Annotated in this window: 104 protein-coding genes, 9 tRNA genes, 1 rRNA gene and 2 pseudogenes (1 of these 116 running past the window's edge); 77 read left to right on the forward strand and 39 right to left on the reverse strand. The window is 37.7% G+C overall.

Annotated features, from left to right (window positions below; all coding sequences use genetic code 11):
* From dnaA to recO, 26 genes are all read left to right on the forward strand, one after another.
* Window positions 1-1359 (forward strand): chromosomal replication initiator protein DnaA, encoded by a 1359-nt coding sequence (gene dnaA / locus lgb_RS00005; protein ID WP_019292464.1) that lies wholly within the window; start codon window positions 1-3, stop codon window positions 1357-1359.
* 163 nt (window positions 1360-1522) lie between these two features.
* On the forward strand, window positions 1523-2665 hold the full coding sequence (gene dnaN / locus lgb_RS00010) for a DNA polymerase III subunit beta (RefSeq protein WP_019293615.1): 1143 nt from the start codon (window positions 1523-1525) through the stop codon (window positions 2663-2665).
* 43 nt (window positions 2666-2708) lie between these two features.
* A complete protein-coding gene (rexB, locus tag lgb_RS00015) occupies window positions 2709-6032 on the forward strand; it encodes an ATP-dependent nuclease subunit B (RefSeq protein ID WP_019293614.1) in 3324 nt (1107 codons plus the stop codon).
* Window positions 6025-9588, forward strand: a complete 3564-nt coding sequence (gene addA, locus lgb_RS00020; protein WP_019293613.1) for a helicase-exonuclease AddAB subunit AddA — start codon at window positions 6025-6027, stop codon at window positions 9586-9588. Before rexB ends, addA begins: the two co-directional genes overlap by 8 nt.
* A 1-nt stretch (window position 9589) precedes the next feature.
* Complete coding sequence (locus tag lgb_RS00025; protein WP_019292460.1) at window positions 9590-9793, forward strand: DUF951 domain-containing protein; 204 nt, start codon at window positions 9590-9592, stop codon at window positions 9791-9793.
* A gap of 115 nt (window positions 9794-9908) precedes the next feature.
* The gene (gene ychF, locus lgb_RS00030) at window positions 9909-11024 is read left to right on the forward strand and encodes a redox-regulated ATPase YchF (protein WP_019293612.1); all 1116 of its coding nucleotides are present in this window, start codon (window positions 9909-9911) and stop codon (window positions 11022-11024) included.
* Between the two features lie 109 nt (window positions 11025-11133).
* Window positions 11134-11706, forward strand: coding sequence for an aminoacyl-tRNA hydrolase (gene pth / locus lgb_RS00035; RefSeq protein ID WP_019293611.1), 573 nt, complete (start codon window positions 11134-11136; stop codon window positions 11704-11706).
* Complete coding sequence (gene mfd, locus lgb_RS00040; RefSeq protein ID WP_064305271.1) at window positions 11703-15188, forward strand: transcription-repair coupling factor; 3486 nt, start codon at window positions 11703-11705, stop codon at window positions 15186-15188. The genes pth and mfd overlap by 4 nt, the downstream gene beginning before the upstream one ends.
* Window positions 15189-15307: 119 nt before the next feature.
* Window positions 15308-15580, forward strand: coding sequence for an RNA-binding S4 domain-containing protein (locus tag lgb_RS00045; protein WP_017370095.1), 273 nt, complete (start codon window positions 15308-15310; stop codon window positions 15578-15580).
* A gap of 27 nt (window positions 15581-15607) precedes the next feature.
* The gene (locus lgb_RS00050) at window positions 15608-15979 is read left to right on the forward strand and encodes a septum formation initiator family protein (protein WP_019292436.1); all 372 of its coding nucleotides are present in this window, start codon (window positions 15608-15610) and stop codon (window positions 15977-15979) included.
* Entirely contained in the window at window positions 15976-16257 is a 282-nt protein-coding gene (locus lgb_RS00055) for a S1 RNA-binding domain-containing protein (protein WP_019292435.1), read from the forward strand. The genes lgb_RS00050 and lgb_RS00055 overlap by 4 nt, the downstream gene beginning before the upstream one ends.
* Window positions 16254-17690, forward strand: coding sequence for a 4-hydroxyphenylacetate 3-hydroxylase N-terminal domain-containing protein (locus lgb_RS00060; protein WP_019292434.1), 1437 nt, complete (start codon window positions 16254-16256; stop codon window positions 17688-17690). The genes lgb_RS00055 and lgb_RS00060 overlap by 4 nt, the downstream gene beginning before the upstream one ends.
* Complete coding sequence (locus lgb_RS00065) at window positions 17671-18972, forward strand: class A beta-lactamase-related serine hydrolase (protein WP_249663224.1); 1302 nt, start codon at window positions 17671-17673, stop codon at window positions 18970-18972. Before lgb_RS00060 ends, lgb_RS00065 begins: the two co-directional genes overlap by 20 nt.
* Window positions 18969-20222: a tRNA lysidine(34) synthetase TilS gene (tilS, locus tag lgb_RS00070; protein ID WP_019293607.1), complete on the forward strand. Its 1254-nt coding sequence runs from the start codon at window positions 18969-18971 to the stop codon at window positions 20220-20222. The genes lgb_RS00065 and tilS overlap by 4 nt, the downstream gene beginning before the upstream one ends.
* The gene (gene hpt / locus lgb_RS00075) at window positions 20215-20754 is read left to right on the forward strand and encodes a hypoxanthine phosphoribosyltransferase (RefSeq protein WP_003133579.1); all 540 of its coding nucleotides are present in this window, start codon (window positions 20215-20217) and stop codon (window positions 20752-20754) included. The genes tilS and hpt overlap by 8 nt, the downstream gene beginning before the upstream one ends.
* Before the next feature lie 112 nt (window positions 20755-20866).
* Window positions 20867-22912 (forward strand): ATP-dependent zinc metalloprotease FtsH, encoded by a 2046-nt coding sequence (gene ftsH, locus lgb_RS00080; protein ID WP_003133580.1) that lies wholly within the window; start codon window positions 20867-20869, stop codon window positions 22910-22912.
* A gap of 225 nt (window positions 22913-23137) precedes the next feature.
* A tRNA-Glu gene (locus tag lgb_RS00085) sits at window positions 23138-23209 on the forward strand.
* Between the two features lie 5 nt (window positions 23210-23214).
* Window positions 23215-23304, forward strand: a tRNA-Ser gene (locus lgb_RS00090).
* Between the two features lie 9 nt (window positions 23305-23313).
* Window positions 23314-23387 (forward strand) — tRNA-Met (locus tag lgb_RS00095).
* 22 nt (window positions 23388-23409) lie between these two features.
* Window positions 23410-23482, forward strand: a tRNA-Phe gene (locus tag lgb_RS00100).
* 3 nt (window positions 23483-23485) lie between these two features.
* Window positions 23486-23556, forward strand: a tRNA-Gly gene (locus lgb_RS00105).
* Window positions 23557-23595: 39 nt separating this feature from the next.
* Window positions 23596-23669 (forward strand) — tRNA-Ile (locus lgb_RS00110).
* A 2-nt stretch (window positions 23670-23671) separates the two neighbouring features.
* Window positions 23672-23787, forward strand: a 5S ribosomal RNA gene (gene rrf, locus lgb_RS00115).
* Between the two features lie 2 nt (window positions 23788-23789).
* Window positions 23790-23863, forward strand: a tRNA-Asn gene (locus lgb_RS00120).
* A 551-nt stretch (window positions 23864-24414) separates the two neighbouring features.
* Window positions 24415-24487 (forward strand) — tRNA-Lys (locus lgb_RS00125).
* Window positions 24488-24673: 186 nt separating this feature from the next.
* Window positions 24674-25432, forward strand: a complete 759-nt coding sequence (recO, locus tag lgb_RS00130; RefSeq protein WP_019292795.1) for a DNA repair protein RecO — start codon at window positions 24674-24676, stop codon at window positions 25430-25432.
* Window positions 25433-25466: 34 nt separating this feature from the next.
* Here the strand turns inward: recO and lpdA are convergent, their stop codons facing one another.
* The 8 genes from lpdA to trpS all read right to left on the reverse strand — a co-directional run bounded on the left by lpdA (window position 25467) and on the right by trpS (window position 34299).
* Window positions 25467-26888 carry a dihydrolipoyl dehydrogenase gene (gene lpdA / locus lgb_RS00135; protein ID WP_019292153.1) on the reverse strand — a complete coding sequence of 474 codons (1422 nt, stop codon included), beginning with the start codon at window positions 26886-26888 and terminating at the stop codon, window positions 25467-25469.
* A gap of 23 nt (window positions 26889-26911) precedes the next feature.
* Complete coding sequence (locus lgb_RS00140) at window positions 26912-28498, reverse strand: 2-oxo acid dehydrogenase subunit E2 (protein WP_019293668.1); 1587 nt, start codon at window positions 28496-28498, stop codon at window positions 26912-26914.
* Window positions 28491-29471: an alpha-ketoacid dehydrogenase subunit beta gene (locus lgb_RS00145; RefSeq protein ID WP_003133589.1), complete on the reverse strand. Its 981-nt coding sequence runs from the start codon at window positions 29469-29471 to the stop codon at window positions 28491-28493. The genes lgb_RS00140 and lgb_RS00145 overlap by 8 nt, the downstream gene beginning before the upstream one ends.
* Before the next feature lie 2 nt (window positions 29472-29473).
* Window positions 29474-30598: a thiamine pyrophosphate-dependent dehydrogenase E1 component subunit alpha gene (locus tag lgb_RS00150; RefSeq protein ID WP_003133590.1), complete on the reverse strand. Its 1125-nt coding sequence runs from the start codon at window positions 30596-30598 to the stop codon at window positions 29474-29476.
* 31 nt (window positions 30599-30629) lie between these two features.
* Window positions 30630-31625 (reverse strand): lipoate--protein ligase, encoded by a 996-nt coding sequence (locus tag lgb_RS00155; RefSeq protein WP_019293669.1) that lies wholly within the window; start codon window positions 31623-31625, stop codon window positions 30630-30632.
* Window positions 31626-31829: 204 nt separating this feature from the next.
* Entirely contained in the window at window positions 31830-32600 is a 771-nt protein-coding gene (locus lgb_RS00160; RefSeq protein ID WP_019293670.1) for a glycerophosphodiester phosphodiesterase, read from the reverse strand.
* 11 nt (window positions 32601-32611) lie between these two features.
* Window positions 32612-33250, reverse strand: a complete 639-nt coding sequence (locus lgb_RS00165) for an HD domain-containing protein (RefSeq protein ID WP_064305273.1) — start codon at window positions 33248-33250, stop codon at window positions 32612-32614.
* Between the two features lie 17 nt (window positions 33251-33267).
* On the reverse strand, window positions 33268-34299 hold the full coding sequence (gene trpS / locus lgb_RS00170; protein WP_019293342.1) for a tryptophan--tRNA ligase: 1032 nt from the start codon (window positions 34297-34299) through the stop codon (window positions 33268-33270).
* Window positions 34300-34717: 418 nt separating this feature from the next.
* Between trpS and lgb_RS00175 the strand changes: the two genes are divergently transcribed.
* Together lgb_RS00175 and mgtA are read left to right on the forward strand one after the other, a co-directional pair.
* Window positions 34718-35158, forward strand: coding sequence for an OsmC family protein (locus lgb_RS00175; protein WP_019293343.1), 441 nt, complete (start codon window positions 34718-34720; stop codon window positions 35156-35158).
* Between the two features lie 355 nt (window positions 35159-35513).
* Entirely contained in the window at window positions 35514-38111 is a 2598-nt protein-coding gene (gene mgtA, locus lgb_RS00180) for a magnesium-translocating P-type ATPase (protein WP_019293344.1), read from the forward strand.
* A gap of 35 nt (window positions 38112-38146) precedes the next feature.
* On the opposite strand, the gene plsX is transcribed toward mgtA, so the two are convergent.
* The 3 genes from plsX to lgb_RS00195 form a co-directional block, all read right to left on the reverse strand.
* On the reverse strand, window positions 38147-39139 hold the full coding sequence (gene plsX, locus lgb_RS00185) for a phosphate acyltransferase PlsX (RefSeq protein WP_019292103.1): 993 nt from the start codon (window positions 39137-39139) through the stop codon (window positions 38147-38149).
* 114 nt (window positions 39140-39253) lie between these two features.
* Window positions 39254-40063 carry a Cof-type HAD-IIB family hydrolase gene (locus lgb_RS00190; protein ID WP_019292104.1) on the reverse strand — a complete coding sequence of 270 codons (810 nt, stop codon included), beginning with the start codon at window positions 40061-40063 and terminating at the stop codon, window positions 39254-39256.
* 75 nt (window positions 40064-40138) lie between these two features.
* On the reverse strand, window positions 40139-41767 hold the full coding sequence (locus lgb_RS00195; RefSeq protein WP_014024105.1) for an ATP-binding cassette domain-containing protein: 1629 nt from the start codon (window positions 41765-41767) through the stop codon (window positions 40139-40141).
* A 282-nt stretch (window positions 41768-42049) separates the two neighbouring features.
* Between lgb_RS00195 and lgb_RS00200 the strand changes: the two genes are divergently transcribed.
* Window positions 42050-42535: a YkgJ family cysteine cluster protein gene (locus tag lgb_RS00200; RefSeq protein ID WP_019293221.1), complete on the forward strand. Its 486-nt coding sequence runs from the start codon at window positions 42050-42052 to the stop codon at window positions 42533-42535.
* A gap of 18 nt (window positions 42536-42553) precedes the next feature.
* Here the strand turns inward: lgb_RS00200 and lgb_RS00205 are convergent, their stop codons facing one another.
* From lgb_RS00205 to lgb_RS00220, 4 genes are all read right to left on the reverse strand, one after another.
* Window positions 42554-43291: a MerR family transcriptional regulator gene (locus tag lgb_RS00205; RefSeq protein WP_019293222.1), complete on the reverse strand. Its 738-nt coding sequence runs from the start codon at window positions 43289-43291 to the stop codon at window positions 42554-42556.
* 100 nt (window positions 43292-43391) lie between these two features.
* Window positions 43392-46088: a YhgE/Pip domain-containing protein gene (locus tag lgb_RS00210; protein ID WP_019293223.1), complete on the reverse strand. Its 2697-nt coding sequence runs from the start codon at window positions 46086-46088 to the stop codon at window positions 43392-43394.
* A gap of 46 nt (window positions 46089-46134) precedes the next feature.
* Window positions 46135-46665, reverse strand: coding sequence for a TetR/AcrR family transcriptional regulator (locus tag lgb_RS00215; protein WP_003133604.1), 531 nt, complete (start codon window positions 46663-46665; stop codon window positions 46135-46137).
* 227 nt (window positions 46666-46892) lie between these two features.
* Window positions 46893-47786, reverse strand: a complete 894-nt coding sequence (locus lgb_RS00220) for a choloylglycine hydrolase family protein (RefSeq protein ID WP_019291936.1) — start codon at window positions 47784-47786, stop codon at window positions 46893-46895.
* A gap of 235 nt (window positions 47787-48021) precedes the next feature.
* Here lgb_RS00220 and lgb_RS00225 point away from each other — a divergent pair, with 235 nt between their 5' ends.
* A complete protein-coding gene (locus tag lgb_RS00225; protein ID WP_019293224.1) occupies window positions 48022-49242 on the forward strand; it encodes an MFS transporter in 1221 nt (406 codons plus the stop codon).
* Window positions 49243-49519: 277 nt separating this feature from the next.
* On the opposite strand, the gene lgb_RS00230 is transcribed toward lgb_RS00225, so the two are convergent.
* The 8 genes from lgb_RS00230 to lgb_RS00265 all read right to left on the reverse strand — a co-directional run bounded on the left by lgb_RS00230 (window position 49520) and on the right by lgb_RS00265 (window position 55190).
* Window positions 49520-50782: a tyrosine-type recombinase/integrase gene (locus lgb_RS00230; protein WP_019293225.1), complete on the reverse strand. Its 1263-nt coding sequence runs from the start codon at window positions 50780-50782 to the stop codon at window positions 49520-49522.
* 87 nt (window positions 50783-50869) lie between these two features.
* On the reverse strand, window positions 50870-51130 hold the full coding sequence (locus lgb_RS00235) for a MerR family transcriptional regulator (protein WP_019293226.1): 261 nt from the start codon (window positions 51128-51130) through the stop codon (window positions 50870-50872).
* A 1-nt stretch (window position 51131) separates the two neighbouring features.
* Window positions 51132-51737 (reverse strand): replication protein, encoded by a 606-nt coding sequence (locus lgb_RS00240; RefSeq protein ID WP_019293227.1) that lies wholly within the window; start codon window positions 51735-51737, stop codon window positions 51132-51134.
* Window positions 51738-51859: 122 nt separating this feature from the next.
* Window positions 51860-52189 (reverse strand): hypothetical protein, encoded by a 330-nt coding sequence (locus lgb_RS00245; RefSeq protein ID WP_131005659.1) that lies wholly within the window; start codon window positions 52187-52189, stop codon window positions 51860-51862.
* Between the two features lie 248 nt (window positions 52190-52437).
* Window positions 52438-53517 carry a cell division protein FtsK gene (locus lgb_RS00250; RefSeq protein ID WP_019293229.1) on the reverse strand — a complete coding sequence of 360 codons (1080 nt, stop codon included), beginning with the start codon at window positions 53515-53517 and terminating at the stop codon, window positions 52438-52440.
* A gap of 1 nt (window position 53518) precedes the next feature.
* Window positions 53519-53836 (reverse strand): hypothetical protein, encoded by a 318-nt coding sequence (locus tag lgb_RS00255; RefSeq protein WP_019293230.1) that lies wholly within the window; start codon window positions 53834-53836, stop codon window positions 53519-53521.
* A gap of 211 nt (window positions 53837-54047) precedes the next feature.
* The gene (locus tag lgb_RS00260) at window positions 54048-54830 is read right to left on the reverse strand and encodes a hypothetical protein (RefSeq protein WP_019293231.1); all 783 of its coding nucleotides are present in this window, start codon (window positions 54828-54830) and stop codon (window positions 54048-54050) included.
* Window positions 54831-54836: 6 nt separating this feature from the next.
* Entirely contained in the window at window positions 54837-55190 is a 354-nt protein-coding gene (locus lgb_RS00265; RefSeq protein ID WP_064305274.1) for a hypothetical protein, read from the reverse strand.
* Between the two features lie 134 nt (window positions 55191-55324).
* On the opposite strand from lgb_RS00265, the pseudogene lgb_RS00270 reads away from it, so the two are divergent.
* The 3 genes and pseudogenes from lgb_RS00270 to lgb_RS00280 all read left to right on the forward strand — a co-directional run.
* Window positions 55325-55921 (forward strand): annotated as a pseudogene (locus tag lgb_RS00270) (DinB/UmuC family translesion DNA polymerase); the annotation flags it as partial.
* Window positions 55918-56097, forward strand: a complete 180-nt coding sequence (locus lgb_RS00275; RefSeq protein WP_019293847.1) for a hypothetical protein — start codon at window positions 55918-55920, stop codon at window positions 56095-56097. The pseudogene lgb_RS00270 and the gene lgb_RS00275, both read left to right, overlap by 4 nt.
* A gap of 142 nt (window positions 56098-56239) precedes the next feature.
* Window positions 56240-57472 (forward strand): AbiH family protein, encoded by a 1233-nt coding sequence (locus tag lgb_RS00280; protein WP_019293848.1) that lies wholly within the window; start codon window positions 56240-56242, stop codon window positions 57470-57472.
* A 196-nt stretch (window positions 57473-57668) separates the two neighbouring features.
* On the opposite strand, the gene lgb_RS00285 is transcribed toward lgb_RS00280, so the two are convergent.
* Window positions 57669-58256, reverse strand: coding sequence for a hypothetical protein (locus tag lgb_RS00285; protein WP_019293849.1), 588 nt, complete (start codon window positions 58254-58256; stop codon window positions 57669-57671).
* A gap of 269 nt (window positions 58257-58525) precedes the next feature.
* On the opposite strand from lgb_RS00285, the pseudogene lgb_RS00290 reads away from it, so the two are divergent.
* The 4 genes and pseudogenes from lgb_RS00290 to lgb_RS00305 all read left to right on the forward strand — a co-directional run bounded on the left by lgb_RS00290 (window position 58526) and on the right by lgb_RS00305 (window position 62401).
* Window positions 58526-59085, forward strand: a pseudogene (locus tag lgb_RS00290) (recombinase family protein).
* A gap of 376 nt (window positions 59086-59461) precedes the next feature.
* Window positions 59462-59755, forward strand: a complete 294-nt coding sequence (locus tag lgb_RS00295) for a hypothetical protein (protein ID WP_019293851.1) — start codon at window positions 59462-59464, stop codon at window positions 59753-59755.
* Window positions 59756-60117: 362 nt separating this feature from the next.
* A complete protein-coding gene (locus lgb_RS00300) occupies window positions 60118-61038 on the forward strand; it encodes an EcsC family protein (protein WP_019293852.1) in 921 nt (306 codons plus the stop codon).
* A gap of 208 nt (window positions 61039-61246) precedes the next feature.
* Window positions 61247-62401 carry a hypothetical protein gene (locus lgb_RS00305; protein ID WP_019293853.1) on the forward strand — a complete coding sequence of 385 codons (1155 nt, stop codon included), beginning with the start codon at window positions 61247-61249 and terminating at the stop codon, window positions 62399-62401.
* An 18-nt stretch (window positions 62402-62419) separates the two neighbouring features.
* Here lgb_RS00305 and lgb_RS00310 read toward each other — a convergent pair whose 3' ends face one another.
* The 3 genes from lgb_RS00310 to rpmF form a co-directional block, all read right to left on the reverse strand.
* Window positions 62420-63661: a DNA cytosine methyltransferase gene (locus tag lgb_RS00310; protein WP_019293854.1), complete on the reverse strand. Its 1242-nt coding sequence runs from the start codon at window positions 63659-63661 to the stop codon at window positions 62420-62422.
* A 984-nt stretch (window positions 63662-64645) separates the two neighbouring features.
* Window positions 64646-64795, reverse strand: a complete 150-nt coding sequence (rpmG, locus tag lgb_RS00315) for a 50S ribosomal protein L33 (protein ID WP_003135293.1) — start codon at window positions 64793-64795, stop codon at window positions 64646-64648.
* 30 nt (window positions 64796-64825) lie between these two features.
* Complete coding sequence (gene rpmF, locus lgb_RS00320) at window positions 64826-64999, reverse strand: 50S ribosomal protein L32 (RefSeq protein WP_003135292.1); 174 nt, start codon at window positions 64997-64999, stop codon at window positions 64826-64828.
* Window positions 65000-65373: 374 nt separating this feature from the next.
* Here rpmF and lgb_RS00325 point away from each other — a divergent pair, with 374 nt between their 5' ends.
* Window positions 65374-67167, forward strand: a complete 1794-nt coding sequence (locus lgb_RS00325) for a heavy metal translocating P-type ATPase (RefSeq protein ID WP_019293240.1) — start codon at window positions 65374-65376, stop codon at window positions 67165-67167.
* Between the two features lie 10 nt (window positions 67168-67177).
* On the opposite strand, the gene lgb_RS00330 is transcribed toward lgb_RS00325, so the two are convergent.
* Entirely contained in the window at window positions 67178-68446 is a 1269-nt protein-coding gene (locus lgb_RS00330) for a replication-associated recombination protein A (protein ID WP_249663225.1), read from the reverse strand.
* Window positions 68447-68468: 22 nt separating this feature from the next.
* Window positions 68469-68942 (reverse strand): GNAT family N-acetyltransferase, encoded by a 474-nt coding sequence (locus tag lgb_RS00335; protein WP_019293239.1) that lies wholly within the window; start codon window positions 68940-68942, stop codon window positions 68469-68471.
* A 136-nt stretch (window positions 68943-69078) separates the two neighbouring features.
* Between lgb_RS00335 and lgb_RS00340 the strand changes: the two genes are divergently transcribed.
* The 11 genes from lgb_RS00340 (at window position 69079) to ptsP (ending at window position 81456) form a co-directional block, all read left to right on the forward strand.
* A complete protein-coding gene (locus lgb_RS00340) occupies window positions 69079-69543 on the forward strand; it encodes a DUF3013 family protein (RefSeq protein ID WP_017368678.1) in 465 nt (154 codons plus the stop codon).
* A gap of 24 nt (window positions 69544-69567) precedes the next feature.
* Complete coding sequence (gene prmA, locus lgb_RS00345) at window positions 69568-70521, forward strand: 50S ribosomal protein L11 methyltransferase (protein ID WP_019293238.1); 954 nt, start codon at window positions 69568-69570, stop codon at window positions 70519-70521.
* A gap of 2 nt (window positions 70522-70523) precedes the next feature.
* The gene (locus lgb_RS00350; RefSeq protein ID WP_019293237.1) at window positions 70524-71279 is read left to right on the forward strand and encodes a 16S rRNA (uracil(1498)-N(3))-methyltransferase; all 756 of its coding nucleotides are present in this window, start codon (window positions 70524-70526) and stop codon (window positions 71277-71279) included.
* 124 nt (window positions 71280-71403) lie between these two features.
* Complete coding sequence (locus lgb_RS00355; RefSeq protein ID WP_003133614.1) at window positions 71404-73629, forward strand: RelA/SpoT family protein; 2226 nt, start codon at window positions 71404-71406, stop codon at window positions 73627-73629.
* A gap of 54 nt (window positions 73630-73683) precedes the next feature.
* Complete coding sequence (dtd, locus tag lgb_RS00360; protein WP_019293827.1) at window positions 73684-74133, forward strand: D-aminoacyl-tRNA deacylase; 450 nt, start codon at window positions 73684-73686, stop codon at window positions 74131-74133.
* A 17-nt stretch (window positions 74134-74150) separates the two neighbouring features.
* On the forward strand, window positions 74151-74762 hold the full coding sequence (locus lgb_RS00365) for an HAD family hydrolase (RefSeq protein WP_019293826.1): 612 nt from the start codon (window positions 74151-74153) through the stop codon (window positions 74760-74762).
* A 122-nt stretch (window positions 74763-74884) separates the two neighbouring features.
* Window positions 74885-75505, forward strand: a complete 621-nt coding sequence (locus lgb_RS00370; RefSeq protein ID WP_019291927.1) for a lysophospholipid acyltransferase family protein — start codon at window positions 74885-74887, stop codon at window positions 75503-75505.
* 99 nt (window positions 75506-75604) lie between these two features.
* Entirely contained in the window at window positions 75605-78178 is a 2574-nt protein-coding gene (secA, locus tag lgb_RS00375; RefSeq protein ID WP_019293825.1) for a preprotein translocase subunit SecA, read from the forward strand.
* Between the two features lie 99 nt (window positions 78179-78277).
* On the forward strand, window positions 78278-79306 hold the full coding sequence (locus lgb_RS00380) for a 3-deoxy-7-phosphoheptulonate synthase (RefSeq protein WP_019293824.1): 1029 nt from the start codon (window positions 78278-78280) through the stop codon (window positions 79304-79306).
* A 156-nt stretch (window positions 79307-79462) separates the two neighbouring features.
* Complete coding sequence (locus lgb_RS00385; RefSeq protein WP_003133620.1) at window positions 79463-79729, forward strand: phosphocarrier protein HPr; 267 nt, start codon at window positions 79463-79465, stop codon at window positions 79727-79729.
* Window positions 79729-81456 carry a phosphoenolpyruvate--protein phosphotransferase gene (ptsP, locus tag lgb_RS00390; RefSeq protein ID WP_003133622.1) on the forward strand — a complete coding sequence of 576 codons (1728 nt, stop codon included), beginning with the start codon at window positions 79729-79731 and terminating at the stop codon, window positions 81454-81456. Before lgb_RS00385 ends, ptsP begins: the two co-directional genes overlap by 1 nt.
* Before the next feature lie 121 nt (window positions 81457-81577).
* Here the strand turns inward: ptsP and lgb_RS00395 are convergent, their stop codons facing one another.
* The 3 genes from lgb_RS00395 to lgb_RS00405 form a co-directional block, all read right to left on the reverse strand.
* Window positions 81578-81877: a YbaB/EbfC family nucleoid-associated protein gene (locus tag lgb_RS00395; protein WP_019291923.1), complete on the reverse strand. Its 300-nt coding sequence runs from the start codon at window positions 81875-81877 to the stop codon at window positions 81578-81580.
* Between the two features lie 152 nt (window positions 81878-82029).
* Window positions 82030-82115 (reverse strand) — tRNA-Leu (locus tag lgb_RS00400).
* An 83-nt stretch (window positions 82116-82198) separates the two neighbouring features.
* Window positions 82199-83134, reverse strand: a complete 936-nt coding sequence (locus lgb_RS00405; protein WP_249663226.1) for an alpha/beta hydrolase — start codon at window positions 83132-83134, stop codon at window positions 82199-82201.
* Between the two features lie 369 nt (window positions 83135-83503).
* Between lgb_RS00405 and rnpA the strand changes: the two genes are divergently transcribed.
* The 13 genes from rnpA (at window position 83504) to gatB (ending at window position 94192) form a co-directional block, all read left to right on the forward strand.
* The gene (rnpA, locus tag lgb_RS00410) at window positions 83504-83872 is read left to right on the forward strand and encodes a ribonuclease P protein component (RefSeq protein ID WP_019291921.1); all 369 of its coding nucleotides are present in this window, start codon (window positions 83504-83506) and stop codon (window positions 83870-83872) included.
* The gene (locus tag lgb_RS00415; protein ID WP_003133626.1) at window positions 83869-84684 is read left to right on the forward strand and encodes a YidC/Oxa1 family membrane protein insertase; all 816 of its coding nucleotides are present in this window, start codon (window positions 83869-83871) and stop codon (window positions 84682-84684) included. The genes rnpA and lgb_RS00415 overlap by 4 nt, the downstream gene beginning before the upstream one ends.
* A 24-nt stretch (window positions 84685-84708) precedes the next feature.
* On the forward strand, window positions 84709-85620 hold the full coding sequence (jag, locus tag lgb_RS00420) for an RNA-binding cell elongation regulator Jag/EloR (protein ID WP_019293820.1): 912 nt from the start codon (window positions 84709-84711) through the stop codon (window positions 85618-85620).
* A gap of 120 nt (window positions 85621-85740) precedes the next feature.
* A complete protein-coding gene (gene rpmH / locus lgb_RS00425) occupies window positions 85741-85875 on the forward strand; it encodes a 50S ribosomal protein L34 (RefSeq protein WP_003135255.1) in 135 nt (44 codons plus the stop codon).
* Between the two features lie 149 nt (window positions 85876-86024).
* Window positions 86025-86936: an aldo/keto reductase gene (locus lgb_RS00430; RefSeq protein WP_019291919.1), complete on the forward strand. Its 912-nt coding sequence runs from the start codon at window positions 86025-86027 to the stop codon at window positions 86934-86936.
* Between the two features lie 189 nt (window positions 86937-87125).
* Window positions 87126-87392, forward strand: a complete 267-nt coding sequence (locus lgb_RS00435; RefSeq protein WP_003133629.1) for an IreB family regulatory phosphoprotein — start codon at window positions 87126-87128, stop codon at window positions 87390-87392.
* On the forward strand, window positions 87392-87820 hold the full coding sequence (gene ruvX / locus lgb_RS00440) for a Holliday junction resolvase RuvX (RefSeq protein ID WP_003133630.1): 429 nt from the start codon (window positions 87392-87394) through the stop codon (window positions 87818-87820). Before lgb_RS00435 ends, ruvX begins: the two co-directional genes overlap by 1 nt.
* Before the next feature lie 14 nt (window positions 87821-87834).
* Window positions 87835-88158 carry a DUF1292 domain-containing protein gene (locus lgb_RS00445; protein ID WP_003133632.1) on the forward strand — a complete coding sequence of 108 codons (324 nt, stop codon included), beginning with the start codon at window positions 87835-87837 and terminating at the stop codon, window positions 88156-88158.
* 140 nt (window positions 88159-88298) lie between these two features.
* Window positions 88299-89906 (forward strand): hypothetical protein, encoded by a 1608-nt coding sequence (locus lgb_RS00450; protein WP_019293819.1) that lies wholly within the window; start codon window positions 88299-88301, stop codon window positions 89904-89906.
* A 136-nt stretch (window positions 89907-90042) separates the two neighbouring features.
* On the forward strand, window positions 90043-90834 hold the full coding sequence (codY, locus tag lgb_RS00455) for a GTP-sensing pleiotropic transcriptional regulator CodY (protein WP_003133634.1): 792 nt from the start codon (window positions 90043-90045) through the stop codon (window positions 90832-90834).
* A gap of 145 nt (window positions 90835-90979) precedes the next feature.
* Window positions 90980-91285, forward strand: a complete 306-nt coding sequence (gene gatC / locus lgb_RS00460) for an Asp-tRNA(Asn)/Glu-tRNA(Gln) amidotransferase subunit GatC (RefSeq protein ID WP_017368695.1) — start codon at window positions 90980-90982, stop codon at window positions 91283-91285.
* Entirely contained in the window at window positions 91285-92757 is a 1473-nt protein-coding gene (gene gatA, locus lgb_RS00465) for an Asp-tRNA(Asn)/Glu-tRNA(Gln) amidotransferase subunit GatA (protein WP_019291916.1), read from the forward strand. Before gatC ends, gatA begins: the two co-directional genes overlap by 1 nt.
* 1 nt (window position 92758) lies before the next feature.
* Window positions 92759-94192 carry an Asp-tRNA(Asn)/Glu-tRNA(Gln) amidotransferase subunit GatB gene (gene gatB, locus lgb_RS00470; protein ID WP_019293044.1) on the forward strand — a complete coding sequence of 478 codons (1434 nt, stop codon included), beginning with the start codon at window positions 92759-92761 and terminating at the stop codon, window positions 94190-94192.
* 13 nt (window positions 94193-94205) lie between these two features.
* Here gatB and lgb_RS00475 read toward each other — a convergent pair whose 3' ends face one another.
* On the reverse strand, window positions 94206-95561 hold the full coding sequence (locus lgb_RS00475) for an MATE family efflux transporter (protein WP_019293043.1): 1356 nt from the start codon (window positions 95559-95561) through the stop codon (window positions 94206-94208).
* Window positions 95562-95687: 126 nt separating this feature from the next.
* Entirely contained in the window at window positions 95688-95885 is a 198-nt protein-coding gene (locus tag lgb_RS00480) for a cold-shock protein (RefSeq protein ID WP_003133641.1), read from the reverse strand.
* Between the two features lie 111 nt (window positions 95886-95996).
* Here lgb_RS00480 and lgb_RS00485 point away from each other — a divergent pair, with 111 nt between their 5' ends.
* The 15 genes from lgb_RS00485 to lgb_RS00555 all read left to right on the forward strand — a co-directional run bounded on the left by lgb_RS00485 (window position 95997) and on the right by lgb_RS00555 (window position 110568).
* The gene (locus lgb_RS00485; protein ID WP_019291913.1) at window positions 95997-96515 is read left to right on the forward strand and encodes a 5-formyltetrahydrofolate cyclo-ligase; all 519 of its coding nucleotides are present in this window, start codon (window positions 95997-95999) and stop codon (window positions 96513-96515) included.
* The gene (locus tag lgb_RS00490) at window positions 96505-97197 is read left to right on the forward strand and encodes a rhomboid family intramembrane serine protease (RefSeq protein WP_014024129.1); all 693 of its coding nucleotides are present in this window, start codon (window positions 96505-96507) and stop codon (window positions 97195-97197) included. The genes lgb_RS00485 and lgb_RS00490 overlap by 11 nt, the downstream gene beginning before the upstream one ends.
* A gap of 31 nt (window positions 97198-97228) precedes the next feature.
* Window positions 97229-97681: a dUTP diphosphatase gene (locus lgb_RS00495; RefSeq protein ID WP_019291912.1), complete on the forward strand. Its 453-nt coding sequence runs from the start codon at window positions 97229-97231 to the stop codon at window positions 97679-97681.
* An 89-nt stretch (window positions 97682-97770) separates the two neighbouring features.
* Complete coding sequence (locus lgb_RS00500) at window positions 97771-99132, forward strand: bifunctional metallophosphatase/5'-nucleotidase (RefSeq protein ID WP_019293042.1); 1362 nt, start codon at window positions 97771-97773, stop codon at window positions 99130-99132.
* Window positions 99116-99718 carry a YutD family protein gene (locus lgb_RS00505; RefSeq protein WP_019293041.1) on the forward strand — a complete coding sequence of 201 codons (603 nt, stop codon included), beginning with the start codon at window positions 99116-99118 and terminating at the stop codon, window positions 99716-99718. Before lgb_RS00500 ends, lgb_RS00505 begins: the two co-directional genes overlap by 17 nt.
* A gap of 96 nt (window positions 99719-99814) precedes the next feature.
* A complete protein-coding gene (gene rlmN / locus lgb_RS00510) occupies window positions 99815-100885 on the forward strand; it encodes a dual-specificity RNA methyltransferase RlmN (RefSeq protein WP_019293040.1) in 1071 nt (356 codons plus the stop codon).
* Window positions 100886-101094: 209 nt separating this feature from the next.
* Window positions 101095-102324, forward strand: coding sequence for an arginine deiminase (gene arcA, locus lgb_RS00515; RefSeq protein WP_003133654.1), 1230 nt, complete (start codon window positions 101095-101097; stop codon window positions 102322-102324).
* A gap of 126 nt (window positions 102325-102450) precedes the next feature.
* Window positions 102451-103494, forward strand: a complete 1044-nt coding sequence (gene argF, locus lgb_RS00520) for an ornithine carbamoyltransferase (protein ID WP_003133656.1) — start codon at window positions 102451-102453, stop codon at window positions 103492-103494.
* 196 nt (window positions 103495-103690) lie between these two features.
* A complete protein-coding gene (locus lgb_RS00525; RefSeq protein ID WP_019293039.1) occupies window positions 103691-105154 on the forward strand; it encodes a basic amino acid/polyamine antiporter in 1464 nt (487 codons plus the stop codon).
* 97 nt (window positions 105155-105251) lie between these two features.
* On the forward strand, window positions 105252-106202 hold the full coding sequence (arcC, locus tag lgb_RS00530; RefSeq protein WP_019292689.1) for a carbamate kinase: 951 nt from the start codon (window positions 105252-105254) through the stop codon (window positions 106200-106202).
* A gap of 51 nt (window positions 106203-106253) precedes the next feature.
* Entirely contained in the window at window positions 106254-106745 is a 492-nt protein-coding gene (locus lgb_RS00535) for a prolyl-tRNA synthetase associated domain-containing protein (protein WP_019292688.1), read from the forward strand.
* A 10-nt stretch (window positions 106746-106755) separates the two neighbouring features.
* Entirely contained in the window at window positions 106756-107886 is a 1131-nt protein-coding gene (locus lgb_RS00540; protein WP_019293037.1) for an aminotransferase, read from the forward strand.
* A 77-nt stretch (window positions 107887-107963) separates the two neighbouring features.
* The gene (locus lgb_RS00545; protein WP_019293036.1) at window positions 107964-108575 is read left to right on the forward strand and encodes a nitroreductase family protein; all 612 of its coding nucleotides are present in this window, start codon (window positions 107964-107966) and stop codon (window positions 108573-108575) included.
* A 106-nt stretch (window positions 108576-108681) separates the two neighbouring features.
* Entirely contained in the window at window positions 108682-109662 is a 981-nt protein-coding gene (locus tag lgb_RS00550) for a polyprenyl synthetase family protein (RefSeq protein ID WP_019293035.1), read from the forward strand.
* Between the two features lie 3 nt (window positions 109663-109665).
* On the forward strand, window positions 109666-110568 hold the full coding sequence (locus tag lgb_RS00555) for a prenyltransferase (RefSeq protein ID WP_242810700.1): 903 nt from the start codon (window positions 109666-109668) through the stop codon (window positions 110566-110568).
* A 36-nt stretch (window positions 110569-110604) separates the two neighbouring features.
* On the opposite strand, the gene lgb_RS00560 is transcribed toward lgb_RS00555, so the two are convergent.
* The 5 genes from lgb_RS00560 to lgb_RS00580 all read right to left on the reverse strand — a co-directional run.
* A complete protein-coding gene (locus lgb_RS00560) occupies window positions 110605-110775 on the reverse strand; it encodes a hypothetical protein (protein ID WP_019293033.1) in 171 nt (56 codons plus the stop codon).
* Window positions 110762-112867, reverse strand: a complete 2106-nt coding sequence (gene feoB, locus lgb_RS00565; protein ID WP_019293032.1) for a ferrous iron transport protein B — start codon at window positions 112865-112867, stop codon at window positions 110762-110764. The genes lgb_RS00560 and feoB overlap by 14 nt, the downstream gene beginning before the upstream one ends.
* 12 nt (window positions 112868-112879) lie before the next feature.
* Complete coding sequence (locus lgb_RS00570; protein WP_019292682.1) at window positions 112880-113341, reverse strand: ferrous iron transport protein A; 462 nt, start codon at window positions 113339-113341, stop codon at window positions 112880-112882.
* 172 nt (window positions 113342-113513) lie between these two features.
* Complete coding sequence (locus lgb_RS00575; RefSeq protein WP_019292681.1) at window positions 113514-115184, reverse strand: DAK2 domain-containing protein; 1671 nt, start codon at window positions 115182-115184, stop codon at window positions 113514-113516.
* Window positions 115184-115343, reverse strand: the final stretch of a protein-coding gene (locus lgb_RS00580) for an Asp23/Gls24 family envelope stress response protein (RefSeq protein ID WP_026063759.1). 203 nt of this gene lie beyond the right edge of the window; only the last 160 of its 363 coding nucleotides appear in the window; its start codon lies beyond the right edge, outside the window — the gene reads right to left on this strand; the stop codon is at window positions 115184-115186. Before lgb_RS00580 ends, lgb_RS00575 begins: the two co-directional genes overlap by 1 nt.

Below are 115343 nucleotides of genomic sequence, written 5' to 3' on the forward strand. Positions count from 1 at the left end.
ATGGCTCTCCAAAAAGAAAAAAAAGAATTTTGGACGAGAGTAAAAGAATTAGCGAAAAAAAATATCAAGCCGCAGTCTTATGATTTCTTCATTGAGCCTGCCCAACTGTTAGAAATTGAAAATGATGTAGCAACCATTATCGTGGGTGCGAAGTTTCATAAAGATTTTTGGCGGAGTCAGGAAGGACTAATCAGTACAGCTGGGTTTGAAATTTTTGATCGACCAATTCGTTTCAATTTACTTTCAGAAGAAGAAGTTTCAGAAAAAATTGAACAAGAAACCAATGAACAAGATGGATTTGATGAAGCACCTGCTCTAGCAACTCCGGACTTCACGCGCTTAAATCCAAAGTACATTTTTGATAACTACATCCAAGGTGAAGGTAATAAATGGGCAAAAGCTGCTGCTTTTGCTGTTGCCGATAAACCAGGGGATGTTTATAATCCTCTCTTCATTTATGGAGGTTCTGGACTTGGCAAGACACATTTGATGCATGCGATTGGCAACGAAATCTTGAAAGATAATCCGCATTCTAAGGTTAAATATGTATCTGCAGAAACTTTTGTCAATGACTATGTCAATGCAACACGTAAAGGACAGATGGCAAAATTTGAAGAAACATATCGAAACTTAGATATACTTCTTCTTGATGACGTCCAGTTCTTTAGTGATAAAGAAGGTACCCAAAACGAGTTTTTCAATACTTTTAATACTCTTCATGATCGTGGTGCTCAAATCGTTCTCACTTCGGACCGTATACCACAAGAACTCAATAAACTTGAGGAGCGTTTAGTGACTCGTTTTTCATGGGGATTAACGACAGACATCACAGCACCTGACTATGAAACACGTATGGCCATTCTCCAGACAAAGTCTGAGAGCAGTAATTTAGAATTCCCTCAAGAAACTCTTAGTTATATCGCTGGCCAAATTGACTCAAATGTCCGTGAACTTGAAGGTGCACTTAATCGTGTAGAGTTTGTTGCGAAAACAAACAACCAAACGGTAGTCAATATTGATACCGCCAGTGAAGCTCTGCGTTCTCTTAAAAGTAATACGCAGCAACCTTTGTCAAATTTGACAGTCAAAAAAATACAAGATGAGGTTGCAAAATACTATCATGTGTCAACAGCTGATCTTATTGGGCCTAAACGACCAAAAGAAATTGCATTTCCAAGACAAATTGCAATGTATTTGATTCGTGAATTGTTGGCACTCAGTCTTCCAGCTATTGGCAATGAGTTTGGTGGACGCGATCATACTACTGTCATGTATGCGCACAAGCAAATAACAGAAAAAATGAAAAATGACATCGATGTTCAAAAAGACATTGACGCCATCAAGCGACTGTTTCAATAAAAAGTGACCTGTGGAAAACTTCAAAAGATTTCCTTGAGTTATCCTCTACTTATACACAGTGGAAAACTTAGAAAAGTTCATGTTTTCGCGCTTATCCCCATACTCACAAGACCTACTACTATTACTAATATATTTATATAAATAAATAAAGAAAAGGACTATCATGATAAAATTTTCAATTAACAAAGTAGCTTTTCAAAATGCACTAAAAATTACTAAACAAGCGATTGGTTCAAAAGTTACTATTCCTGCTTTAACTAAATTAAAAATTACAGTCAGTGCAGAAGGAATTACACTAACAGGATCCAATGGTCAAATTTCGATTGAGAACTTTTTACCTGCCAGTGATAAAGATGCTGGAATGAATATCTCTGGTACTGGTAGTATCTTATTGGAAGCTTCATTCTTTGAAAGTGTAGTTAGTCAAATGCCAGAACTTACTTTAGAATTTGAAGAATTAGAACAAAAACAAGTACTACTCACTTCTGGAAAGTCAGAAATTACTTTAAAAGGACAGGATGCCGAAATTTATCCACGTATTCAAGAAATTTCACAAGAAAATCCTCTTAAAATTAATGTTGGTTTTTTGAAAGAAATTTTTACAGAAACAGTATTTGCTGTAAGTACGCAAGAAAGTCGTCCTATTTTTACTGGGGTACATTTGGTCTTATCAGATAAGAAAAATCTCAAAGCTGTTGCGACTGACTCACATCGTATGAGCCAACGCTTGCTTGCTCTTGAGAATGACGGTTCTGATTTTGATGTCGTTCTTCCTAGTAAGTCTATCCAAAGTTTCAAAAATGTATTTACTAATGATGAGGAAGATTTGGATATTTCCTTGGCGAATAATCAAATTCTCTTCCGTAATGAGCGTATCAGTTACTACAGTCGTCTAATTGAAGGTACTTACCCTGATACGAATCGTTTAATACCTAATGAAGCTGATTATAGCTTAAATCTCGTCTTTGATGTGGCTGCTTTACGTCGTACAATGGAACGTGCACGTCTCTTATCAAATGCAACAGCAAATGGTACCGTTAAACTTACTGTTTCAGGAGATTCAGTAATTACAACAGCCAATTCACCTGAAGTTGGTAGTGTTCATGAAGAGTTGACAGCAATTGAAAAAACTGGTGAGGATATTGCAATCAGCTTTAACCCACAATATCTGATTGATGCGCTTCGTGTTATAAAAGAACCGGAAGTTCGTATTCGTTTCATTTCAAACGTTCGTCCTTTTACACTTCTTCCTAAAAATGATACAGACAGTTTCGTACAGCTTATTACACCTGTCAGAACAAACTAAAAAATGTTAGAATAGACTTAACGAAAGTGAGGTCTATTTTTTTATGGAAATCATTTATACTGAAATTACACAAGATCTAACTCAATTTCTTTTGGAGCGTGCTCAACAGGCATTGAAAGAAGAGAAAAAAGTTTATTATATTGTTCCATCTTCAATGTCTTTTGAAAAAGAAAAGGAAATTTTAGAGCGTATTTCATCAGGTGCAGATACAGCCGTTTTTGACCTCTTGGTTACACGTTTTAAGCAACTTCCTTATTATTTTGATCGTAAAGAAAAAAATACAGATGAAAAAGTCGAACTCAGTCAGTCTGGATTGAGTATGCTTTTTCGTAAAGTTTTGAAGTCTTTTTCTAAAGAAGAATTGCCACTCTATTATAGTTTGCAAAGTTCACCAGCTTTCCTTGAAATGTTGGTGAATTTGCGTGCAGAATTAGTTACTGCAAATTTAACCTGTGAAGACTTACCCGAAAGTCCCAAAAATATGGAGTTATCAGCAATTTTAGCACGTTTCGAAGATGAATTAAATCTCTCTTATGCTAATTTTTCAGAGTTTCAACATTTTATACAAAGTATAAATGAGGGCAAATTTAATCAGGTGTTACATAATGCGGTAATCATTGTTGATGGCTATACGAGGTTTACTGCTGAAGAGGAAAGTTTTATTTCTGCCCTTCATTCCGCAGGTTCAGAAATCATCATTGGGACCTATGCTCGTTCATCAGACTATAAGTTGACAGATTTTTCTTTGTCGGTTTACACGAATGCTCTAGAGATGATTCAACGTTTTCGCAATAAGTTTTCTGCTCAAATCTCTTCTGTTTCGAATACAAAACCAGATAAAGTATATGATAAGTTGACACGTTTGATTGAACTGGAAACTAATTTTATTCAAGAAAGAGAAAATATTGAGCTAGAGTCTAAAGATAAAGAACATTTTGAAATCTGGGAAGCAGAAAACCAGATGGCAGAAATCGAAGCCGTTGCTAAAGAAATTCGTCAAAAGATAGCTCAAGGCGCTTTATTTAAAGACTTTACGGTATTGGTTGGTAATGTGGAAGCTTACGCAATACCAGTTCAAGAAATCTTTGATTTGTATGAGATTCCTTTTTTCTATGCTCAGGAAGAAGCAATGAGTCAGCATCCCTTGATTATTTTCTTAGAAAGTCTTTATGCAATAAAAAAGAACAATTATCGTACTAATGATGTGGTCAATCTCCTTAAAAGCAAAGTTTACAGTGGTGTAAACTTTAGCCAAGATGCCTTAGATTACTTTGAATACTATGTGAACAAGTATAAAATTCGAGGCAGAAAGAAATTTGCCACTGCTTTTGAAGAAAGTGAATTTTTAGAATTAGAGAAGGTTGAAACTCTAAGAGAAGAGATGCTTGGTGAATCCTCAGCTCTTCAAAAGTTTTTGAAAGGTAGTTCAGAAAAAACGGGAGCCAAGTGGCTTGAACAATTTCAACATTTTATCCAAAATGGCAATGTTCTTGAGAATATGAATCTGCTTTATAATCAAGCTGAAGTTGAAGAAAATCATGTCTTGGCAGATAAATATGAACAGGTTTGGAAATTACTTCTTTCTAATTTGAAGGAATTTCAGGCCGTTTTTGCTGAGCAAAAGATGAAAGTGCTCGAATTTCTTGAGTTAATCTTAGCTGGATTGAAAGGTGCGAAATATCGCCAAATTCCTGCAAATGTTGATGTTGTCAATGTAAAAGACTATGAACTGGTGGAAGCAAGAACCAATAAGTATATCTATGCTATTGGTCTGACAATGGCTAACTTTCCCAAAATCAAGAAAAATTCTAGCTTACTTTCGGATGAAGAACGTGCGATTATTAATCAAAATGTATCTCATGATGATTTTCGTTTTATTGAGCAATTAAATGTGACAAACTCTAGTAAGAATACCTTTACAAGTGTCTCTTTGGTCAATTCAGCAACAGAAAAGCTCGTACTTTCGACACCTCAAATTTATGCGAATGCGCAAGATGATAGCTCGGCATTATTGCAGTTATTTATTGAACATACAAAAGCAGGAGAAAGTATTAAACGTGAAGTCTCTTCAGTTAATCTTCTGGAAACTGTAACGCATATAGGGAATACACGTTCTCTCATTACAAATATTGGGAAAATTGAACATCTACTTGCTCAAGAGGAAATCGATGGGGTAGAGGATAAACGTAGTTTTTGGTCCAGTTTATTCCGTATTCTTCTTAAAGAAAATCCGGATTTTCAACGTTTGATTTATAATCTTGATCAAGATATAGCCCCTGTATCCTTGGATCCTGAGACTGTAAAAGAAATTTACAAGGATAAAATCCATGCTTCTGTGAGTAGTTTTGAACGTTTTTATAATTGCGAGTACCAGTACTTTTTAGAACAGACCTTAGGATTAGAAAGTTTTGAAAATATAGATTTGAATTCAAAAGTCGTTGGTAATTTCTTTCATGAAGTTTTTGAAAAGCTCCTAGATAATCCTAACTTGACCAGCGAAAATTTCGATGATCACTTGGAAAGTGTTTTACGTGATGTTGACACTTCCTATGCCCGCTATTTCACCCAAGATGCAACAGCACAATTTACATGGACAAATCTTGGAGAAATCGTCAAGCAAACTGCAGTTGTTTTGAAAAAAGGCTTGGAAAATGCTCAGATGAAGACTTTAGCAACCGAGAGTGCTTTTGGTTTACCACAAAGTGAATTGGGTAATTTTTCTATAGACAATATTAATTTACGTGGAAGGATTGATAGAATTGATCAATTTTTTGATGATAGTATTGGTGCTATTGATTATAAATCTAGTCAGCATAAATTTGATCTTGCGTCAGCTTATGATGGAACAAGTTTACAGTTTCTTACTTATTTAGATGTCCTCAAGCAAATGAATGCTGATCAAAAGCTTTGGGGCGCTCTTTACCTGCAGTTAAAAAACGAAAGCATCAACCTTTCTGATGTAGATTATTTAGGAGAAATAGCTGCCTTATTAGCTAAAAAAATGCGCTATGAAGGTCTTATTCTGGAAGAGTATAAGGATAAAGTAAATCAGGAAATTGACGTTGTTAACATTAATCGAAATAATGTCTATAGTCAAGAGGAGTTTGAAGGCCTTATCAAGCTCAACGAAAGTCATTATGCTCGTGCGGGAGAACGACTGCGTGAGGGAGAGATAGCGATTAACCCAGTCATGACTAAAGAAGGTATCGATAAATCTGGTAATGTACACGGATGTCGCTATTGTCCTTTAAAATCAATCTGTCGCTTTGAAGCAAGCAGGCATATGAATGATTATGCCCGTGAAGTCGGTCAAAAAAGTCGCAAAGAGATTCTTGAAGAGTTGAAAGGAGGTCCAGTAAATGACTGAAGTAAAATTGACACCCGAACAGGAAGAAGCAATACATAGCCAAGGACATAATATACTCGTTTCAGCAAGTGCTGGATCAGGAAAGACTTTTGTCATGGCGAACCGAATTGTTGAAAAAATAAAAAATGGCATTGATATTGAGAGCTTGTTTATTTCAACCTTTACTAAAAAAGCGGCAGCAGAATTACGTATGCGTTTAGAAAAAGATCTAAAGAAAGCAAGTTATAAATCTCAAGATAGTATTGAAAAACAAAGGATTAAACTGGCATTACAAAAACTGCCTCATGCAGACATTGGTACAATGGATAGCTTTACACAGAAATTGTTACGAGAAAATTTTAATCGTGTAGATATTGATCCAAACTTTAGAATTCTAGCAGATCAGACAGAGAGTGATCTCTTGAAGCAAGAAGTCTTTGATGATCTGGTCGAGCAATATCTTTCAGAACAATCAGAAATCAAAGAGATAGCAAAAATAGATAAAAAGACCTTTGAAAAGCTGGTAAAAAATTTTTCAAGAGATCGGAATATTAAAGGCTTCCAGAGCGTGGTTTACACGGTTTACAACTTTGCTTCAGCAACAGAAAGTCCTGAAAATTGGTTAAAAAATGAATTTCTTAAAGGCTTTGATTTTTATCAAAAATTCTCTGATTTACCCGAATCATTTTCACAAGATGTAGTCTTACAACTCGAAACCTTTATTTTAGATTTACAGAAATCTCTGACGGAAAAAAATCTTACGGGGAAAACTTTAGAAAAAGCACAGATCGTAGTGGATAATCAAGAACATCTTCTTTCTAGTTTAGCTCGGAGAGATTATCTTCAATTTACGGAAATTTTTAGATCTCTTGACTTTTCGCGCTGGTCATTAAAGAAAGATGAAATTTTAGCAGAAAGTTTTAAGTCTGTGATAGGAACCAAGACTGCTCCAGGTCTTGTGAGAGATTTTTTAGAAAAAATAAAACATTTGTCAACGATTGAAAAATATCAACCTGAAGCAAAAGTTTTGGCTGAAACCCTTCAAAAATTTGTTCTATATTTTTATAATGTCTATCTGGAGCGAAAACGTTCGGAAAATGCATTTGAATATTCGGATATTGCCCATTTTGCAATTAAAATATTAGAAGAAAATCCAGATGTCGCAACGGCTTATCGTAATAAATATAGTGAAATCATGATTGACGAGTATCAAGATACCAGTCATGTCCAAGAAGCGATGCTACGGTTGCTGAGTAAAAATGGTGACGGCTCTGATAATCTTTTTATGGTTGGTGATATTAAGCAATCGATATATGGTTTTCGTTTGGCCGATCCTAGTCTTTTTCTCAAGAAATACATGGCCTATGCTGATGAAACGAATCCTAATCAACTGATTCGTCTCAAAGAAAATTTTCGTTCACGCGGTGAAGTCCTCTCCTTCACAAATGAGGTATTTAAACATTTGATGGACGAAGAAGTGGGAGAAATGATCTACGGTAAAGAAGAGGAATTGGTCCAAGGGAATCTTATGGACTATCCGGAGAAGTTAGAAGAGAACTTTTACCCTGAGCTCCTTCTTTATGAAGAAGATACTTTAGAAGATGAGTCAGAACAAATGAGTGATGGAGAAATAAAAGTTGTTGCTCAACAAATTAAGGAGCTGATAGCCTCTGACGAGAACTTAGAATATAAAGATATCGCTCTTTTGGTACGTTCCAAATCTCAAAATAATAAAATTGAAGATATCTTAAAAGCTTACGATATTCCAGTCGTTTTGGATGAGGGGCGCGTTGACTTTTTAAAATCTCTTGAAGTAACCTTAATTTTGGATATCTTGCGTGCTATAGATAATCCGCTCTATGATATTCCTTTAGTGGCGACCTTACGCTCACCAATGTTTAACTTTACAGAGGATGATCTTACAAGGATTAGTTTGAATGCTGGTTCTGATACCCGGTTTTGGCAGAAGTTGCAGCTTAGTGATGGAGAGCTGATAGACAAATCCCTTAAAACAAAGATTGATACCTTTTTGGAGAGGTTTACAGGGTGGCGTAAACTTGTAAACGAAGTCACTATCCATGAACTTCTATGGAAGATTTACACAGAAACTTTTTATCTGGACTATGTTGGAGCGCTACCAAATGGTGAGATGCGTCAAGCCAATCTTCATGCTCTTTCAGTAAGGGCTGAATCCTATGAAAGTTCGGGCTATAAAGGTCTTTTCCGATTCATCAAGATGATTGATAAATTTATGGAACAAAACAACGACCTTGCTTCTGTGAATATTAAGTTGCCACAAAATGCGGTAAGAGTAATGACTTTTCATAAGTCCAAAGGGTTAGAGTTTGATGTTGTCTTTCTCATGAATTTACAAACTAAGTTCAACCAGAAAGATCTAAGAGATTCGGTGATACTTACTCGGGAAAATGGCTTAGGAATGAAATATACTGCTGATTTAAAAAATGAGTCAGCTGTAGAGACCGATTTCCCCTATGCTTTGGTTAAAATGGAAACCTTACCGTATCTTGTCAATAAGGATTTGAAGCGAAATGCAATGCTTTCAGAAGAAATGCGTGTTCTTTATGTCGCCTTTACAAGAGCGAAGAAAAAACTCTATATGGTCGGTAAAATCAAACCAAAAGATCTGGAAAAATATGGGGAAGTGAAATTAGAAAAAGGCATTTTACCTCTTAAATATCGTCAAGCTGCGAATGGCTACCAACATTGGTTGTTAGCTCTTCAAAAAGCACATAAGTTACCGATGAATTTTAAAGTAATCAAGGCTGCTGATTTACAAGGGGTTGATAAAAAGTTTACAGTTTATCCTGACTTTAAAAAATTAGCAGAAGACGCGAAAAAATTTGATAAAATAATGGACAGCTTATCCGATGTAAAACAAGCGCGTGCTATATTAGATTATCAATATCCAAAGGTAGCAGCAACGAAACTTTCAAGCATTCAAACTCCTAGTCAAGTTAAAAAAAGAAGTTATGAAAAGCAATTAGAGTTGGGAAATGTTTTACCATCAAGTGAGTATGAACGTGTAAAACAGTTGGAGATGTTGGATTTTGGTCAACATAAAATTACAGCTGCCGAAATAGGTTCTGCTACCCATAGTTTTATGCAATATGCAGATTTTTCACGACCAAACTTATTCGACTTCCAACAAACCTTGGATCAGATGGACCTTCTGGATGAAGTGAAAAACAAAATTGATTTACCCAAAATTCTGTCTTTATTTGACACAGATTTTGGTAAAGTCCTGGTTGATAACGTGGAGCGTACAACCAAGGAAGCACCTTTTTCTATGTTGAAAACAGATGAAGTTGCACAAGAACAATATATTGTTCGAGGAATATGTGATGGCTTTATAAAATTTGAAGATAAGATTATCTTGTTTGACTATAAGACGGATTATTTTCGCAATCAAGCGCAGATTGCAGAAATCAAGAAAAATTATGAAGTTCAGATGGAACTCTATGCAGATGCTTTAAGAAAGGCCTATCATGTCAATCAAGTTGACAAGTATTTGATTTTATTAGGTGGACCTCAAAAAGTCGTCGTAGAAAGGTTGTAAAATGTTAGACTATCAATTAGGATCAATTGTTGAAATGAAGAAACCACATGCTTGTACAATCAAATCAACGGGAAAAAAAGCAAACAGTTGGGAAATAATTCGAATGGGTGCAGATATCAAAATTCGATGTACGAATTGTGATCATGTCGTTATGATGAACCGTAATGATTTCAATAAAAAAATAAAAAAAGTTGTGACAATGTAGTCACAACTTTTTGTTTGGGCTTTTAAAAACCTTGATAGAATATGCTTTTTTGTCTTTTTTCATGATTTACGGTATAATTGGATGACTATAAAATTTGACGGAGAAATGAATAAATATGGCTTTAACAGCAGGTATTGTCGGCCTTCCTAATGTCGGAAAATCTACTCTTTTTAATGCAATTACAAAAGCGGGTGCTGAAGCAGCAAACTATCCTTTTGCAACCATCGAGCCTAATATAGGTATGGTTGAAGTTCCCGATGAACGCTTGACTAAAATCACAGAATTAATCAAACCTAAAAAGACTGTTCCTACAACTTTTGAATTTACAGATATTGCAGGTATTGTAAAAGGTGCCTCTAAAGGCGAAGGTTTGGGTAATAAGTTTCTTGCAAATATTCGCGAGGTTGATGCAATCGTACACGTGGTTCGTGCTTTTGATGATGAAAACGTGATGCGCGAAAATAACCGTGAGGATTCTTTCGTTGATCCATTGGCAGATATTGAAACAATTAATTTAGAGTTGATTTTGGCTGATTTGGAATCCGTAAACAAACGCTATGCGCGGGTTGAAAAAGTCGCACGTACGGTTAAGGATAAAGATGCGGTAGCAGAATTCAACGTTTTGTCTAAAATCAAGCCAGTTTTGGAAGATGGAAAATCTGCGCGAACAGTAGAATTTGATGAAGAAGAGCAAAAAGTTGTCAAACAGCTATTCCTACTTACTACAAAACCTGTCCTGTATGTCGCTAATGTAGGTGAAGATGAAGTAAGTGCACCAGATGACATTGAATATGTGAAACAAATTCGTGAATTTGCAGCGACTGAAAATGCAGAGGTTGTTGTTATTTCAGCACGTGCTGAAGAAGAAATTGCCGAACTTGATGATGAGGACAAAGCAGAGTTTCTTGAAGCACTCGGTTTAGAAGAATCTGGTGTTGATAAATTGACAAAAGCAGCTTATCACTTACTTGGACTTGCCACATATTTTACAGCTGGCGAAAAAGAAGTGCGTGCTTGGACCTTTAAGCGAGGCATGAAAGCTCCTCAATTGGCAGGAGTCATTCATAGTGATTTTGAAAAAGGATTTATTCGTGCTGTAACCATGTCTTATGATGATTTGATGAAATATGGTAGTGAAAAGGCTGTTAAAGAAGCAGGACGTTTACGTGAAGAGGGTAAAGAATATGTGGGACAAGATGGCGATATCATGGAATTCCGCTTTAACGTGTAAGATAGTTCCCCAAGCGTTTAAGCCTATGAGCCAAAAAGTTTTACAATAACTAAAAAGAGCTGATTTGTATGAATCAGCCTTTTGCTATTTTTGGGAAAGAGGAGAAAAAATGACAAAAATGATTGTAGGGCTAGGAAATCCTGGCGACAAGTATGAGCAAACCAAACATAATATGGGCTTTATGGCTGTTGATTTACTTGCAAAAGACTATGGTGTAAACTTTAGCATGGAAAAAACCTTTATGGCTGAAGTTGCTTCTACTTTCGTTAATGGTGAAAAAGTTTTTCTAGTAAAACCGCAAACCTTCATGAATGAATCAGGACGCGCCATCCAACCTTTATTGACTTACTATAATCTGGCTCCAGCAGATTTAACGGTCATTGTTGACGATATGGACTCGGCTATTGGACGCGTGAGACTGCGTCAAAAAGGTTCTTCAGGTGGTCAACGTGGAATAAAGTCAACAATCACTCATCTAGGAACAGAGCAGTTCAACCGAGTAAAAATTGGGATTGGACGTCCAGAACATGGAAAAACAGTAGTTGCACATGTCTTATCTAAATTTGATAAAGAAAATGTAGAAATTGCACAGGACGGCATAAACAAGGCTGTAGAGGCAGTTAAATTCTATATTGAATCAAATGATTTTTCACAAGCAATGAATAAATTTAACGGACAATGAAAATAAACGAATTTTTTGATCAAAACCACGATTTACAATCATGGCAGAGAAGTTTTGCAAAAGCAGAGCGTACGCTTTTAACCGGTCTATCTGGAACTGCTCAGGCGATGGTTATGGCTAATGCTTATGAGAATAATCCGGATAAGTACGTGATTGTCACTGATAATCAATACCACGCAAACGAACTTTATGATGAACTGACTAATCTTGTTGAAGATGAGAAGGTTTACCAATTTTTTTCAGATGACAATGTCTATGCTGAATTTGCAATAGCAAGTAAAGACCGGACAGCCTATCGTCTTGAAGCTCTAAATTTCCTGCTTAATACACAGCAAACAGGATTTTTGGTCGTTCCTTTTATGGCTTTACGTTCGCTCTTGCCTCACCCTGATAATTTTCAAGAAAACTATCTCCTCCTGACTCAAGGTGATGAATTTGAGATGACAAATCTACTCGAAATATTAGCCAGTGCCGGTTATGAGAAGACACAGCGTGTGATGGTACCTGGAGAGTTTTCACAACGTGGTGATATCGTGGATATTTATCCACTCGATGCAGCTCAACCTTTAAGGCTGGAATTTTTTGGCGACGAAGTAGATACGATTCGTGCCTTTGATAGTGAGACACAACGCTCGCACGAAAATATGGATCAAGTAGAAATATATCCGGCGAGCGATTTTATTTTAATGCCTTGGGAATTTGAGCAAGGTGTAAAAAAATTAAGTACTCAGCTACAAAATGTAACCGATCCTACAGCTCAATCTTATTTTGAAGAAGTGATTGCAGCAGCGGAAAATCACTACTATCATAAAGATTTACGCAAGTTTGCAGAATATTTTTACGAAAAGCCAGCCTCTCTTTTGAATTATTTTCCGAAAAATATTCAAATCTTTATTGATGATTTTCAAAAAATTAACGAAGCCAATAATAAAACAGAACAAGAACTTGCAGAATTTATTGTTTCGGAAAAAAGTATGGGACGCTCTTTTGAAGGACAAACTTATCTTTTAGATGTTATTTCTAAGTTACGTTCTCACAAACCGGCAAGTTTTTTCTCGAATTTTCAAAAAGGCTTAGGTAATATAAAGTTTGATGCTTTATATAATTTTAATCAACATTCGATGCAGCAGTTCTTTGGGCAAATGGAACTCTTTTACACCGAAGTTGACAGGTTTGTAAAGCAGGGTTTTACAGTTGTTTTGGCTGTGTCTTCTGAGAAACTACGTTCGGAGCTCCAGAAACTAGATTTAGAGCTTCAAATGGTGTCCATTGATGAAATTCAAAAAGGAAAAATAAACCTTTTGAATTTAAATCTTAACAATGGTTTTAATTTTATTGATGAGAAACTTGTTGTTATTACTGAGTCAGAAATTTTTGGTAAAGCAAGAAAGAAAAAAACACGGCGTTTAAATATCACTAATGCAGAACGTCTAAAAGATTACAATGAACTCGAAGTTGGTGATTACGTTGTACATAAAAATCACGGGATAGGGAAATACTTAGGTATTCAAACCATTGAAGTATCAGGAATGCATCGTGATTACTTGACGATTCAATATCAAAATGGTGATACGATATCGGTTCCAGTTGACCATCTGAATCTATTAAGTAAATACTCTGCGGCTGAGGGAAAAACTCCCAAGATAAATAAGCTTAATGATGGCCGTTGGCGTAAAACGATGTCATCTGTAAGTAAACAAGTCGAAGATATTTCTGAGGACCTGATCAAGCTGTATTCGGCCAGACAAGCTTTAAAAGGTCATGCTTTTTCTTTGGATGATGTTAACCAGGAAGAATTTGACAATGGATTTGCTTACCCAGAAACTGCAGACCAGTTGCGCTCAATTAGTGAAATCAAAAAGGATATGGAACTTGAGCGCCCGATGGATCGACTATTAGTGGGAGATGTTGGCTTTGGGAAAACAGAGGTTGCAATGCGTGCAGCCTTTAAAGCAATTAATGACAGTAAACAGGTCGCCGTTTTAGTACCAACCACTGTTTTAGCAGAACAACACTATAATAACTTTATGGAACGCTTTGTAAACTTTGGTGTAAACATTGCTGTTTTGAGTCGTTTCCAAACCAAGGCTCAACAAACGGCGATTTTGGATAAGTTAAAGAAAGGACGCGTGGACTTAATCATTGGTACCCATCGTCTTTTATCCAAGGATGTCGAATTTCTTGACTTGGGCTTAATGATTATTGATGAGGAACAGCGCTTCGGTGTCAAACACAAGGAACGTTTGAAAGAATTAAAAACACAGGTTGATGTTTTGACACTTACCGCAACACCTATACCGAGAACCTTGCATATGTCAATGTTAGGTATTCGTGATTTATCAGTCATTGAAACGCCACCAACAAACCGTTATCCTGTCCAAACATATGTAATGGAAACAAATTATGGAGTTGTACGTGATGCGGTACTTCGGGAGATTTCGCGTGGTGGGCAGGTTTACTACGTTCATAACCGAGTAGACAGTATTGAGCAAAAAGTTTCCCAACTGGAAGAGTTGATACCTGAGGCAAGAATTGGCTATATTCATGGACAGATGACAGAAATTCAATTAGAAAATACCTTGATGGATTTTATAAATAATGAATATGATGTCTTAGTGGCAACGACGATTATTGAAACAGGGGTTGATATTCCAAATGCCAATACGCTCTTTATTGAAAATGCCGATATGATGGGATTATCGCAACTGTATCAATTAAGGGGGCGCGTGGGCCGAAGCAGTCGAGTTGCTTATGCTTACTTTATGTATAAACCAGAAAAAATCTTATCTGAAGTTTCAGAAAAGCGTTTAGAAGCAATCAAGGGCTTTACAGAACTTGGCTCAGGTTTCAAAATTGCAATGCGTGATCTTTCAATTCGAGGCGCAGGAAATTTGCTGGGAGCAGAACAATCTGGCTTTATTGATTCGGTTGGTTTTGAACTTTACTCGCAATTGCTTGAAGAAGCAGTCCATAAACGCATGGGTGGCGATAAGATTAAGACGAAGACCAATGCGGAAATTATGCTTGGCTTAGATGCTTTTATTCCAAGTTATTATATCGGTGATGAAAGACAAAAAATTGAGATTTATAAGCGTATTCGCCAAGTGGATACTCGAAAAAACTATGAAGAACTACAAGATGAGATGATGGACCGTTTTGGAGAGTATCCGGATGAGGTTGCCTACTTGTTAGAAATTGGGTTATTGAAAACATTTGCGGATAATGCTCTCGTTGAAAAAATCGAAAAAAATAAATTTGAAGTTGTGCTAACAATGGCTAAATCAGCCAATACGATGTACGATCCACAAGAGTATTTTGAAGCTTTGTCTGAAACAAACTTAAAAGCAAGTGTGGGTGAGAAGCTAGGAAAAATGACTTTTCGTTTTAAAATTGAAAATCGAAAAGATGTCGTCCTTCTACGTGAAATCATGAATTTTACTGAAAAACTTTCAGAATTAAGAGATAAGCACGAAAAAGAATAATGTTTCATATGAAACATTATTCTTTTTTTAGAAAACTCTTTATTTAAAAGCCTTTAACGACTCTAAAAATAATTTCAAGTGATTTTTCAAAAGGCTTGAAGTGTGTTATAATAACCACTATGAGATTAGATAAATTTTTAAAGGTTTCTCGTCTGATAAAACGTCGCCCTGTAGCTAAAGAAGTTGCTGATAAGGGACGAATTAAGATCAATGGGAAAATAGCGAAATCTTCAAGTGATGTTAAATTTGATGATGTCATTGAAATTCGCTTTGGAAACAAGATTGTAGAAGTAAGTGTTCTAGAACTTAAAGAATTCACGCGTAAAGAAGATGCAGAAAAAATGTATAAAATTTTGAGTGAAACACGGATTACTGCAGATACTGAACTATAATTCAGCTATAAATTTTTCGGAGGAAAAATGGACAAACAAATTATTCATTTGAAAAATGATTATACGAATGCTAAACAAACAGAAAGAAACTCCCAACCTCTACCTCGACGGAAACATCTAGGTATTATTTTGATTGGAGCAATGTTGCTTTTTAGCTTAGCAACTATCAGTGTGGTACAGTCTTATCAAAATTTGCAAAAACAAATTGCAATGGAGGCTCAAGCTGCACAGAAAAATGCAGCATTGGACCACGATTTAGCCCTTAAAAGTTCAGATATCAGTAAACTCAAAGATCCAACCTTTTTAGCAAAATATGCGCGTGCTAAATTAGATGATTCCCAAGCAAATGAGAAAGTTTTTAGCATTCCAGAACTTGTCAATGGTGGGATAGAGCCGTGATTGGAAAAATAAAATCAATCAGTAAATTTGGACTTTTTGTCCTTTTTTCTGATTCAAAAACAGGTCTTTTACGGTGGTCGAATATACCTAAAAGACAGATAAAATTTAAAGCAGGCGATCTTATTGAAGTGGAAGTTTTGAAGGAACGTGAAGATGGAAAAATAGAACTATCTTTTATCGAAAAAGATTTTAAAGAAACTTTTGGGAGTTTTTTGGAAGAAACTGAAGATCGGCTGAGAGATTTAAGCACAAAAAACGGGAACCTTAAAAGATTATGACGACAAAAGATGGAAACTTGAATGACGGACGTGCTGTATATTATCAAGGAAAACGCATTGAAGATTTTACAGCAGAACCAGTTTTTGCACGGACTTTAAAATATATTCAACGTTATTACGAGTTGCAAAACGAAAAAGCAGGGCATATGTATGATGAAAAGGGTATTCAGCGTCCTACAATGTTTCTTCCACCTAAAAGTATTGAGGATTTGGCCAAAAAACGTAAGATTTATGAGGATGTGGCGCGTGAAAGCTTTGGGATGCTAGGACGTACACCTGATTTTATTGATACGGGCATTGCTGTTCTTGATTATTATGCTGATATTCTAGGAGCAGATCAACGCACGAATTATGCACTAAATGCTAAAAAATGGGGAGAAGGTGTTAAGGAGAAAGACTTATTCGTTTCCCATGCAATTCAGAATCCTCAAGTGGATCGTTCGAAAAATTTGAATACCTTGCTTGAAGAAGGGCAAGAATTTGCAGCAGTTTGGATCAAAGAAGAGCGTCCAGATGGTGTGCTTGTTCGGGGTGCCAAACAGGTTAATACTTTGGCGCCTTTAGCTGATGAATTAATGGTCTTTAACTTGCCGGGGCTCTCAGCTGAAGATAAAAAGTTTGCTCTGGCTTTTTCTGTTCCCTTAGCTACTGAAGGTATGAAGATTGTCTGTCGTAAATCCACAATGCGAGAGGAATTTTCTCTCAAAGATTATCCCCTTTCGGGATCTTTTGACGAGATGGATGCGTTTATCATTTTTGATGATGTCTTTATCCCAAACGAACGTCTTTTTGTTTGTGGTGATGTTGCCTTGTCGAATGCATTCTTTGAAGGTTCAGGTTTTTTTGTACATACGGCACATCAAGATGAAGTTCGCGGCTATGTGAAGTTAGAATTTGTAACAGGCTTAGCTGTACGCTTAGCAGAAAAATTAGGCTTGACTGAGTTTTTGCGTGTGCAAGAGATTTTAGGAACTTTAACAGTAAATTTGGAAATAATTAAATCCAGTATTCTGGCGAGTGAATATACTGCGCAGATAGAAAATGAAGTCTTAAAACCAAATATGCAAGTTTTACTTGCCGTTCGTGCGAGTTTAACAAAGTATTATGATGAAGCTCTTCGGGCCATTGCTGAATTTGCTAGTGGCTCAATTGTTGGCGTGCCAGATTTTCGAGAATTTGAAAATTCCGAAATAGCTGACCTTTTGAAAGCAAGTATGACTAGTCCATTGCTTCAGGCAGAGGATCGTGCACTTCTGCTTAATTTAGCTTGGGATATTACTGGCGAATCTTTTGGCCAACGCCAAAGAACTTATGAATTTCTGCACGGTGGTAATCCAATGTGGATTAAGAATATGCACTGGAAAACCGCAGACTTAAGTAAAGCATACGATATGATTGATAAGGTTTTAGAAAATGCAAAAACTGAAGAATGAAATGAATATAGCTGTTTGGTTGGTAATGATTATAATGCTCATGCCAGCCTTTTTTATCTTGCCGCAGAAGAATCAAAATGTAAGCATTGATTCCAAAGTAAAAAGCTTAACACAAAGTAAGGAAAATTACTATACAAGCATACCTTCTCGTGCCGTGACGCTTACTCAAGTAATAGCCTACAAAGATGCATCCATGACACAAAAAATCGGGGAAATTCCGAGGCAGAAACAGCTTGAAATTATAAATTTAAAAGAAAATATGTTTGAATTGGCCAATCATACTTTTGTCAAAGCAGATCCGAAAATGATAGGTTCAGATGTTTTACTGAAGAAAGAAGAGCAAAAGATAAGTGTTTATACAGCAAAGACAGCTGAAGTTTATTATAGTCCGTTTACGACTTATGACAAGGAAGTTTACACAAAACTTTCAGGTGGTCAAAAACTGCTTACCAATCAAGTTGCCACAACTCATTGGGGCACTTATTATGAGGTTAGCTTTAATGGGGGACAAACAGGATGGATTAGCAAGGAAAACTTGAAGTTTGAAGACCCTAAGATGGTTCAGGCTCAAGAGATGTTGAAGCAAAAGTATGACGATTCAAAGTATTCTATTTATGTTAAACAACTGGACAACTCATTTACAATAGGTGTCAACCAAAAGCAAAAGATGTATGCAGCGAGTTTATCGAAGCTTCCGATATTGTATTGGACACAAATGCGCTTAAATGAAGGTCAAGCAACCTTAAGCGACAAATTGCTATATAATACTGCAATTAATACATTTAAAGGTTCATTTGAAGCTGGAGGAACAGGAACTCTACCAGTTATAGCTGATAATAAAGGCTATTCCTTATCAGAAGTGATCGAGCGGACAGCAAAAAACTCGGATAATGTGGGAAGCAATCTTTTAGCCTACTATGAAACGGGACAATTCTCTCCAGCTTTTCGAAATGAGATTACAAAAATCGCAGGGGAAGCTTGGGATCCGGTTGAGCGAGAAGCCTCATCTGAAATGACCGGAAGAGTGCTCGAAGCTCTGTATAATGAAGGAGGTTACTCCTTCAATGCTTTATTTGATACACAATTTGACGATGTAAAAATACAGGCAGGTTTACCTAAAAATGTTCGTGTTGCACATAAAATTGGTGCTGCTGATGCTTACAATCATGATGCAGCTATTGTCTTTACAAATCAACCTTATATCTTGGTGGTAGAAACAAAAGGTGGTAGTGACAAGATCATTTCTCAAATTTCCAAGGATGTCTATGAGGTACTCAAATGAATAGATTTCTAAAACTGGTTCAACAAAAGGAATTCTTTAAAGAGCACAGACGCGTTTTAGTTGCCTTATCTGGTGGGAAAGATTCAATGACTCTTTTCAATTGGCTTTATACTTATCGCAAAGAACTTGAGGTTGAGCTATTTACAGCACATGTAAACTATGGTTTACGCGATGTTGCAGTTTGGGAAGAAGAACAACTGAAGCAAAAAATGGCGGAGCTCCAGATTGAATTGGAAGTTGCTCATTATGATTCTGATGAGAAATTCAGTGAAGAAGCAGGAAGAAACATGCGTTATGAGTTTTTTCGTCAAGTTATGGCAGATAAAAACTGTACTGCTTTGGTCACAGCGCATCACAAAGGCGACCAAGTTGAAACAGTCCTCATGCGCGAAATTACAGGACGACGTTTACGCCATTTGACCGGAATTCCTGAACGTCAGGCCTTTGGTACCGGTGAATTAATTCGTCCTTTACTCACTTTTAGTAAAGCAGATTTTGATGCGGAGGAATATTTTGAGGATGTAACAAATGCAGGAACGGATTATTTGCGCAATCGTGTACGTAATCAATATATACCAGCACTTACACAGGAAAATCCACAGTTTTCTGAGGCAATTGTAAGTATGTCGCAAGAAATTACCTTGGCTTTTTCAGTAATCAAAGATAAGATAGCAGAGTTAGAAATTATCAAGGACGAAATCAATCTCAAACTTTTTCTCAGACAATCGAGGGCTTTACAACATTTTATCCTTCAAGAATATCTAGAAAAATTCCCTGACCTGCAGGTTTCCAAAGCAAAATTTTCAGAACTTTTATGGATTATTGAGCGTCCGCAGCAATACCGTTCGGAATTATCTAACGCCTATTTTTTTGTGAAAAATGACCAGTATTTCATGATTGTTCCGAATCAACCTTTCCCTAAAAAAGAAATCGAAATAAGGGAGGATGATCCCAAAGATGCAAGTTTCATGCGTGTTGATCTTCCAATGGAAGGTGAAATTGAAATAAGGAAGCGTCAGCCAGGGGATTATATTTTGATAAATGGGCATCATAAAAAATTGCGGAAATTTTTTATTGAACAACATGTTCCATTGGAAAAGCGCGAAAATCTTTTAATTTTAGTTGAGAAAGATATCTATGCTATCACTGATTTAACTGTTTCAGATTTGAGTAAAGCCCTTAAAAATGATAAAATGAAAAGGACGCTGTGGGTCAAACCCACTATAAGAGAGGATATTGATAATGCTTGAAAAAGACATAAAAAAAGTACTCATTTCAGAAGAAGAAATCCAGAGTAAAACGATTGAACTTGGAAAAATTCTTGCTGATGAATATAAAGACAAAAATCCATTGCTTCTAGGCATTTTACGTGGCTCAGTTCCCTTCCTTGCGGAATTAGTTAAACGCATGGATATCCAATTGGAAATGGATTTCATGACCGTTTCAAGCTATCATGGCGGAACAGAGTCTTCAGGTGAAGTAAAGTTGCTTCTTGACGTGGCTACTCCTGTAACTGGACGAGAAATTATTATTGTTGAAGATATCATCGATACTGGCCGTACTTTGAAATATCTGAAAGAGCTTCTCGAACACCGTGGGGCGACCGTTAAAATCGTAACACTGTTGGATAAACCAGAAGGACGTGTTGTGGAAATTGATGCAGATTATACTGGCTTTACAATTCCAAATGAATTCGTTGTCGGTTTCGGACTTGATTTCGATAACCACTACCGTAACCTCCCTTATGTCGGTGTATTAAAAGAAGAAGTTTATAACAAATAAAAAAACTCATACCAAAGTATGAAAAATGCTCATGATAGGGCTTACTAATAGCAAAAGATACGTAAGTATGCTATAACTAAGAGATAAAAAAATAAAAGGCAAAGAAGAAAATATGAACAATCCAAATCCTAACAACAATAAAAACGGAGGCTTTATTAAAAGTACTCTAGGTTGGGTCTTGCTTGTAATCGTCATCGTTTTCGGTATTAATGCTTTCTTTAGTGGCAATCAATCTAACGTTGATAAAATCAGCTACTCTACATTGATGAGTGACATTAAAGACGGTAATATTAAATCACTGAAAATGCAGCCTAGTGATAGTCTGTTTACAGTTTCTGGCGAATACAAGGATCCTAAACCTGTAGAAGGTAATAACAACCTTCCATTTTTACCAGGCAACAATTCTAAAGTAACGAATTTCCAATCGCTTATTATCCCTACAGATAGTGTGATTAAAGGTGTCCAAACAGCAGCAGAAGAAAAAGGAATCCAAGTGAGTGTCGTTCCAGCTTCAACAAGCGGTATGTGGATCCAAATTCTTTCATACATCTTACCAATGCTTCTCATGGTCGGCTTCTTCTGGCTAATGATGGGCGGAATGGGCTCACGTGGTGGCGGCGGTGCCGGCAATCCAATGAGCTTTGGTAAATCTCGAGCGAAGCAACAAGACGCTAAAACTTCAAAAGTTCGCTTTGCAGACGTTGCAGGATCAGAAGAAGAAAAACAAGAACTTGTCGAAGTTGTTGATTTCCTCAAAAATCCTAAAAAATACCATGATCTTGGTGCACGTATCCCTGCGGGAGTTCTTTTAGAGGGCCCTCCAGGTACAGGTAAAACTTTGCTTGCAAAAGCTGTTGCCGGTGAAGCTGGCGTACCTTTCTATTCTATTTCTGGTTCTGATTTTGTCGAAATGTTTGTCGGTGTCGGTGCCAGCCGTGTACGTGACCTTTTTGAAAACGCGAAGAAGACAGCACCATCAATCATCTTTATTGATGAAATTGATGCTGTCGGTCGTCAACGTGGCGCTGGTCTTGGCGGTGGTAATGATGAACGTGAACAAACACTTAACCAACTCTTGGTTGAGATGGATGGTTTCCAAGACAATGATAACTCTGTTATTGTTATCGCAGCGACAAACCGCTCAGACGTTCTCGATCCAGCCTTGCTACGTCCAGGTCGTTTTGACCGTAAAGTACTTGTTGGCGCCCCTGATGTTAAAGGTCGTGAAGCTGTACTTCGTGTGCATGCGAAAAACAAACCCCTTGATTCAAGTGTTGACCTTAAAGTTGTTGCACAACAAACCCCAGGTTTTGTTGGAGCCGATCTTGAAAATGTCCTTAATGAAGCTGCTCTCGTGGCCGCACGTCGTGATAAAAAAGTTATCGATGCTTCAGATATTGATGAAGCACAAGACCGTGTTATTGCAGGACCAGCTAAGAAGGATAAGAAAATCTCTGAACGTGAACGTGAAATGGTGGCTTACCATGAAGCAGGGCACACAATCGTTGGTTTGGTCCTTTCAAATGCTAATACTGTCCATAAAGTTACGATCGTTCCACGTGGCCGCGCCGGTGGTTATATGATTGCTCTTCCTAAGGAAGATCAATTCCTTCTTTCAAAAGAAGATATGCAAGAAAACCTTGCAGGTCTTATGGGTGGCCGTGCAGCTGAGCAAATTATCTTTAATGCTATCACGACAGGCGCTTCAAATGACTTTGAACAAGCTACGCGTATCGCTCGTGGTATGGTGACACAATACGGTATGTCAGAAAGACTGGGTACAATCAGTTACGAAGGCAGTCAAGCTGTATTTATTGGACGTGATTACGGACAAACAAAAACTTACTCAGAAGCTACAGCACAAGCTATTGATGAAGAAATCCGTGCAATTACGAAAGAAGCGTACGATAAAGCTGTTGAGATTATCGAAGCTCACCGTGAACAACATAAAGCTATTGCGCTTGCCCTTCTTAAATACGAAACATTGGATGCTAAACAAATCATGTCTCTTTATAAGACAGGTAAAATGCCAGATGATGTTATCGAACACGAAAATGAGCCTGTAGAAGCAAAATCATTCGAGGAAGTCCTTGAAGATGCAAATAAAGCTCAAGAAGAAGCAGCTAATGAAAATAAAGAAGATAAAACAGTCGAATAAGACTGTTTTTTTCTAAACTCGAATATTTATAATCTAAATATTCGAGTTTTTCTTTGACAAAAAATAAAAATATGGTATACTAATATAGTTGTCACTCAACAAGTTCTATCTAAACACGAATTAAAAAGAAATTATTTTGGAAAAACTACAGTTTATTCTTGACATATTTCTAAATTAGTGTATAATAGAAAAGTACTGTTCGAGAGGACAGCGCAATAATAAGATGGTCCGTTGGTCAAGGGGTTAAGACACCGCCTTTTCACGGCGGTAACACGGGTTCGAATCCCGTACGGACTATTTTTGGAGGATTACCCAAGTCCGGCTGAAGGGAACGGTCTTGAAAACCGTCAGGCGGGTAAAACCGTGCGTGGGTTCGAATCCCACATCCTCCTTTTTATTATCGCGGGATGGAGCAGCTAGGTAGCTCGTCGGGCTCATAACCCGAAGGTCGTAGGTTCAAATCCTGCTCCCGCAATTAATTGTTGAATTACATTTTTGGCTCGGTAGCTCAGTTGGTAGAGCAATGGATTGAAGCTCCATGTGTCGGCGGTTCGATTCCGTCTCGCGCCATTTGCGGGTGTAGTTTAGTGGTAAAACCTCAGCCTTCCAAGCTGATGTTGTGAGTTCGATTCTCATCACCCGCTTTGTTTTTTATAAAAGTATGAAAAACATTTCAAATATGAGGGAGCATAGCTCAGTTGGTTAGAGCACTGTGTTGATAACGCAGGGGTCCGAGGTTCAAATCCTCGTGTTCCCATATTTGGTATTGATTGCATAGGAGATACACCTGTTCCCATGTCGAACACAGAAGTTAAGTCCTATAACGCCGGAAGTAGTTGGGGGTTGCCCCCTGTGAGATAAGGTAGATGCCAAGTATTGCGGATTAGCTCAGTTGGTAGTAGCGCATGACTGTTAATCATGATGTCGTCAGTTCGAGTCTGACATCCGCAGTCCCAAGACAATCTAAGGGTTGTCTTTTTTTATTTTATATACTACTGATGAAACCGCTAACTCTTTTACTTGAAAAAGACCTCGGAACATGTTAGTATATGTATATAGAAAAGCACTGGAATGTGCGAGTTTACTCAAATTTTTGACCGACTATATTTGTATTGCATAGGGGTTCAAGAGACATTCGATAGCGTTAAGACTCTGAATAAAGTAAGAGCAGCTGATCTGAAGCGAGAACACCCACCTGGCTTCTTGGCGGGTTCAATACTGGAGTAAGCATACGGCATTCAATCAGTGTTTTTTTTTGTGTATTTATAAATTTTTTTTACAAATAAAGTCATTCTCTTAGTATCTTTAGTTATTAACTCAAAAGGCTATAAAATGCCATTGTGAGCTTTCTTAACCTGTTTCACATATCTTTTACTAGGGTCTGCAAAAGACGCTAAAAGAGCTCATATGGAGCCTTGAAGGATGGGAGAAATAAATACAAAAATTCTTGCAATTTTTACTGAAAGTGCTATACTAATAAAGTAAGTTATTACATGTGAATAGCCTCCTTAGCTCAGTTGGTAGAGCAGTAGACTCTTAATCTATGGGTCGCAGGTTCGAGCCCTGCAGGGGGCACTATAAAATAAACAGTCTCATCTTTAAGAAGAGACTGTTTTTTATATCGAATTAAGATGATAAAAGACGTTGAAGCTATTTTCATAGTAGTAATGTTATCTTGCTTATCTGAGTAACAGCCTTAGCTGTAGGTGCAATAGGATAAGTCTCTTGACAAAGATAGACCTCTGGCTTTACAATATAAGAATGAAGAGTGTTGAAACCCGTGGGCTTGTCCTGTATACTAAAAATTATCGTGAAAAGGATAAGTTGGTCAAGATTTTTACTGAGTCTTTTGGCAAGCGTATGTTTTTTGTTAAAAATTTTGCACGTTCTAAATATGCCAGCAGTTTACAAAACTTTACAGCTGCAAGTTTGATGGGAACAATCAATGATGAAGGTTTTTCCTTTCTTGATGATGTAAGTGAAGCCGTAACTTATAAGCGTATCAGTGAGGATATTTTCCTTAATGCTCATGCTTCTTACATTATTAGTCTAGCTGATGCAGCAATTCCGGATAACCAATATGATTCTTCTCTTTATGCTTTCGTGATTAAGTGTATGGACTTGTTGGATCAAGGTTTTGATAAAGAAATCATTACCAATATTTTTGAAATCCAAGTTTTAAGTCGTTTTGGAGTTGCTCTAAATTGTACGGAATGTGCTTTTTGCCATAGTAAGCAAGGTCCTTTTGATTATTCCTATAAATTCAACGCTTGCCTTTGCAAAAATCATTTTGATGAGGATATGCGTCGCTTACATCTGGATCCAAACGTTCTTTATTTGGTCAATCTCTTTCAGGAAATATCTTTAGATCAACTCGAGAAAATATCTGTTAAAAGAGAGATGAAAGAAAAGATACGTTTATTTATTGATGGTATCTACGACGAGTATGTCGGTATTCATTTGAAATCTAAAAAGTTTTTAGATGGAATGAAAGATTGGGCCGACATAATGAAAGAATAAAAAAAGCATTCAGATGAATGCTTTTTTTATTCTTTTAAACGTGGATAGGTAATCCATCAGCAATTTCAGCTGTATCCATGATTGCTTCACCAAGTGTTGGGTGAGGCTGGATAGTCAAGGAAATATCTTTTGAAGTCAAACCGTTTTCGATCGCAAGAGCAAGACCTGAAATCAAGTCAGAAGCTCCAGGACCAACGATTTGAGCACCAATAACGGCTCCTTCTTTGTTCTCTGTAATTAAACGAATGAAACCTGTCGTATCGTCCATTGAGATAGCACGTCCGTTAGCTGCAAATGGGAATTTGCTGATTTTAACTTGATCCATACGATCTTTTACAGATTCAGGTGTTTCACCTACAGTAGCCAACTCTGTTGTTGTATAAGCAACAGCAGGAAGAGCGATATGCAAGTCCACAGCGTCTTCTCCGCCCGCAATGGCAGCCGCCGCAATCTTCGCTTGGAATGATGCTTTGTGTGCGAGCATTGGTCCAGGAACAACGTCACCAATAGCATAGATGTGTGGTACAGAAGTTTGGAATGAGTCATCGACTTCGATGAGGCCACGATCTGTAAGCTTAACGTCAGTGTTGTTAAGCCCTAGCATATCAGTATTTGGACGACGACCTACGGATACGAGTAAGTAGTCACCCGTAACAGTTTGTTCTTTACCATCTACTTCGAAAGTTAAAGTAACATCTGTATCTGTTTGAGTCGCAGATTTTGCCATAGCAGAAGTGAAGATTTCTGAACCAGCAGTTTTTACACGGTTAGCAATGATGTCTGACATTTCTTTGTCAAAACCATTCAAGATGTGATCTAATCCTTCAACAATAGTAATTTTAGAACCTAACATACGGTAGGCGCCACCAAGTTCAGAACCGATAACACCACCACCAACGATGATCAAATGTTTAGGGATTTCCTTCAGATTAAGGGCACCTGTTGAATCAATAATGCGTCCGCCGTAAGGGAAACTTGGGATTTCAATTGGACGTGAACCTGTAGCAATAATTGCATTTTGGAAGTTCAACAATTGGAAGCCGTCTTCTTGCTCCACGTTAATTGTTTCATTATCGATGAATTCAGCTGTTCCTTTAATCAACTCAATTTTATGCTTTTTCAGGAGCATTGCGATACCGCCAGTGAGTTGCTTCACAACTTTTTCATCTTTCCATGATTGAGCAGCGGCCCAATCAAGATTTACTTCACCGTTAGAAAGTCCAAAGGGACTTTTGCCTGCTTCTTGTTTAAGAGCGTCTTGATAGTGGTGTCCCACGTTAATCAAGGCTTTTGAAGGGATACAACCAATATTAAGGCAGACCCCACCTACGTTATCTTTTTCGATAACAACAACTTTTTTACCAAGTTCAGCCGCACGAATCGCCGCAACGTAACCGCCAGGGCCTGATCCGATGACAACTGTATCTACTTCAGTGGCTTGTGCACCAACAACCATAATTATTCTTTCCTCTTTTCTTCTTAAACTTCCATGAGCATGTAAGCTGGATCAGCTAAAAGACTCTTAAGATAGTTCAATGAACCTTGTCCGAGCATACCATCGATGAGACGGTGGTCATAACTTACAGAAAGCTTCATGTTTTGACCAACAGCTAATTCACCTTCAGCGTTAACGATTGGTTCTTTAACGATTGAACCAAGGCCAAGGATCATAACGTCAGAACCATTGATGATTGGTGTAAACCAAGTGCCGCGAGCAGAACCAATATTTGAAATTGTGATTGTTGAACCGCGCATTTGGTCTGGTTTGATAGAACCAGTACGTACAGCTTCAGCAAGTTCAGAAATTTCTTTAGCAATAGTAAAGATTGATTTCTTATCTGCATTTTTAATCACAGGTACATAAAGTCCGCTTGGCGCATTTACGGCGATACCAATGTTTACATCATTATGGTAAACAATATCCGTACCGTCGATAGATGCGTTAATTTCTGGGAATTTCTTAGCTGTAGCAGCCAAGGCTTTAGTCACGTAAGCAAGGTAAGTAAGTTTAACATCTTGTTTAGCCGCAATTTCTTTGTATTCTTTACGGTGAGCAACAAGTTTAGAAACTTCCACTTGGTCAAAGTTAGTAACCGCTGGAATATTTGCATTTTGTGTGCTCATCGCGTTTGAGATGGCTTTACGTGTTGGCGTCATTGGCTCACGACGATCACCTTCAGCTGCTTGTACAGGAGCTGGAGCTGGTTTAGGAACAGCAGGTTTAGCTGCATCAGCCTTAGGAGCTGGCTTAGCTTCCGCAGGAGCAGCGGCTTTAGGAGCAGCTGCGCCAGAAGCAAAGGCTTTGACATCTGCCAAGGTTGTGTGTCCATGACGACCTGTAGATTGAACTTGAGTCAAATCAATACCGTGTTCACGCGCATAGTGACGTACAGATGGCATCGCAAGAACGCGACCGTCTGCAGTAGTACGTGTTGTAGCACCACCTTCAGTTTTAGGAGCAGAAGGTGCTGTATCGGCAGTTGTTGTTGGAGCAGCTTTAGGAGCTGGAGTAGCGGCAGCTGTAGAACCATTACCATTGTATTCGATAAGTGGAGCGCCGACTTCAACAGTTGTTCCAGCCTCAACAAAGAGTTTTGTAACTTTACCAGAGTAAGGAGACAAGATTTCTTGCATCAATTTGTCGTTTTGTACTTCAGCAACAGGATCATCTTCTTTGACGTCGTCTCCGACTTTTACAAGCCAGTTGGCGATATCGCCTTCGTGCATACCTTCACCGATATCAGGCATAGTGAAGATTTGAGCATCACCTGAAGGAGCTTCAGAAGCAGCAGCGGGAGATGCTTCAGTAGTACCAGCTTCACCTGAGCCATCTCCATCATATTCGATAAGTGGAGCGCCAACTTCAACAGTTGTTCCAGCTTCAACGAAAAGTTTTGTTACAGTACCAGAGTAAGGAGACAAAATTTCTTGCATCAATTTGTCATTTTGTACTTCGGCTACTGGATCGTCTTCTTTAACGACATCTCCGACTTTTACAAGCCAGTTGGCGATATCGCCTTCGTGCATGCCTTCGCCGATATCAGGCATTTTAAAAATTTCAGTCATAATCTACTACCTCTTTCACTTTTTTCACAATATCGTCAGCTTTAATTGCCCAGTCATTTTCGGCTTGAGCAAATGGGAAGATAGAATCTGGCCCCGCTACACGGCCGATAGGTGCTTTAAGTGACAGAACGAAACGTTCTGAAATTTCCGCCATAACGTTAGCAGCAATACCAGCTGTACGTTGAGCTTCTTGAACGACAACAACACGTCCAGTTTTTTCAACTGTTTCACCGATTGATTTGATGTCAAGTGGTGAAACAGTACGCAAATCAAGAACTTCAGCGCTAACACCTTCTTTTTCGAGTTGTTCAGCAGCCTTGATAGCCAAAGGAACTGTACCACCATAAGCGATAATTGAAACGTCTGAACCTTCTTTAGCAACCACTGCTTGGTCTAAAGGTGTTGTGTAATAACCTTCTGGAACTTCACCCTTAACAGAACGATAAAGGTGTAAGTTTTCAAGGTACATTACAGGGTCATTATTTTCAATGGCTGCCAAAAGGAGACCTTTAGCATCAGCCGGATTTGAAGGCATAACAACACGAAGACCAGGAATTTGAGCAAAGAGCCCTTCAATAGAATCGGCATGCATTTCAGGTGTTTTTGTACCGATACCATAAGGTGTACGGATAACAATTGGGTTATGACGTGTGTTATTAAAACGGTAACGTGTACGAGACATTTGTCCAGCAATTGAATCAAAAACTTCATACACAAATGTGCCAAATTGGATTTCCATAACAGGGCGGAAGCCTTGAGTTGAAAGACCAATTGCTAAACCACCAATACCAGATTCAGCTAAAGGTGTGTTGAAGACGCGATCTTCTCCGTGTTTGGCTTGGAGTCCGTCGGTTGCACGGAATACCCCACCATTTTGTCCAACGTCTTCACCGAAGATCAATGTGTTTTCGTCACGTTCAAGCGCCAAGTCAAGCGCTTCTGTGATTGCTGCAATATAAGTTTTTACTGCCATGTTTACTTGCCCTCACTTTCAAATTTTGCAATTTGTTCTGCCATCACTTGGCTAGGTACTTCAAGTGTGTTTTTCAAGAAGCTTGAGATTTTTTGTTTTTCAACATTATTTGCTTTCTTGATGTCTGCATCGATACGAGCATCAAGTTCTGCGATGTAAGCTTCTTCTTGAGCATCATCCCAGATACCTTTTTCAGTCAAGTAAGTACGCATACGGAGCAATGGCTCTTTTGCCCACCAAGCATCAAGTCCTTCTTGGCTACGGTAACGAAGTGGATCATCACCAGCTGTTGAATGTGGCTCTAAACGGTTAGTAAGAGCTTCAATAACTACCGGCCCATTACCAGCAACAGCCCAAGCACGAGCTTCTTTAGCTGCCAAATACATAGCGATTGCATCATTACCGTCTACAACGATAGATGGTGCACCAGCTGCCCAACCTTTAGCAGCCAAGTGAGGTGCTGCTGTTTGGAGTTCACGTGGTGTTGAGATTGCATAACCATTATTTTGGATAAAAGCAACAAGAGGAGCTTTGTAAGCAGAAGCAAAGTTGATACCTTCATAAGTATCACCTTGAGATGAACCACCATCACCTGTGTAAACAAAGGCAACTGCATCTTTTTTACGTTTTTTAAGGCCCAAAGCAACACCAGCAGCTTCAACATATTGAGCACCAATGATGATTTGTGGGAACCAAGATTTTACTTCCGCACCTTCGTCTGTTGTATATTCGTTACCGAGTTGGTGACCACGAGACCAGAGGAGCCCCTTCCAAATTGGCCAACCTTTTGCGTAAATTTGTGGCAAGTCACGATAACCTGGGAAAAGCCAGTCTTCATCAGTGAATGCAAAGGCAGAAGCCATTTGAGAAGCTTCTTGACCTGCAGTTGGTCCAAAGAATCCCATACGTCCTTGCTTAGCAAGCTTCATGCAACGGATGTCAATTTGACGACTAAGAAGCATGTTTTTAAAGAGTTCTACTAAATCTTGATCTGAAAGATCGGCACGTTTAAGGCCTTCTTCGTCAACGATTTTTCCATTTTCGTCTAAGATTTGAAGCGTTGGAAATGCGCTATCTTGTAATTCTAATTGTTCTTTGAAATCGAGGATTTTTGTGCTGTTTGACATAAATATCTCACTTTCTTCTTCATTCTTGTTTTTAAACTAATTCATCAGCTCTAAAAAGCTGTGAAAGTTCTTTGTTTTCAATTGTTCCAAAATACTGACCTGCTTTGTTTTTCTCTAAAACATCATAGACAGCATCTGGATTAAACGGAAGACCGATAAAATCTTGTTTGATATCACGCCAGTCACGGACACCAAGGAAATCCCCCAAGAAATTAATATCAGTAATCAAACCATTATCAACGTCAACTTGGATATCAATTGATCCACCAGTAAATTTGGCATGGTTATTGAAACTGAATTTAGGGCTTTCACCATAATTCCAATCCCAAGTTGAAAATTGTTCATCACGTGCAGCCTTTATACCAGCCAGCTGTTCATCGCTCAGAATATATTCACCATCTTTACCTTGGTCCGTCAAATAGTATTTGAGGGCATCGATAAAAGTATCTAAGTTTAAGTCAGGGGCAAAGTCTTTAATGTTCCCGACACGTGCGCGAACAGATTTAGCAGCCTTAGAGACAAACTTTTCGTCAGAGACATTCAGTGAGCGGATCATCGCCTCCACATCAGTATCCCAAAGTAAAGTGCCGTGGTGCATAAGGTAACCACCAGCGTAACGTTGAGCGTTCCCTGAAACTTTTTTCCCCGAAATTTCTAAATCATTTCTTCCAGTAATTTCGGCTTCAATACCAAGGGAGCGAAGTGCATCATACATGGGTTTCACGAATTGATGAAAGTTGACCTGGGCTGAACTGGCTACGGGAACAAAAAATGTAAAACAAATATTTCCCTCATCATGATAGACAGCACCACCACCAGATACGCGACGTACAACTTGTACATCATGTTGATCAATATAATCTTGGTTTATCTCAGCAAAAGTATTTTGGTTACGTCCAACGATAACAGCGCGCTTATTTTGCCAAAGGGAAAATACAGGCTCGTCTGCTTTCAGATTGTTTAATAACCAAGAATCCATCGCAATGTTAGTATAGGCATCCTGCCCGAGATAATTGATATATTGCATAGATTCTCCTTCCATTAAAAATATATGTCAAATGTCTTTGACATTGAACACATATAGTTTCATTATATCCCTTGTGAAATAGAAAGTAAAGAAAAATGACTCCGCTATCATAATTGAATATTATGCTATTTCTTTGAAAAATTTGTGAAGTTATGGATGTAAAAAAACATGCATTGGCATGTTTTTTTACGAGTTCAATAATTTTTATAAATGTTGTCTGATTTGTCGTGCTTTTTCAGGAAAATCTGTAAAAATTCCAGCTATATTATGCTGAAAGGCATAGCGCATGTCCGTTTCCGAATCAATCCCCCAGAGCCGGATTGGCCGATAATCAGAAGCTAGAAGTTCGGGGTACTTTAAAACATACTTTTTTTTCAAATGAAGACTAGACATAAAGTTCTCTACTTTATTTAGGCTTACCTTCTGTAATTTTTTACCTGCAAGGTAGGCTATTTCATCTTTTACACCGAGAGCCTGAAGCCGCCGAAGTGTATTGACATTAAAAGAAGAATAGATGATTGTAAATGGAAGAGTTTGTTGAGCAACCAACTCTAATACTTTTTCTTCGATATCTGGGTAGTCAACAATGTCGGTCTTTAACTCAATGTTTAAGAAGCCTGTAAAGTTCTCTTTTGTCAGCAGATTTATAACTTCCTCTAATGTAGGAATACGTTCTCCCCTGAAACGGCTATCAAACCAAGAGCCAGCATCTAATTGTTTAAGTTCTGCCAGTCTTAAGTCACGGACACGTCCTTTTCCAGAGGTTGTCCGATTGACTTTTTCGTCATGAATGACGACCAATTGATTATCCTTAGACAGATGGACATCGAGTTCAATACCGTCTGATTTGACACGAAGAGCTTCTTGGAAGGCGGCTAAAGTATTCTCAGGTCGGTTACATTTGGAGCCACGATGAGCAAAAATAAGACAAGTATTCTGATTTTTCATATAAGAATCATTTTTATCTAAGTCCATATCTTTTCCTTCTAAATATTGTATTCATCTTCGATAGCCGTGACAAAATCATGCATAATTTTATCTCTTTTCTCAGCTAATTTTTTAGCATGTGCTGTGTTCAATAAATCTTTGAGTAAAAAGAGCTTTTCGTAAAAATGATTGAGTGTTGTCCCTTGGTTTTGGTGGTAAGTATGCTTATTCTCAAACTTTTCGGGTAATATTTGTGGGTCGTAAAAGGTGCGACCTTTGGCCCAGCCGTACTCTAAAGTCCGCACAATGCCCCAAGCGCCCATCGCATCAAGACGGTCGGCATCTTGGACGATTTGACCATTGATGTCAAGTTCTTTTTTCTCCAAAAGGTTAGTAGAGTAACTCATATTGTCAATGATGTAAAAGATTTTATCCTGATTCTCTTTGGAAAAATCTAAGGAAGTTAAGAAGGCTGCAAGGTCCTGTTTTTGTTTGGCAACATTGGCACAGAGCTTTTCATCATAGATATCGTGCAGGTAGGCCGTAGCAATAACTAAATCCGAATCTGCAAGGGGCTCAGTAGCAAGAATTTGCTTTGCGAGCTTGACAACGCGACTGACGTGATCAAAGCCATGTCCATCATTGTTATTCTCATGGATTTTCTTGGCAAATGCGGCAATTTTTTCTTGAGTTGTCATAAGTTCTTGCCTTCTTTTTATTTAGCATCAAAGTAGTTAATACCCATCGCTGATTTTACTTCAGATAAGGTATTTGCAGCAACAGCGCGTGCTTTTTCAGAGCCCGCTTGAAGCATATCATAAACAGCGCCCATGTCTTTAGCGAATTCGATGCGGCGTTCACGAATAGGAGAGAGTTCACGGTCGAGAATGTCCAATAGATAGCGTTTAGTTTTTACATCTCCTAAGCCCCCAGCTTGATAATGCTCTTTCATCTCAGCAATAGTAGTAGCATCTTCCTCACGTCCAAAAACATCAAGATAATGGAAGACCATATTGCCCTCAATTTTACCTGGATCCTCAACCTTGATGTGGTCGGGATCTGTGTACATACTCATAACTTTCTTTTTGAGCGTATCCATATCATCAGCCAGATAGATGCCGTTACCAAGTGATTTAGACATTTTTGCATTCCCATCAAGGCCAGGAAGACGTCCTGCCGCTTCATTTTCTGGATAAAGTCCTTCAGGTTCAACTAAAACGTCACAGTCATATGCATTATTGAAAGAACGGGCGATTTCGCGACATTGTTCAATCATTGGTTTCTGGTCATTTCCTACAGGAACCAGATTGGCTTTAAAGGCTGTAATATCTGCGGCTTGAGCGATAGGATAAACTAAGAAGCCAGCAGGAATAGATTCACCAAAGGCTTTTTGAGCAATTTCTGTTTTAACTGTAGGATTACGTTCAAGTCGTGCTAGAGAGACTAAATTCATATAATACATTGAAAGTTCAGCCAATTCAGGAATTTGGGACTGGATAAAAATGGTTGATTTTTCTGGATCGAGGCCAGCAGCCAAATAATCTAAAGCAACGTCTCCAACAGATTGGATAATTTTTTCTGGTTCTTTAGCATGATCGGTGAGTGCTTGTTGGTCGGCAAGGAAAACAAACATGTTGTATTTTCCTGTATTTTGTAGAAGCACACGATTTTTAAGTGAGCCAACATAATGTCCGATATGGAGTTTGCCCGTAGGGCGATCGCCAGTTAAGATTGTAGGTTTATTCATGATAGTTCTCTCCTTCTTGATGTACAAATTTTTATAACAAAAAAACCCGTAAAGTATTGTAAAAATACTTTACGGGCGTTAACACGCGGTACCACCGTAATTCGAAATTCCTTAAGAATTTCCTCTAGCTCGTCCTAGGAACGAGTGCTTTTTTAACGGGAGCAGCCGTGATTTATATTGCTTAAAATCATTTTTTGTTATTATCAGTCCATTCACTTTTCTGAAAACATTGACTTGCACAACCGTCAACTTCCTAGAGAATTCTTTGAAAAGCTACTCTTCTGATAGTACAAATTCTACATTTATTTTCAAATAATGTCAAATAAGTCTGAGCCCAATCTCTTGAAAAGGCTATAATAAAATCCTATACTGAGAATATAGGCAAACTAACTATTTATAACATAAAAAGGAGAAAAATATGGCAAATGTATCCACAGCATCAGCACAATGGCAAGGAGATTTAGAAAATGGTTCAGGTACCATCAGTCTAGATTCTTCACAAGTATTTACTGATACACCTTATAATTTTGAAGCGCGCGCAGAGCATTCGGCATCAATAACAACCCCTGAGGAACTTTTGGGTGCAGCACATGCTGCTTGTTTTAGCATGGCATTCTCATTGCTTTTAAGCGAAAAAGGTTACAAGGTCAATAATATATATACCCAAGCAGATGTTACCTTTGCGGTAACAGCCGATGGTCCTGCGATTACAAAAATCCATCTGAAAAACCAATCTAAAATTGCTGGAATTTCTGATGATGAATTCCAAAAGTTAGCAAAAGAAATCGAAGCAACATGTCCGGTTTCTAAAGCTTTAGTATCAGTTCCTATTGAACTTGATGCTGAATTAGTGATTTAAACTACAGTTATTAACATGTGGAAAGGTGCCTCCATATCTTCCCACATGTTTTTTTGTGCAAAAATAAAGTTGTAAACATGTGCATAACCTTTCGAGCAAGACAAGAGGAGTTGTCAAGAATGTGTCAACTAAGTTTACATGTGGTTCATCTGGTTTTGGTTACAAATATAACACTAAGAAGTGAAGTGTGTTCATGTATGTATAATAAATTACTTTATAATTTCGATTAAGTATCTTCATAGGACTTTCCTATAATTTGTAGTAGAATAAAGAGAGGAATTTCGCAAACCACACCATAATAAAAGAAAAGTAGGCCTTCAAAGGTTTACGCCCTAGAAATGAGGGAGGTGCAAGTATGCAAAAAATGAAAACAAACAAAAACGATGTGCTAAAAGAGTTGGCACAGTTGAATCGTGACGAGCTTTTTGAACGTTTAAACACGAGTTTTACGGGTTTGAACGCTGAACAGGCTGAGGAACGCTTAGACGAATACGGACCGAATGTGGTTGCAAGTCAGCAACCCATTCCCTGGTATATTATTCTGCTCCATGCTTTTAAAAATCCATTTGTTTTTGTTCTTGCTTTTTTGGCAGTTGTTTCCGCATTGACAGGAGATATGGAGGGCGCACTTTACATGTTGCTCATGGTTACCGTATCTGCTGGTGTTAGTTTTGTACAGGAATACAAGTCACAAAAAGCTTCAATCGCTTTACATGAGATGATTGAAAATACCACAAATGTTAAACGTGGAGCGGAAAATTTTGAAATCCCAATGGACGAAGTTGTTCCAGGAGATATTATTCAACTTCAAACGGGAGATATGATTCCAGCAGATGCTATTCTGCTCTCACACCGAGATCTCTTTATCAATCAAGCCTCTTTAACCGGTGAATCTTTCCCAGTCGAGAAGCGTTTGCCGGAGGATTTAGATGAAGATGAGCAAATTGATTGGGAAGTTACGTCAGCACTTGATGCTCCAAATGTTCTCTTTATGGGAACAGATGTCTTATCAGGAAATGGTGAGATTTTAATCGTTAAAACTGGTGCTTCTACCATGTTCGGTGATATTGCCAGTAAAGCTACAGCAACAAAGGTTGAATCCGCTTTTGATAAAGGATTGAGCCGTGTAAGTCGCCTTCTATTGACTTTAGTTGCGATTATGTTCCCAGTTGTTTTGGTTTTGAACTGGGTAACAAAAGGCGATTTCGAAACATCATTCTTCTTTGCCATCGCCGTAGCTGTCGGTCTTACACCTGAAATGCTGCCCATGATTGTCAATGCGAACTTGGCTAAAGGTGCAGTGGCTCTCAGTAAAGAAAAAGTCATTGTAAAAAATCTATCTGCTATCCAGAATCTAGGTTCGATGGATATACTTTGTACAGACAAGACAGGCACAATTACAGAAGACCGTGTCGTTATGGTTGAATATGTAAATTCTCGTGGCAATAAGGCAGATGAAGTATTAAATTCCGCTTTTATCAATTCTAACTTCCAAACTGGTTGGAAAAATCTGATGGACGTTGCTGTCATTGACTATTTCAAAAAATTGGGGCGTGAATTGCCTGATGAAAATATTACAAAAGTAGATGAGATTCCTTTTGATTTCTCACGTCGCCTTTTATCTGTCGTTGTAAAAACCGATAACAAAAACTTGATGGTCACAAAAGGTGCCGTTGAGGAGATGCAAGCCATCTGTACACATGTAATGGAAGACGGGAAACGTGTTGAAATTACGGAAGAACGTTTAGCAGAAATGAAAGAAGTCAACCGTGAAATGAATATGCAAGGCATGCGTGTCTTAACTATTGCTGAACGAATCATTTCAGATGATGAACTAGAAGACTTTGACTCTGATAGCGAGCGTGATATGACACTTGTCGGATTTATCGGTTTCCTGGATCCGGCTAAAGAATCTGCTGCTAAAGCAATCAATAGTTTACAAAATCACGGTGTAACTGTAAAAGTGTTGACAGGTGATAATGCTATTGTAGCGCAAAAAGTTTGTGAAGATGTTGGAATTCCGGTTGATCGTTATTGTATCGGAAGTGAAATTGATCTTATGGATGATGAAGAACTGTTCAATACAGCTATGGGAGTACACCTTTTTGCAAAATTAAATCCAATGCAAAAGGCACGAATTATTGAACTTATTCGTAAGGTTCACACGGTTGGTTTTATGGGAGACGGAATAAATGACGCCCCAAGTTTACGTGCGGCTGATATCGGGATTTCAGTTGACACTGCAGCCGATATTACTAAAGACGCCTCAAATATCATTCTGCTCGAGAAAAGTTTACAGGTCTTGGAAACGGGTGTCACTGAAGGACGTAAAGTCTTTACAAACATGATGAAGTATATTCGCATCACTTTATCCTCAAACTTTGGGAATGTCTTTTCAGTCTTGGTGGCTAGCGCCTTTTTACCTTTCTTGCCAATGCTCAGTTTACAAATTTTAACTTTGAATCTGATTTATGACATGAGTCAACTTTCAATCCCTTGGGATAATGTTGACGAAGAAGACATTGCTCGTCCAGTGAAATGGCAAACTAAAGGTCTTGCCCGTTTTGCATTTATTGTTGGACCCGTGTCTTCTATATTTGACATCATCACTTTCCTTGTATTGTGGTATGTCTTTGGCTTCAATACAGTTGCCCATGCTAACCTTTTCCAAGCAGGTTGGTTTGCAGTCAGCTTAGGTACACAAGCTTTGGCTTTCCATATCTTGCGTACCAAAAAAGTCCCCTTCTTGCAAAGCCGCCCTTCATTGCCAGTCATTCTTTCCACAATTGGCGCATTTGTCGTTGGCTTTACATTGATTTTAAGTTCATATGGATCAATTATTGACTTAGCACATCTGCCTGTTCAATTCTTCTTCTACTGGGGTCTAATTATCCTTGCTTATCTCTTATTGTTACAGTTTGTCAAAAATGTGTACTACAAGAAATATAACTAATAAAAAAGCTTTACCATAATGGTAAAGCTTTTTTATTAGTTTTTGTCTTCGAAATGTTTCACTAGTTGGCCAGTAACATCCGTTTCTAGCATCCGATGGATTTGACGAATCGTTGAAACAATGGCCTCAGGGCTAGAATTACCGTGAGCCTTGATAACAGGTGCTTTGACACCTACTAAAGCTGCACCACCCGCGCTATCGGTACTCATCGTGTCTTTGAGTTTACTGAGTTCTTTTTTCACAAGAGCACCACCGATTTTAGTGGTGAATCCTCCATTCATGATGCCGTTTTTGATTTGACGCATCAGAACACTTGCAGTCCCTTCGATAGCTTTAAGCACAGCGTTTCCCGTGAAACCATCAGCGACAACGACATCAGCTGCTCCAGTCAAGATGTCACGCGATTCAATATTACCAATAAAATTAATATCTTCAATATTTGAGAGTAAAGCATGCGTTTCTTTAATCATCGTTGAACCTTTTGATTCTTCAGATCCGTTGGAGAGAAGTGCTACACGAGGATTTTTAACACCACGTACATTGGCCGCATAGTAGCTTCCTAAAATAGCGAAGTCAGCCAGATGTTCAGGTTTATTTTCAGCGTTAGCACCTAAATCTAACATATCGAAGCCTGTACCATCTGCAGTAGGAAGTGTACTCATAAGAGCTGGCCGGTCGATCTGTTTGATGCGACCGACAATAAATAAGCCAGCAGCAAGCAGAGCACCAGTGTTTCCCGCAGAAAGAACAGCATCAGCTTCACCATCTTTGACTGCTTTAACCGCACGGACGAGAGAGCTATCTTTTTTCTTGCGGATAGCTTTTACTGGCTCATCGTGGAAGTCGATAAGCTCAGTTGTTGCGATGATTTTTACGTTTTTTTCATCCTCTAAATGTGCTTTAATTGCTTCAGGTTTTCCGTAGAGCTGAAACTCAATATTTGGAAATTCTTTTTTTGCTAAATTAATTCCTTTAACGATTGACTCGGGTGCAAAGTCGCCACCCATAGCATCAATTGCGATTCTCATAGTGTATCCTCCGATAATTTCTCTGTTCAATTATAACGAAAATCTTTTGTTTTAGCCAATATGATTGAGGCTGAAAACAGTCAAAAAAGTATGAGGCAAGGCTCATACTCTTGATTAATGTGCCAAAATGGCTTCGAGCTCAGTTAAGACAGCTGCGTCGCGATTGTGACCGATAACCTTATCGGAAATTTTCAAAACCTCCGGAATAGCATTCTCAACGGCTACAGCGGTACCTGCTAATTCCAGCATTTCTAAGTCATTGCTTTGATCACCAAAAGCTGTAAGTGACTCCGGACTTGATTGGAGGTGTGTGAGCAAGTGTGAGAGGCCTGTAGCCTTGCTGATTCCAGCTGACATGATGTCAATAGAGCGGAAGCCGGTCGTTGTTGCACGAATATCGGTCATTTGTGCATTTATCCAGTCTTCACATTCGCGGATTTGTTCTGGTGGAAACTCCACACAGACTTTTAAGATTTCATCTTCAATATCATGGACTGATTGTACCAATTTTAAATCAGAATAATAGAGATTGGCAAATTCGACAAATTGTGGATCGGCTGTTTGAAGTGCATAAGCACCGTTGAGTCCTGAAAAGAGAACAACATCACGATGCATGTGTGGATTTTGACGTACAAGTTCAACGAGTTTACTGGCTTTATCTTGACCTAAGATACTGCTGTAGAGAATCTCGCCTTGGTATTTAACCAAGGCGCCATTTTCCGCACAGAAGGCGACTTGGTCTTGGAACTCGTCAAAGAGTTCTTCTAAAGCCAAGAGTTGACGTCCGCTTGCTGCACAAAAAAGATAATTTCTTTTTTTAAATTCTTTTAAAATATCACGTAGACGACTTTTATCGTAGGCACGGTTTTCGTCGAGAAAAGTGCCATCCATATCTGTCGCAAATATTTTCAATTGATTACTCATCTTGTCCCCTTATTAAAAATACTCCGCTTCAAGATAGTCTTGGCGGAGCAACAATTTATTCTTTTAAAGTTGATCTTAATCTTCAGACCAAAGTTCTTTCACTTTAGCTTGGACTTCATCATTAGCCAAGAAGTCATCATAAGTTTCTCCAATACGATCAATGACACCGTTCTTAGAAATAACAACGATATGATTTGCTAACGTATTGATAAATTCATGGTCATGTGAAGCAAAGATAATGCTGCCTTTGAATTTTTTCAGTCCGTCATTAAGTGCAGAAATTGACTCCAAGTCCAAGTGATTAGTTGGATCATCAAGAACTAAAACATTTGCACGTTGCAACATCATTTTAGAAAGCATAACACGAACTTTTTCTCCCCCTGAAAGGACAGAAACAGACTTGAGAGATTCTTCGCCTTTGAAGAGCATACGTCCCAAGAAACCACGGAGGTAAGTATTGTCATCCTCTTCTTTAGTTAAGACAAATTGGCGGAGCCAATCCAAGATAGATTCGTCTGTCGCAAAGTCACGGCTGTTATCTTTTGGAAGATAAGAACGTGATGAAGTAACACCCCATTTAATTTCACCTGTGTATTCGATATCGCCCATCAAGGCACGAATCAAAGCAGTTGTTTGGATATCATTTTGACCGATAAAGGCAGTTTTGTCACCAGGAGCTAAGATAAAGCTGATGTTGTCAATGACTTTTTCCCCATCGATTTCGACGGACAAATTATCTACACGGAGTAAGTCATTCCCGATTTCGCGTTCTTGATCAAAACCGATGAAAGGATATTTACGAGAAGAAGGTACAAAGCTTTCCACTTCGATTTTATCCAACATTTTCTTACGTGATGTGGCTTGTTTTGATTTAGAAGCATTGGCCGAGAAGCGGGCGATGAAATCTTGCAGCTCTTTGATTTTTTCTTCAGCCTTACGATTTGCATCTCCTTGTAGACGAAGGGCAAGCTCGGAAGATTCTTTCCAAAAATCGTAGTTACCAGGATAAAGTTTGATTTTGCCGTAATCCAGGTCAGCCATATAAGTACAAACGTTATTGAGGAAGTGACGGTCATGGGATACAACGATAACGGTGTTTTCAAAGTTGATAAGGAAGTCTTCAAGCCAGTTGATCGCTTGAATATCCAAACCATTAGTTGGTTCGTCCAAGAGAAGAACGTCGGGTTTACCGAAAAGAGCGCGTGCCAGAAGGACCTTAACGTGTTCGCCAGAAGTCAGATTTGCCATGAGATCATAATGTTGCTCAGTCTTAATGCCTAAGCTTTGAAGCAGTTGAGCTGCTTCGGCTTCGGCTTCGTAACCGCCCATTTCACCAAACTCCGCTTCGAGTTCAGCAGCACGCATTCCATCTTCATCCGAAAAGTCTTCTTTCATGTAGATGGCATTTTTTTCTTGTGCGATGGCATAGAGCTTTTCATTACCCATCATAACAACATCAAGTGGTGTTTGATCTTCATAGTCATAGTGATTTTGACGGAGGACAGACATACGCTCGTTTGGTCCCATTGAAACGTGACCAGTTGTGGGTTGGATTTCACCATCCAAGATTTTTAAAAAAGTTGATTTACCGGCACCATTGGCACCGATTAAACCATAGCAGTTTCCTGCCGTAAACTTGATGTTAACATCATCAAAAAGCTTGCGATCAGAAAATTGTAAGGAAACATCAGAAACTGTAAGCATGGATATATTTTTCTCCTAGAGTATATTGATTTAAAAAAGTTAACTTTTTTAAAGGTTATCGCCTTATTCTATCATATTTTAAGTCTTTTTGAAACAGCATAATTTGGGATAAAGTGCACTTTTAGTTTTATTTCAGTGTGGCTTTAGCCTAGCTTAAGTCGTGTCCATTATAATATCCTTATTCCAATAAAATTTTTCATAAAACCTACTCCTAAATGCAGAAAATGTTTGAGTGAACTCAGGCATTTTTTGTTTTTTTGATTATGATATAATGATAAAGAAATGGATATAGAACATTATAAAGATTTGGCTCTGCAAAAAAAGAAGGAGCATAAGAAATTTTTGGGCAACTTAAAAAAGAAAGCACCCAAAAACCTAGATTACATTGTAAAAGAAACACATGATGAAGTTTTTGCTGAAATTGATTGTACGGCTTGTGCTAACTGCTGTAAGAGCTTAGGTCCGCTTTTTACAGAAGCTGACATTACCCGTATTTCGAAGTATCTGCGCATAAAGGCGGCCGATTTTGAAGCCCAATATTTACGCATAGACGAGGATGGTGACAAGGTTTTTCAAACGATGCCTTGCCCCTTTCTTGGAAGTGATAATCTTTGCAGTATTTACGAGGTCCGTCCTAAGGCCTGCCGTGAATTTCCCCATACAGATCGAAAAAAGATTTATCAAATCAATAATCTGACCTTGAAAAACACAGTGACCTGTCCAGCGGCTTATCTTTTTGTAGAAAAACTGCGGAAAAAAATAGAATAAAAAAGCCTTTGGGCTTTTTTATTTGTAGTAATTTTTTATTGCTTCTAAGAAATACTCTGGAAGTTGTGCGTGTTTTTGGTTGTAATTGCTACGGAAGCGAGGATCCTCAACATACATTTGCCCTAAGCCAATATGTGCTTCCGGAGCGATAGTTTCTTCGGGCCAAAAGAGTTCCAGGATTTCTTTATGGAGGGTAATAGCTTGTTTAGCGAGATTATCATCATTGTTTTCATAAGCTTCTTCCAACATTTGAATCATTTTTTCGTGGGATTTTTGCCAATGTTTGATTTTGGCTTGATCGGCTTGGGCATATTTTTGATATGACTTATCGACGCGCTCACTGCCCCATTTTAGACGGATTTCAGCGCCATATTTATCTTCGTTTTCTTTCAGTTGCGTACTCTTGAGAAGTTCAAATTCTTGTTCATTCATGTGGTAATCTCCTTTTTCTAATTTGTATGACAGATGTTCAATCAATTTTTCAAGGTGCTTGAGTTGATCATTTAAGCGCATCAAATGTTGGCTTAAAGTTTTCTTTTCATCTTGATCTTGTGAGAGGATATTTTTGATTTGATCAAGCGGCAAGTCCAACTTTCTTAAGCTCATGATATAAAAAATTTGGGCAATATCTTGTTCAGAATATAAACGATAATCGTTTTGGTCTCTCGCTGGGGCCAGAAGTCCAACAGACTCCCAATGGCGCAAAGTTTTGGAGGTTAAACCTGTCATTTTCGTGATAGCTTTAATATTTTGCATAACGCTCCTTTCATTGATACTAATATTATATATCTTGACCTTAGGTCAAGGTCAAGGAAAAAATAAAAAAACTCATAAAAATATGAGTTTTTTATTTTGATTAGTGGAAGAGATGGCTCCGTTGGGTCATTTCTGAGATCTTTTTAGAGGTTTTTTCGAGATGTGGGAAGAATATAAGCCCAGCGACTAAAAAGACAATAGAAACGGCTACGAGGATGATGATGGCAAGCCAAGCGTTTGGCCAATAAATACCACCAGCAGATTCTCGTAAGAGGTTGACCGCATGGGTAAACGGCAAGTAAGGGTTAATCGCTTGGAAGAATTTACCAGAGACTTGAATAGGGTAGTTCCCGCCCCCACCGGAAATAGAGAGGACCAAGATAATAATGGCAATCCCTTTCCCGATATTTCCAAACAAAGCTACTAGAACATAAACCATGATCATAAAGGTTATAGCAATCAGTAAGGCAAATAAGACACTATAAACAGGATTACGTACGTCTACACCAAGGCCAAAATAGTTCCCAAGGGTAACGATAAGCGCTTGTCCTAGTCCCATCACGATGAAAGTAAGCATACGTGCTGAGAATTGTTCACGTTTAGAGTAAAGCAGTTTATCTTTGCCTTCTAAGTGGAAGCCGGTGACAGCGACACTAGAGAAGAGGACAGCGCCAACCCACAAACAAAGAGCAGTATAGAACGGTGTGCTGGCTGAACCGTTATTTGCGATTGGATAGACTGCATTTTCTTGAACCTCAACAGGTTGTGTCAGGAAGTCACTTTCTTTCGTCGCATCAAGTTTTAGTAGTTTTACAATTTCGCCTAAATCAACTTCTTTTTCACCTTTACGAATAGCATCAGCGGCTTTACGAATTCCTGTTTTGATTCCTGGCCAGTCATTGACGATAAGGTCATTTGCTTGGTTCAAGGCTTTTTCAAGATCAGGCATTTTTTGGTTGACCGTACCCAAAGTTTCTGTCAAATCTTTACGAATACCCGGGTAATCATTTTTGACAAAATCAGCGGCTTTATCAAGTTTTTGCTCCACAACTGGCAATTCATTTTGATAAAGTGAAGCACCTTTATTAATCGCGTTGACAATAGTGTTCATATTGCCGTTAAGCATAATGTTGGCATCGTGAACTTCTTGCTTAATCGCAGGCATTTCTTTTTGATACTTTTCAAGCAAGGTAATCGCATTAGAAACCGTCTTACTTGTTGAGCTGAGCAAGGATTCAAAATCAATAGCTTGGGCTTTTGTTAGGAGACCTTGGGCATTTTTGATGGTATCGATAAGTTGGGTGAGGACGTTTTGCACTTTTGCGGCTATATCTTGAACATCTATTTGGCTAACAAGTCCAGAAATGTTATTAGCGAGTTCTTCAACATCATTTAGAGCTTTATTAATATCTGGAAGTATGTCAGATTGAACAGCCGCTTTCAAAGTGTCTAGCTGCCCATCAAGTTTTGTGAGTTCTTCAGAGAAGGATTTGAGTTGTGTAATCACTCCGTCAAGGTTGTTGTTTCCTGTACTTGTTTGCATATCTTCCAGAAATTTAATCAGATATTTAACAGTATTTTGCTGTTGTTTGACATTATCTTGGAAGTTTTGAATTACAGCAATCTTTTCCTCAGTTGTAAGAGTTTTATCTCCTATGACTGCCTTTATTGATTTGATAAATGAAGATGTCGAATCAGCAAAGGTTTGAAGTGATTTAAGAGTGATGTCTACACTACTTGTAATACTTGGCAAAGCATTTTGAAGTTGCGTTGCACCGTCCAAAGTAGTAGAAGCTAGCTCATTGGCTTGGTTGCCAAGTTTGCGGATGTCTGGCAAGGCAGTTTGGACTTGTTGAATAATAGTCAAGCCTTGTTTGGCTTCTTGGATACCCTCATTCATGGTTTGCTCAACAGAGGCAAAGTCATTGTCAATCATTGCGATCTGTTTACCAGCATTTTGAATTTCAGGGATTTTTTCTTGCAAGGTCATAATAATTGCAAGCTGATTTTTCACAGTTGGCATGCTGTCGTCCAATTGGACCACTTTCTGACCAAGTGCATCAACCTCAGGCAAATAGTCAATAAACTCATTTGCCTTAGCGAGCTTCGCTTTCAAATCAGGCATTTTGCCATGTAAATCAACGACTTGTTGAGTATATTGGTCAATTGTATCTAAATTATCGTTAGTAGATAAGATAGTGTTTTTAATTTTCTGGATGCTGACCATGTTTTTATCAATGTCATATCCGATATCATTAAAAGTTTTAAGCAATGTGCTACTTGCCGTTTTAATAAATTCTTCGGAAATTTGACTTTGTAATGAAGACGCACCTTTCGAAGTAATTTTTGGGGCAATAGCATTTATTTTTTCATTGATGGAATAAACGATTTTAGGCTTCTGGATATCCCCTGTGGTGAAGCTAAGCAAATTTTTAGAGAAATCCGCTGGCAGATAGATACCTGCGTAGTACTTACCAGATTTGACACCCTTATCCAACTCTTGTTTAGAGTCAACGAACTTCCAACCGAGTTGTTTATTTTCTTTAAGATTTTTCAGGACTTCATCACCGATATTAATCGATTTGTCTTGGAATTTCTCTGTTCGGTCATCACTATAAACCGCTATTGGGAGCTGTGAAGTATTCGCATAAGGATCCCAAAGGGCTTTAATATTAAACCAAGCATATAAGGATGGAATAAACATCAAAGCAATCACTAAAAAGATTGCTATTGGATTTTTAAAGATACGCTTCCAATCCAGAATAAATAGTTTCCCAGTATTTTTTATATGTTTCACATATTCTCCTCTTTTAGTAAATCTAAGGCAGTTTTAATTTTTGTTATCAGCTAATCAGAGCCATCAACAGTTCTGAAATTTGTTCTGGTGTTTCTTTCCGTTTACGCCGAATCCAAGCTTGAGTTAAACCGAAAATGGCATTAGCATAATAAGTTGTGGTGTAGATACTTTCCAACTTGTCCAGTTTTTCACGCTTAGGGTTTTGTGGCAGGATTGAACGTGCCAAAATATTTTTCAGTTGGGCTTGCATGAACTGATGGATTTCTTTACTGCCATTTTCTGAAAATAAAGCAGCATAAATCTCGTTGTTATCAAGGAACTCATAAGTTTCTAACATGGTTTTATGAAGATCGCCATTATTTTTTTCAAAGACATACTCGATCGTATTAAACAAGGTTTTTTGGTATTGGTCAATCATATCATACTTGTCTTGGTAATGCGTATAAAAGCCGCTTCGGCTGATTTTAGCAACCTTCACAAGCTCAGTTGTTGTGATATGATCGAACGATTTTTCCTGTAAAAGTTGTGTTATTGCGTCGCGAAGTTTTGATTTCGTACGTTCTTTTCTATTTTCCATAAATCCTCCTCTATTACTAAAATATAAAAGAACAACGTGTCTATAATTAGCAAAGATTATCATTACAACCCTTATTGAGTTTACGATATGCAATTATAGCACAAAATGGACGGAGCGTCTATAATTTTGCGTTAAAATTTTGATTTTTTTTAAGAAAGGGATTTCATTTAAAGAATATTATTACTATAGAAGAAAAAGAGCAAAAAACCGCTTGAGGCGGTTTTAAACTAATCAGGAAATGGATAACTTATGATGGAAAGAGAATCATAAGTTTGAAAATATAAAGTACGGCTATTCAAATCTACCGCACTGCGATAAACAGTATAAGTATCTGAACGTCCATCAGACTTGGGCACAGTGACAGCATTTAAAATGTGCCAAATTTCACTGATATTCTGTTGTTCATCAGCAGGCAGAATTGCACGTTCTTTAAGAATTGTGGCACGGATGAAGCGCGAGGTTGGGGTAAACCCTCCTGGAAAAACAGGCTTCCCACTGAAATCCCCAGTTGAAATACGGTTAGGTGCTAAGGGTTGAGTAGTTAGATCCATATAATCTTGTAACTTGAGGATTTCACGTTCAAATTTAGGAGCATTTGTGACCACACCGATTGTATTTTCGATAATCTCAAAACTGCCATTGCGCGGTTCAATATTAATCATACGACCTGTTGGATCGACAGCGGAGAAGTGCAAATCACTCCGGCCAAATTTATAATGCGAAAAGGTGTCGCTCATGAGTTGGACACTTTCAAGTTGGTTTATCAAATCGGCTACTGAACGACAGTTTCCTAAAGCCCAAGTGACAAATTCAAAAGGCGCGAGCTGTAATTTATCCTCATGAGCATATTCAGCGTATTCTGAGTGGTTAGAAAAAGTAAGTTTTTGGACAGAAAGTCCAAAATCATTAACGCCATCTGAGATATCCGCATGCAAATCCGGAATATTTCGTCCTACTCCTAATATAGTATAAACATTGGAGATATTCCTGTTATTATAGACACTTTTCCACTGGTAATTTTGTGGTAGAACGAGAGCTTCGGGGATAAAACTATGCCAATCCATTGTTCTTGCGAAGACGATGCTTTCATCAGCAGCTTGCATTTTTATACTTGTACACATATTTCTATTCTAGCAAAAAAAATTTCCTAGCTTCGGATAAATGTCTTATTGACGGGCTAGGAAATATAGTTCTTCGTATTTTCTTAGAATAAAGATAAATTATAGCAAAAGCCGAACATTTGATGATTTAGTTTCGTGTAAGGTTGGCTGAGCCTTGAATCACAATTTTTAAAGTGATAAACTGTCTAAAAGCAAATAAAGTCAGGCAGAGATCTGGCATTTGGAGGAATTAAATATGAGAACACACACATCGGCACATCCCAAGGCTGTGAGCGCCTATCAAGTCAAAGTAGGAACCTTGGTTTCTGCTGGATTTGGTTTAGAAAACATGGATATCATGTTTCTTTCATTCGCACTATCGTCAATTATTGGCGAATTTGGTCTAACAACGACCGAAGCGGGAGCAATTTCTACAGTAACTAACTTGGGGATGTTGCTGGGCGGAATTCTTTTTGGGATTCTGGCCGATAAATTTGGACGTGTAAAAATGTTATCCCTTTCGATTCTCATTTTTGGTCTCGCAACGGGCGCGATTTATTTCTCACACAGTGTTACCTCGCTTTATATCTTACGTTTTATCGCAGGAATTGGTGGCGGTGGTGAATATGGGGTCGGAATGACTATTCTCGCTGAGAATTTCAGTAAGAAAAAGCTGGGTCGAACTTCTTCGATTGTTGCCGTTGCGGGACAAGTTGGCGCGATGTGTGCAGCAATTTTGTCAATGAATATCTTACCCACTTATGGTTGGCGTTTCTTGTTCTTGTTTGGACTTGTGCCAGTAGTTTTGACAGTCTTTATTCAAAAGCACCTGAAGGAAAGTGATTCTTTCAAAGCCATAAAAACTGAAAATAAGGGAAAAATTTCCGACTTGTTTAAAACACGCCAATTGACACACCAAACACTTGTTCTGATGTGGATGGCGATCGTTCAAATCGCTGGTTACTTTGGTCTGATGAACTGGCTCCCAACAATTATGCAGAAAAAACTGAACTTAACAGTTGCTGGTTCATCATCATGGATGATTGCGACCATTATCGGTATGTCTTTAGGTATGCTGACTTTTGGGCAAATTTTGGATAAACTTGGTCCGAAAGTAGCTTTTGGTCTCTTCCTTATCGCATCGTCCTTGGCTGTTTATGTCTTGACTATTCCAACAACACTTGCATCACTAACTTTAGTTGGTGCCGTCGTTGGTTACTTTTCAAATGGTATGTTTACAGGATATGGGGCTGTAGTTTCTCGTCTATATCCGCCAGAAGTACGTGCGACAGCAAATAATGTGATTATGAATACGGGGCGCTGTATTGGAGGTTTTTCTTCAATAGTTATTGGCTTTATCTTGGCACATTACTCTATCATGACTGTTATGCTCTTCATCTCCGTGCTCTATATTTTAAGTTTCTTGGCTATGATGACGGTGAAGAATTTACGTGCAGGTGTTTACTGGTCGCTTTAATCTTAAATAATAAAAAATAGGAAAAGCTTTCCCACATGATGTTGGGAAGTTTTTTGTTTGTGAAGCTAGGTAAATAGTACCTTTTTAGTTTCAAGGAGGAGTATTCTCGAGAAACAAAAAACCGCCACAGCGGTTTAATATTATTTAACTTCTTTAAAGAACACAAATTTAATTTTTTAGCCTTTAGAGTATTTCTATGGCTACGTTTGTTTGCTTTTTCTTATTTTTTAAAATCGAAATGTAGTCATAAATGTAGTCATTTGTAAGATGCAGGAAATTAAGCAGAAAGTTCAGTAAGTTTTTTGCTGAATAAGCTTGAAATCTCTGCTCTCTTTTTAGGAGCTAATTCCGCGTATAAATCCATAGTAGTAGATATAGATTTATGACCAAGCCTTGTTTGTATCTCTTTCCAATTCGCGCCAGCATTTAATAAGATTGAAGCATGTGTATGCCTGAAGAGATGAAACCCATTTTTAAAGAGTCCCGCTTCAGATAAACGCTTTTTAAGCGTTGCCCTCTCATTCCTATCGCACATATAATTTCCGTGTACAGTTGGAAAAATTAAAGGAGAGTCTGGAATGTCATTTTGCTTAAAATAAGCATTATTTTCCTTGTGCCATTCAATCAAGCGTAGAATAAGCTCTCTTGGTATAGAGACAGATCTATAACCTGATTGGGTTTTCGGTGTTGGCTTACAAATTACCTTTCCTTTGAGACCATTCTTTTTATCTGCTTTCTTCCACATGAGTGTCTTATCAACACGTATCTCTGATGTTTCAAGATTCAAATCATCGAGAGTTAAAGCCAACAACTCATTAATTCGTAGGGCAGAAGCCAGTAATGTGTCACAAATAAGGATAAATCGTTTGTTTGCTCTATTGTTTGGGAGAGTTTTCAAAAACGTTAGCCAAATGCTTAAATCATCGTCATGCAATACTTTAACCTGCTTTTTGTTGCGTTTAGGTTTGGGTGGAATTTTAACAACAGAAGCAGGATTGGTTTTCAAGTTGAAATTAGTAATACCATAATCAAAAATATCAGAGAGTTTGTGCATGATAGCTCCGAATTCTTGAGTTTTACCATTTTTTGCTGAACGTTCTAAATCCACAGCTTCATGCGCATTTTTAACAAGGGTATTTAACCAAATTTGAATGTCAGAAGGTTCAATCATTTCAGGTTTATAATCGCCAAATTGAGGAATGATATAGTTATCAATATAACTGCCTACACGGTTCAAGGTGTTTTCTGAGGAGACCATTGAACGATAATTTGTAAACCATAGTTTGGCTAAATCTGAGAAGGAACTTATACTCAGTTGCTCTTTTTTAGTTGAACCATTTTTCTTGAAGTCTAATCTTGCTTGAAGTAAATTTCTATCTAGTTCCTTAAGTGTACGCCCAGTGATTGAAGTAGTAACTTTATTTCCTGTTTTTAAATCAACTCCGAGATAAACACCTCTTTGAGTATAGCTAAAAGTTCCATTATTTTTGGTTGTTTTTGTAATTTTTTTATCTTTGTGATAAATGATTTCTTTATTCATAGCTTGCCTTCTTGTCGGATAAACAAAAATGGCTAAATAGGTGTTCTCTATATTCAATGAATAGACCTATTTTACCATTTTTTTTACTTAACTTGCTAAAAATTGAACAACATCGTTTGTCTTATAATAGACAGTACGTGTTCCTTCAATTGGAGGTTCTAAGCGCTTCAATCCTAGTTTTTCCCATGATTTCAATGTGTTCGGTGATATATTGAGTTGTGCAAGGAGTTCTTTTTGACTTAAGATTCCAAGGGAAGATTTTGTTTCTGAAACTTGTTGCATCAGGGTGATAATAAGAGAGAGCTGTGATTCAATTTCTAATGATGAGTGAATATTGAGTTGTGTCATATTATTGTAAATCCTCCTTTGGAATTTCACGGTGTGCTGGTGTCTTATATCTTCTTGAGTCAAGAAATTTTGTGAAAAAGTAAGTTTTATCTATGATAAGAGATAAAAGTGAAGAATCATGAAGTCTTGCATAACGGACTAAATCCTCAAACTCTACTAAATCTTTTTCTTCAATCACATCAATGACTCGGATAAAGAATTTATTACTATTTTGTTCCCTTAAGAAATTTTCTAATTCAAACCCGCAACCACTCTCTATATTATTAATGTCATAGGGTGTTTTATCAGGATTTTCCGCATGAATAAAGTAATCATACATGCCTTTAGGGGAGCGGACAATTTCAACGTGTGCGGGAGTGTGAAGGTGCTCTGTGAGTAGCTCAGACACCTGAGAATAGCTCTTGAGAGAGTCAAAGAAGAGTGCCCCGTGTTTATGGGCTTTTTTAAATTCTCCTGTTTCTCTATTGACATCTTTATCGTGCCATGGGCTAAGAATAAAGGGAATATGAAACTCTTTTAAGACTTCAAGATAATCTTTGGGCGCACTTTCCTTATAGAGAAGGAAGGCCCATTTGCTTGAACGTTGCTCTTTTTTCTGTTTTTGCATCTGCTTTTTTCCTTTCTTGATTAATGATTATTGATCTATTGGGGGTCGTAGTAGGCCCCAATAGAAAATGTCTTTTAGGGTGTGCTTTTTGGTTTTTCGTTCCGAAACCAAAAGCACACCTTTTATTTTTCTTTTGTACCTTTAAGCCATAAATTAAATTTTTGGCGCTCAAAGGGTGAGAGAATGTAATGTGGATAGAGGTTAGAAATATGCTCTCTAATTGCTTCTTCCTGCGCTTTAAAAAGAGCTTGAGCTTGGAGTTCTTTGGGGAGTTTTAAGCATAAGAGAAGTTGATCCTCTCTTAAATCAAGCACAGCTTTTCGAGCAGCACGATTAAAAGAGTGGAGGACAGGATCTTTTCTATTCACCATTTCTTCTTTGTTTACTTGATTATACTTATCGTGTTGGATTAAGAAGTGACGTAACCTGAAGGTTGCCCAAAAAGACTTCAAACAATTTCTTAGTTGGTCATTCTTGAGACGTGAATAGGCCTCGCTTAAAAGTAAAGCAAGAAGAAGGAAAATAAGGAAAAGACACCACGCTATAAGGTAAGTAAAGAGAGGCTTTACTCCACTAATTATTTTTCCGTGTTGGATTTGAAAGAACAATAAGAAGGTTGTACTTAAGGAAATAAGAAGGAGAAGAGTCGCTATTTTTAAGAGATTATAAGTTAGGATAAAGAAGGTCTTTCTGTAAGGTTTCATGAGAGGATGCCTCTTTCTGTGTAAAATGTGGGCGTAAGAAGGGGAAGAACTTGATGAGGGTGCTCGCTATCAATGACTTGAATTAGTCCAGTGCCCTTTCCAATAGGAATCACAATTCCCTCGGGATCTAAATCTGGAAAAAGAAATTGAATGGTTTTACTGCTTATATTTCCAATTTGAATGAGTACATTGGCTTGTTCACGCACAGAAACAGGGACGGCATTAAAATCAAAGCGTTGGCTCACAAGGACCAAATGGCAACGTGTAGCCCGACCAAGTAACGCGATAGAGCTTAGAAGAGACATGAAAGCATCTTTGATTTGTTTATTTACCCCTTCTGAGAGTGCTAACACTTCATCAATCACTACAGTTAAGTGCTCAAATTCATGAGTTGGATTTTCAAACAAGACTTCCTGACGTTGGTAAATGATAGTTAGAACAGAGCTTAGTGCATCGTTTACTTGGCTTACAAAATCAGACTTTGATCGGTTACGTTCAGGGTGAAGGACAGATAAGCCATGATGTTTTGCCCAGCGTGCTGGGCTATCAAATTTAGGATCCACAATGATTAGTTCTGATATTGGGAGAAGCTGCTCTAAGAGATAGGTCAGGAAATAAGATTTCCCACTGCCGGAATTTCCTGCAATAACCATACCGGTCACATGGTTATAATTCACCGTTAAGTTTTTCATGAGGGGAATAGTGTTTTCACTATTCTTCCTTATATTTTCTTCCAAATTTGAGAGAACAAGGCGTTCACTGATACCTTTAAACCATGGGAAGAAGAGTGCACGTTCGGTATGAATATCTTCTGTCTCATTGGGAATGAAGTAGGCAGAATTTTGTTTCAAAAGCGTATATCGGGGATAGAGACTCGCATTAGCGATGATGAATATTTTTTGGTAAAGAGCATCATCAATCAAATAACCTGCAGGGGTACGTGGAATAAAGAGAAAGCCGTTTTCTTTAACTTTGACAAAGAAGGAATTGGTGTAAGTCGATTCTCCGTTAATAGAAAGAGCCATATTTAGGCTCTGATTTAAATATTTTTCAAGTTCTATTTTTGTGAGTTCCATATTACTTCACCTCTTTTACAGTCTCTGCTTTAAAATAAACATTGTTTCGAATTTCAATTCCTTGAAGTTCTTTTAGCTCGACAAGAGACAGGAAATGAGGAAGTATAGGTTCTTTTTCAAATTTCACACTGAAGGGATTTAACCCTTCTTGAGCAAACCAGAGCTTGTATCCTGTAATTTTATCTGTCCGTTTATTATCAATATATTCGTATTGAATCTCAATAAAAGAAGAAGTGCAATGAAGAGGAACATCTGTTTTGATGTATTTGTGTGCTGTTTCTTCTGAGTATTTGTTGTTGTTTGTAAATGATGTTTTCATGTTTTTTACCTCATACAGAATTTGTGTATTCTGTGTTCTTTTTTATTTTAAGAGCGGACGCCTCAACTCTTGAAATAAGTATAACAAACTGATATTACACGTATAGTAAGGATTTCTAAGGGTCTTGTAGCTAAAACACAAAGTGCAAATGTTATTTAATTGAAATAAAAATGATAAAACAATAAAACAATAAAACAATAAAACAAGTACTTTATGCGGTATGTTCTACAAAGTACTTGTTTTCTATAATGATTTCAAGAAGTTCATCTAATATTTTTTCAGACTGTTTTCTGATTTTTTCGTCTTTTATATTTTTTTTGTAATCAAAAGCTTGTTTTAAGGATTCCTCAGATATATATTTTTGAGAGAGGTTTTTTACTTCCTCTAAGGTAGCTTTTTTTCTTGTTAGATTCTCAAACTCGGTAATGACTTTCATTAAATTTTGAGAGTAGGCATGGTACTCTTTAGTGGTTGCATCGACACCAAATTCACGGATCATATTTTTAATATCATTTTGTTTTTCTTTCTGAGCTATAAGGCATGCTTTATTTAGCTTTGGAAGGAGTTGTATTGCTTCTGCTTGAGTTAAGCTATCTGCAAGAGAGAACTCTCCATCTAATTTAGAGATAACTTCTCGAACTCCACCTGTGAGTGTCATTAAATTTTGAGATTCTTGAGGCAATTTTCTAGCTATTTCGTCAATGAAATATAAGAAGAGTGATTCTTCTGTAAGAAGCAACATTTGTCTAGCATTGAGTACTTTCAGTAATTGAGTGATGAGAAGTCTTGAGGCTTTTGGTGAATAAGCTTTTCCATAGAGATGGTACATCAGCAATAAATGGCCTTGTCCTTTTTCGCCTTCATCATAGACATGTACTATGTTTGTAAAAGGAGTAATTTCTTTTAAAATATTGAGGTTATGAGCGATTTGAATAAAGTCTTGAAGTTGATTATAAGAAATTCCTTGTAGTTGTGCTTCTATTTCAATACGCAAACAATCCTATTTAGAAACAGTTTGGGGTAAGGGGTTCATAATATAGCAAATATGCTCATATAAGGAACCATAGAAAATCCATTCCTCAGAAACAGAAAGTTTTTCGGAATAGAATGTTGCAACCTCTCCAGTTATAACTCTTGTTCCGCGTAACATTTCTTTCATGTAACGGCGATTAGAATATCCCATTTCATGATAATCTGTTTCTTCTTGTTGTTTAAGTAATTTTCTGATTTCACGAGGATCTATTATTCCATTATTAATAAATTCTTTTTTGAATTTTTCTGATCGTGCTTTTCGTAACATTCTTAATCTATTCCCAGAAGCGAGTGTGTCTATTTTTGAAGATTTTCTTTTCATTTTTTTCCTTTTTATTATATAATATTGATTATGTCAATATTATATAACTATAAATTATCTTTTTCAATAAATAATATTGAGATAATCAATTTTTTGGCTCGAGTAATATAAGAAGAAAGCAAGTGAGAATGATTAGACTTCAGCAATTCTTTCATGCCAACGGTATCGATGAAACCAATGTACGTGACAGGCACATAAAAAAATCTGAGAGTTACAGCAACAGTCAGATTTTACCAAGGGATTATGAAAGAAGAGAAGAAATCGTGCTTGTGATAAAGGAAATGGCAGAACACTTAGCCATTCGATTACGTAAAGGAAAGAAGCTGGCTGGAGGACTTTCTTTATGGGTCAGACACTCTTATCAAAGCAATGCGCCATCAATTAAAGTGTCCTGTAAAATAAACCCTACACAAAGCACGTTAGTGATTCAAAATGAAGCCTTAAGAATGTTCTCTTCAAAGTACCAGGGTGGATCGGTACGAGAAATTGGGATAGGGGGCTTTCACTTATCAGACGAGAATATAAAGCAACTGACACTCTTTGAAACTATGCTTGAAGATGATAAGCAAGTGAGCAAACAAGAAGCGCTGCAGCGAGCTGTAGATGAAATCAGAGAGAAGTTTGACTTCACAGCCATACAAAAAGCAAGTGCATTAGCTTCAGGTTCAAGAGTGCTAGAGAGACATAAAATGATAGGCGGACACGCTGCAGCAGGAGGTGAGAACATATGACAGTAGATCGTTCATATAGTGAATATGAAGCTATCAGAACTTATCATGACCGAGGAATGATGAAGTGGGGTGCTTTTGCGACAGGTGAGTTATCTGAAGCGCAGAAAAAACTGCTCGATGAGTATGATACAGAAGAAGATACAAAAAATAGAGATGAGTTAAACCGAGAAAGTTAAAGAATCCAAAGCATAATAAAGTTCGACTCGTAAATAAAACTCACATTTATTGAATTTTTTGATATACTTTAGATACACAATTCGGTTTTCTTCTCCTTATAGGGAGAAGTTTTTTAATATAAATTCTAGAAGAGGAGAAACTTTGGAGCAATTAATTATTTTAGGGAATGGTTTTGATTTAGCTTGTAATTTAAAATCTAAGTATGAAGATTTTTATAGGTATATATTTGATAAAGAATATAAGGAGTCTTTTATAGACTTTAAGAGTCATATTAATCAATACCAAAAATTTAGTTCAGATTTATCAATTTTTTCATCACTTGTAGATTCTATGAATGTTTGGGAAATCATATTTTACTATTATGAAAATGTTAGTCTCAATACATGGACTGATGTGGAACAAACAATCTCTAATCACTTGGAAGGATTGTATTATGCTTGTGTTTACAGGGATGATTCCTATGGAAGATGGCACACTTACAATTTAGCGCATCCTGATTTTAGTGAAACTACAAAACGGAAGTATATGTATTATGAGCCTATTATGAAACTCTTATACCATAAAACAAATGAGAATTCTTATTCTCTATCAGACGAAGATTTTTTATCAGAAGAAGAACAAATTAAATCACGGTGGATGAGTTATAAGAGAGCCTTATTAAATGATCTAAAAGAATTTGAAAGTAAATTTGCAGAATATTTGAAACATGAAGCAGACGCAATGGTTTATAGAAAATCCGTAAATAAATTGTTTACAAAAGTTATAAAAGGCTACGATGCTGAAGGATCAATTGAATATAGACCAGAGGGTAATTTAACAACAAATGTACTTTCTTTTAATTATACGGAAGTGGAAACGTTTGATAAGGATGAAAAAATCCCATTAAATGAATATAGAAATGTACATGGTAAGCTTTCTAATCAAACAGAAGGGACAATTTTTGGTATTGATTTACATGATTTAAAAAATACTAAAACTACTGATGGAAATGAACAAGTAAAACTATTTCTAGAATTTACAAAAACCTTCAGGACTTTAAAGATGGCCAATACTTTTGGTGTAAAAAAATTATATTCTAAGCGAACAAAGCAAATAAAGTTTTATGGACATGGTTTGGGTGAAGCGGATTATTCATATTTTTTATCTATTTTTGATTCAGTTGATTTATACTCAGGAGATACTACATTAATATTTTTCTATAATCCAGAGATAGAAGATGAGGAAGAGAAACAATTTAATAGAGTATCCAATTTGATATTAAAATATGCGGAAACTTTAAAAAATGAAAATCATGGAGATAATCTACTTCATAAATTAATATTAGAAAATAGAGTGAAAATCCTTCCATTAGAGTTCAACCCAGAATTGCTGTAACAAATAAAAAAGTCTCCTTTTAGTTATAAGAAAGCAAAAGGAGACTTTTTTATGAAGAACTTATCTTTTTAGGGGGAAGTAAAAGGACAATAGAGTATAATTCCTTGTCCTATTTTTATTTGAGTTATAGCAGAATTTATAGAAGGTCAAAGAGGTTGGGCACGAATTTATTTAGAATAAAAATGACAATATAGTTTTAATTTTTTTTAAAAAGGTCATTTCTAAGTTCTAATACAATTTTTCTAAGTAGGATAATATTTTTCCTTTGCATAGAATCACTATAAGAAGAATGTTCAATATTAATAATAAATTTAGTCAATAATCGTTGTATTTTATTGGGGCAAGGAATTTTTCCAAAAATAAAAGATCTATTTTTTAAAAATAAGGTATCCCACATACTCATTTTCAATACCAGTACTGAATATAAAATAATTTTTTTTTGTTCCTCATTGACTTTAATATTTTTAAACATCTGGGGCAAGTCTTTATCTTTTAACTTGTTCAAATCAAAATCTTTATTTTCCATAATCTTAGGGATAACAAATTGAGAAATATCATCATCAAAAAAACTTATTAAATAAAGAGCACAGTAGTAAATTTTAAAATAACTTTTCTCCTTTTTTTTTAAAATATTTTTTCGAACAGTATATTTTTCTTTGATGAAAATGTTTTGGAGGTAGAGTTTAATTATCCAAATCAATAAACCTGATATAAGCGGTAGTGAAAATATGAATAGGGAGGTCTGAAGGTCATATTCCTTCAAAATACTTGATAAAGATTGCATAAATAAATTATACACTATTAATTATGTAAGTTCTATCAGACACGTATCCACTAGATAATCTATCCGAACACTTAAGAGTAAATTTTAAGTCTACTTATTTTTTACTTGAAGAAATTAAAGCTGAAAGTAAAATCACGTGTAAGTTTTAAATGGAAAATAAAATATATATATCAGCTCATAACTTAACAGTTTTGAGCTCTTTTTGTGCATATTATAAATAAAGAGATTTTAACGGCTCATAACTCAGGGTTATAAGTAGAGGAGAAAATATGAAATTTGGATACGCTCGAGTGGGCACAACAGATCAAAACTAGAAAGTCAAATTGAAAATTTAAAATCTGTAGGAGCAGAAAAAATATATCAAGAAAAGTTTACTGGAACAACAACAGAACGACCAAAGTTTCAAAAATTACTTAGTAAGCTGAAAAAAGACGATATGCTTATTGTGACAAAGTTGGACCGATTTGCAAGAAATACTCGAGAAGCTCTAGAAATTATTCAGCATCTATTCCAGAATGATATAAAAGTGCATATTCTAAATATGGGTATTATTGATAACACTCCAACAGGTCAACTTATCTTTACGATATTTAGTGCCTTTGCTCAATTTGAACGAGATATGATTGTCAATCGTACGAGTGAAGGGAAAAAATATGCCAGGGACAATGATCCTTCATTTAAAGAAGGACGTCCTCAAAAATTTACTGAAGAGCAAATTGCTTTTGCTTTTGAGTTGAAGAAGTAGGGGATGACTTATAAAATGATTGAACGAAAAACTGGGATTAGTATTGCAACACAAAAAAGACGATTTAAGAGTAAAGAAAACTGAATATATTAGGAGGTTTTTTCTGCAGTGCTCCAAATTAATATTTCTGTTACAATTAAATGTGTAAATTTTATTGGGGAATGAATAGCTATAGAGTGATAAACTATATAAAAATGTTTAAAAGTTTATTATATGAGTTAGAAGATAGTACATTCACCATTTTGAATGGTCATTTCTAATTTTAAATGAAAATAGTGAGACCTTGTTATAAAATATAAATGGCGAAATTCGAAAAATAATTGCAGTTTCAGCATCTGTAGTGAGGTACCAAGCTAGAAGAACGTCTTTACCATCGAGTATAGTTTTTATAGGTTAGGGGAAGGGCCTACAACGATATGGAACGGTCAGACTTTATTTTCAACACAAAGGAGTTTAAAATATGGGACAAAACGCAAAGACGAAAGCAATCAACGCAAATAAAAGAGTGCTTGACGCATTTCTTAAACATTATCCAAAAACAAAGAGATCAGAGAATGGCGGGATTGATTTTTCAGAAACCGAACGTAATAATATTACAACCATGATAAGCATTTATCGCATAGATGAGCTAACCACGGATAATCTCAAGTTTATCTTGAATAAGTTCACGTTAGGTGATACATACCCGAATATTAGAGAATGGCAAGCTGTTAAAATAATGGAAGATGCAAAAGAGGCAGGAATTATAAAATAAAATATACTGATAGGCTTTCTCTCTACTTCTTTGTAATAATATTAAGTATTGGGTAAGTAAGAAATTATAAGCATCGTCAAAAACTTAAAGTGCACCAAAATCGGATATTAAAAAAGGAGATGAAAGAGCATATATTTATATACTGGGACTTAGTCCATACCTTAACTAACCAAATTTGGTGTATCAGTAGAAGCAGTGCGCAAGGGACTTCAGAAAGAGCTTACAGAAACTGAAGAACTTAAAATACGCGAGCAATAGTAAAAACTTGGAATAGTTTAAGATGATAAAAATTCTCTGTAAAATATAGAGAGTTTTAAGAAATCATCAAAGATTTATAATATAAGAAATTAGGAGATTAGCATATGGAAATAAACAACGAGAGTTTAGCACTAAAAGTTATTAATGAATCGTTGAAGTTACCATTCATTAAGGTTGATAGATCAGAATTTTTAATGAAAACATTTGGTAATAAAGTAGATGATATCCAAAAACTACTGGATGATGGTCCTCAAGATTTTTTTTCAAAAGCAGAACTAGATGAGAGAGCCCAAAATATTATAAACGCTGCTGTCATACAATCAAGTGGTCTATCGTTTATAAGTGGTTTACCGGGGGGCATAGCAATGGCTGCAACTATTCCTGCTGATGTTGCTCAGTTTTATGGCTATGCTTTGAAACTTGCTCAAGAAATATCATATATCTATGGATATAATAATATATGGAATGACCAGGGGGAACTTACTGAAAATGCCAAAAACACTCTGATACTCTATTTAGGAGTAATGTTAGGTATTAGTTCAGCCGGCTCAGCTATCCGAATTTTATCTAATAAGCTGGCTTTACAGGCACTTCAAAAAATCCCTCAAAAAGCACTAATGAAGACAATTTATTATCCAATACTAAAAAAAGTTATGGCAATGTTTGGAGCGAAACTTACTAAAGCAACTTTTGCGAATGGTGTATCAAAAATTATTCCATTAGTCGGTGGGGTTGTTTCAGGAGGCATGAACTATCTTTTTTTAAAGCCCATGGCGAATAGATTAAAAAAAGAATTAGGAAAAAACGTAAATTATACTCAAAAAGATTTTGAAGAGGATATAAAAATATTAAAAGATGAAGAAGTTTTTGTTTCTGATTATGTGAATAATGATAGTCGGATAGGTTATTCTGGTAATGATGACTATATTGAAAAAATAGAAAAATTAAATAATCTATTGGAGAAAAGTATTATTACTGAAAAAGAATTCCAAAAAATGAAAAAAACAATCATAGATGAATTATAATAATATTGAAAGCATTCATCATATGACACTACTATGTTAGGAATAACAAAATTAAACTATCTTTACACTTGTTGGGATAATCAAACTAATCAAGAATCACTAAGAATTAATAATAAATATCATGGTAGTTGACTTTGTCCCTCAATATCTCTTTGTGAATACATAAATGATATAATAAGGATAATAACTGTTGGAGCAAAGGGGATTTATGTTTTACGATCGTCAATCAAGAGAGAAGCAAGAAGATTACAAAAAAATGCTGAAGGTTATGGGGAGTTTATCTCGTCTATTTTCTAACTCAGAGTCTCCTTATTTATATTATAGAGCACATGAAAATATTTTTTCGAAATATTTCGATGTAGATAATAATGGTCGAAGTGATGATTCAGTGGATGCGTACAATAATGAAACAGGTATAGGTATTGGTTTGAAGACGTGGGTTGGTGGAGATGACCAAAAAGTTGCTGAATTTGGACGCTTAAGACCCGAGTATGAACATTTAACAGGCTTAGAATTAGTTCAAAGAATAGCAGAATATAGAAATTTGAGAATTAAAACTACAATGAATGCTCATGGTCTAAGTACCATACTTTACCATATTGTTAAAAGAGTACCTAATGCTATGCACATTTATGAGGCGGCATTTGATGAGATTGATATACCTAATATTTCTCTTATTAACGATAGGGGGAATAACAATAATACCTATTTTACAGATGGACGCCATACCTATCATTTTAGTAGATCAAAAAATACGCTTTTTATGATATTTGATAATATAGAACTTCTAGACACTGTGGAACTAGAGATTTATAGTGATCCTTATGATGTTTTATCTGATTTAATATCTGAAATCTCCCCTACGGTAGTATCTAGAGAAGAATTACAAAATAATAAATTGTGTTTAAGATTATATTCTACAGATAGACAAGGAAGAAAGTCGGTACCTCTAAGAAGCGGTATAAATCAGTGGAATGCAAGGGGGCGTCAACGAAACCCGGATGAAATATATATTCCTTATCCTGCTGTTGATAGGGTTAGAGAAGAATTTTTTCCTTCACGAGATACTCCTTTTGATTTACAATTGCCAGATGGAACATCTATGGAGGCAAAAGTATGTCAACAAGATGGAAAAGCAATCATGAGTAATCCTAATAGAGTATTAGGTAACTGGCTCCTTCGTAAAGTTTTTGAATTAGAGGAGGGTACAATAGTTACATACGAGATGTTAAAAAAATTCAACGTGGATTGTGTGATATTTACAAAACTTGGGGAACGTAAATACTCAGTTGATTTTGGTGAATTAGGCACATATGAAAAGTTTTATAATATTGATGATAATGAAGAAAACACCCTAGCATGAGTTAGGGTGTTTTCTTATTTAATTGTTATAGATAATGGAATAAAATTCTGCAGTATTCTTTTTCTTTATTATTCTCAAGTAGTCTTCATCAGAAAGGATTGGTAATTTATCATTATAATCATTTATAATCTTTGTTGCCTGATCGTAGCTATCAGTAAAGTCTTTAACGTACGATTCCCCTTCAAATTGTCCATTCATTTTAGTATATATTATTGCAACTTCACCAGTTCTATCTAGCTGTGGACTACCATCAGATGTATTTAGGGCTTCTGCGATATTAGTAGCAATTCTCTTTATGACGGGAACAACCACACTGTTCCCAGCTTGTTTGTATAGTTGACCATTAGAAGTTTCCGGAGGTAACTTAAAAGATTTTGGAAATCCTTGAACATTGAAAGTTTCTTTTGGTGTTAATTTCCGAATAGTACCCTCATCTGTAAGTATTAAGGGTACATTATGCCCCCCCGTCCCCATGTTAGCAGTAAGTGTAGGAACAACTCCATTTTTGTTTTCACGGACATATTGACGTCGCCATTGATATACTGTATCTTGACTAGTGATAGTTTCTTCTAATTTATCAAAAAATTGCTGTTTATTTTTACTGTAGTAAAAATTTTCTGATTCTAGTTTTGAAAAATCGATTACATCTCTTAAACGTGTATTTAATTTAATTGGATTCGGAAATTTGAAAGTATCATATGTTAATTTATTGTCAAATCCTACTATATAAATACGTTCTCTATTTTGTGGTACATCTCCATAATCTTTCCCGTTTAATACTTTCCATTTAATAAAATAGTTATTTTTAGTCAATGCTTCTCGAATAACTTTAAATGTATTTCCGTGATCATGAGAAACCATGTTTTTTACATTTTCTATAAAAATAGCTTTAGGTTTTTTAGACTTTATAATTCGTAAAAGCTGAAAAAATAGCTCCCCTCTATCATCATTAAAACCTTTGCGATATCCTGCTATACTGAATGCTTGACAGGGAAATCCACCTACAACTATATCAATATTATCTTGTCCTAAATTATCAAGCACCTCCTCTTCCTTAACATCATGTATATCTCTACAATCCAAAGGTATATTGGGATGATTCAAAATATATGTAGCTTGGGCGTACTTATCAAATTCGTTAGCATAAACCGCTCTGAACTCGTTGGTTTGCTCGAAACCTAACTCAATTCCACCAACTCCACTAAAGAAAGCAGCAATATTATACTTTCCTTGAGTTTTGGAACTTACAGAATTTGTCATGTATATTCCTCCTAAAGTTAATTAATAACTTAATTAGTATAACACTTATTAGGAAAAATTGCAGCTAAAGATTATTATTGCAGTTTATCAATAAAAATAATAGAAGAAACTGTTAAAAAAGTATAGTTTCTTTTATTATATGTTGTCCCAAAATAGTGAATATGAGTTAAAACTATGCTTAGAGGTTGCAAGTAATATTATCGCCAAGCAATTAATAGCCGTAAAATTTAGTTGTTTAAATACGTTATCCATATCATAGTTTTTATTTTTTATATTAGGATTTCCTGAACCATCATTTAGGTGAAAATACCTATTTCTAATATTTACAATCAAATCAATTAAATTCGTAAATTTTATGGTGAACTTTGCTGACTCATTATGTTCAATAATTTCTACGTCCCATAATTTGCTCTGATAATCTTTTAGTGTATATATTTTATCTAAATCGTTTATTATATCAAATTATATAGTAAGTAAACCTATAAAATAAAATTTTTTCTTTTTCCATTAATATAAATGTACTTAAAAAGTGAGAGATTAATTTATGATAAGTTCAATATTATTATGTGATATAGAATAGGGTGTAAAAGTTGAGGAATAATTTATTTTTAGAATGAAAGAAGTAGTACAATCTTATTATATTGAGCATGGTTTTAGGATAGAAAATCTTCTTTCCATAATATTTTGGTTTTCTGAACACTAAAAATCATACCTACTTTAGATAGCACAGTTTTAATAAAAAAGATAATTCCACTACAAATGAAATTGATTTAGATATTTTAGAAATATTTAAAATATCTAAAGAAAAAATCCAGCTTAAAGTTAAGCTGGATTTTTTCTTTATCCGACAACTATTATTTTCAAAGAAAATGTAGTCAAATTTGTAGTCATTCAAAAGATTTATATTGCTACACTTTGAAATTAAAAATTTCAAGAATCGCTCTAAAATCAATTTTTGAACATCAATTGATGTCTAATGAATACTTATTTAACTTCTTTAAAAATAACGTGTTTACGAAGTTTTGGAGAGTATTTTTTCAATTCCAAACGGTCTGGGTTGTTACGTTTGTTCTTTTGAGTAAGGTAAAGACGTTCACCAGATTCTTTGTGTTCAAGTGTAATATTTACGCGCATAACTGTTCCTTTCTGACTTTTTTACTGTTTTTATTTAGCGTCTTTTACTTGGCGGCCTTTGTAGTAGCCTTTAAGTGAAACACGGTGTGAGTGACGGTAGTCACCAGTAGTTTCGTCAAAAGTAACAGTTGGAGCTGTCATTTTGTAGTGTGTACGACGTTTGTTTTTCTTAGATTTAGAAGTGTGACGTGCAGGTACTGCCATGGTTTGATTCCTCCGTAGATTTTTTCGTTTTGGATAAGCCCAAAAACGTACTTTACTATAATACACTAATCTTTTTCAAAAAGCAAGCTTTGTAAAGTATTTTTACTTGACGTTTTTTTAAGGTAATTATTGGGTGAAAAAGTTCTATAGATAAAGTGACAAAGACTTTTGACAGTTGTCTGGTTGGGAATATTCTCTGTTTTTTGCTAATATATAGTTAAGAAAGTTGTAACTTATAAAATAAAAGCTCAGTTCTTCGGAATCAAAGTGCGACAAGGATTATTTTTCTATCCCGAGCAAATCAGTGTTCGATGAAAACTATTTTGAGTCAAACAGGGCAAAGTTTCAGGAAATTTATTTTATAAGGAGAAAACATGAAAAACTGGCAAAAACTTGTTTTAGTATTTTTCATAGCAGCTGCGTCTATTTTGGCTCAGTTTGCTTTTAATGCACCTTTGGTAGCGCGTTTTATCATCACTGTTGCAGGTGGTATTTTAGCATTGTCAATGTTTATTGAGATGGTTAAAACGCTACGTAAAGGAAATTATGGTGTTGACTTACTCGCAATTACTGCGATCATTGCAACACTATTGGTAGGAGAATATTGGGCCTCATTAATCATTATTTTAATGTTGGTTGGAGGTGAAACGCTTGAGGATTACGCAGCGGGACGTGCCAATCGTGAATTGTCTGCCCTGTTGCAGAAAACACCAGATATTGCCCATGTCATGCAAGAGGGTAAAGTCGTCGACATGGACTTAGATGATGTTGAGATAGGGGCACATCTCTTGATTAAGCCTATGGAAGTTGTGCCTATCGATGGGGTTCTCCTTTCAGAAGCAGCTATTCTGGATGAATCCTCTGTTACGGGTGAAACTAAACCGAATGAGTTACAACAAGGGGATGAAATTCTTTCAGGTGCAATTAATGGCAGCTCCAGTATCGAAATCCGCACAAGTGTTGCAGCAAGTGAATCCCAATTTCAAAAAATCGTTGCTCTTGTTCGTGAAGCAGAAGCAACGCCGGCAAATTTTGTACGTTTAGCAGATCGTTACGCTGTGCCATTTACGATTATGGCCTACATCATTGCAGCTGTTGCTTACTTTATCTCTGGTGACCCTGTCCGTATTGCAGAAGTATTGGTGGTCGCAAGTCCTTGTCCTTTGATTTTGGCTGCGCCCATTGCTTTTGTCTCAGGAATGAGTCGTTCCTCAAAAAATGGTTTTTTAATTAAAAATGGAACCATCATTGAGAAACTTGCAACAGCCAAGGCAATTTTCTTTGATAAAACGGGAACAATTACCGATGGTAAAATCGAAGTAGATACCATTGTTCCAGCAGAAGGAATATCGCAAGAAGAGTTACTCAATACTGTTTACACCATCGAAAAATCTTCCACTCACATCTTGGCCAAGGCTGTTTCAAGCTATGCAGAGTCACATAATGTCCAAAGTCTTGCATTAGAAAGCCTCAGTGAGGTTGCAGGATTAGGTGTGACAGGGCAAATTAATGGTCAATTAATTAAAATCGGGCGTGCAAGTTTTGTGGGCGCACCAGAGGGGTTAGATTTTGAAACAGCTTTTTATGTGTCACGTGATGGCCAATATATCGGTGCAGTAACCTTCTCAGATACTTTACGTGCCAATGCTCCCGCTGTGATTAAAGATTTACGTCAAGCAGGTTTTGAGAGCATTACGATGCTGACAGGGGATAATGCTCGTGTTGCCGATAAAATTGCAGCACAAGTAGGGATTACCGAGGTTTACAGTAGTATGTTACCAGAAGAAAAGCTTGCCAAAATCCAAGCTTCAACTATTCATCCGACAATAATGGTTGGTGACGGTGTCAATGACGCTCCAGCCTTAACACTTGCGGATGTCGGTATTTCTATCGGGACAGGAAACAATACTGTCGCTAGTGAAGCAGCTGATATTGTGCTTTTGAAAAATGATTTGTCTTCCGTGACAAAAGCAGTTCATATTAGTCGTGATACATTAACCATTGCGAAACAATCGGTTTTGATTGGGATTATCATTTGTGTCATCTTGATGTTAATTGCTGCTACAGGGCTTATTCCGGCAATTATCGGTGCTCTTTTCCAAGAGGTTATTGATGTTGTTTCGATTCTTTATGCTTTAAGAGCCTTGAAGGGATTTAAGAATAAGTAATAAAAAATCGTCAGTTTTGACGATTTTTCTTTTGGTTTTCGATCCATTTCTTACGTTCATTTAAGGCCCATTCGTATTTGCCCATCTTATCAGGGTGGAAGTAATCTGCTTTTCGCAGTTTATCGGGAAGATAATCCTGCTTCACCCAATGTTCTGGGAAATTATGTGGGTACTTATAACCCTCGCTCCGCCCAAGATCCTTAGCTCCCGCATAGTGCCCATCTTGCAAGTGCGCAGGAATGGGAAGATTTCCGTATTTTCCTAAGTCTCCTATTGCCGCATCCAGAGCCATATAAGCGGCATTGGACTTAGGGGAGAGGGCAAGGTCAATAACGATATTTGCTAGCGGTATCCTTGCCTCAGGAAACCCTAATTTTTCTGCAGCTTGTAAACCTAACATTGTATGAACAGCGGCTTCTGGATTGGCAAGACCGATGTCTTCATAAGCCATTACTGTCAATCTTCGTGCCAGACTTTGAAGGTCTCCACCTTCAATTAGGCGTGCAGCATAGTGTAAACTTGCGTTTACATCAGATCCGCGGATTGATTTTTGTAAGGCGCTAAGCAGGTCATAATGAGCATCGCCATCTTTATCAAAACTTAGTGCTTTACGTTGAAGTGAGTTTTCCATATCTTCCAGGGTTACATGATGGTTTTCGGAAGATAAGACGGCAAGTTCCAAAGCATTGTAAACCGCGCGTAAATCACCGTTGGTTGAGTGCGTGAGGAAGTAAAGAGCATCATCGTCAAGAGTAACAGGGAATTTAAAGCCTCGTTCCGTATCTTCAAGGGCAAGGTTTACAGCATTCTGTAAATCATCACTTTCTAGAGGCTTTAACTCAAAAATCTGCACACGACTACGGATGGCAGGCACAACACTAAAATAAGGGTTTTCCGTAGTAGCGCCAATTAAGATAATTTGACCATTTTCTAACAGAGGCAGGAGAAAATCTTGCTTAGGTTTATCCAGACGATGAATCTCATCTAAGAGAAGAACCAGTTGTCCAGAAAATTCCGCCTCAGCGGCAATTTCTTGTAGCTTTTTCTTGCTGTCTGTTGTCGCATTAAAACTACGAAAAGCGGCATTCATGGTGCCAGCAATAGCAGAGGCAATGGAAGTTTTACCAATTCCCGGAGGGCCGTAAAGAATCATGGAAGTCAAAAGTTTTGTTTCGACCATCCGGCGAATGATTTTTTTAGGGCCAACAAGATGAGATTGCCCAATAATCTCGTCAATATTACGCGGTCGCATTCGGCGAGCTAAATTTTGATGTGTCATATAAAGCGGTTCTCCTTACTACCTAGAGATAATAGGCGTAAATTAAGCTGTCAACATAGAGACCATCAATGAAATACTCTTTTTTGAGTCGCCCTTCAAGTTGAAATCCTAGACGCTCGTAGAGAGCTACTGCTGTAGGGTTGCTTGACATTGCATTGATGGTAATCTTTTCATATTTTTCGGTACGTGCTTCGTGGATAAGATGTTGGATAAGCTGAGTCGCAACACCTTTTCCTCTTGCTTCTTTTACAGTCATTACACCGAAAGTAATTACATGTGAACCAAATTCAGACTTGTTGCGGGGACCGTAATCTAAAACACCCAAAATAACACCCTCTTCTTCCGCAAGAAGATAACGTGTTCCCTTCAATATTTTCTTCATTATTTTCTCAGCAGAGCTGTTGATGACAAAGGGTGTGGATTTTAAAGTCCAGTTTTGATTTTCGATTTTAGCCACATAAGCGAAATCATGGGGTTCGATAGGTCTGATTTTCATATATTTCTCTCTAGAGATAATTTTTATTTCTGTTATAATTATAACAGAAAAGTATTACGACGTTTAAACTCCCAATTGCTATTTTAATTCGAAGCATTGGAGAGGAAATTGCTTGTAACAGAAAAAGAGGTAGAAAATGGCAAAGTACGGGTTTTTAGATATTTTAGATGAAGAATTGAGCAAGAATTTCAGTTATGATTTTGAGATAAATTGGGATAAAAGAAATTTCGCTGTCGAAGTTAGCTTCCTTTTGGAAGCTGCAAATCCAGAAGGCGTTGTTCTTTCGGATGCAGATGGTGTCGAGTCAGAAGAAAATGTACTTTATGAAGATGCTGTGATTTTTTATAATCCGAACAAGTCGAAGTTTTCAGAAGAAGACTATTTAGCAGGTGTGGCTTATTCAGACAAGGGCTTATCTCGTGAATATATTGCTTACTTTGTTGAGTTCTTACAAGAAACAGCGGATGAAGGTTTAGATGCTTTGATAGATTTCTTAAATTCCGATGAAGAAGAATTTATGCTTGAATTTGATCAAGAAAAATTTGAAAAAGGTTTGGAAAATCTTGAGGAGACAACTTTTTTCAAGTATCCTCGTTATTAATATAAGGAAGAGAATAGCAATAATATGAATAATTGGAACAGTATCACCGTACGCATCATTCGTGCAGCGGAAGAAGCAATCAGTAATATTTTAGTTGAAGCAGGATCAGCAGGAGTCGAAATTAACGACAGTGCAGATTATCTTAATCACAAGGACCTTTTCGGAGAAGTGCTTCCTCAGGTAGAACAGTCAGAAATGGTGGAAGTGACTGCTTATTATCCGGAAAATATGCCAATTACTGAGCTCAAGTCAGATATTGAACAAAAGGTAAATGCTTTAGCAGGAAGCTTTGACGTGACCAACGTTGAAGTACGTACAAATAATCTTGCAGAACAAGATTGGGCAGATGCTTGGAAAAAGTATTTTGAACCAGCTCGTATTACTCATGATTTGACGATTGTCCCAAGTTGGACAGATTATACTCCACAATCTTCAGCGGAGAAGCTGATTCGCCTTGATCCAGGGATGGCTTTTGGTACAGGTACGCACCCAACAACAAAAATGAGTCTTTATGCTCTAGAACAAATAATTCGCGGTGGCGAAACGGTCTTGGATGTAGGTACAGGTTCCGGTGTGCTCTCTGTAGCTAGCGCTTATCTTGGCGCAAGTGAAATTCATGCCTATGATATTGATGAAGTTGCTGTGCGTGTAGCACGTGAAAACATCGAGCTTAACCCAAATACGGATAAAATTTCAATCTCAGCCAATAATTTATTGGAGGGTATCGAGCAACAAGCAGAAGTTATCGTAGCAAATATCTTGGCAGATATTCTTGTACTTATGACTGACGACGCTTTCCGTCTCGTCAAAGATGAAGGTTATTTGATTATGAGTGGTATCATCGCTGATAAGGCAGATAAAGTTATTGCATCCGCAGAAAATGCTGGTTTCTTCCTTGAAACGCGTATGACTCAAGGTGAATGGAACTGTGTGATTTTCAAAAAGACAGAAAACCGTGAAGGGGTAATTGGCGGTTAAGTATGGCAAATCAATATTTTGTGTTCAAAAAGCAACCAGAAATTGGTGAAGACTTTACTATTGACGATAAGGCAGCTGTTCATCACATTTTTACAGTCATGAGGACGAGTGTGGGGGAGAAGATACAGCTAGTTTTTGAAGAGGGGAAAGTGGGCCTTGCCGAAGTTGTTTCTAGCGAGCTATGTACGGTACGTTTATTAGAGGTACTGGAAGTGCAAACGGAACTTCCAGTTCACATTACTGTAGCGCTTGGTTTCCCTAAAGGCGATAAATTAGAATTTATCAGTGAGAAGGCAACGGAACTTGGCGCAAGTGCAATCTGGGCTGCGCCCTTCAAATGGTCTGTGGCCAAATGGGACAGCAAAAAGCTTGCTAAAAAGAAGGAAAAATTAGATAAAATTGTATTGGGTGCTGCAGAACAATCTCGCCGTCAAATATTGCCAGAAATCTGTTTTTTTGAAAAACTGTCTGAACTGGTTGCTACATTTTCTCAATTTGACCAAGTTTTAATTGCTTATGAAGAATCTGCTAAAGCAGGGGAGCAAGCGAAGTTGGCTCAAAGTATGGCGAGTTTAAAACCAGGCCAAAAAGTTTTGCTGCTTTTTGGACCAGAAGGTGGTATTGCACCGGAAGAGATTGCGCTATTTGAACAAGCAGGTGCAGAGATTGTCGGGCTTGGACCGCGTATTATGCGTGCTGAGACAGCACCGCTCTACGCCTTGTCGGCCTTTTCAACTTACTTTGATTTGTTGAAATAAACCGAACAAAGAGACGAAAACTCGCGCTTTAAGGACTAAAAGCGTAAATTTATAGGCAGAAATGTGTTAGAATAGTAAAAATATATCAAGGAGGAAAGTGGAGCTACTTCACAGGAAATAAAATATGCCCTCAGAACCAAATCTTACCGGAGATCAAGTGGTTAAACTTGCTTCCGCATACATGAATGAAAAAGATATCTTGCTGGTACGTAAAGCTTTACAGTGTGCATCAATAGCTCACGCTGAACAGTATCGTGCAAGCGGAGAACCTTACATTATCCATCCTATCCAAGTGGCGGGAATTTTAGCTAAACTACAGCTTGATGCAGCAACTGTATCGGCAGGCTTTTTGCATGATGTTGTTGAAGACACTAACTTTATACAGTCAGACTTGGTGGAACTTTTTGGTGAAGAGATTGCGAATATTGTTGATGGAGTAACGAAGCTTGGTAAGGTAGAATACAAATCGCATGAAGAACAACTTGCGGAAAATCACCGTAAGATGTTGATGGCCATGAGCAAGGATATTCGAGTTATCTTGGTCAAACTTGCCGACCGTCTTCATAATATGCGCACTCTCAAAAATCTCCGACCAGACAAACAAAAACGTATTTCAAGTGAGACTATGGCGATTTATGCGCCGCTTGCACACCGCTTGGGTATTGGAAGCATAAAATGGGAACTTGAAGATCTCTCTTTCCGTTATCTTAATGAAACAGAGTTCTATCGTATCCGCGGCTTAATGAACGAAAAACGTGCAGCGCGTGAAAATTTAGTGGAAGAAGTGATTGAGAAGCTAAATGAGCGTATGAAAGATGCACAAGTTGACGCTGAAATCTATGGGCGACCAAAGCATATCTATTCTATTTATCGTAAAATGCACGATAAGAAAAAGCGTTTTGATGAAATTTATGACCTTATTGCCATTCGCTGTTTGACAAACTCGACAAGCGACGTTTACACGACACTAGGGTATATCCATGATTTATGGAAGCCGATGCCTGGGCGTTTCAAGGACTATATTGCTAACCCTAAAGCTAATGGTTACCAGTCTGTTCACACCACTGTTTACGGACCTAAGGGGCCGATGGAATTCCAAATCAGAACCCATGAGATGCATCAGATTGCTGAGTACGGGGTCGCAGCACACTGGGCTTACAAGCAAGGGCGTAAAGCTAAAGTTGACGTTCATGAGATTTCGGAAACACTAAATTGGATTAACGAATTGGTGGAACTTCAAGAACAATCAGGAGACTCCGCAGAGGAATTTGTTAAAGCAGTTCAGGAAGATATTCTTGGCGACAAAATTTATGTGTTTACACCAACAGGAGCAGTTCAGGAATTGCCAGCTGGCTCCGGTCCTATTGACTTTGCATATGCTATTCATACGCAAGTGGGAGATCATGCAACAGGTGCGAAGATTAACGAGCGGATGCAACCGCTGAATTATGTTCTGAAAACAGGCGATAAAGTAGAAATTATTACTTCTAAAACTTCATTTGGACCAAGTCGTGATTGGATTAAACTCGTTAAGACCAATAAGGCCCGTAACAAGATTAAGCAATTTTTCAAGAGCCAAGATAAGGAACTCTCTATTCACAAAGGCCGTGAAATGCTGCAAACGGAACTTGCAGAGAATGGTTTCACACCGAACCAATATTTGGATAAAAAACATCTGGACGAAGTACTTGAAAAATTAAGTTATCGGGACAGTGAAGCCCTGTTTGCTGCAGTTGGTTTTGGTGAAATATCAGCAACTTCTGTATTCAATCGTTTGACAGAAAGTGAGCGCCGTAAAGTTGAGAAAGAAAAGCTGAAAGCTGAATCTGAACAACTAATGAAGGGCGAAGTCAAACGTGAAAACAAAAATAAAAATGTCATGAAAATTCGCCATGATGGTGGTGTGAGTGTTTCTGGCGTTGATAGTATGTTGGTGCATATCAGTAAATGTTGTAACCCTGTGCCAGGGGATAAGATTGTCGGCTATATCACTAAAGGTCGAGGGGTTTCCATCCACCGCGCAGACTGTAAAAATGTTCGCAGTCAAGAAGATTATGAAAAACGTCTGATTGATGTAGAATGGGATGATTCACAACACCTTACTAAAGAATACGTGGCCAATATCCATGTGTATGCGTTTAATCGTCCGAATCTGCTTAATGATATCGTTCAAGTGTTGTCTAATACAACAAAAAGTTTGATCTCAATTAATGCTCATCCAACAAAGGATAAAAAAATGGCCAATATCCATCTTTCCATTGGAATAAAAAATCTATCTGATTTGACTTTGATTGTTGATAAGATTAAGATGACACCAGATGTCTATAGTGTTAAACGGACCAATGGTTAATATAAAATAGCAAAAAATTGTCCTTTTGGATAGTTTTTTTGTTAAAATTAAATTATGAAAATAGTAATCCAAAGAGTTAAAGAAGCTTCAGTAAAAATTGAAAATAAAATCAGAAATCAAATCACATCTGGCCTATTACTTCTTGTCGCAGTAGAAGATTCAGATACAGATTTTGACTTAGATTATGCCGTACGCAAGATCAGTAAAATGCGTATTTTTTCAGATGAAAATGGCAAGATGAACTTATCTGTACAAGATATCTCTGGCGAAGTACTTTCTATTTCACAGTTTACACTCTATGCGGATATTCGCAAAGGAACGCGACCAAGTTTTTCGCAAGCGGGGAATCCAGCATATGCAGAAGCGATGTATCTTAAATTTAATGAAAAGCTTAACCAGATTGTCCCGACTAAAGCAGGAGAATTTGGTGCAGATATGGAAATCAGTTTAATTAATGATGGACCAGTAACAATAATTATTGATACAAAAAATGCGCGAAAATAGAAAGCAGAGGAAAATCGATGACAGTTAAAAATATCATTTTTGATCTCGGCGGTGTAATCCTTGATCTAGATTTTGAAAGAATGACGCAGCAATTCTACAAATTAGGTATTCCAGATTTCGAAGATTATTTCACCTTGAAAAAACAGGTGGATTTTTTCGAAGCTTTGGAGTTGGGACTCATTACACCAGAAGGATTTTGTGACCGTCTTCGAGAAGAAGCAAAAGTCGATGTGGATAATGAGGCGATAGAAGAAGCTTGGAATCTTATTTTGAAAGATTTTAGTTCAGAGCGGATGAATTATCTGGAAAGAATTTCTGAAAAATATAACATTTTTCTCTTTTCAAACACTAACAGTATCCATGCAAAATGTTTTGAAAAAAGATGCTTAGAGCAAACGGGAAGAACTTTGGAGTCTTACTTTAAACAGGTGTTTTATTCACATAGTTTACACCTGAGAAAACCAGATATGGTTGCATTTAAAGAGGTTTTAGAACGCTCTGGTTTACAGGCAGCGGAAACTTTGTTTATAGATGATAATTTAGCTAATATAGTAGGAGCACAGAAGGTGGGGCTCCAAACAATTCATCTCCAAAAGCCTCAGACCATTCTCGACTTAGAAATTGATTAGCGTCAGGTCAATTGATAAATAAAAACTCCAGAAGGAGTTTTTTTGCTTTTCTGACTAGCCAAATTGAAGTAAATAGTATAAAATTTATAAAGCTAAATATTTTTAGGAGTATTCTATCAGTTATGTTTTATATATTTTTACGCGGTTTAGTTCGCTTTTTACTTTTCATATTTAATGGTAAGGCTACATACCATCATACGGAACGCATTCCAGACAAGTCTGAGAATTATATTTTGGTAGCGCCACACCGCATGATTCTTGATCCTGTTTATATGGCTTTTGCAACACGTCCAAAACAGTTTATCTTTATGGCCAAGAAAGAGCTTTTTAAAAATCCTTTTTTTGCGTGGTGGATTAAAAAATGTGGGGCCTTCCCAGTCGATCGTGAAAATCCTGGACGTGAAGTCATTCAGTATCCAGTAAAGATGCTAAAAAAATCAGACAAATCTCTCATCATGTTTCCAACAGGTTCACGGCACTCCAACGAACTCAAAGGCGGTGTTACAATTATCGCTAAAATGGCTAAAGTTCGGATTGTTCCTGCGGTTTATCAAGGTCCTTTATCAATGAAGGGTATTTTTAAGCGTGAAAAAGTACAATTGAATTTTGGGGAACCTATTGATATTTCAGATATTAAAAAAGCAAATGCTGAAGGTATCGAAGAAGTAAATCGGCGTTTGGAAGCTGCATTTGCTCAACTCGATAAGGAAATTGATCCAAATTACAAATACGTTGCTAAATGATACAGCTGTATTGATATTTTTGAGGTAACTATTGGAAAAAACCTTTAAAAATGCTAAAATTAAGGAAATATCCCTTATTGGATAGTAAACGGAGAATACATGGCAAATATTATTAAAAAATTAGTAGAAAACGACAAAAAAGAGATCAAAAGATTACATAAAATGGCTCAAAAAGTCGAATCATACGAAGAAGAAATGGCTGCCCTTGCAGATGAGCAGCTGCAGGCCAAAACAGAAGAATTTAGAGAACGTGCAGCTGCCGGTGAGAGTCTTGACGACATGCTGTATGAAGTTTTTGCTGTCTGCCGTGAAGCAGCAAAACGTGTCCTTGGTCTTTTTCCTTTCCACGTGCAAATTATGGGGGGGATTGTCCTCCACAATGGTGACGTTCCGGAGATGCGTACTGGTGAAGGTAAAACTTTGACAGCTACCATGCCAGTTTATTTAAATGCGATTTCTGGCAAAGGTGTACACGTAGTAACAGTCAACGAGTATTTGACAACACGTGATGCAACCGAAATGGGTGAATTATACAACTGGCTCGGTTTGACTGTTGGACTTAACCTTAACTCTAAGTCACCAGAAGAAAAACGTGAAGCATATAACTGTGATATTACTTATTCGACATCATCTGAGCTTGGTTTCGACTATTTGCGTGACAACATGGTCACTCGTTTTGAAGATATGGTACAGCGTCCGCTCAACTATGCTCTTGTCGATGAGGTTGACTCAATCTTGATTGATGAGGCGCGCACACCATTGATTATTTCAGGTCAAGCAGAGGGCTCTTCTGCGCTTTATTACCGTGCAGATCAGTTTGCTAAGACTCTGGTTGGTCGTGAAGATTATGAAGAGGGCGATGACTATAAGATTGACTTGCAATCTAAAACTATCTCACTCACAGATGAGGGGATAGATAAAGCAGAACGTTTCTTTGATATTGAAAACCTTTATGACATGGAAAATGTTGCCTTGACTCACTTTGTGGACAATGCACTCCGTGCCAATTATATCATGCTTCATGACATCGATTATATGGTTGATGATCAACAAGAAGTCTTGATTATTGACCAGTTTACAGGTCGGACAATGCCTGGTCGTCGCTATTCTGATGGTTTACACCAAGCGATTGAAGCCAAAGAAGGTGTGCCGATTCAAGATGAATCTAAAACCATGGCTTCAATTACGATTCAAAACTACTTCCGTATGTACAAAAAATTGTCAGGGATGACTGGTACAGCGAAAACGGAAGAAGAAGAGTTCCGTGAAATCTATAATATTCAAATTATCCCGATTCCAACGAACCGCCCAATCCGACGTGTGGACCATCCAGACTTGCTTTATCCAACCCTTGAAGCAAAACTAAATGCTGTCTTGGATGACGTGAAGAAACGTCATGCTGAGGGACAACCTATTTTGATTGGTACTGTGGCTGTTGAAACTTCTGAGATTATTTCGAAAAAATTGGTCGAAGCTAAAATCCCGCATGAAGTTTTGAATGCGAAAAACCACTTCCGTGAAGCACAAATCATTATGAATGCAGGTCAACAAGGAGCGGTAACCATTGCGACCAATATGGCTGGTCGTGGTACAGACATCAAGCTTGGCCCTGGTGTTAAAGAACATCCAAATCCAGAATATCAAGGTCTTGCGGTAATCGGTACTGAACGTCATGAAAGTCGTCGTATCGATAATCAGCTCCGTGGACGTTCTGGTCGTCAAGGGGATGCTGGTGTCTCTCAATTTTATCTTTCACTTGAAGATGATTTAATGAAACGTTTTGGTTCCGAACGCGTTTCTGCCTTCCTTGATCGTATGCGTATCAGTGGTGATGATGCCGTCATCAAATCTGGCTTAATCACACGACAAATCGAAGGTTCACAGAAACGTGTCGAAGGAAATAACTACGATTCACGTAAACAAGTCTTGCAATATGATGATGTGATTCGTGAACAACGTGAAGTTATTTATGCACAACGCCATGAAGTGATTGTGGCGACTGAAGATATGACACCTGCTCTGTATGGTATGTTTAAGCGTACAATCGATCGCCAAGTTGATGGCCATGCAGCAACAGGGGATCTTCAAGAAGAAGCAAATCTGCTCAATCTTTATGAAACTGTTGAAAATACAATGCTTTCAGCGGATGTCTTTAGCATTGAAGATCTTCGTGGTAAAAGCCCACAAGAAATTAAAGATTTTCTTTTTGAAAAAGTTAAAGAACATTATGCAACACAAATGGAACGCTTGGGCGATAAAGAGCGTCAGATTGACTTCCAACGTGCTGTTATCCTTCGTGTAGTAGACAACAATTGGTCTGAGCATATCGATCATTTGGATCAAATGCGTCAGTCTGTAGGCTTACGTGGTTATGCACAAAACAACCCGATTGTTGAATATCAAGAAGAATCACACAAAATGTTTAATAACATGATTGGAGCTATTGAGTTTGAAGTAACTCGTTTGATGATGAAAGCTCAAATTCATCCGCAAACCGCTGTTCAAGAACAAGCACCGCGTGTAACTGTAACGGCTTCACAAGAAAACTTGACAAATGTGGGACAATCCTCTGCAGAAGGTATTGATTTCAGTAAAGTTGGCCGTAATGACATGTGTCCATGTGGTTCAGGTAAAAAATATAAGAACTGTCATGGTCGCGTTCACACAGCTTAGATAAAAAAGTGATAAAATAGACGAAACACCCTAACTTAGGGTGTTTCATTTTTCTAAGTTGATAAATACAAAAGATATCAATAAATTGAAAGGAGAAAGATGTCTTTCAAAATAATAAGCCCAGAGATAAATGTTGATGCAGTCAAAATGCTGGGCCACCTTGATAGCGAACAACATCAGCGAAAAGAAGCAAGAGACAGAGAATTAGAAGCAATTATCAAAGGTGAAGATTCCCGGCTTTTATTAATTATTGGTCCTTGTTCCTCGGACAATGAAGCAGCTGTTCTGGAGTACGCACATCGTTTGGCTAAACTCCAAGAAAAAGTAAAAGACAAGATTTTCATGGTAATGCGTGTTTATACAGCGAAACCGCGAACAAACGGGGAAGGTTATAAAGGAATCATTCATCAACCAGATGCAGCAGGTGAAGCTGATCTTATCAATGGTATTCGTATGGTACGTGATCTTCACTATAAAGTTATTACACAAACTGGACTGACCACTGCTGATGAAATGTTGTACCCAGAGAACTTGCCTTTAGTAGATGATTTAGTTTCTTATTATGCAGTTGGCGCCCGCTCAGTGGAAAATCAGCAACATCGCTTCGTGGCTTCTGGTATTGATGCGCCAACGGGGATGAAAAATCCAACTTCTGGTAATATCAAAGTCATGCTAAATGGCATTTACGCAGCACAGCAAGAGCAAGACTTTCTCTTTGGCCGTGCAGAAGTTCAAACTGCAGGGAACCCTTTGGCACATGCCATTTTACGTGGGGGGCAGGACGAGCATGGTAAAAATCTTCCCAATTACTATACGGATAATTTGCAGGAAGTCATTGCAAATTACGAAAAAATGGGCTTAAAGAATCCCTTTATCATTGTGGATACCAATCATGATAACTCTGGGAAGAAATATATGGAGCAAATTCGAATTGTACGACAAACTTTAGTTAATCGTGATTGGGATGAAAAAATACGCCGTTATGTACGTGGCTTTATGATTGAGTCGTATTTAGAAGATGGACGTCAAGACCGACCGGAAGTGTTTGGAAAATCAATCACGGATGCTTGTCTTGGTTGGGAGAAAACAGAGGCCTTGATTCAGGAGATTTATCAAGCGGAAATATAATAATTTCAGAGGATAAATAAAAAAGCCGAAATGATGAAGATAATTTAATGAAAAAATGATTGCAAACCTTTTCACTTTGTAGTATAATGTTAAAGTATAGATATGCTGAACAAAAAGGCATTATCGAATAAAAATTGAAATAAGGAGATTCCAAAAATGGCATCTAAAGAATTCCACATCGTTGCAGAAACTGGTATCCACGCACGTCCAGCTACATTGCTCGTTCAAACAGCTTCTAAATTCACTTCAGAAATTAACCTTGAATACAAAGGTAAATCTGTAAACCTTAAATCAATCATGGGTGTTATGTCACTCGGTGTTGGTCAAGGCGCTGATGTAACTATCACTGCTGAAGGTGCTGATGCTGATGACGCATTGAGCACAATCGCTGAAACAATGGTTAAGGAAGGTCTTGCTGAATAATGACATCTATGCTTAAAGGTATCGCTGCATCATCAGGTGTAGCCGTAGCGAAGGCATACTTGCTTGTTCAACCTGATTTGTCATTTGAGACAGTGACTGTTGAGAATATCGAAAATGAAGAAGCTCGTCTTGATGCAGCTCTTGCTGCCGCTCAAAGCGAGCTTCAAATCATTAAAGATAAAGCAGTAGATAGCCTCGGAGAAGAAGCTGCAGCCGTATTTGACGCACACATGATGGTTCTTGCAGACCCAGATATGACCGCTCAAATCAAAGCTACTATTGAATCTAAAAAAGTTAATGCTGAAGCAGCCCTTAAAGAAATCACTGACATGTTCATTGCTATCTTTGAAGGTATGGAAGACAATGCTTACATGCAAGAGCGCGCTGCCGATATTAAAGACGTTACAAAACGTGTAATGGCAAACCTTCTTGGTGTTAAATTGCCAAGCCCAGCTTTGATTAACGAAGAAGTGATCATTGTTGCTGAAGACTTGACACCATCAGATACTGCACAGCTTGATAAGAAGTACGTTAAGGCCTTTGTTACAAACATTGGTGGACGTACATCTCACTCAGCAATCATGGCACGTACGCTTGAAATCCCTGCTGTATTGGGTACAAACAATATCACTGAACTTGTTTCTGAAGGTCAACTTATGGCTGTATCAGGTTTAACAGGTGAAGTTGTTCTTGATCCAACTCCAGAGCAACAAAGCGAATTCCACGCAGCTGGTGAAGCGTATGCGGCACAAAAAGCTGAATGGGCTGCTCTTAAAGATGCTGAAACAGTAACAGCTGATGGTAAACACTTTGAGTTAGCTGCAAACATTGGTACACCTAAAGATGTTGAAGGTGTTAACGACAATGGTGCGGAAGCTGTTGGTCTTTACCGTACAGAGTTCCTCTATATGGATGCTCAAGACTTCCCAACGGAAGAAGATCAATACGAAGCTTACAAAGCAGTACTTGAAGGCATGAATGGTAAACCAGTCGTTGTTCGTACAATGGACATCGGTGGTGACAAAACATTGCCATACTTCGACTTGCCAGAAGAAATGAATCCATTCTTGGGTTGGCGTGCTTTACGCATCTCACTTTCTAATAGTGGTGATGCAATGTTCCGCACACAACTTCGTGCACTTCTCCGTGCATCAGTTCACGGTACACTCCGTATCATGTTCCCAATGGTTGCATTGGTTACAGAATTCCGTGCTGCTAAGAAAATCTACGACGAAGAAAAAGCTAAATTGATCGCCGAAGGTGTTCCAGTAGCTGAAGGTATCGAAGTAGGTATCATGATCGAAATCCCAGCAGCAGCAATGTTGGCTGACCAATTTGCGAAGGAAGTTGATTTCTTCTCAATTGGTACTAACGATTTGATCCAATACACAATGGCTGCAGACCGTATGAATGAACAAGTTTCATACCTTTACCAACCTTACAACCCGTCTATCCTTCGCCTTATCAACAATGTTGTTAAAGCTGCGCATGCAGAAGGCAAATGGGCTGGTATGTGTGGTGAAATGGCCGGTGATCAAACTGCTGTTCCACTTCTTATGGGTATCGGACTTGATGAATTCTCAATGTCAGCAACATCTGTACTTCAAACACGTTCATTGATGAAACGTTTGGATTCAACTAAGATGGAAGAACTTTCAAACAAAGCTCTTACTGAATGTGCAACAATGGAAGAAGTTGTCGCACTCGTTGAAGAATATACAAAATAAGAAAAACGCGAAGAAATTCGCGTTTTTTTGTATTTTAAGAATGATCAAAGTCCCTATTTTCGATTTTTTTATTCTAATTAATAAGAAGAATAAAATAAAAAAGCCTTCAGAGGCTATTTTATTAGAAGGGGAGTCCTTTAGAGAACTTACCTAGTTTTTGTTCAGTAGTTTTTTCGATTTGAGTGAGAGCATCGTTTACAGCATCTGCAACCAAATCTTGCAATGTTTCAGGATCTTCAGGGTCAATCACATCACTCTTGATTGTCAAGTTTGTTAATTTACGATCACCAGAAAATTCAGCGATTACTAAATCTTGTGCTGCTTTACCAAAAAAAGTAGTGTTGGCAATTTCTTCTTGTGAAGCTTGCATTTGTTTTTGCAATTTTTGTGCTTGCTTCATCATGTTTTGCATATTCATCATCGTGGTTTATTATCTCCTTGTTTCAAGACTTAAGTGCCTTGAGTATTGCAAATATATAGTTTCTTGATGTCATTATTATACCATTTTTGTGAATGATTTTGAAGCAGATGAGAAAACAAAAAAACGTCTAATTACTAGACGTTTAAATAATATGCGGAAGGCGGGACTTGAACCCGCACAGCCAAGATAGGCCACAGGATCCTTAATCCTGCGCGTCTGCCAATTCCGCCACTTCCGCGAATTGGTACTTTAATATAATACCATTTTAGGAAGGGGAATGCAAGAATAAACTGTAATAGGGTGTTTAGCACTGTAAAATAATCAATCGTTATAGTTTTTCAGAAATTTTTCAACAGATTGACGGTAAAGTTGAGGATTTGTCTCAAAGGCCTTGGCATGTGCAGCACCTTTAATCAAAAGCATTTCCTTTGGTGTTCCTGTCTTGACTGCTTGGTAGTTTTCCTTAAGCATTGACGTAGGCACATAAGTGTCTGAATCGCCGTGGATAAGGAGGATAGGGCGATTGTTTTGAGAGAGTGCTTGTGTCGCACTTGCTTCTTTTAAAAACCAACCTTGGCGCACTTTATTCATAGCGGATAAACTATAGACAAGGGGAAATGGCGGAATATTGTAGGTCGATTTGGCTTGATAGGTAATTTCCGACCAAACATCAGTATAGCCACAATCTTCGATAATACTGTTGACAGAGCTAGGTAATTCTGTCTCACTTGATGCCATCATAACAGTTGCAGCTCCCATAGAAAGTCCAAATAAAGTAATACGACTTTCAGGGTTTTCTTGTATTAATTTTTTTGACCAGGCAATCACGTCTTTTTTATCGTAGTAACCATAAGTAATGAGCTGACCTTCTGAGGCTCCAGCAGCACGATTGTCAGGCATAAGCACATTATAGCCTAAATCATGGAAGAGTTGTCCATATTGGCGCATCGCTTCTTTATTTTGGCGAAAACCGTGGACAACAATAACTGTTTTATTTGTTTTATGTTCCGCTGGGATGTACCAAGCATTGAGCTTTAAGCCACCATTTTCCATGGTAAGTGTTTTTTTATTCAGCTTATCAAATTGTGTGACGAGAGGATAATTTTTACTTGATGCTTGAACTTGGCCCACGGGAGCGTCATTACGGACATAGGCAACGGAGTAGAAATAATAAGTAATCCCCAAATCAACGAGCAGCAGTAGGCTTAAGATGCTAATTGTCCATAAAGCGAAAATTTTCTTTTTACGTTTTTTCATCGCATTATTATACCAAATTTTTTAAAGAAAATAGGAATAATATTACCTAAGAGACATAACGCTTATACCAATAAATATGATTTTGTATGAAAAAACCTTCCCACAAGAGCCAACAAATGTGTGGGAAGGAAAAGGAGTAGTCGGGAATCAAAGGGGATTGATTCTTTGAGCCATTATGTTTAGGGAAGCGAAATGAAGATCACTTTATTGGCTCTTGGCTACATCTATCTTTTATTTACCTTTATTCTAACATGGTTTTGAGCTTATAAGTAATGATATGCAACAAAAATTAAAGCTAAAAAAGCGCTTTCTTGGAAAAAAGTGACTTTTCCTCTACTTTGTGTTAAAATAATGGAGATAATTTTTAGTATGGGAGAGAGTGGCTTGGCTATAAAAAAGACCTATCGTGTAAAACGCTCGAAAGACTTTGAACAAATATTTTTAGCGAAAAATAGCTTTGCCAATAAGAAATTTGTTGTATATAAACTCGATACTGAGCAACAGCATTTTCGTACAGGGATTTCAGTAAGTAAAAAGATTGGAAATGCGGTCACACGGAATCGTGTGAAGCGACTCATTAGACATGCAGTAGCAGAGTTTTCTTCTCATTTAGAAGACGAAGATTTTGTGATTATTGCACGTCCAGGAGTCGAAAAACTCAGTTTTGATGAAGTAAGAAAAAATCTCAAGCATGTATTGAAATTGTCTAAAATTTATAAAGATGGAGAAAAGAATTGAAAAAGAAAATAACTTTGCTTTCGATGGCAAGTGCTTCTTTACTCTTATTGGCTGCCTGTGGACGTTCTGAGGTCACACAACATTCAACAAACTTTTGGGAACAGATAGTTTATGGATTTGCTCAGGTTATTCGTTTCTTGTCATTTGGTGGTATGACAGCTGTTGGTATTATTTTATTTACCTTGATTATTCGTGCGGCACTTTTGCCTTTGATGAATATTCAAATCAAGTCTAGCCAAAAAATGCAGGAAATTCAGCCTGAAATTAAAAAAATACAAGCGCAATATCCAGGTAAAGACGTGGATTCGCGTCGTAAAGTTCAAGAAGAAACACAAGAACTTTACGCTAAAAACAAGGTAAATCCTTATGCAGGATGTTTACCACTCTTAGTGCAAATGCCAATATTATGGGCGTTGTACCAAGCTTTGACACGTGTAGATTTCTTAAAGCACGGAACTTTCCTCTGGTTTAATATCGGAGATAAAGATCCAACATTTATCTTGCCAATTTTGGCAGCACTCTTTACATTTGCTAGCTCATGGTTGACAATGAAATCAGCCCCTGAGAAAAATGCAATGACAAGTACGATGACATTTGCTATGCCAGTGATGATTTTTGTTTTTGCGATCAATGTCGCAAGCGGTGTTGCTCTTTACTGGGTAGTATCAAATGGTTTCCAAGTCTTACAAACTTTGCTTATTGCCAATCCCTTCAAAATAATCGCAGCGCGTGAAGCTAAAGCCCAAGCGGAAAAGGATAAAGTAAAAGCACGTGAGAAGGCATTAAAGAAGGCTTTGAAAAATAAAAAGTAAATCAGGAGATAGGAGTTTTAAATCATGACTATTTTTACTGGGAGAACAGTTGAAGAAGCAATAGAACGCGGCTTATATCGTTTAGGTGTAAAGCGTGAGAATGTGCATATTCATGTAAAACAAAAAGAAAAACGTGGTTTTTTAGGATTTGGTAAAAAACGAGCCCTCGTAGATATAGAAGAAATCAAAGAAGAAACCATTCGTAAAGCGGATCGATTAGCAGAACGTGGTGTGGAAGATATCAACCTTGGTGTGCCTAAAGCACAGTCTGCTATGGAAGCAACTCTTGAGTTAAGCCAAATTGTTAAAGCTGTACGTGCAGCTGAAAAAGAACAAGAAGGTCAATTAACTCCAGAAGAACGTGAAGTTATAATTGAAGAAGTTAAAGCAGACATTGCTCAAAGCAAAGATCCGCTTCCAGAAGTTGAGGTTCCTGAGAAGGTAAAAGAAAAAGCTAAGGCTGTACCGATGGAATTAACTGCTGAGGAAACAGAGTTTGCGGATAAAATTTCGACTTACTTAACAAATATTACCTCTGAAATGGGTATTGCGATCACTGTAAATGTAGCAAAAGAAGGAACTCTGATTGTTTTTAACTTAAATTCGAATCAAGATGCTTTACTCATTGGTAAACATGGGAAGATTTTGCAAAGTTTACAAACCTTGGCTAAAGCTTATGCTAACAGTATTTTAAGTACCCGTATAAATATTGCTGTCAATGTTGGGGATTATCATGAAAAGCGTAAAGCATATATTACCAGCTTGGCGCATCGTGCAGCAGAACGTGCTCGTTCTGGTGAAACTGTCTATATTAATGATTTACAGTCGAATGAACGCAAGATTGTGCATACAATTATTTCGAAAGAAGAAGGTGTTTCTAGCCATTCTGAAGGTAATGAATACAATCGTTATATCACCGTTACAAAAGAAATTTGACATTTGCGATGATTTGGTGTAGAATATTTTAGTATGCTTTAAGCACAGAAATGAAAGAAAGGAACACCGCAAGAACGGTGGAGCTACTTTCCCAAGTGAAGTAGCCCAGGGATTTAACAAATGAAACGTACTTACCAACCACATAAAAAACCTCGTAAGACTACTCACGGATTCCGTGCACGCATGGCAACTAAAAACGGACGTCGTGTACTTGCAGCTCGTCGTCGTAAAGGACGTGCTTCACTTACAGTTTAATTGTAAAAAAGGATTCTCACCCTCGGGTGGGTTTTTTCTTTTGGAAACATGATTCATAAAAAGGAACAAAAATAACTCTTGGAAAAGTAAAGCGTTTACTTTTATTGTGATATAATGAATTTATTGTAAAAGAAGAGGAGTTTTTGTTAATGAAAAAAATTCAAATTGCCGATATGCAAGCTTCACAAATTATCTTAGGCTGTATGCGTATCATAGAACCAGGAAAGAACCCTGTCAAAGTTATTGAAACAGCTTATGAAAATGGTATTAACTTTTTTGATCACGCGGATATTTATGGTGCTGGACAGTGTGAAACGGTTTTTGCCGAGGCTTTGGCGCAAACCTCTATTCGACGGGAAGACATTTATCTCCAATCGAAATGCGCTATCCGCCCAGGGGTTGCCTTTGATTTTTCAAAAGAACATATTATCAAGTCGGTAGAAGGCTCTTTACAACGGCTACAGACGGATTATCTCGACACCATGCTCTTGCACCGCCCCGATACGCTAATGGAGCCAGAAGAGGTCGCAGAGGCCTTCTACGAGCTCGAGAAATCTGGAAAGGTTCGCTATTTTGGAGTTTCCAATCAAAATCCGATGCAAGTGGAGTTACTTAAAACAGCAGTGAAGCAGCCGTTACTTTTTAATCAGCTTCAATTTGGCTTGAAGCATACTGAAATGGTTGATGCAGGTCTCAATGTGAATATTCCTAATCAAGCCAGTCATATGCAAGATGGTTCAGTACTAGAGTATTCCCGGATAAATAAGATGACGATTCAAGCTTGGTCTCCTTTCCAACATGGATATTTTGATGGTCCTTTTGTTGGTAATGATAAATTCCCAGAATTAAACAAAAAGCTTGAAGAATATGCTGAAAAATACAATCTTACCCCTTCAGGGATTGCTATAGCATGGATTAACCGCCATCCAGCGCGTATGCAAACAATAATTGGTACGATGACGGAACGACGAATCGAGGAAGTAACAAATGCCAGTGATCTGGTTCTCAGCCGTGAGGAGTGGTATGACTTGTATATGGCAGCTGGAAATATTCTCCCTTAAGCCGGTAAATTTATAGTTTAGCATTGAGTGATAAATGGTCGTCTAGAGGGCCATTTATTCTAGCTACTAGACGAAATAGATTGAATTAGTGTCAGAAATGATGTATAATTAAAGAGCATTATTAGAAAAAATTAATTAAAAGGATTTTTAAGCAGTTTGCTTGAACCTACCCCAAAGGAGGTACATATTATGAGTTTTACAGATGAAACAGTCCGCTTTGAATTTGATGATTCAAGTAAAAAAGAAATCGGCGAAACACTTGTAAATGTTTATCGTGCACTTGATGCTAAAGGTTACAATCCTATCAACCAAATGGTAGGTTATGTTTTGTCAGGAGATCCAGCTTATATTCCACGTCACGACGATGCACGTAACAAAATCCGTCGTTTTGACCGTGATGATATTGTTGAAGAACTGATTAAAGAATACTTAAAAGCACATGGTGTACAACTTTAATGTACAGTAGAATTTTAGGTTTGGATGTCGGTACGAAAACTGTTGGTGTAGCTGTGAGTGATTTATTGGGAATGACGGCTCAGCCTGTTGAAACAATAAAGATTGACAGTGAAGCTGGTGAATTTGGTTTTGAGCGCTTAGCAGAACTAATAACAGAATATAAACCTTCAAAAATTGTACTCGGTTTACCCAAACATATGAATAATGATGAAGGTATTCGTGCAGAGGCTTCAAGAAACTATGGTGAAAAAATTACTGAAACGTTTGATGTCGCTGTAGAATACCAAGATGAACGCTTGACGACAATGCAAGCAGAAAAAGTATTAATTGATGGTGGCGTCCGACGCAAGGACCGTAAAAAATCAATTGATAAACTCGCCGCTGTCTTGATATTACAAAATTATCTTGATGCGCACAAATTATTTTAGAAGTAGGAAGTATTATGTCAGAACATACACATGACCATGACCACGAAGACCGTTTTATCACTCTGATTGATGATAACGGTAATGAAAGCCTTTTTGAAATCTTGATCACTATTGATGGCCAAGAAGAATTTGGTAAAAATTACGTCCTCGTTATGCCTGTTGACGGTGCAGAAGATGATAATGGTGAAGTTGAAATCCAAGCTTATTCATTTACTCAAAATGAAGATGGCACTGAAGGTGATTTACAACCTATCGCTGAAGATTCAGATGCTGAATGGGATATGATTGAAGAAGTTTTTAATAACTTTATGGAAAATCAAGACGACGAAGTTTATTGATAAATCAAGAGGCAAAGCCTCTTTTTTTTATTGCATCAATATTGAAATATTATAAATTATTACATAAAATTTTTAGCAAAAATTGAGTACTTCGAAGAAATTTGTTATAATTTAGTGATTACTCTTTGAAGGAAAATTAAATGAAAAAAAGATATGGTTCACGTTCACTTAGGCATGAACATAAAAAACAATTAGAACAATCAGAAGAAATCGAAGAATTCGAGGAGCTTGAGGTCAATGAAGACCTTGATATTCCTGCGGAAGAGACTGGGTTTTATTCGCGTCGTCATAAATCAGAAGCGAGTTTTGTACCAACTCGAGAAAAAACACCACGGCTTATGCCAGCTGACTGGTTATTTATTGGGCTCGTGTCCTTGGTGCTTAGTCTAAGCTTCTATGCTTTCCCTATCTTCAATCTTCAACCTACAGGTGTACAGTCGCAATACCTCTATTCGGGAATGGCAATGCAGGCAGGATTGGTCCCTTACAATGATTTTTGGGGTGCTGGCGGAATTGTCTTTTACCTAATTAACTGGCTCGGTCATTTTGGTCAAACAACTTGGCTGCTTTACCTTTTCCAAATGCTAGCTTTATTTATGAGCGGTGTGCAAGTTTATCGTTTAATTTCACAACGTACACGTAGCCGTTTGGCAGCGCGAATTACCACAGGTTTCACCTTGGTTTCGGTTGCAGGATTGGCTCAAGGTGGTACAGCGCCAACCTTAATCGCCTTGCCTTTTGCATTATGGGCATTACAGTTCTTGGATCGTTATCTACGTCAAGATGCACGTGACGAAGCTTTTATCTTCTTTGGTATGAGCGGAGCTCTTGTGTTTGTCATATCACCAATCATGACCATATTATGGCTTCTTTCTTGTCTCGCTTTGCTTGTCTTTAATATTCAGAATAAAAGAATTGGGCGTGGTATTTATCAACTTTTAGCAATTTTATTTGGCTTATTGTTGGTAGGTTATACGGTTGCTTTTTACTCCTTAAATGCTCAAGTACTGTATACATCCATCGAACAATCCATTATCATTCCGCTTACGACACTAGGCTTTACAGATAATTTCTGGATGTCACTTCTGAAAGCTCTCGTTTTTCTTTTGGTGTTTGGTCTTGCGGCCAATTTCGTACATGGCGTACGTAATATTAAAAGTTCGGGTCAAACATTTATCTGGCAACTTTTACTCTTATTGGGTTCAATTCTTGTGTTAGGATTTGTTGTTTTTTCTCAAGTATTCGAAAGTTCAAACTTGCTTGCCATCTTGCCGTTACTTTTATTATTCGTCAGCGATACTATACAAGATGCGGTGGATCAACGTCAGAATATCCTACAAGATTATATGAAGGCCAAGCTTTTTGCGCCAATTTTAGCTCTGCTCTTTGTGATAGGAGCTCCGATCGTTACCCAAACGATGCATCAACAAGTTTTCTCAGAAGAACAACAAGTTGCACAGTTTGTGAAAGCCGATACAACAAAAGAGGATAAAGTACTGGCTATAGCATCGGATAAAAACATTAACTTGCGATCACAGCGTGTGGGTGGCATAGATGACTTCCCTCGCCATTATCCAGTGAGATTCCATCAGAACTTTGATTTGCTCTTTGCTAATGCAGGCAACAAGTATGTCGTAGTGCAAAGTGGACAGGATCTTTCAGATTCAGTAAAAGAAACACTTAAAGATTCTTACAAAAAAGTGGAAGTTGGTAATGTTAGTCAATTTTCTGTATATAAAAAGAAATAAGATATACATAATTGTATATCTTGTTTTATTATAATGAAAAAAGCGAATTTTCTGACTATTCCTGTTGTTTTTTGAATTTTTTTGTGTTATAATTCATTAAGAGTTTATTTAGAAAATAATATAATAGGAGAAAACCGTGGCTACTTTACTAGAAAAAACCCGCAAAATTACATCAGTTCTGCAAGATGGAGTAACTGATTTAAAGCAGGAGTTACCCTATGATAACATGACAGAGCGTTTAGCCAACGTTATTGACTGTAATGCTTGTATCATTGATACAAAAGGGAAACTTTTGGGCTATTCACTGCCATACGAAATTAACAACGATCGTGTTAATGAACTTTTCCATGTACAAAAACAATTGCCAGAAGATTATGCACGTGCGGCTATCCGTATCTACGACACTTTAGCAAATATCACAATTAACGAGCCTTTGTCAGTATTTCCTGCAGAACTTTTAGGTGAGTATCCTAATGGTTTGACAACATGTGCACCAATCTATGGTAGTGGTATGCGCTTGGGAACCTTCATCTTATGGCGTACAGACGGAAAATTCAGTGATGATGATCTTGTGCTTGCAGAGCTTGCAACAACAGTTATCGGTGTTCAACTTTCAAATCTTAAGCTTGAACAAATGGAAGAAAATATCCGTAAAGACACGATGGCTAACATGGCAGTCAATACACTTTCGTATTCAGAAATGAAGGCTGTGAAAGCAATTCTTGAAGAACTTGATGGTGAAGAAGGACATGTTATTGCTTCAGTCATTGCCGACAAGATTGGAATTACACGTTCAGTAATTGTTAATGCACTACGTAAGCTTGAATCTGCTGGTGTTATTGAAAGCCGTTCGTTGGGAATGAAAGGGACTTACCTCAAAGTTCTTAACCAAGGTTTATTTACAAAGCTTGAAGGTCGTAACTTCTAACCTTAAAAGTAATAAAAAAACTTCTCGTTGTGAGAGGTTTTTTACTTGTGGTAAAGGCAGTAGGCAGTAAAGCCTAGCTGTATCAGTTTTTAAAGATTTTTGCTATAATTGAGAATGAAAATCTTTAATAGTTAGGGAAAATAACATGAGCAAGATTACAAAAGAACAAGTGGAGCATGTGGCAACTTTGTCAAAGCTTAAATTTGAGAAAAATGAACTTGATGCTGTGACGGATAAACTCGATAAAATTATCGAAATGGTGGAGCAGTTAGAGGAAGTCAATACGGAAAATGTAGAATTTACGATGAGTGTTGCGGATAACTTAAACCGCATGCGTGAAGATATTGCTGTACCGGGTGATGACCGTGATGAATTAATGCGTAATGTACCAACGAAGCAAGATGGCTTTATTAAGGTTCCCGCAATGTTGGCTGATGGAGGAGATGCATAATGTCATTGAATAATAAAACAATTAAAGAGTTGCATGACCTCTTGGTGAAAAAGGAAATCTCTGCTGTTGACTTGACACAGGCGACATTGGATGATGTGCATGCACGTGAAGCAGCAATGGGCAGTTTTATTTCTGTATTAGATGAAGAAGCATTAGCGCAAGCAGCTGCTATTGATGCGCGTGGAATTGATGCAACAAAACTTACAGACGGTATTCCCTTAGCAGTTAAAGACAATATTGTTACTAAAAATATTGAAACAACTGCAGCAAGTAAAATTCTTTCTGGTTTTATCCCACCTTATGATGCGACTGTCGTTGAAAAGCTTTATGACAATGGCATGGTTATTATTGGTAAAGCCAATATGGACGAATTCGCAATGGGGGGCTCAGGGGAAACTTCTTCTGTTAAGCCAACATACAATGCGTGGGATCAAACAAAAGTACCTGGTGGATCATCTTCAGGTTCAGCTAGTGCTGTTGCGAGTGGACAAGTACGCTTGTCATTAGGATCCGATACAGGTGGTTCGATTCGTCAACCAGCTTCGTTCAGTGGTATTGTGGGTCTGAAACCAACTTACGGACGTGTTTCTCGTTATGGTTTAATTGCTTTTTCTAGTTCACTTGATCAAATTGGTCCCTTTTCAGCTACTGTTGAAGAAAATGCACAACTTTTAAATGTTATCTCAGGTAGTGATGCTAAAGATGCTACAAGCTCAGAAGTAGCTGTGCCAGATTTTGGTTCAAAAATAGGTCAAGATATTAAAGGAATGAAGATTGCTTTGCCTAAAGAATACTTTGGGGAAGGCATTGATCCAGCAGTCAAAGAGCAAATTATGGCGGCGGCGAAACACTTAGAATCTTTAGGTGCTATTGTTGAAGAAGTGAGCTTGCCACATAGCAAGTATGGGGTAGCTGTTTACTACATCATCGCTTCTTCAGAAGCGAGCTCAAATCTCCAACGCTTCGATGGTATTCGTTATGGTTATCGTGCACAGGATATCGAAAACCTTGAAGATGTCTATGTGAAATCACGTTCAGAAGGCTTTGGCGATGAGGTCAAACGTCGTATTATGCTAGGTACATTTAGTCTTTCTGCAGGTGCCTACGATAAGCACTTTAAAAAGGCTGGTCAAGTGCGTACAATGATTATAGAAGACTTTAATAAAGTATTTGCGGATTATGATTTGATTCTTGGCCCAACAGCCCCAACGGTTGCTTTTGGCTTTGATGAAAAATCAAAAGATCCTGTTCAAATGTATCTTTCAGATATCTTAACAATTCCAGTCAACCTCGCGGGATTACCAGGAATTTCGATTCCGGCGGGTTATGTTGAAGGTCTACCTGTTGGGATGCAATTGATTGGTAAACGCTATGATGAGGAAACAATTTATCAAGTCGCAGCAGCGTTTGAAGCAACAACGGATCATCATAAGAAAAAACCAATTATCTTTACAGAAGGAGGGGCAAAATAAGATGAACTTTGAAACAGTCATTGGACTTGAAGTCCATGTTGAGTTAAATACAAACTCAAAAATTTACAGCCCAACTCCAGCTGAATTTGGCTCTGAACCAAATGTCAATACGAATGTTATTGACTGGGGAATGCCAGGGGTTTTGCCAACATTGAACAAAGGTGTTGTCGTTGCTGGGATGAAAGCTTCTCTTGCCATGAATATGTCGATTCAAAAGAGTATGCACTTTGATCGTAAAAATTATTTTTACCCTGATAATCCTAAAGCTTACCAAATTTCGCAGGCAGATGAACCTATTGGTTACAATGGTTCTATTGAAATTGAACTTGAAGATGGTACAAAATCGACTGTTCGTATTGAGCGTGCACATATTGAAGAAGATGCCGGTAAAAATACGCACGGAACAGATGGCTATTCTTATGTTGACTTGAACCGTCAAGGGGTACCATTGATTGAGATTGTTTCTGAGCCAGATATGCGAAGCGCTGATGAAGCTTATGCGTATTTGACCGCCTTACGTGAATTGATTCTCTATACAGGTATTTCTGATGTGAAGATGGAAGAAGGTTCCATGCGCTGTGATGCCAATATTTCATTGCGTCCTTATGGCCAAGAAGAGTTTGGTGTTAAAACAGAAGTGAAGAACATGAACTCCTTCAGTAATGTGAAGAAAGCCCTAGCCTTTGAAATTGATCGCCAAGCGAAAATTCTTCGTGCTGGTGGTGAAATTCGTCAAGAAACACGTCGTTTTGATGATAAAACAGGTGAAACAATCTTGATGCGTGTTAAAGAAGGTGCGTCTGATTATCGTTATTTCCCAGAACCAGATTTGCCACGTATTGAAATTTCCGAAGCTTGGATTGACGAAGTTCGTGCTGAACTTCCTGAGTTTGCAGCAGCACGCCGTGTACGTTATGTAGAGAAAATGGGCCTCAGTGAATACGATGCGCGCCAGTTGACAAGCTCAAAAGATGTCTCTGATTTCTTTGAAGCAGCTGTTAAATTAGGTGGTGATGCCAAATTGGTATCCAACTGGCTTCAAGGTGAAGTTGCTCAGTACTTGAACACAGCACATCTGGAACTTAAAGATATTCACTTAACTCCAGAAAATCTCACAGAAATGTTGCGTTTGATTGCAGATGGGACTATTTCATCGAAAATTGCGAAGAAAGTCTTCCTAGAATTAGCTAAAAACGGTGGTTCAGCAGAAGCTTTCGTTAAAAAGGCCGGCTTGGTTCAAATCTCTGACCCAGCTGTACTCTTGCCTATCATTCATGAAGTATTTGCTAAAAATGAACAATCTGTTGCTGACTATCGTGGCGGTAAGGAAAATGCAGCTAAGGCATTAGTTGGTCAGCTTATGAAAGCTACAAAAGGACAAGCCAATCCGACAGTAGCGCAAAAACTGCTCTATCAAGAATTAGATAAAGACTAATATAAAAAATCGTTCAATTTAGAACGATTTTTTCTTGTGCATTTTCGCGGTTAAAACGGCGCACCATTCGAATGGTTGTGGGGATCAGAATAGCGGTTGACCCCAACCAAGCAGCTGGATTGGATGAAATAATCACGGTGTAATTTAAGAGGTTAACTCCGACGATGGCCACTGCGGCCCGCATTACCAGTTCTGCCACGCCACAAATTGTTGGAATGCGCGCATTGCCCAAACCCTGTAATGTTGAGCGCGTAACGAAGAGGATAGCAAGTAGCCAGTAGAAACCACCATTCACAATATAGTAATGTCTAGCCATATCAATAACAGCTGTTTGGCTTGGTGAGATAAAAGCCGTCGTGAAGTAATAGTTCAAGCTTACCAAAAGAATGGCAAAGCCAATCGCCCAGGAAACTGCTATGAGGAGAGATTGGAAAAGCCCTTGATTTATTCGGCGGTATTGTTTTGCACCATAGTTTTGGGCTCCAAAGGTAGCCATAGCAAGTCCGATCGACATCATTGGCAACATCGCGATTTGGTCAATCTTAGATACAATAGCTTGAGTGGCGACAGCGTTTGTTCCCATAGTGTTAAGTGCTACTTGAAGTGTAATAGAACCAATAGCGATAATACTAGATTGAAATCCCATGGGAATACTCAGTCGTGCATGTGTACGTATTTCTTGGGTATCGTAAACAAGGAGTTTTCGATTAAGGTGTAACTCAGGCACTTTGCGTTTAATATGTAAAACCAGATAAAGCACAGAGATACATTGGGCCAAAATGGTGGCTGCACTTGCTCCCGCTAAGCCTAAATGGAGAACGAGGATTGCGAAATACTCAAAGCCGATGTTTAAAATACTGGCGACGATAAGTGCATAGAGCGGTGTCTTGGAATCACCTAAGGCGCGGAGCGCGTTCGAATAATAAGCATATAGTGTGGTCGCTGTAAGTCCACCTAACATAATACTTAAAAAAGTGTGTGCACCTTCGTAAATCTCAGCTGGAGTCTGCATAAGTTGTAGTAATTGACCCACAAATAGGACAGACAAGACACTGAGCAAGAGGGAGATAGCTATCGTAAAATACAGCCCTGTCACAAAGGACTTTTTGACAGCATGTGCATCTTTGGCACCAAAGCGTTGCGCAGTAATAATCGTGAGCCCTGCGGTCATTCCCTGAGCAAAACCAACGATTAAAAAGTTGATGGATCCCGTAGCCCCCACTGATGCAAGTGCATTTTTTCCTAGCGTTTGACCAACAATCAGTGTGTCTGCAGTATTATAGAGCACTTGAAAAAAGTTTCCCAAGAGCAGGGGAAGTGTGAAGGTAATTAAACCTTTGAGAATGTTTCCTTTTGTTAAATCTTTCATAATATTCCTAAATTCTTTGCTTTATACATTGTAAACTTTTTATATCTATAAAACAATAGCATAACTGCTTTTATTGTGGTGTTTAAACAAAAAGAAAAAGCACCGTAAAGGTGCTTTAATTACCAATTATTTAGTAACGTTGATTGCTTGAGGTCCACGTGGGCCTTCTTCAAGATCAAAGCTAACTTTTTGGCCTTCATCAAGAGTTTTGAAGCCATCAGTTTGAATAGCTGAGAAGTGTACGAATACATCGTTGCCTTCTTCAGTTGTAATGAAGCCAAAACCTTTAGTAGCGTTAAACCATTTTACAGTTCCTTGTGCCATTTGAATACATCCTTTCTTTAGTTTGGTAAATCTTATCTTCGGAAAGCGTGTAACAAAAAGCATAAACGTTAACTTGAAAAAAACTTACAGCTTTATGATACCATATAAAGTATGGAAAAGAAAGCGCTAATTCGAAAAGAAATGATAAATTTACTGAAAAGTTTTGATTTTGCTGACAAAAGCCGTCAAAGTCAGAAAATTATTGCAGAGCTGCTTGCCTCAGAACAATGGAAAAAAGCTAAAACCGTGGCGCTCTATATGCCGCAAGAATTTGAATTTGATTTGCAACCCCTTTTTGAGCAGGCAGATAAACAAATAGTTATACCAAAAACCTTGGCTGATCGCCACATGATTTTTGTAAAATACGACAAAAATGACTTAGAACGTACAAAATTTGGTATACTAGAACCTAAGTCGAAAAACGAAGTTGTGCCTGATTTGATTTTGGTCCCCGGCTTGGCTTGGAATAAAGAAGGTTATCGGATTGGTTTTGGTGCGGGATATTATGACCGTTATCTGGCAAGCTTTTCTGGACAGACAGTTAGTCTATGTTATGATTTTCAGCACAGAAATTTTCATCCAGAACCTCATGATATAAGCATAGGAGAAATATTTACTTATGAACATTGATATGATAAAAAAAGACTTTATGAAGCATAAAGCAACTTATATTTTATCACTCTTAACAACGATGGTTTGGCTTTATCAATTTTTACGTTATGGTTTAGCTGCAACCTCGGCAATTAACCTTTTTAATACTGGTGCATTATTTCCACCAGCCATTTTAGCTGATCCAACTCAATTGTGGCGCCTTGTGACACCAATTTTTATTCATATTGGATGGACTCACTTCCTTATGAATACTCTGACGCTCTTTTTTATTGGACGTCAGGTTGAAGCTGTATTTGGTAGCCTTAATTTCAGTTTGATCTACATTCTTTCAGGAATTTTTGGTAATGCAGCAACCTTTATCTTTTCACCCAATTCCTTATCTGCAGGAGCATCAACTTCTATTTTTGGTCTTTTTGCAGCTATTGCAGGAATTGGCTTCTTTACAGGTCATCCGATGCTAAAACAGATTGGTAAGACATTTACTATCTTGATTGCGATCAATCTTTTCTTCAATATGTTCAATCTTAGCTCGGTCAATATTTGGTCACATGTTGGAGGAGCAGTGGGCGGACTTCTTTTAGCTCCTGTTTTTCCTCCAAAGTATTTCAAGAATTCTGTACCAATGCAAAATCGGATTTTATCAGGAGTAACGGTTGTTGTCTTATTTATCGTTTTTCTGATTTTGCCCTTTATAAAATAAATAGATTAAAAATAACCAATAAGGAGTAATTATGAAAACACGTGGATTTGAAATAGTAAGTAAATACCAAAATGAAAACCTAGAATTACCAATACGTGCGACCAAGCATGCGGCAGGCTATGACTTATCAGTGGCTGAAAATATTACCATTAAACCTGGTGAAATTAAACTGATCTCAACAGGCCTTAAGGCATATATGCAAGCAGGAGAAGTTCTGTATCTGTTTGATCGCTCGTCAAATCCGCGTAAAAAAGGTTTAGTGATGATTAACTCGGTAGGTGTCATTGACGGTGACTATTACAATAACCCAGGGAATGAGGGCGAGATATTTGCTCAAATGCAAAATATTACGGAATCAGAAGTGGTCTTGGAAAAAGGTGAGAGGATTGTCCAAGCGGTCTTTATGCCTTTCTTGGTTGCTGATGGGGATGCTGAAGTGACTAAATCTACACGAACTGGCGGCTTCGGATCAACAGGAAAATAGGAATGAAGCCTTGCTTTTGATTTGCAGGCGTAAGTATAAAAGTACAAAAACTACCGCTTTAGCGGTCTTTTTTGTGCTATAATGGTAAAATGAATTCATTGCGCATTATTCACTTGAACGATTTGCACTCGCATTTGGAAAGATTTCCAGTGATTGAGCGTTTTTTTGCGGAAAAATCAGTTGGACTTCCAGATGTCTTGCGATTTGACTTAGGGGATAATGTTGACCGGGTACATCCTTTAACTGAGGCAACAGAAGGACAGATTAATGTTGCTCTGATGAATAAGCTGGACTTGACAGGAGCGACCCTCGGTAACAATGAAGGTTTAGGATTAACTCATGATATGCTAAGCCATTTATACAATCAAGCCGAATTTGATATATTGCTTTCAAATATCAGTAATATGCCTTTTGCTCAAGGTCCTAAATTTATAGAGAGCAGTTGGGGGATGCGTATTGGAATCATTGGCTTAACAGCTCCTTATCTAGCCTATTTACAAGCAGGTTGGGATATTGTTGATCCTTTAGTTTGCTTGGATCAGCTCTTGCCACTGGACTGTGATTTTACGATTCTTTTGAGTCATTTGGGTAAAACCGTTGATGAGAAAATCGCTAAAAATTACGATATTGATTTAATTATTGGAAGCCATACGCATCATCTTTTTGAACACGGAGTGGAATTACATGACACCTTACTTGCGGCTGCAGGAAGATACGGGGAGCATATCGGCGAAATCAATCTTACTTTTGATCAAAATAACAAAGTAATTGCTTCGGAAATTTCCACAATTGCTACCAACATGCTCAAAAAAGTAAAAAGTGATGCTTTACACATCAACTCGTGGGAGTTGAAAGGACGTAAAATGTTGCAAGGCAAGACTGTCGGAGAACTTCCCTATAGCCTGACCAATGTTTATCCTGATTATAATGCAAGTCATTTTATTGCAGAGTTACTTGCCCGATATGGCAAGGTGGGAGCCTGTGTTTTCAATACTGGGCTCTTGGTTACAGAAGCATTGCCAAATCAACTTACTTTAGATGATTTACACCAATTTTTGCCCCATTCCATGCGTTTAGTGCGGCTTACGATGACTGGTAAGGTACTGAAAGAAGTTTTACGTGAAATGCTTGATGTATCTGCAATGCTGTCTGGGCAAAATATTCGAGGTATGGGTTTTCGAGGGAAGCAATTTGGTCGGCTTATTTTTCAGGGAATAAATTTCAACAGAGGGAAATTTTATTATAGAAATACGGATGTGGTCGATGCTGAGTCTTATAGCATAGTCGTTCCTGATCAGTATCTCTTTGCTTGGTATTTTCCTTTATTGAAAAAACAAGAGAAAGCCGAAATACTTTTTCCGTATTTTCTACGAGAAATAGTAGCAAATGAATTAAAAAACGAGAAAATGAACAAAAAGAGAAAGGGAGAGGAAAGTGCCAAAAGAAGTTGACGAATCAAAATTAAATTATAATCGTTTCCCTGGTGAGCGGGTAACTGCTACAGATGACATTGTAAAAGTAGGTGGTAAGACTTTTCATCTGGTTTACAATTATCGTGAAGGGTTTGATGCTGAAAAGCTGGAGCAGCGATTTAGCGATATTTTCGATAAGTATGATTACATCGTGGGAGATTGGGGCTTTGAACAGCTCCGTTTAAAAGGCTTTTTTTCAGTAAGTAGAAAAAAAATGCAATCTGAAAATAAGATTGACCGATTAGAAGATTATATCAATGAATATTGCAATTATGGCTGTGCCTACTTTGTTTTACGTCGTGTACGCTCACAAGATGAAGCTTACACATCCGAACGTGTTTTTGAAGACAAGCCACGTCAACCTAAATTTGAAAAAGCACGACGTCGAAATAATCGCAATAAAAATCGAAGCTCTCAAGAAAAGCAAAAGAAAAATGAGAAAAAATCATTTGAAATTCGCGAGAAATCAGGTAAGAAGCCTGCTAAAATAAAACAAAATGAGAAAAATGAGAAAAATACAACCTCTAAATCTAATTTTGTAATACGCGAACGTGCAAAAAAATAAAATAGACAAATGTTAAAAATATGTCTAAAAAGTTATTGAATAATATACAAAAAAGTTCCCTCAAAAATTTTTTGGGGGAAAAATATCGGAGATATAATGGAAAAACAAACAATTTACGGCTTAACACGTGATCAACTTATTGATTGGGCGATTGAAAATGGTGAAAAAAAATTTCGGGCAACCCAAGTGTGGGATTGGCTTTACCGAAAACGTGTCCAAACTTTTGAAGAAATGACAAATCTCTCCAAGGATTTTATTGCAAAGTTGAACGCGCATTTTATTATGAATCCTCTGGAGCAAGTCGTCGTACAAGAGTCGGAAGATGGAACAGTTAAATATCTTTTTATGTTACCAGATAAAATGATGATTGAAACTGTATTGATGCGCCAATCTTATGGCTTATCTGTATGTGTGACTACTCAGGTAGGATGTAACATGGGCTGTACTTTTTGTGCCTCTGGTATTCTAAAAAAAGAGCGTGATGTGACAGCAGGAGAGATAGTCGCTCAGATTATGTTGGTCCAAAAATACTTCGATGAAAAAGGCCAAGATGAGCGTGTTTCTCATGTTGTAGTTATGGGTATCGGTGAACCATTTGACAACTATGTAAACTTGATGAACTTTTTACGCACAATTAATGACGATAATGGCCTTGCTATTGGGGCACGTCATATTACCGTGTCAACCTGTGGTTTCATGCCAACAAAAATCAAAGAATTTGCAAATGAAAACTTGCAAGTGAACTTGGCTATTTCTTTACATGCACCAAACAATGAATTACGTACAAGTCTGATGCGTATCACACGTAGCGCACCACTTGAAAAACTTTTTGATGCGATAGATTATTATACTGAAACAACAAATCGTCGTGTAACCTATGAGTATATTATGCTTTCTGGAGAAAATGATACTCCGGAAATTGCACAAGAATTAGCTGATTTAATAAAACCCCGAAATAAACTTTCGTATGTCAATCTGATTCCCTATAATCCTGTCGCTGAGCATATCAAATATGAACGTTCAACACGAAATGATACTGCGAAATTTTACGATGTACTCAAGAAAAATGGTATCAACTGTGTTGTGCGCCAAGAGCATGGTACAGACATTGATGCCGCTTGCGGACAACTCAGAAGTAAACAAATTAGAAAAAACAAAGAAAAGTAATAAAAAAATAAAAGAAACCATCACAAAGGCTCAACCTTGGTATTGCTGGTTTCTTTTTGTATATTTATTATTTTTTATGAAATGAAAGCGCATTATTATAATGACGTTCAATTTGCATTCAAAAAAAGATTAGACTATAATAAAAGGTGTTGAAAGCGCTTTTACAATTTTAATATATAGTTTTATATAAAAGAAAGGATGCTTATCTCATGGAAAAAGCAATCAATGTCAATTCAGAAATCGGAAAACTTAAATCAGTTCTCCTTCATCGTCCAGGTGCTGAAGTCGAAAACATCACACCAGACACAATGCATCAACTCTTGTTTGATGATATCCCTTACTTGAAAATTGCTCAGAAGGAACACGATTTCTTTGCTCAAACATTGCGTGATAACGGAGCAGAAACTGTCTATATAGAAGATCTTGCCGCAGATGTTTTTCAAACTGAAAGTGTTAAAAAAGATTTCTTGGCTCGACTCTTGCATGAAGCAGGCTACCGTCCAGGACGTACACTTGAAGGTTTGACTGAGTACTTGACAAGCATGGATACAAAAGCAATGGTTGACAAGATTTATGCAGGTGTTCGTAAAAATGAATTGGACCTAAAACGTACAGTTCTTAGCGACATGGCCGGTTCTGATGCCGAAAACCATTTCTACCTTAATCCATTGCCAAATGCTTACTTCACTCGTGACCCACAAGCATCTATGGGTGTAGGGATGACTATTAACAAAATGACTTTCCCAGCACGTCAACCTGAATCATTGATTACAGAATATGTAATGGCAAATCACCCACGTTTTAAAGACACTCCAATTTGGCGTGATCGTAACCATACAACACGTATCGAAGGTGGTGATGAACTCGTATTAAACAAACACACTGTAGCTATTGGTGTTTCTGAACGTACTTCATCTAAAACAATTCAAGCTTTAGCAAAAGAATTGTTTGCAAACCCATTGTCAACCTTTGACACTGTACTTGCTGTTGAAATTCCGCATAATCACGCAATGATGCACTTGGATACTGTATTTACAATGATTAATCATGATCAGTTTACAGTCTTCCCAGGAATCTTTGATGGTTCTGGAAATATCAATGCATTCATCTTACGTCCAGGTAAAGATGGAGATGTGGAAATTGAACATTTGACAGACCTTAAAGTTGCTCTTAAGAAAGTGTTGGAACTCTCAGAACTTGATTTGATTGAATGTGGTAATGGAGATCCAATCGTTGCACCGCGTGAGCAATGGAATGATGGTTCAAACACATTGGCTATCGCTCCAGGTGAAATTGTTACTTATGACCGTAACTATGTCACAATCGAATTACTTAAAGAACATGGTATCAAAGTACATGAGATTCTTTCAAGCGAGTTGGCACGTGGTCGTGGTGGAGCACGTTGTATGTCTCAACCATTGTGGCGTGAAGATATTTAATCAAAGATCCACCCTCTATTTGCTTGGTTTACAGCTCTGTCAACCTCGTTGACACTCTATTGCTTATAGCACAAGCAAATGTCCTTATTTCAAAAAATAAAAAAATTATATTTAGGAGAAAATTAAATGCAAACACCAAAAATTAACTCAGTTTTCCAAGGCCGTTCATTTTTAGCAGAAAAAGATTTTACACCTGCAGAAATTCAATATCTTGTTGACTTTGCTATTCACTTAAAAGCATTGAAGAAAAATAACATCCCTCACCATTATCTTGAAGGAAAAAATATCGCCTTACTTTTTGCTAAAACTTCTACACGTACGCGTGCTGCATTTACAACAGCAGCTATCGACCTTGGTGCTCACCCAGAATATCTTGGTAAAGATGATATTCAACTTGGTATCAAAGAATCTACTGAAGATACAGCACGTGTTCTTGGCTCAATGTTTGATGCGATTGAACGTCGTGGTTTCTCACAAAAAGAAGTTGAAGATTTGGCAAAATACTCAGGAGTTCCTGTATGGAATGGTTTGACTGACGATTGGCATCCAACTCAAATGATTGCAGACTACATGACAATCAAAGAAGAATTTGGTTACCTTAAAGGTCTTAAACTTGCTTATGTCGGTGATGGTCGTAACAACATGGCTAACTCTCTTATCGTAACAGGTGCGATGCTTGGAGTGAGCGTAACTATCGTAGCGCCTGAATCACTTCAACCTTCTGAAGAAGTTATGGAAATTGCGCGTAAATTTGCAGCTGAGTCAGGTGCAAAACCAGAAACAACTGCAGATATTGAAGCAGGGGTTAAAGGTGCAAACATTATCTACTCAGACGTATGGGTATCAATGGGTGAATCAAACTGGGAAGAACGTGTGGAACTTCTCACTCCATACCGTATCACAATGGATATGATGAAATTGACTGGAACTCCAGATGAAGAACTTATCTTCATGCACTGCTTGCCAGCCTTCCACGATACTGAAACTGAATATGGTAAAGAAATTAAAGAAGAGTATGGCTTGACTGAAATGGAAGTTACTGACGAAGTATTCCGTTCTAAATATGCACGTCAATTTGAAGAAGCTGAAAACCGTATGCACTCAATTAAAGCAATTATGGCAGCAACTTTGGGTAACCTCTTCATTCCAGATGTACCAAGTATCAAATAATAAATTTTGAATTTGATTTTTTCCGGATTTGACAGACTTTCCACTTCCTAATACCGGTGGGAAGTTTGCACAAATCTGGAAAAAATATTTTTGGTTCCCTCTATAACTCTTGTTTTGAAAAGGTCAGACCTCGTATATTTTCATAATTGGAGACTTTTTTAAAGCATATGACTTTATGAAAAAAATAGGAAGTAATATGGAAGTAGAAAATAAAAAAGGAATAGGGCTCATGGCCCTCGTAGCAATTATCGTATCCGGAGCTATTGGTGGTGGGGTATTTAATCTCTCGAACGACTTGGCAAATGGAGCTACACCAGGTGGTGTGGTCATTTCATGGCTCTTTATTGGTTTTGGTATTCTTATGCTCGTTTTGAGCTTAAATCACCTTGTTGTTAATAAACCAGAACTCTCCGGTGTTTCAGATTATGCCCGCGCAGGATTTGGTGATTTTGCCGGATTCTTATCAGGCTGGGGTTACTGGTTGTCCGCTTGGGCAGGTAACGTGGCTTTCGCTGTCTTGATGATGACATCTGTCAACTATTTCTTTCCTGGTGTTTTTGCTAATGAAGACGGTTCTTTGACCTTTTTATCAGTCATCGTTGTTTCAGTCGTTTCTTGGTCTTTAACTGCACTTGTTATTCGTGGGGTTGAAGGGGCAGCAGTAATTAATGCTATTGTACTCATTGCTAAATTAATTCCAATCGCAATTTTTGCCGTTGTTGCTATTGTTATGTTCAGAGCTGGAGTCTTTACAGAACATTTTTGGCAAAATGTCGTCATTAATACAGATGGAACAGCAGCATTTACTCAGATGACTGCCTCAGGATTAATCGGACAGATTCAAAGTTCCTTGATGGTTATGATTTGGGTCTTCGTTGGTATTGAAGGTGCGGCAATGATGGGCGACCGTGCTAAGAAAAAATCAGATGCTGGTAAAGCTTCAATTATTGGGTTATTCACTTTGCTGGTGATTTATATCTTGCTCTCGCTCTTACCTTATGGATATTTGGACCAAGCACAGCTTGCAAGTATGCCACAACCAGGTATGGTTGGTATCTTACGTGAGATGGTTGGCCCTTGGGGTGGTAATTTGATGGCTATCGGGTTGATTATTTCACTTCTCGGTGCTTGGTTATCGTGGACGATGCTTCCAGTTGAGTCAACTTCTCAATTGGCTTCACAAAAGCTCTTGCCTGCTTGGTTTGGAAAAGAAAATAAAGCTGGTGCACCTGTTAATTCATTGCTTTTGACTCAAGGTTTTGTACAACTCTTTATCATTATTACTTACTTTGCCTCAGATGCTTATAATGTCTTTGTTTATCTCTGTACTGCAGTAATTATGGTTTGCTACGCTCTCGTCGGTGCATATCTATTAAAAGTTGGTTTAGTCGAAAAATCAACTAAAAATATTTTAATCGGCTTCTTTGCCATGGCATTCCAAATTATTGCCCTTTACCTGAGTGGTTGGCAGTTTGTCTGGATGGCTTCCATTCTGTATGTAGTTGGTTTTGTCCTCTATATCCGTGCAAAACGTGAAAACAACAGAACTATTTCAACAGGCGAATGGTTTGCTATCATTATCTTTACTCTTGCCGCTTTGCTCGCTCTTTATGGCTTGCTTGCTAATCAGTTTGGTTTGAGAGAGTTACTTGGTATTTAAAAAGAAAATTAAGAGTAAAATTTTTGAGCAATCAAAAGTTTTATTCTTTCAAGCGCAAAGTAAGCGCTTTAATAACATAAAATAGGAGAAAATAATTATGGTTAGACGTATTGTAGTTGCTCTTGGCGGTAACGCTATTTTGACAGATGATCCAACAGCTCAAGCACAACAAGAAGCGCTTGAAGTTACAGCGAGTCAATTGATCCCGCTCATTAAGGATAACGATGTAGAAATAGTTGTTACGCATGGTAACGGCCCTCAAGTTGGTAATTTACTTTTACAACAACTGGGATCAGACAGTGCCAAAAATCCTGCGATGCCTTTAGATACAGCCGTGGCTATGACTCAAGGACAAATTGGATACTGGATGACTCAAGCCTTTACTAAAGCTTTAATCAAAGAAGGCTTGGAACGAATTCCTGTAGCTTCTGTTGTCACACGTGTCGTGGTAGACAGTAATGATCCTGCATTTGAAAACCCAACAAAACCGATTGGCCCATTCTATGACGAAGCACAAATGAACAAAATGTTGGAACAATATCCAGATTGGAAATTTGTCGAAGATTCAGGTCGTGGGTATCGTCGTGTTGTTGCCAGTCCAAAACCAGAACGTATTGTAGAAGCAGAAGCCATCAAACCACTGTTAGATGCTGCAGTTTTAACTACTGTATCAGGTGGCGGCGGCATTCCTGTAGTTGAGCATGAAGACGGTACATATACAGGAGTGGAAGCTGTGATTGACAAGGACTTTTCAGCAGCTAAACTTGCAGAACTTGTGGATGGTGACGAGTTAGTTATTTTGACAGGTGTGGACAATGTTTTTGTCAATTACAACAAACCAGATCAAAAGAAATTGGAAAAAGTTACTTTGTCTGAAATTGGTGCCTACTTGGAAGACGGTCAATTTGCTGCAGGCTCTATGAAACCAAAAGTTGAAGCAGCTATGGCTTTTGTAGAACGTACTGGTCGTGCGGCAACAATTACTTCCCTTGAAAATCTTGAAGATTTCTTGGCAAATGGTTCAGGAACAACAATTGTTGCTGATTAAAATGTAAGAGGCTGTGTTTTGCGCGGCCTTTTTCTTATATGAGGAGGCTGAATGAGAGACTTTAAAGAAGTAGAGAAGTTAATGGCTCAGCTCGAAATTCCCTATAAAATTGTCGAGCATCCGGCCAGTCATTCTACAGAAGAATCTGACCATTATATTGAAGGACATGAAGGTTGTAGGTCGAAGACTTTAGTTTTGGCTAATAAAAAATCCACGCAATTCTATATGGTTATTATGGATGATAGTAAGCGAGTTGAGATGAACAAACTGGGGGAGGTACTTGGAGTAAATCGACTTCATTTTGTATCAGAAGAACGCTTGGAAAGCATGCTGGGACTGCAGTCTGGGATTGTTTCTATTTATGGTCTAGTTGATAATAAAATGGATAATATGCATGTTTATTTTGACCGAGATATGCTTGAGGAGCATGACATTATGACGTTACACCCCAATGACAATACAAAGACAATCTTTTTTCCAATGGAAGATTGCTTTAAAATACTGGATGCACAATGCTATACTTATACTATAATTGATATTTAGGAGGGCACATATGAAGATAGATGGTTTTGGAGTAGAAGAATGGCTCAATGTATGGGAAAAAGAAGCAGTTTATGACATTGCTCAATCAACGATTTCATCCATGACGTTGCAAGAAATATTAAACCTGGAAGAAGACAAGGGCCAAAGCTTTATGTCTCACTTAATGCAGGAAAAATTTAACTACGGATGGATTGAAGGCTCTCCTGAATTTAAGCAAGAAGTAGCCAAGCTTTATACGAAAGTTCCCGCAGAAAATATTTTGGCGACAAATGGCGCAACGGGCGCCAATCATTTGGTCTTGTATGGATTGATCGAGCCGGGAGATCATGTGATTGCAGAGTATCCAAGTTACCAGCAGCTCTATGATATTCCACGTTCTTTAGGAGCCGAAATTGAGTTTTGGCAAATTCATGAATCGGAAAACTGGTATCCACGCTTGGATGAACTCCGTCAGATGATTCGTCCAAACACAAAGATGATTTGTTTGAACAATGCCAATAATCCGACAGGTACAACCCTAAACCGTGCCTTTTTGGAAGAGGTCATTCAGCTGGCTCGAACAGTTGATGCTTATGTCTTGGTCGATGAGGTTTACTTGCCTCTTGATGATTCGGAAGATTATGCGCCAATTGTTGACTTATATGAAAAAGGTATCTCGACGAACTCGCTTTCTAAAACATATTCTGTACCTGGTGTACGTTTAGGTTGGGTGGCGACTCAAGATGAAAAACTAGCAGATGAGTTTCGCAAATACCGCGATTATACAATGATTTGTTGTGGAGTCTTTGATGATGCCTTAGGAACTCTAGTCTTAAAACACCGTGATAAAGTACTGGCGCGGAATAAAGAAATCGTCACTAATAATTTGCAGATACTTCGGGAGTGGGTGGAAAATGAGCCACTTGTATCAATGATATTTCCTAAAGCAGTATCGACAAGCTTTGTGAAATTTGAAACGCTCGATCCGGCCCAGACAGAAGAATTTTGCGTGGCCTTGCTTAAAAACAAAGGCGTTCTTTTAGTACCGGGAAATAGGTTTGACTTGCCAGGCTATGCACGTTTAGGCTATTGTACGGATGAAAAGACATTACGCGAGGGCTTGTCTGCTTTGTCTCAATTTTTGCGAGAATATAACAAATAGGATAATAGAGGGGATTTACCCCTTTTTTATATACTAAAAATATGCAAATTTGGTACAATAATGAGAGGAGGATATTCATGGATTTTGTAAAAATTAATAAAGAACGCCACGCTGTAAAAACATTTGACGGTAAAAAAATACCAACAGTAGATGTGAAACAGATTATCTCTGCTGCAAGTTTAGCACCTTCTGCACATAACATCCAACCTTGGCACTTTGTCATTGTTGAGAGTGAACAAAAACGTCAAGAACTTCTATCCGTTGTTCATGGAAAAAATGGTCAACAAGTGAAAGAAGCTGGAGCGGTCATTGCTATCTTTAGTGATACTAATCTTTCTGAACGCTCGAGTGAAATTGCACGTACTGGGGCTGGAGAAATGGATAGTGAACAACTGCAACGTTTCAATAGTCGCTATCCCCAAATGTTTGAAAATATGGACGAGATGATGGAAGCAAGCTATTTATCATTGAATATTGGTTTTGTGACGATGAATCTCATGTATGTCATCAAAAATAGAGGCTATGAAGGCAATATTATTCTTGGCTTTGAACGTACTGAGCGCGTGAATGAAATTCTCGAAGTCGATAAACGTTACCGTCCAGAGCTCTTGGTTGTATTGGGCTCATCAGAAGCAAAAGGTCAAGCAAGTTACCGCTTGCCACAACAAAATATTATTGAAATTCGATAATAAGTAATAAGAGAAAAAAGTGAGTCGTTTATATCGAAATTTAAGGTGGATTTTGCTAGAATAAGAGAGATATAAAAACGATAGATATAGGTAGTAAGGGGAAAAAGTGCTAGATTTTTGGCAGGACTATCCTGAAATTAAGGAAAAACTTATCGCAGTACAAACTATGATGACAGAACGTTTAGCGGTAAATAATACAGATATACGTGACGCATTACAAAAGTTTACGACGCGCGGAGGTAAAATGGTTCGGCCAGCGCTTTTTTTTCTATTTTCTGGCTTAGTTGACGAGGAGATAGAAGACGAAGAACGCTTGGTTAAAATAGCAGCCAGTTTGGAGTTGTTACACTCGGCAACATTGATTCATGATGATGTTATTGATGATTCCCCTTTACGTCGAGGCTTGCCGAGTGTTGAAGCACAATTTGGCAAGGATGTTGCAGTATATACGGGTGATTTTATTTATACGGTTTACTTCGAGTTGCTTTGTGAAACAATGGCTGCGACACCATTTTTGCCGCGTAATGCAAGATCGATGAAAAAGATTCTTCAAGGTGAACTTACACAGATGCAATCAGCTTTTAATGCAGACAACAGTATTAGACGCTATCTTAAAGCTATCAGTGGTAAAACTGCAGAGCTATTGAGTTTAGCTTGTTTAGAAGGTGTGTATTTCTCTGGTGGTGATAAGCAGATGCAACGGTCTGCACGAAAGATTGGTTTAGCGATTGGTCTTGCTTTTCAGATTTATGATGATGTACTTAATTTCACAGTCGGTTTGGAAGAAGCTGATAAGCCAATATTGACGGATTTTCGTCAAGGGATTTATACCTTACCCTTGTTGCTGGCAAAAGAAGAAGCGCCTGAGAAAGTCATGCCCTATCTGGAAGCGCCAGAAGGACTGAGTCGTCAAGAATGTATCGAATTTTCCGAACTGGTCACTGATCTAGGAGGCATTACAGGAAGTCTTTTCTTAGCAAAACATCTAACCGATCAAGCGTTACTTGAAATAGAAAAATTCCCAGAATCTCGTAACCGCGAAATTTTGATGGAAGTTACCCAAACCTTATTACAAAGAAATTATTAAAAAATGAACTTTAAAATATTTGCTGAGCTTATTGAGCTGAAAGCTAAAACAGCGAGCGTTTTTCCTTTTATACTGGGAGTTGCTTATTCACTTTATCATTATCAAATAGCCAATTTTGGCCCATTAATCATCTACTTTGTGGCTATGTTCTGCTTTAACTGTTTTGTAGATATTTGGGACAACTACAATGATTACCATAAGGCTGTGGATACGGAAGATTACAAGAAAAATACCAATATCATTGGTCGGGAAAATCTATCACTTTCGCTGATAAAGGGCTTGTTACTCTTCTTCTTCTCTCTTTCCTTGATTTTAGGATTAATTGTGGCAGGACTTGTGGGCTGGCCGGTGTTTTGGTTAGGACTTTTTTGCTATTTCATTGGTATCTTTTACTCAGCTGGACCAAAACCCTTATCAAGTTTACCTGTAGGTGAGCTGGCCAGTGGTTTAACAATGGGCTACTTAATTTTTCTGATCTGTGTATATATCAATACGAGTGCTGTTTTTGTTTGGGATTTTGCAACTTTGGCATCAACCTTCCTTGTTGCTTTACCAAGTACCTTGTTAATTGCTAACTTGATGCTGGCGAATAATACTTGTGATTTGGAAGAGGACGAAGCTAATCATCGTTATACTATTGTGCATTACATCGGGAGAAAGAATGCTTTGCGCTGGTGGACATTAGCCATTATATTGGCCTATATCTCAATCGTTGGGGCAGTAGTTCTGGGACTAATCTCTCCACTCATGTTGCTCATGTTTTTACTTTTGCCTTTCATTATCACACAAGCGCGTCCTTACCTCCAAAGACAAGTAAAAAGTGAAACTTTTATTGCTTCAGTAAAAATATTAATGGTCTTCTCGCTATTGCAAGCGGGACTCATGTTGCTTGCTTTAGTTCTCTGAGAATAAGAAAAACCTTCTCTTAAGGAAGGTTTTTTCTTATTCACAACAGTCTTTTTTCGATGGGATTTCTAAGGCAGAAACACCCTTAACAGGACAGGTTGTAGTTGTACAATCATCGCAAGCTCCTTTGCTCCGCACTGTTTTGCGCACTGAAAAGAAGGCTGCAATTAAAATAAGGGATAAGAGAACGATGCTAGCTAAGTTCAAGAGAAAGTTCCTCCTTGTTTGATGTGTATTTTGGTCGACGGAAGATAAGATAAAGGCCGAAAACCAAGAGAAGTACTGCAAGCAATGTATTAATGCTAATGGACTGTGTCAGAAAGGCAGAGCCTAACTGATAAATGATAAAGCTCATGCTGTAAGCCACAGCGGTTTGAAAGCCCACAGCGCGTAAAGTCCATTTAACTTCACCCATTTCCTTATAAATTGCCGAAATAGCAGCAATACAGGGTGCACATAACAGGTTGAAGACAAGTAAAGAATAAGCGGCCAGTGGTGTGTAGCTATTTTGTAGAGCCGTCCAAATGGCTCGACCGTTATTTTCTACCTCTGCACCTTGGGCGTACAATTGGCTCATAGTTCCGACAATAGTCTCTTTGGCAATTAGTCCAGTCAAGGTAGCTACCGTGGCTTTCCACTCTCCAAAGCCTAGAGGAGCAAAAACAATACTCAGGTATCCTCCGAGCGTTGCTAATATTGATTGGCCGGGTTCAACTTGGTGCAAAGTGAAGCTATAGTTTGACAAGAACCAGAGTGCGACATTGAGCGCAAAAATGATTGTCCCAGCGCGCTTAATAAAACTCAAACCTCGATCAAACGCATATTTAAAGACTGTAGGAAAGTGAGGTATATGGTAAGTAGGCAATTCTAAGATGAAAGCAGAAGTATCTCCCGCGAACATTCTCGTTTTTTTCAAAATAATTCCTGAGAGGATAATCATGGCCATGCCTAAGAAGTATGCGCTAGGTGCAACCCAACTGGTGGAGTGAAAAAAGGCACCTGAAACTAAAGCAATAATCGGCAACTTTGCTGAACAGGGCATGAAGGTGGTCACCATGATGGTAATTTTTCTGTCCCTTTCTTGTTCAATTGTACGGGTAGCCATAATTCCCGGTACACCACAGCCAGAAGAAATCAACATGGGAATAAAGGATTTACCAGACAAGCCAAATCTTCTAAAAATACGATCCATCACAAATGCGACACGAGCCATATAGCCTGAATCTTCAAGAAAGCCTAACAGGAGGAATAGAACGAAGATTTGTGGAACAAAGCCTAGGATAGCCCCAATTCCAGCGAGGACACCATCAAGGAGTAGGGATTGGACCCAAGGAACAATCGCCAAGCTATCCATTACTTGGTGTAAAATATCTGGCAGAAAACTACCAAAAAAGTTATCATTGAGCCAATCGCTAGCGGGTGTACCAATGACCTGTATCGCTAAAAAGTAAACGAGCCACATGATAAGGATAAAAATAGGAAGGCCCAACCATTTATGGGTAACGATGCGGTCGATTTTATCTGTTAGATTAAGTTGTCCTTTATGTGCGCTTGTAACAACCAAACGAACAATTTGACCAATTAAATCATAGCGCTCGTTAACGATGATGGATTCACGATCGTCGCCCATAATTTTTTCGGTGATTGCTACGATTTCATCTAATTCTTGCCGTTGTGAGGCAGTGAGGGAGTTCGAGGCTAAACTGTCCCCTTCAAAAAGTTTAATTTGTTCAAAACGATTCTTTGCTTGGGGACAAATCGTTTGAATTTCTCCTAAGGCACTTTCAAGACGGTGGTCATAATCTAAAGGTGTAACTTCAAGAGGCTGGCAAGCTTTTCGAATAGCTTCGTCTAGACCTTTCTTCTTTAAAGCACTAGTAAGTACGACAGGTAGCCCTAAACTGTAAGACAGTTTTTCGATATCAATTTGTTTACCTTGATATTCTAGCAAGTCGCTCATATTTAGAGCGATGACGATAGGAATATTAAACTCCATCAGTTGTAATGTGAGGTACAGTGAGCGTTCGAGATTTGTTGCATCAATAATATTGAGAAGGACATCTGGTGGTGTCTCTCTGAGATAATTTCGTGTGACTTGTTCTTCTAAAGTATAAGGTGAGAGAGAATAAGTTCCCGGTAAATCTTGAATAGCGATATTTTTGTCTTTTTTATAACGTCCTGTTTTACATTCAACTGTTACACCTGGCCAATTTCCTACTTGCTGATTACTGCCAGTTAATATATTGAAAATACTTGTTTTCCCACTATTTGGGTTTCCTAGCAAAGCGATTTTAGTCATCTTTATTTCCTTTTAATCTTGGACAACAATTTTTATTTTTTCAGCATCTTTCTTTCTTAAAGAAAGAGAGTAACCCCGCAGATGAAGCTCCATAGGATCTCCTAGCGGTGCAAGTTTATGCACCGCAATACTTGTTCCCCTCGTAATCCCCATATCCATAAGCCGGCGCTTTATTTCACTTTCCCCCTCGAGTAATCGGACCACGCCACTTTGACCGATATTCAAAGACGAGAGAGGTATAAGTTCCTCATTTGATTGTTCGTCTTTAATCAAAATCGTGTTGAGGTAGAAACTGCTTAGCGCTAAACGTGTCTGACCAATCTTTAAAAGCGCATTTTCCCCGTCCATAGAAATTAAAACAACTTCCGTATCAGGGGCAAAACCAAGCTCTCGAAGTTTTCCAGCATGCTCGGATTTTAATATTTTATTTACATAATATATTTGGCCGATACGGGCAGTATTCAGTGTTTTCATGCATGCTCCTTCAATGGGATGTAAAAAGTATTTGACATTACAATAAGTATAACACGAATTACTTGTAATTTCGAGGAAATTTGTGTATGGGAGAAAGTAAATAAAAAAAGAATGTTTCACGTGAAAACAAACACACAAAAAAACTAGCTTTGAGAGGCCAGTTTTTTGTGTTTTATTCTACAGAGAAAATGTATGGATAAACAGGTTGTTTTCCGTCATGAATCTCTACTTCGAGTTCAGGGTAACGTTTTTCTAGTTCTTTGGCAATACGTTCGGCATTTGATTTTTTACCGTCTTCACCAATATAAATTGCTGCAATTTCGCTGTCTTCATCAATCATTTTTTCAAAAGCAGCAAAGATAGCATCGTTCATTTTTTTGGTTGATGCGACAATTTTATTATTGACCATGCCAAGTGTATCTTTTTTATGGATATCAATACCATCAATATTGGTGTCACGAATAGCTTGTGTCACTGAACCAGATTGTACGTCTGCTAATGAAGCAGTCATATTTTCTTTGTTTTCTTCAATTGATTTTGTTGGGTCAAAGCTGAGTAAGGCAGTAAAACCTTGAGGAACAGTTGCTGTTTCAATCACTTCAACAGGAATATCTGAAACTTCAGCGGCAGATTTGGCAGCCATGAAGATATTTTTATTATTTGGAAGAATAATAACTTTTTCGGCATTGACAGCTTCAATAGCTTTGAGGATGTCTTCTGTTGATGGGTTCATTGTTTGACCACCAGAAACGACATGCTGTACACCCATTTCACGGAAAATGTCAGCAAGACCATCACCAGCAGCGATGGCAATCAATCCCCAGTCAGATTTAGAAGTAGAAGTGCTGATGTTGTTTGTTTTTTCTTTTTCAGCAACACCTTCGTTTTGGAGGCGCATGTTGTCAACTTTAACCTTAACCAGACGACCATATTTAAGCCCTTCTTGCATAACAAGACCAGGATCTTCAGTATGGACATGGACTTTAACGATTTCTTCGTCATCAACAACTAAAAGTGAATTACCGATACCCGCCAAGTAAGCTTGGAAATTATCGTGATCATAACTCTCACGGGCTGTTGGACCTTGGCCTAACTCGACCATAATCTCTGTACAGTAGCCGTATTTAATATCGCTTGTGGAAGCACCCGCAACACTTGTTTCAGACTCGTGTTCAAGGTTAATCATACGGTCCATGGCACCTAAACCTTGCTCAGGATTTTCAGGGACGAATTCACCGTTGAGAGCCATCAAGAAGCCTTCGTAGATATAAACCAAACCTTGACCACCTGAATCGACAACGCCAACTTCTTTAAGGACTGGCAACATGTCTGGTGTTTTCGCTAAAGCGATTTTAGCTCCTTCAAGAGCAGCTTCCATAATAGCTGTTGCATCGTCAGTCTCATTAGTTTTACGGTTTGCAAGTTCTGCAGCACCGCGTGAAACAGTTAAGATTGTACCTTCAACAGGTTTCATAACCGCTTTATAAGCGACTTCAACACCATTTTGCAAAGCGTTAGCTAAATGAATACCATCAAGTTCATCGTAGTCTTTGGCATATTGTCCAAAACCGCGGAAGATTTGACTAAGGATAACACCAGAGTTACCACGAGCGCCCATGAGCAAACCTTTGGAAAGGATTTGAGCAACTTGTCCAACAGTTTCGGCTGGTTTTTCAGCGACATCTTTGGCACCATTTGTGATTGTCATCCCCATATTTGTTCCTGTATCTCCGTCTGGGACAGGAAAGACATTCAGAGAATTGACATATTCAGCTTGTTCGTTAAGGCGACTTGCTGCCGCCTGAATCATTTCTTGAAATTTACTTGCGTTAATATTTGACACTAGTCTTCGACCACCTTCACATTTTGTACATATACATTGACTTTAGCTGCTACAATGCCAAGTTGATTTTCCAGATTGAAACGGATACGTTCTTGGATGTTTTTGGCAACTTCGCTAATTTTAACACCATAGCTGACAACAACATAAACACCAATGATT

The sequence above is a fragment of the Lactococcus petauri genome, assembly GCF_023499275.1.
Classification (GTDB): domain Bacteria; phylum Bacillota; class Bacilli; order Lactobacillales; family Streptococcaceae; genus Lactococcus; species Lactococcus petauri.

What these genes read in the sequence shown, in the direction of transcription:
- dnaA (WP_019292464.1), top strand. Translation starts at nt 1, where the DNA reads ATGGCTCTCCAAAAAGAAAAAAAAGAATTTTGGACGAGAGTAAAAGAA.
- dnaN (WP_019293615.1), top strand. Translation starts at nt 1,523, where the DNA reads ATGATAAAATTTTCAATTAACAAAGTAGCTTTTCAAAATGCACTAAAA.
- rexB (WP_019293614.1), top strand. Translation starts at nt 2,709, where the DNA reads ATGGAAATCATTTATACTGAAATTACACAAGATCTAACTCAATTTCTT.
- addA (WP_019293613.1), top strand. Translation starts at nt 6,025, where the DNA reads ATGACTGAAGTAAAATTGACACCCGAACAGGAAGAAGCAATACATAGC.
- lgb_RS00025 (WP_019292460.1), top strand. Translation starts at nt 9,590, where the DNA reads ATGTTAGACTATCAATTAGGATCAATTGTTGAAATGAAGAAACCACAT.
- ychF (WP_019293612.1), top strand. Translation starts at nt 9,909, where the DNA reads ATGGCTTTAACAGCAGGTATTGTCGGCCTTCCTAATGTCGGAAAATCT.
- pth (WP_019293611.1), top strand. Translation starts at nt 11,134, where the DNA reads ATGACAAAAATGATTGTAGGGCTAGGAAATCCTGGCGACAAGTATGAG.
- mfd (WP_064305271.1), top strand. Translation starts at nt 11,703, where the DNA reads ATGAAAATAAACGAATTTTTTGATCAAAACCACGATTTACAATCATGG.
- lgb_RS00045 (WP_017370095.1), top strand. Translation starts at nt 15,308, where the DNA reads ATGAGATTAGATAAATTTTTAAAGGTTTCTCGTCTGATAAAACGTCGC.
- lgb_RS00050 (WP_019292436.1), top strand. Translation starts at nt 15,608, where the DNA reads ATGGACAAACAAATTATTCATTTGAAAAATGATTATACGAATGCTAAA.
- lgb_RS00060 (WP_019292434.1), top strand. Translation starts at nt 16,254, where the DNA reads ATGACGACAAAAGATGGAAACTTGAATGACGGACGTGCTGTATATTAT.
- lgb_RS00065 (WP_249663224.1), top strand. Translation starts at nt 17,671, where the DNA reads ATGCAAAAACTGAAGAATGAAATGAATATAGCTGTTTGGTTGGTAATG.
- tilS (WP_019293607.1), top strand. Translation starts at nt 18,969, where the DNA reads ATGAATAGATTTCTAAAACTGGTTCAACAAAAGGAATTCTTTAAAGAG.
- hpt (WP_003133579.1), top strand. Translation starts at nt 20,215, where the DNA reads ATGCTTGAAAAAGACATAAAAAAAGTACTCATTTCAGAAGAAGAAATC.
- ftsH (WP_003133580.1), top strand. Translation starts at nt 20,867, where the DNA reads ATGAACAATCCAAATCCTAACAACAATAAAAACGGAGGCTTTATTAAA.
- recO (WP_019292795.1), top strand. Translation starts at nt 24,674, where the DNA reads ATGAAGAGTGTTGAAACCCGTGGGCTTGTCCTGTATACTAAAAATTAT.
- lpdA (WP_019292153.1), bottom strand. Translation starts at nt 26,888, where the DNA reads ATGGTTGTTGGTGCACAAGCCACTGAAGTAGATACAGTTGTCATCGGA.
- lgb_RS00140 (WP_019293668.1), bottom strand. Translation starts at nt 28,498, where the DNA reads ATGACTGAAATTTTTAAAATGCCTGATATCGGCGAAGGCATGCACGAA.
- lgb_RS00145 (WP_003133589.1), bottom strand. Translation starts at nt 29,471, where the DNA reads ATGGCAGTAAAAACTTATATTGCAGCAATCACAGAAGCGCTTGACTTG.
- lgb_RS00150 (WP_003133590.1), bottom strand. Translation starts at nt 30,598, where the DNA reads ATGTCAAACAGCACAAAAATCCTCGATTTCAAAGAACAATTAGAATTA.
- lgb_RS00155 (WP_019293669.1), bottom strand. Translation starts at nt 31,625, where the DNA reads ATGCAATATATCAATTATCTCGGGCAGGATGCCTATACTAACATTGCG.
- lgb_RS00160 (WP_019293670.1), bottom strand. Translation starts at nt 32,600, where the DNA reads ATGGACTTAGATAAAAATGATTCTTATATGAAAAATCAGAATACTTGT.
- lgb_RS00165 (WP_064305273.1), bottom strand. Translation starts at nt 33,250, where the DNA reads ATGACAACTCAAGAAAAAATTGCCGCATTTGCCAAGAAAATCCATGAG.
- trpS (WP_019293342.1), bottom strand. Translation starts at nt 34,299, where the DNA reads ATGAATAAACCTACAATCTTAACTGGCGATCGCCCTACGGGCAAACTC.
- lgb_RS00175 (WP_019293343.1), top strand. Translation starts at nt 34,718, where the DNA reads ATGGCAAATGTATCCACAGCATCAGCACAATGGCAAGGAGATTTAGAA.
- mgtA (WP_019293344.1), top strand. Translation starts at nt 35,514, where the DNA reads ATGCAAAAAATGAAAACAAACAAAAACGATGTGCTAAAAGAGTTGGCA.
- plsX (WP_019292103.1), bottom strand. Translation starts at nt 39,139, where the DNA reads ATGAGAATCGCAATTGATGCTATGGGTGGCGACTTTGCACCCGAGTCA.
- lgb_RS00190 (WP_019292104.1), bottom strand. Translation starts at nt 40,063, where the DNA reads ATGAGTAATCAATTGAAAATATTTGCGACAGATATGGATGGCACTTTT.
- lgb_RS00195 (WP_014024105.1), bottom strand. Translation starts at nt 41,767, where the DNA reads ATGCTTACAGTTTCTGATGTTTCCTTACAATTTTCTGATCGCAAGCTT.
- lgb_RS00200 (WP_019293221.1), top strand. Translation starts at nt 42,050, where the DNA reads ATGGATATAGAACATTATAAAGATTTGGCTCTGCAAAAAAAGAAGGAG.
- lgb_RS00205 (WP_019293222.1), bottom strand. Translation starts at nt 43,291, where the DNA reads ATGCAAAATATTAAAGCTATCACGAAAATGACAGGTTTAACCTCCAAA.
- lgb_RS00215 (WP_003133604.1), bottom strand. Translation starts at nt 46,665, where the DNA reads ATGGAAAATAGAAAAGAACGTACGAAATCAAAACTTCGCGACGCAATA.
- lgb_RS00220 (WP_019291936.1), bottom strand. Translation starts at nt 47,786, where the DNA reads ATGTGTACAAGTATAAAAATGCAAGCTGCTGATGAAAGCATCGTCTTC.
- lgb_RS00225 (WP_019293224.1), top strand. Translation starts at nt 48,022, where the DNA reads ATGAGAACACACACATCGGCACATCCCAAGGCTGTGAGCGCCTATCAA.
- lgb_RS00230 (WP_019293225.1), bottom strand. Translation starts at nt 50,782, where the DNA reads ATGAATAAAGAAATCATTTATCACAAAGATAAAAAAATTACAAAAACA.
- lgb_RS00235 (WP_019293226.1), bottom strand. Translation starts at nt 51,130, where the DNA reads ATGACACAACTCAATATTCACTCATCATTAGAAATTGAATCACAGCTC.
- lgb_RS00240 (WP_019293227.1), bottom strand. Translation starts at nt 51,737, where the DNA reads ATGCAAAAACAGAAAAAAGAGCAACGTTCAAGCAAATGGGCCTTCCTT.
- lgb_RS00250 (WP_019293229.1), bottom strand. Translation starts at nt 53,517, where the DNA reads ATGGAACTCACAAAAATAGAACTTGAAAAATATTTAAATCAGAGCCTA.
- lgb_RS00255 (WP_019293230.1), bottom strand. Translation starts at nt 53,836, where the DNA reads ATGAAAACATCATTTACAAACAACAACAAATACTCAGAAGAAACAGCA.
- lgb_RS00265 (WP_064305274.1), bottom strand. Translation starts at nt 55,190, where the DNA reads ATGAAAAGAAAATCTTCAAAAATAGACACACTCGCTTCTGGGAATAGA.
- lgb_RS00275 (WP_019293847.1), top strand. Translation starts at nt 55,918, where the DNA reads ATGACAGTAGATCGTTCATATAGTGAATATGAAGCTATCAGAACTTAT.
- lgb_RS00285 (WP_019293849.1), bottom strand. Translation starts at nt 58,256, where the DNA reads ATGCAATCTTTATCAAGTATTTTGAAGGAATATGACCTTCAGACCTCC.
- lgb_RS00295 (WP_019293851.1), top strand. Translation starts at nt 59,462, where the DNA reads ATGGGACAAAACGCAAAGACGAAAGCAATCAACGCAAATAAAAGAGTG.
- lgb_RS00300 (WP_019293852.1), top strand. Translation starts at nt 60,118, where the DNA reads ATGGAAATAAACAACGAGAGTTTAGCACTAAAAGTTATTAATGAATCG.
- lgb_RS00305 (WP_019293853.1), top strand. Translation starts at nt 61,247, where the DNA reads ATGTTTTACGATCGTCAATCAAGAGAGAAGCAAGAAGATTACAAAAAA.
- lgb_RS00310 (WP_019293854.1), bottom strand. Translation starts at nt 63,661, where the DNA reads ATGACAAATTCTGTAAGTTCCAAAACTCAAGGAAAGTATAATATTGCT.
- rpmG (WP_003135293.1), bottom strand. Translation starts at nt 64,795, where the DNA reads ATGCGCGTAAATATTACACTTGAACACAAAGAATCTGGTGAACGTCTT.
- rpmF (WP_003135292.1), bottom strand. Translation starts at nt 64,999, where the DNA reads ATGGCAGTACCTGCACGTCACACTTCTAAATCTAAGAAAAACAAACGT.
- lgb_RS00325 (WP_019293240.1), top strand. Translation starts at nt 65,374, where the DNA reads ATGAAAAACTGGCAAAAACTTGTTTTAGTATTTTTCATAGCAGCTGCG.
- lgb_RS00330 (WP_249663225.1), bottom strand. Translation starts at nt 68,446, where the DNA reads ATGACACATCAAAATTTAGCTCGCCGAATGCGACCGCGTAATATTGAC.
- lgb_RS00335 (WP_019293239.1), bottom strand. Translation starts at nt 68,942, where the DNA reads ATGAAAATCAGACCTATCGAACCCCATGATTTCGCTTATGTGGCTAAA.
- lgb_RS00340 (WP_017368678.1), top strand. Translation starts at nt 69,079, where the DNA reads ATGGCAAAGTACGGGTTTTTAGATATTTTAGATGAAGAATTGAGCAAG.
- prmA (WP_019293238.1), top strand. Translation starts at nt 69,568, where the DNA reads ATGAATAATTGGAACAGTATCACCGTACGCATCATTCGTGCAGCGGAA.
- lgb_RS00350 (WP_019293237.1), top strand. Translation starts at nt 70,524, where the DNA reads ATGGCAAATCAATATTTTGTGTTCAAAAAGCAACCAGAAATTGGTGAA.
- lgb_RS00355 (WP_003133614.1), top strand. Translation starts at nt 71,404, where the DNA reads ATGCCCTCAGAACCAAATCTTACCGGAGATCAAGTGGTTAAACTTGCT.
- dtd (WP_019293827.1), top strand. Translation starts at nt 73,684, where the DNA reads ATGAAAATAGTAATCCAAAGAGTTAAAGAAGCTTCAGTAAAAATTGAA.
- lgb_RS00365 (WP_019293826.1), top strand. Translation starts at nt 74,151, where the DNA reads ATGACAGTTAAAAATATCATTTTTGATCTCGGCGGTGTAATCCTTGAT.
- lgb_RS00370 (WP_019291927.1), top strand. Translation starts at nt 74,885, where the DNA reads ATGTTTTATATATTTTTACGCGGTTTAGTTCGCTTTTTACTTTTCATA.
- secA (WP_019293825.1), top strand. Translation starts at nt 75,605, where the DNA reads ATGGCAAATATTATTAAAAAATTAGTAGAAAACGACAAAAAAGAGATC.
- lgb_RS00380 (WP_019293824.1), top strand. Translation starts at nt 78,278, where the DNA reads ATGTCTTTCAAAATAATAAGCCCAGAGATAAATGTTGATGCAGTCAAA.
- lgb_RS00385 (WP_003133620.1), top strand. Translation starts at nt 79,463, where the DNA reads ATGGCATCTAAAGAATTCCACATCGTTGCAGAAACTGGTATCCACGCA.
- ptsP (WP_003133622.1), top strand. Translation starts at nt 79,729, where the DNA reads ATGACATCTATGCTTAAAGGTATCGCTGCATCATCAGGTGTAGCCGTA.
- lgb_RS00395 (WP_019291923.1), bottom strand. Translation starts at nt 81,877, where the DNA reads ATGATGAATATGCAAAACATGATGAAGCAAGCACAAAAATTGCAAAAA.
- lgb_RS00405 (WP_249663226.1), bottom strand. Translation starts at nt 83,134, where the DNA reads ATGAAAAAACGTAAAAAGAAAATTTTCGCTTTATGGACAATTAGCATC.
- rnpA (WP_019291921.1), top strand. Translation starts at nt 83,504, where the DNA reads ATGGGAGAGAGTGGCTTGGCTATAAAAAAGACCTATCGTGTAAAACGC.
- jag (WP_019293820.1), top strand. Translation starts at nt 84,709, where the DNA reads ATGACTATTTTTACTGGGAGAACAGTTGAAGAAGCAATAGAACGCGGC.
- rpmH (WP_003135255.1), top strand. Translation starts at nt 85,741, where the DNA reads ATGAAACGTACTTACCAACCACATAAAAAACCTCGTAAGACTACTCAC.
- lgb_RS00430 (WP_019291919.1), top strand. Translation starts at nt 86,025, where the DNA reads ATGAAAAAAATTCAAATTGCCGATATGCAAGCTTCACAAATTATCTTA.
- lgb_RS00435 (WP_003133629.1), top strand. Translation starts at nt 87,126, where the DNA reads ATGAGTTTTACAGATGAAACAGTCCGCTTTGAATTTGATGATTCAAGT.
- ruvX (WP_003133630.1), top strand. Translation starts at nt 87,392, where the DNA reads ATGTACAGTAGAATTTTAGGTTTGGATGTCGGTACGAAAACTGTTGGT.
- lgb_RS00445 (WP_003133632.1), top strand. Translation starts at nt 87,835, where the DNA reads ATGTCAGAACATACACATGACCATGACCACGAAGACCGTTTTATCACT.
- lgb_RS00450 (WP_019293819.1), top strand. Translation starts at nt 88,299, where the DNA reads ATGAAAAAAAGATATGGTTCACGTTCACTTAGGCATGAACATAAAAAA.
- gatC (WP_017368695.1), top strand. Translation starts at nt 90,980, where the DNA reads ATGAGCAAGATTACAAAAGAACAAGTGGAGCATGTGGCAACTTTGTCA.
- gatA (WP_019291916.1), top strand. Translation starts at nt 91,285, where the DNA reads ATGTCATTGAATAATAAAACAATTAAAGAGTTGCATGACCTCTTGGTG.
- gatB (WP_019293044.1), top strand. Translation starts at nt 92,759, where the DNA reads ATGAACTTTGAAACAGTCATTGGACTTGAAGTCCATGTTGAGTTAAAT.
- lgb_RS00475 (WP_019293043.1), bottom strand. Translation starts at nt 95,561, where the DNA reads ATGAAAGATTTAACAAAAGGAAACATTCTCAAAGGTTTAATTACCTTC.
- lgb_RS00480 (WP_003133641.1), bottom strand. Translation starts at nt 95,885, where the DNA reads ATGGCACAAGGAACTGTAAAATGGTTTAACGCTACTAAAGGTTTTGGC.
- lgb_RS00485 (WP_019291913.1), top strand. Translation starts at nt 95,997, where the DNA reads ATGGAAAAGAAAGCGCTAATTCGAAAAGAAATGATAAATTTACTGAAA.
- lgb_RS00490 (WP_014024129.1), top strand. Translation starts at nt 96,505, where the DNA reads ATGAACATTGATATGATAAAAAAAGACTTTATGAAGCATAAAGCAACT.
- lgb_RS00495 (WP_019291912.1), top strand. Translation starts at nt 97,229, where the DNA reads ATGAAAACACGTGGATTTGAAATAGTAAGTAAATACCAAAATGAAAAC.
- lgb_RS00500 (WP_019293042.1), top strand. Translation starts at nt 97,771, where the DNA reads ATGAATTCATTGCGCATTATTCACTTGAACGATTTGCACTCGCATTTG.
- rlmN (WP_019293040.1), top strand. Translation starts at nt 99,815, where the DNA reads ATGGAAAAACAAACAATTTACGGCTTAACACGTGATCAACTTATTGAT.
- arcA (WP_003133654.1), top strand. Translation starts at nt 101,095, where the DNA reads ATGGAAAAAGCAATCAATGTCAATTCAGAAATCGGAAAACTTAAATCA.
- argF (WP_003133656.1), top strand. Translation starts at nt 102,451, where the DNA reads ATGCAAACACCAAAAATTAACTCAGTTTTCCAAGGCCGTTCATTTTTA.
- lgb_RS00525 (WP_019293039.1), top strand. Translation starts at nt 103,691, where the DNA reads ATGGAAGTAGAAAATAAAAAAGGAATAGGGCTCATGGCCCTCGTAGCA.
- arcC (WP_019292689.1), top strand. Translation starts at nt 105,252, where the DNA reads ATGGTTAGACGTATTGTAGTTGCTCTTGGCGGTAACGCTATTTTGACA.
- lgb_RS00535 (WP_019292688.1), top strand. Translation starts at nt 106,254, where the DNA reads ATGAGAGACTTTAAAGAAGTAGAGAAGTTAATGGCTCAGCTCGAAATT.
- lgb_RS00540 (WP_019293037.1), top strand. Translation starts at nt 106,756, where the DNA reads ATGAAGATAGATGGTTTTGGAGTAGAAGAATGGCTCAATGTATGGGAA.
- lgb_RS00545 (WP_019293036.1), top strand. Translation starts at nt 107,964, where the DNA reads ATGGATTTTGTAAAAATTAATAAAGAACGCCACGCTGTAAAAACATTT.
- lgb_RS00555 (WP_242810700.1), top strand. Translation starts at nt 109,666, where the DNA reads ATGAACTTTAAAATATTTGCTGAGCTTATTGAGCTGAAAGCTAAAACA.
- feoB (WP_019293032.1), bottom strand. Translation starts at nt 112,867, where the DNA reads ATGACTAAAATCGCTTTGCTAGGAAACCCAAATAGTGGGAAAACAAGT.
- lgb_RS00570 (WP_019292682.1), bottom strand. Translation starts at nt 113,341, where the DNA reads ATGAAAACACTGAATACTGCCCGTATCGGCCAAATATATTATGTAAAT.